The sequence below is a fragment of the Glaciecola sp. HTCC2999 genome (genome assembly GCF_000155775.1).
Lineage (GTDB): Bacteria > Pseudomonadota > Gammaproteobacteria > Enterobacterales > Alteromonadaceae > Opacimonas.
Map to the genome: position 1 here is coordinate 192,914 of NZ_DS989811.1, position 115,343 is coordinate 308,256.

The 115,343-nt window shown below is 41.1% G+C and carries 79 protein-coding genes, 2 tRNA genes, 2 rRNA genes, 4 pseudogenes and 1 other annotated feature (1 of these 88 cut by a window edge); of the genes and pseudogenes, 51 read left to right on the plus strand and 36 right to left on the minus strand.

Annotated features, from left to right (window positions below; translation table 11 throughout):
* Positions 1–610: a sequence feature (16S ribosomal RNA rRNA prediction is too short), on the plus strand.
* 100 nt (positions 611–710) lie between these two features.
* The 4 genes from G2999_RS04875 to rrf all read left to right on the plus strand — a co-directional run bounded on the left by G2999_RS04875 (position 711) and on the right by rrf (position 4,482).
* Positions 711–787: transfer RNA gene (locus tag G2999_RS04875), tRNA-Ile, on the plus strand.
* Positions 788–838: 51 nt separating this feature from the next.
* Positions 839–914, plus strand: a tRNA-Ala gene (locus G2999_RS04880).
* A 379-nt stretch (positions 915–1,293) separates the two neighbouring features.
* Positions 1,294–4,178, plus strand: a 23S ribosomal RNA gene (locus G2999_RS04885).
* Positions 4,179–4,366: 188 nt separating this feature from the next.
* Positions 4,367–4,482: ribosomal RNA gene (gene rrf, locus G2999_RS04890) — 5S ribosomal RNA — on the plus strand.
* A gap of 78 nt (positions 4,483–4,560) precedes the next feature.
* Here the strand turns inward: rrf and G2999_RS04895 are convergent.
* Genes G2999_RS04895 through G2999_RS04915 form a run of 5 tightly spaced genes read right to left on the minus strand, consistent with a single transcriptional unit; the run spans position 4,561 to position 10,939 of the window.
* On the minus strand, positions 4,561–5,115 hold the full coding sequence (locus tag G2999_RS04895) for a DsrE family protein (protein ID WP_010179310.1): 555 nt from the start codon (positions 5,113–5,115) through the stop codon (positions 4,561–4,563).
* Between the two features lie 60 nt (positions 5,116–5,175).
* Positions 5,176–6,843: an amino acid ABC transporter ATP-binding/permease protein gene (locus tag G2999_RS04900; protein ID WP_010179312.1), complete on the minus strand. Its 1,668-nt coding sequence runs from the start codon at positions 6,841–6,843 to the stop codon at positions 5,176–5,178.
* The gene (cydD, locus tag G2999_RS04905; protein ID WP_010179314.1) at positions 6,840–8,537 is read right to left on the minus strand and encodes a thiol reductant ABC exporter subunit CydD; all 1,698 of its coding nucleotides are present in this window, start codon (positions 8,535–8,537) and stop codon (positions 6,840–6,842) included. The genes G2999_RS04900 and cydD overlap by 4 nt, the downstream gene beginning before the upstream one ends.
* Before the next feature lie 3 nt (positions 8,538–8,540).
* Positions 8,541–9,542: a cytochrome d ubiquinol oxidase subunit II gene (gene cydB, locus G2999_RS04910; RefSeq protein WP_010179316.1), complete on the minus strand. Its 1,002-nt coding sequence runs from the start codon at positions 9,540–9,542 to the stop codon at positions 8,541–8,543.
* Positions 9,542–10,939, minus strand: a complete 1,398-nt coding sequence (locus G2999_RS04915) for a cytochrome ubiquinol oxidase subunit I (RefSeq protein ID WP_010179318.1) — start codon at positions 10,937–10,939, stop codon at positions 9,542–9,544. Before G2999_RS04915 ends, cydB begins: the two co-directional genes overlap by 1 nt.
* A 432-nt stretch (positions 10,940–11,371) precedes the next feature.
* Between G2999_RS04915 and G2999_RS04920 the strand changes: the two genes are divergently transcribed.
* From G2999_RS04920 to G2999_RS04945, 6 genes are all read left to right on the plus strand, one after another.
* Positions 11,372–12,184, plus strand: a complete 813-nt coding sequence (locus tag G2999_RS04920) for a sulfite exporter TauE/SafE family protein (RefSeq protein ID WP_029257395.1) — start codon at positions 11,372–11,374, stop codon at positions 12,182–12,184.
* 15 nt (positions 12,185–12,199) lie between these two features.
* Positions 12,200–13,054: an MBL fold metallo-hydrolase gene (locus G2999_RS04925; RefSeq protein WP_010179322.1), complete on the plus strand. Its 855-nt coding sequence runs from the start codon at positions 12,200–12,202 to the stop codon at positions 13,052–13,054.
* An 8-nt stretch (positions 13,055–13,062) separates the two neighbouring features.
* Entirely contained in the window at positions 13,063–14,733 is a 1,671-nt protein-coding gene (locus tag G2999_RS04930; protein WP_010179324.1) for a bifunctional protein tyrosine phosphatase family protein/NAD(P)/FAD-dependent oxidoreductase, read from the plus strand.
* A gap of 98 nt (positions 14,734–14,831) precedes the next feature.
* Complete coding sequence (locus G2999_RS04935) at positions 14,832–15,245, plus strand: YeeE/YedE family protein (RefSeq protein ID WP_010179326.1); 414 nt, start codon at positions 14,832–14,834, stop codon at positions 15,243–15,245.
* A 9-nt stretch (positions 15,246–15,254) separates the two neighbouring features.
* Complete coding sequence (locus G2999_RS04940; RefSeq protein ID WP_010179328.1) at positions 15,255–15,683, plus strand: YeeE/YedE family protein; 429 nt, start codon at positions 15,255–15,257, stop codon at positions 15,681–15,683.
* 24 nt (positions 15,684–15,707) lie between these two features.
* Positions 15,708–16,310, plus strand: a complete 603-nt coding sequence (locus G2999_RS04945) for a bifunctional 2-polyprenyl-6-hydroxyphenol methylase/3-demethylubiquinol 3-O-methyltransferase UbiG (protein WP_010179330.1) — start codon at positions 15,708–15,710, stop codon at positions 16,308–16,310.
* 42 nt (positions 16,311–16,352) lie between these two features.
* Here the strand turns inward: G2999_RS04945 and G2999_RS04950 are convergent, their stop codons facing one another.
* A complete protein-coding gene (locus tag G2999_RS04950; protein WP_029257396.1) occupies positions 16,353–17,675 on the minus strand; it encodes a sigma-54-dependent Fis family transcriptional regulator in 1,323 nt (440 codons plus the stop codon).
* 535 nt (positions 17,676–18,210) lie between these two features.
* Between G2999_RS04950 and G2999_RS04955 the strand changes: the two genes are divergently transcribed.
* On the plus strand, positions 18,211–18,540 hold the full coding sequence (locus tag G2999_RS04955; protein WP_156780217.1) for a hypothetical protein: 330 nt from the start codon (positions 18,211–18,213) through the stop codon (positions 18,538–18,540).
* A gap of 66 nt (positions 18,541–18,606) precedes the next feature.
* The gene (locus G2999_RS11885) at positions 18,607–20,709 is read left to right on the plus strand and encodes a TonB-dependent receptor (protein ID WP_010179336.1); all 2,103 of its coding nucleotides are present in this window, start codon (positions 18,607–18,609) and stop codon (positions 20,707–20,709) included.
* A gap of 51 nt (positions 20,710–20,760) precedes the next feature.
* Here the strand turns inward: G2999_RS11885 and G2999_RS04965 are convergent, their stop codons facing one another.
* The gene (locus G2999_RS04965; protein ID WP_010179338.1) at positions 20,761–21,765 is read right to left on the minus strand and encodes an AraC family transcriptional regulator; all 1,005 of its coding nucleotides are present in this window, start codon (positions 21,763–21,765) and stop codon (positions 20,761–20,763) included.
* Between the two features lie 166 nt (positions 21,766–21,931).
* Here G2999_RS04965 and G2999_RS04970 point away from each other — a divergent pair, with 166 nt between their 5' ends.
* Entirely contained in the window at positions 21,932–23,119 is a 1,188-nt protein-coding gene (locus G2999_RS04970; RefSeq protein WP_010179340.1) for a fatty acid desaturase, read from the plus strand.
* Here G2999_RS04970 and accC read toward each other — a convergent pair.
* The 5 genes from accC to G2999_RS05000 all read right to left on the minus strand — a co-directional run bounded on the left by accC (position 23,111) and on the right by G2999_RS05000 (position 28,030).
* Complete coding sequence (gene accC / locus G2999_RS04975; RefSeq protein ID WP_010179342.1) at positions 23,111–24,454, minus strand: acetyl-CoA carboxylase biotin carboxylase subunit; 1,344 nt, start codon at positions 24,452–24,454, stop codon at positions 23,111–23,113. The two genes, G2999_RS04970 and accC, sit on opposite strands and share 9 nt — an antisense overlap.
* 15 nt (positions 24,455–24,469) lie before the next feature.
* Entirely contained in the window at positions 24,470–24,919 is a 450-nt protein-coding gene (gene accB / locus G2999_RS04980) for an acetyl-CoA carboxylase biotin carboxyl carrier protein (RefSeq protein WP_010179344.1), read from the minus strand.
* Positions 24,920–24,923: 4 nt separating this feature from the next.
* Positions 24,924–25,373, minus strand: coding sequence for a type II 3-dehydroquinate dehydratase (aroQ, locus tag G2999_RS04985; RefSeq protein ID WP_010179346.1), 450 nt, complete (start codon positions 25,371–25,373; stop codon positions 24,924–24,926).
* Between the two features lie 126 nt (positions 25,374–25,499).
* The gene (locus tag G2999_RS04995; RefSeq protein WP_010179347.1) at positions 25,500–26,039 is read right to left on the minus strand and encodes a heme NO-binding domain-containing protein; all 540 of its coding nucleotides are present in this window, start codon (positions 26,037–26,039) and stop codon (positions 25,500–25,502) included.
* 101 nt (positions 26,040–26,140) lie between these two features.
* The gene (locus G2999_RS05000; RefSeq protein WP_010179349.1) at positions 26,141–28,030 is read right to left on the minus strand and encodes a protein-disulfide reductase DsbD; all 1,890 of its coding nucleotides are present in this window, start codon (positions 28,028–28,030) and stop codon (positions 26,141–26,143) included.
* A gap of 183 nt (positions 28,031–28,213) precedes the next feature.
* On the opposite strand from G2999_RS05000, the gene G2999_RS11890 reads away from it, so the two are divergent.
* From G2999_RS11890 to groL, 6 genes and pseudogenes are all read left to right on the plus strand, one after another.
* Positions 28,214–28,747 (plus strand): FxsA family protein, encoded by a 534-nt coding sequence (locus G2999_RS11890; protein ID WP_010179351.1) that lies wholly within the window; start codon positions 28,214–28,216, stop codon positions 28,745–28,747.
* Between the two features lie 95 nt (positions 28,748–28,842).
* The gene (locus G2999_RS05010) at positions 28,843–30,249 is read left to right on the plus strand and encodes an amidohydrolase family protein (protein WP_232222420.1); all 1,407 of its coding nucleotides are present in this window, start codon (positions 28,843–28,845) and stop codon (positions 30,247–30,249) included.
* Between the two features lie 45 nt (positions 30,250–30,294).
* Positions 30,295–30,807, plus strand: a complete 513-nt coding sequence (locus G2999_RS13815; protein ID WP_010179355.1) for a helix-turn-helix domain-containing protein — start codon at positions 30,295–30,297, stop codon at positions 30,805–30,807.
* Positions 30,801–31,649: pseudogene (locus G2999_RS13820) on the plus strand (IS3 family transposase); the annotation flags it as partial. The gene G2999_RS13815 and the pseudogene G2999_RS13820, both read left to right, overlap by 7 nt.
* A gap of 178 nt (positions 31,650–31,827) precedes the next feature.
* Complete coding sequence (locus G2999_RS05025) at positions 31,828–32,118, plus strand: co-chaperone GroES (protein ID WP_010179358.1); 291 nt, start codon at positions 31,828–31,830, stop codon at positions 32,116–32,118.
* 24 nt (positions 32,119–32,142) lie between these two features.
* Complete coding sequence (gene groL, locus G2999_RS05030) at positions 32,143–33,786, plus strand: chaperonin GroEL (RefSeq protein WP_010179360.1); 1,644 nt, start codon at positions 32,143–32,145, stop codon at positions 33,784–33,786.
* Positions 33,787–34,012: 226 nt separating this feature from the next.
* Here groL and G2999_RS05035 read toward each other — a convergent pair whose 3' ends face one another.
* The 10 genes and pseudogenes from G2999_RS05035 to G2999_RS05075 form a co-directional block, all read right to left on the minus strand.
* A complete protein-coding gene (locus G2999_RS05035; RefSeq protein ID WP_010179362.1) occupies positions 34,013–35,482 on the minus strand; it encodes a sulfatase in 1,470 nt (489 codons plus the stop codon).
* Between the two features lie 107 nt (positions 35,483–35,589).
* Positions 35,590–37,164 carry a sulfatase gene (locus tag G2999_RS05040; RefSeq protein ID WP_010179364.1) on the minus strand — a complete coding sequence of 525 codons (1,575 nt, stop codon included), beginning with the start codon at positions 37,162–37,164 and terminating at the stop codon, positions 35,590–35,592.
* Positions 37,165–37,339: 175 nt separating this feature from the next.
* Complete coding sequence (locus G2999_RS05045) at positions 37,340–40,192, minus strand: glycosyl hydrolase (protein ID WP_198006087.1); 2,853 nt, start codon at positions 40,190–40,192, stop codon at positions 37,340–37,342.
* Between the two features lie 190 nt (positions 40,193–40,382).
* Positions 40,383–42,512, minus strand: a complete 2,130-nt coding sequence (locus G2999_RS11895) for a family 78 glycoside hydrolase catalytic domain (protein WP_010179368.1) — start codon at positions 42,510–42,512, stop codon at positions 40,383–40,385.
* Positions 42,512–43,162, minus strand: a complete 651-nt coding sequence (locus G2999_RS13680) for a hypothetical protein (RefSeq protein ID WP_232222421.1) — start codon at positions 43,160–43,162, stop codon at positions 42,512–42,514. Before G2999_RS13680 ends, G2999_RS11895 begins: the two co-directional genes overlap by 1 nt.
* Positions 43,163–43,425: 263 nt before the next feature.
* Entirely contained in the window at positions 43,426–47,172 is a 3,747-nt protein-coding gene (locus G2999_RS11900) for a glycosyl hydrolase (protein ID WP_232222422.1), read from the minus strand.
* Between the two features lie 201 nt (positions 47,173–47,373).
* Positions 47,374–47,685: an alpha-L-rhamnosidase C-terminal domain-containing protein gene (locus G2999_RS05060; protein ID WP_232222426.1), complete on the minus strand. Its 312-nt coding sequence runs from the start codon at positions 47,683–47,685 to the stop codon at positions 47,374–47,376.
* Positions 47,665–50,211 (minus strand): annotated as a pseudogene (locus G2999_RS05065) (family 78 glycoside hydrolase catalytic domain); the annotation flags it as partial. The gene G2999_RS05060 and the pseudogene G2999_RS05065, both read right to left, overlap by 21 nt.
* Positions 50,212–50,589: 378 nt before the next feature.
* Positions 50,590–52,215, minus strand: coding sequence for a LamG-like jellyroll fold domain-containing protein (locus tag G2999_RS05070; protein ID WP_010179378.1), 1,626 nt, complete (start codon positions 52,213–52,215; stop codon positions 50,590–50,592).
* Positions 52,212–52,808, minus strand: coding sequence for a sigma-70 family RNA polymerase sigma factor (locus G2999_RS05075; protein ID WP_232222423.1), 597 nt, complete (start codon positions 52,806–52,808; stop codon positions 52,212–52,214). The genes G2999_RS05070 and G2999_RS05075 overlap by 4 nt, the downstream gene beginning before the upstream one ends.
* Positions 52,809–53,342: 534 nt before the next feature.
* Here G2999_RS05075 and speA point away from each other — a divergent pair.
* The 12 genes from speA (at position 53,343) to G2999_RS05135 (ending at position 68,670) form a co-directional block, all read left to right on the plus strand.
* Positions 53,343–55,277, plus strand: a complete 1,935-nt coding sequence (gene speA, locus G2999_RS05080) for a biosynthetic arginine decarboxylase (protein ID WP_010179382.1) — start codon at positions 53,343–53,345, stop codon at positions 55,275–55,277.
* Positions 55,274–56,116, plus strand: coding sequence for an AlkA N-terminal domain-containing protein (locus G2999_RS11905; protein WP_010179384.1), 843 nt, complete (start codon positions 55,274–55,276; stop codon positions 56,114–56,116). The genes speA and G2999_RS11905 overlap by 4 nt, the downstream gene beginning before the upstream one ends.
* Positions 56,117–56,149: 33 nt before the next feature.
* Positions 56,150–56,629 (plus strand): methylated-DNA--[protein]-cysteine S-methyltransferase, encoded by a 480-nt coding sequence (locus G2999_RS05090; protein WP_010179386.1) that lies wholly within the window; start codon positions 56,150–56,152, stop codon positions 56,627–56,629.
* A complete protein-coding gene (locus tag G2999_RS05095; RefSeq protein WP_010179388.1) occupies positions 56,619–57,509 on the plus strand; it encodes a DMT family transporter in 891 nt (296 codons plus the stop codon). The genes G2999_RS05090 and G2999_RS05095 overlap by 11 nt, the downstream gene beginning before the upstream one ends.
* Before the next feature lie 107 nt (positions 57,510–57,616).
* Entirely contained in the window at positions 57,617–58,981 is a 1,365-nt protein-coding gene (gene glmU, locus G2999_RS05100) for a bifunctional UDP-N-acetylglucosamine diphosphorylase/glucosamine-1-phosphate N-acetyltransferase GlmU (protein WP_010179390.1), read from the plus strand.
* A gap of 126 nt (positions 58,982–59,107) precedes the next feature.
* Entirely contained in the window at positions 59,108–59,902 is a 795-nt protein-coding gene (locus tag G2999_RS05105) for a DeoR/GlpR family DNA-binding transcription regulator (RefSeq protein WP_010179392.1), read from the plus strand.
* A gap of 2 nt (positions 59,903–59,904) precedes the next feature.
* On the plus strand, positions 59,905–61,737 hold the full coding sequence (gene glmS, locus G2999_RS05110; protein ID WP_010179394.1) for a glutamine--fructose-6-phosphate transaminase (isomerizing): 1,833 nt from the start codon (positions 59,905–59,907) through the stop codon (positions 61,735–61,737).
* Between the two features lie 140 nt (positions 61,738–61,877).
* On the plus strand, positions 61,878–62,735 hold the full coding sequence (locus tag G2999_RS05115; protein ID WP_010179396.1) for a TnsA endonuclease N-terminal domain-containing protein: 858 nt from the start codon (positions 61,878–61,880) through the stop codon (positions 62,733–62,735).
* On the plus strand, positions 62,728–64,830 hold the full coding sequence (locus G2999_RS05120; protein ID WP_198006089.1) for a Mu transposase C-terminal domain-containing protein: 2,103 nt from the start codon (positions 62,728–62,730) through the stop codon (positions 64,828–64,830). Before G2999_RS05115 ends, G2999_RS05120 begins: the two co-directional genes overlap by 8 nt.
* Positions 64,823–66,469, plus strand: a complete 1,647-nt coding sequence (locus G2999_RS05125) for an ATP-binding protein (RefSeq protein ID WP_010179399.1) — start codon at positions 64,823–64,825, stop codon at positions 66,467–66,469. The genes G2999_RS05120 and G2999_RS05125 overlap by 8 nt, the downstream gene beginning before the upstream one ends.
* Before the next feature lie 2 nt (positions 66,470–66,471).
* Positions 66,472–68,001 (plus strand): TnsD family Tn7-like transposition protein, encoded by a 1,530-nt coding sequence (locus G2999_RS05130; RefSeq protein WP_010179401.1) that lies wholly within the window; start codon positions 66,472–66,474, stop codon positions 67,999–68,001.
* Positions 68,002–68,352: 351 nt separating this feature from the next.
* Positions 68,353–68,670, plus strand: coding sequence for a hypothetical protein (locus G2999_RS05135; RefSeq protein WP_010179403.1), 318 nt, complete (start codon positions 68,353–68,355; stop codon positions 68,668–68,670).
* 122 nt (positions 68,671–68,792) lie between these two features.
* Here G2999_RS05135 and G2999_RS12895 read toward each other — a convergent pair.
* Positions 68,793–68,960 (minus strand): annotated as a pseudogene (locus tag G2999_RS12895) (DUF3147 family protein); the annotation flags it as partial.
* An 84-nt stretch (positions 68,961–69,044) separates the two neighbouring features.
* Between G2999_RS12895 and G2999_RS05145 the strand changes: the two are divergent.
* From G2999_RS05145 to G2999_RS05180, 8 genes are read left to right on the plus strand one after another with little or no spacing between them, the layout of a single operon-like run.
* Positions 69,045–69,428 (plus strand): BlaI/MecI/CopY family transcriptional regulator, encoded by a 384-nt coding sequence (locus tag G2999_RS05145; RefSeq protein WP_010179406.1) that lies wholly within the window; start codon positions 69,045–69,047, stop codon positions 69,426–69,428.
* 2 nt (positions 69,429–69,430) lie between these two features.
* The gene (locus G2999_RS05150) at positions 69,431–70,420 is read left to right on the plus strand and encodes a M56 family metallopeptidase (protein ID WP_010179408.1); all 990 of its coding nucleotides are present in this window, start codon (positions 69,431–69,433) and stop codon (positions 70,418–70,420) included.
* Between the two features lie 13 nt (positions 70,421–70,433).
* On the plus strand, positions 70,434–71,765 hold the full coding sequence (locus G2999_RS05155; protein ID WP_010179410.1) for a TolC family protein: 1,332 nt from the start codon (positions 70,434–70,436) through the stop codon (positions 71,763–71,765).
* Positions 71,766–71,781: 16 nt separating this feature from the next.
* Positions 71,782–73,014: an efflux RND transporter periplasmic adaptor subunit gene (locus G2999_RS05160; protein ID WP_010179412.1), complete on the plus strand. Its 1,233-nt coding sequence runs from the start codon at positions 71,782–71,784 to the stop codon at positions 73,012–73,014.
* A gap of 10 nt (positions 73,015–73,024) precedes the next feature.
* On the plus strand, positions 73,025–76,168 hold the full coding sequence (locus tag G2999_RS05165) for an efflux RND transporter permease subunit (protein WP_010179414.1): 3,144 nt from the start codon (positions 73,025–73,027) through the stop codon (positions 76,166–76,168).
* Positions 76,158–76,853: a HupE/UreJ family protein gene (locus G2999_RS05170; protein ID WP_010179416.1), complete on the plus strand. Its 696-nt coding sequence runs from the start codon at positions 76,158–76,160 to the stop codon at positions 76,851–76,853. Before G2999_RS05165 ends, G2999_RS05170 begins: the two co-directional genes overlap by 11 nt.
* Before the next feature lie 35 nt (positions 76,854–76,888).
* Positions 76,889–77,413 carry a hypothetical protein gene (locus tag G2999_RS05175; protein WP_010179418.1) on the plus strand — a complete coding sequence of 175 codons (525 nt, stop codon included), beginning with the start codon at positions 76,889–76,891 and terminating at the stop codon, positions 77,411–77,413.
* Positions 77,414–77,454: 41 nt separating this feature from the next.
* Positions 77,455–77,787 carry a DUF6488 family protein gene (locus tag G2999_RS05180; RefSeq protein WP_010179420.1) on the plus strand — a complete coding sequence of 111 codons (333 nt, stop codon included), beginning with the start codon at positions 77,455–77,457 and terminating at the stop codon, positions 77,785–77,787.
* Positions 77,788–78,155: 368 nt separating this feature from the next.
* On the opposite strand, the gene G2999_RS05185 is transcribed toward G2999_RS05180, so the two are convergent.
* The 4 genes from G2999_RS05185 to G2999_RS05200 form a co-directional block, all read right to left on the minus strand.
* A complete protein-coding gene (locus tag G2999_RS05185; protein ID WP_010179422.1) occupies positions 78,156–79,880 on the minus strand; it encodes a GGDEF domain-containing response regulator in 1,725 nt (574 codons plus the stop codon).
* Between the two features lie 2 nt (positions 79,881–79,882).
* Positions 79,883–80,341 carry a response regulator gene (locus G2999_RS05190; RefSeq protein WP_010179424.1) on the minus strand — a complete coding sequence of 153 codons (459 nt, stop codon included), beginning with the start codon at positions 80,339–80,341 and terminating at the stop codon, positions 79,883–79,885.
* On the minus strand, positions 80,328–82,586 hold the full coding sequence (locus tag G2999_RS12615) for an ATP-binding protein (protein WP_010179426.1): 2,259 nt from the start codon (positions 82,584–82,586) through the stop codon (positions 80,328–80,330). The genes G2999_RS05190 and G2999_RS12615 overlap by 14 nt, the downstream gene beginning before the upstream one ends.
* 360 nt (positions 82,587–82,946) lie before the next feature.
* Positions 82,947–83,534 carry an FMN-dependent NADH-azoreductase gene (locus G2999_RS05200; RefSeq protein WP_010179428.1) on the minus strand — a complete coding sequence of 196 codons (588 nt, stop codon included), beginning with the start codon at positions 83,532–83,534 and terminating at the stop codon, positions 82,947–82,949.
* Positions 83,535–83,871: 337 nt separating this feature from the next.
* Between G2999_RS05200 and gnd the strand changes: the two genes are divergently transcribed.
* The 6 genes and pseudogenes from gnd to G2999_RS05230 all read left to right on the plus strand — a co-directional run bounded on the left by gnd (position 83,872) and on the right by G2999_RS05230 (position 96,952).
* Positions 83,872–85,344, plus strand: a complete 1,473-nt coding sequence (gnd, locus tag G2999_RS05205; protein ID WP_010179429.1) for a decarboxylating NADP(+)-dependent phosphogluconate dehydrogenase — start codon at positions 83,872–83,874, stop codon at positions 85,342–85,344.
* A 401-nt stretch (positions 85,345–85,745) separates the two neighbouring features.
* Positions 85,746–90,473: a glycoside hydrolase family 16 protein gene (locus G2999_RS12620; RefSeq protein ID WP_010179431.1), complete on the plus strand. Its 4,728-nt coding sequence runs from the start codon at positions 85,746–85,748 to the stop codon at positions 90,471–90,473.
* A gap of 25 nt (positions 90,474–90,498) precedes the next feature.
* Positions 90,499–93,501, plus strand: coding sequence for a TonB-dependent receptor (locus tag G2999_RS05215; protein WP_010179434.1), 3,003 nt, complete (start codon positions 90,499–90,501; stop codon positions 93,499–93,501).
* Between the two features lie 130 nt (positions 93,502–93,631).
* Positions 93,632–95,195, plus strand: a pseudogene (locus G2999_RS11920) (tryptophan halogenase family protein).
* 38 nt (positions 95,196–95,233) lie between these two features.
* Positions 95,234–95,965: a SapC family protein gene (locus tag G2999_RS05225; RefSeq protein WP_010179435.1), complete on the plus strand. Its 732-nt coding sequence runs from the start codon at positions 95,234–95,236 to the stop codon at positions 95,963–95,965.
* Entirely contained in the window at positions 95,966–96,952 is a 987-nt protein-coding gene (locus G2999_RS05230; protein WP_010179437.1) for a cupin-like domain-containing protein, read from the plus strand.
* Between the two features lie 145 nt (positions 96,953–97,097).
* Here the strand turns inward: G2999_RS05230 and G2999_RS05235 are convergent, their stop codons facing one another.
* The 3 genes from G2999_RS05235 to G2999_RS05245 are packed head-to-tail and all read right to left on the minus strand — an operon-like array spanning position 97,098 to position 101,959.
* On the minus strand, positions 97,098–98,165 hold the full coding sequence (locus tag G2999_RS05235) for a family 16 glycosylhydrolase (RefSeq protein ID WP_010179439.1): 1,068 nt from the start codon (positions 98,163–98,165) through the stop codon (positions 97,098–97,100).
* A 6-nt stretch (positions 98,166–98,171) separates the two neighbouring features.
* Positions 98,172–100,706 (minus strand): exo 1,3/1,4-beta-D-glucan glucohydrolase, encoded by a 2,535-nt coding sequence (locus G2999_RS05240; RefSeq protein WP_010179441.1) that lies wholly within the window; start codon positions 100,704–100,706, stop codon positions 98,172–98,174.
* Between the two features lie 14 nt (positions 100,707–100,720).
* A complete protein-coding gene (locus G2999_RS05245) occupies positions 100,721–101,959 on the minus strand; it encodes a sugar MFS transporter (protein WP_010179444.1) in 1,239 nt (412 codons plus the stop codon).
* 155 nt (positions 101,960–102,114) lie between these two features.
* On the opposite strand from G2999_RS05245, the gene G2999_RS05250 reads away from it, so the two are divergent.
* From G2999_RS05250 to G2999_RS05265, 4 genes are all read left to right on the plus strand, one after another.
* The gene (locus G2999_RS05250; RefSeq protein ID WP_010179445.1) at positions 102,115–103,464 is read left to right on the plus strand and encodes a GH1 family beta-glucosidase; all 1,350 of its coding nucleotides are present in this window, start codon (positions 102,115–102,117) and stop codon (positions 103,462–103,464) included.
* Between the two features lie 14 nt (positions 103,465–103,478).
* Positions 103,479–104,486 carry a LacI family DNA-binding transcriptional regulator gene (locus tag G2999_RS05255; protein WP_010179447.1) on the plus strand — a complete coding sequence of 336 codons (1,008 nt, stop codon included), beginning with the start codon at positions 103,479–103,481 and terminating at the stop codon, positions 104,484–104,486.
* Positions 104,486–106,048 carry a sugar porter family MFS transporter gene (locus G2999_RS05260; RefSeq protein ID WP_010179449.1) on the plus strand — a complete coding sequence of 521 codons (1,563 nt, stop codon included), beginning with the start codon at positions 104,486–104,488 and terminating at the stop codon, positions 106,046–106,048. Before G2999_RS05255 ends, G2999_RS05260 begins: the two co-directional genes overlap by 1 nt.
* Before the next feature lie 111 nt (positions 106,049–106,159).
* Positions 106,160–108,637, plus strand: a complete 2,478-nt coding sequence (locus G2999_RS05265; RefSeq protein ID WP_010179451.1) for a TonB-dependent receptor — start codon at positions 106,160–106,162, stop codon at positions 108,635–108,637.
* 85 nt (positions 108,638–108,722) lie between these two features.
* Here G2999_RS05265 and G2999_RS05270 read toward each other — a convergent pair whose 3' ends face one another.
* From G2999_RS05270 to G2999_RS05295, 6 genes are all read right to left on the minus strand, one after another.
* The gene (locus G2999_RS05270; protein WP_010179454.1) at positions 108,723–109,301 is read right to left on the minus strand and encodes a glutathione S-transferase family protein; all 579 of its coding nucleotides are present in this window, start codon (positions 109,299–109,301) and stop codon (positions 108,723–108,725) included.
* Positions 109,302–109,303: 2 nt separating this feature from the next.
* Positions 109,304–112,225: a reprolysin-like metallopeptidase gene (locus G2999_RS12625; RefSeq protein WP_050751022.1), complete on the minus strand. Its 2,922-nt coding sequence runs from the start codon at positions 112,223–112,225 to the stop codon at positions 109,304–109,306.
* Between the two features lie 185 nt (positions 112,226–112,410).
* Positions 112,411–112,875, minus strand: coding sequence for a Cys-tRNA(Pro) deacylase (gene ybaK, locus G2999_RS05280; protein ID WP_010179457.1), 465 nt, complete (start codon positions 112,873–112,875; stop codon positions 112,411–112,413).
* Positions 112,876–112,881: 6 nt separating this feature from the next.
* The gene (locus G2999_RS05285; protein WP_010179459.1) at positions 112,882–113,322 is read right to left on the minus strand and encodes a VOC family protein; all 441 of its coding nucleotides are present in this window, start codon (positions 113,320–113,322) and stop codon (positions 112,882–112,884) included.
* 68 nt (positions 113,323–113,390) lie between these two features.
* A complete protein-coding gene (locus G2999_RS05290) occupies positions 113,391–113,924 on the minus strand; it encodes a 3TM-type holin (protein WP_010179461.1) in 534 nt (177 codons plus the stop codon).
* Between the two features lie 106 nt (positions 113,925–114,030).
* Complete coding sequence (locus G2999_RS05295) at positions 114,031–114,315, minus strand: YebG family protein (RefSeq protein ID WP_010179463.1); 285 nt, start codon at positions 114,313–114,315, stop codon at positions 114,031–114,033.
* Positions 114,316–114,469: 154 nt separating this feature from the next.
* On the opposite strand from G2999_RS05295, the gene G2999_RS05300 reads away from it, so the two are divergent.
* Together G2999_RS05300 and G2999_RS05305 are read left to right on the plus strand one after the other, a co-directional pair.
* A complete protein-coding gene (locus G2999_RS05300) occupies positions 114,470–114,886 on the plus strand; it encodes a S24 family peptidase (RefSeq protein ID WP_010179466.1) in 417 nt (138 codons plus the stop codon).
* Positions 114,874–115,343, plus strand: partial view of a Y-family DNA polymerase gene (locus G2999_RS05305; protein ID WP_010179468.1) — the start only. 793 nt of this gene lie beyond the right edge of the window; only the first 470 of its 1,263 coding nucleotides appear in the window; its start codon is at positions 114,874–114,876; the stop codon falls past the right edge of the window. Before G2999_RS05300 ends, G2999_RS05305 begins: the two co-directional genes overlap by 13 nt.

The following is a 115,343-nucleotide window of genomic DNA, read 5'->3' on the forward strand; positions in this document are numbered from 1 at the left end:
ATTGACGGGGGCCCGCACAAGCGGTGGAGCATGTGGTTTAATTCGATGCAACGCGAAGAACCTTACCTACTCTTGACATACTAGAAACTTTTCAGAGATGAATTGGTGCCTTCGGGAATCTAGATACAGGTGCTGCATGGCTGTCGTCAGCTCGTGTCGTGAGATGTTGGGTTAAGTCCCGCAACGAGCGCAACCCTTGTCCTTAGTTGCCAGCCTTAAGTTGGGCACTCTAAGGAGACTGCCGGTGACAAACCGGAGGAAGGTGGGGACGACGTCAAGTCATCATGGCCCTTACGAGTAGGGCTACACACGTGCTACAATGGCGAGTACAAAGGGATGCGAACCTGCGAAGGTAAGCGGACCCCTTAAAGCTCGTCGTAGTCCGGATTGGAGTCTGCAACTCGACTCCATGAAGTCGGAATCGCTAGTAATCGTAGGTCAGCATACTACGGTGAATACGTTCCCGGGCCTTGTACACACCGCCCGTCACACCATGGGAGTGGGATGCAAAAGAAGTAGGTAGCTTAACCTTCGGGATGGCGCTTACCACTTTGTGTTTCATGACTGGGGTGAAGTCGTAACAAGGTAACCCTAGGGGAACCTGGGGTTGGATCACCTCCTTACTATTACGTCTATTGACGCTTTTAATGTAGTGTTCACACAAATTGTTTTGTTATTAAATGAAGAGCGAAGAAAACAGCTTATATGACAGGCTTGTAGCTCAGCTGGTTAGAGCGCACCCCTGATAAGGGTGAGGTCGGCAGTTCAAGTCTGCCCAAGCCTACCATTTTTTATAAATGGTGCGTTGTAAAGTGGATGTTTTCTTTGTACATGTATCGGGGCTATAGCTCAGCTGGGAGAGCGCCTGATTTGCATTCAGGAGGTCAGCAGTTCGATCCTGCTTAGCTCCACCAATACATGTAATGAGATATACGAGCCTTAAAGAATGGTTTGTTTGACATAAAGTTAAGCTGATTATTCTTTAGGGTTTTTTACTCTAACGTGCATAGCACGATGTTCTTTAACAATTTGGAAAGCTGATAAAAGTAATCAATATTTAATGAAAGAGTAACTGAAAAATAGTCTATGTATTTAGGCGGTTTTTTCAAGAGCTACTCTATCTGACATTTATAATGTGATTCATTCACTTCGAGTGATGATGAACATTTTTGATTAGCAAATTATTGTCACTCATATAACAGCCATTAAGTTGGTAACCGACGACCGAAGCTAATAAGTCCTGCGTATCTCATGTATACATACAGGCATACAGAAGGCGGTTTAGGGTTGTATGATTAAGTGACTAAGCGTATACGGTGGATGCCTTGGCAGTTAGAGGCGATGAAGGACGTGTTAATCTGCGAAAAGCTGTGGTGAGCTGATAAAACGCGTAATAGCCACAGATGTCCGAATGGGGAAACCCACCGCTTCGGCGGTATCTGTACCTGAATATATAGGGTATGGAGGCAAACGAGGGGAACTGAAACATCTAAGTACCCTTAGGAAAAGAAATCAACCGAGATTCCCCTAGTAGCGGCGAGCGAACGGGGATTAGCCCTTAAGCGTATTGTAAGTAAGTGGAATGAGTTGGAAAGCTCAGCGATACAAGGTGATAGCCCTGTACACGAAAACGAACTTTAAGTGAAAACGAGTAGGTCGGGGACACGTGTTATCTTGACTGAATATGGGGGGACCATCCTCCAAGGCTAAATACTCCTAACTGACCGATAGTGAACCAGTACCGTGAGGGAAAGGCGAAAAGAACCCCTGTGAGGGGAGTGAAATAGAACCTGAAACCGTATACGTACAAGCAGTGAGAGCAGACTAGTTCTGTGATTGCGTACCTTTTGTATAATGGGTCAGCGACTTATATTTAGTAGCAAGGTTAACCGCATAGGGGAGCCGTAGCGAAAGCGAGTGTTAACTGCGCGTTTAGTTGCTAGGTATAGACCCGAAACCCGGTGATCTAGCCATGGGCAGGTTGAAGGTTGAGTAACATCAACTGGAGGACCGAACCCACTGACGTTGAAAAGTCAGGGGATGACCTGTGGCTGGGGGTGAAAGGCCAATCAAACCGGGAGATAGCTGGTTCTCCCCGAAATCTATTTAGGTAGAGCCTCGGACGAATTCCATTGGGGGTAGAGCACTGTTAAGGCTAGGGGGTCATCCCGACTTACCAACCCTTTGCAAACTCCGAATACCGATGAGAACTATCCGGGAGACACACGGCGGGTGCTAACGTCCGTCGTGGAGAGGGAAACAACCCAGACCGCCAGCTAAGGTCCCAAAATATTACTAAGTGGGAAACGATGTGGGAAGGCTAAGACAGCTAGGAGGTTGGCTTAGAAGCAGCCATCCTTTAAAGAAAGCGTAATAGCTCACTAGTCGAGTCGGCCTGCGCGGAAGATGTAACGGGGCTAAGTAATATACCGAAGCTGCGGCATTGTACTTAGGTACAGTGGGTAGGGGAGCGTTGTGTAAGCTGTTGAAGGTGTACCGGGAGGTATGCTGGAGGTATCACAAGTGCGAATGCTGACATGAGTAACGATAATGGGGGTGAAAAACCCCCACGCCGGAAGACCAAGGTTTCCTGTCCCATGCTAATCAGGGCAGGGTAAGTCGGCCCCTAAGGCGAGGCAGAAATGCGTAGTCGATGGGAAACGGATTAATATTTCCGTACTTGTATATTCAGTGAAGGGGGGACGGAGAAGGCTAAGCAAGCTTGGCGTTGGTAGTCCAAGTGAAAGTGCGTAGGGTTGATGTTTAGGCAAATCCGGACATCTACATGCCTGAGACACGAGACGAGCCACTAAGGTGGTGAAGTTGTTGATGCCCTGCTTCCAGGAAAAGCCTCTAAACTTATGAATATATGAACCGTACCCCAAACCGACACAGGTGGTCAGGTAGAGAATACTAAGGCGCTTGAGAGAACTCGGGTGAAGGAACTCGGCAAAATTGTACCGTAACTTCGGGAGAAGGTACGCCCTTGTTTGTGATGGGATTTACTCCTTAAGCAGATGAGGGCCGCAGTGACCAGGTGGCTGGGACTGTTTATTAAAAACACAGCACTGTGCTAAATCGAAAGATGACGTATACGGTGTGACACCTGCCCGGTGCCGGAAGGTTAATTGATGGGGTTAGCGTAAGCGAAGCTCTTGATCGAAGCCCCGGTAAACGGCGGCCGTAACTATAACGGTCCTAAGGTAGCGAAATTCCTTGTCGGGTAAGTTCCGACCTGCACGAATGGTGTAACCATGGCCACGCTGTCTCCACCCGAGACTCAGTGAAATTGAAATTGCTGTGAAGATGCAGTGTACCCGCACCTAGACGGAAAGACCCCGTGAACCTTTACTACAGCTTGGCACTGAACATTGAACCTACATGTGTAGGATAGGTGGGAGGCTTTGAAGCATAGTCGCTAGATTGTGTGGAGCCGCCGTTGAAATACCACCCTTGTATGTTTGATGTTCTAACATTGGTCCCTAATCGGGATTGTGGACAGTGTCTGGTGGGTAGTTTGACTGGGGCGGTCTCCTCCCAAATCGTAACGGAGGAGCACGAAGGTTGGCTAATCCTGGTCGGACATCAGGAGGTTAGTGCAATGGCATAAGCCAGCTTAACTGCGAGACAGACACGTCGAGCAGGTACGAAAGTAGGTCATAGTGATCCGGTGGTTCTGTATGGAAGGGCCATCGCTCAACGGATAAAAGGTACTCCGGGGATAACAGGCTGATACCGCCCAAGAGTTCATATCGACGGCGGTGTTTGGCACCTCGATGTCGGCTCATCACATCCTGGGGCTGAAGTCGGTCCCAAGGGTATGGCTGTTCGCCATTTAAAGTGGTACGCGAGCTGGGTTTAGAACGTCGTGAGACAGTTCGGTCCCTATCTGGTGTGGGCGTTGGAAGATTGATGGGAGCTGCTCCTAGTACGAGAGGACCGGAGTGGACGAACCGCTGGTGTTCGGGTTGTTTTGCCAAAGGCATTGCCCGGTAGCTACGTTCGGAACGGATAACCGCTGAAAGCATCTAAGCGGGAAGCCGGCCCAAAGATGAGTCTTCCCAAGAGATTTAATCTCTCTGTAGGGTTGTTGTAGACGACGACGTTGATAGGCAGGGTGTAGAAGCGTTGCAAGGCGTTAAGCTAACCTGTACTAATTGCCCGTGCGGCTTAATCATACAACGCCTAAGCTGCTTTAAAGTAGTTAGGTCGCGTATTGATAGTGACAATAAGATAATCAAAAAATAAGATGTTGATAAGAGTAGCGCTCTGGACATTAAATAGTTACGAATACTTTTATATAGCTTTTTCCAAATTAGTTAAGAACATGATGTTGATACATAGTTATCACATCGACCAGTTTTTGCTTGGCGACAATAGCGATACGGTACCACCTGACTCCATTCCGAACTCAGAAGTGAAACGTATTAGCGGCGATGGTAGTGTGGGGCTTCCCCATGTGAGAGTAGCACATCGCCAAGCTCCCATTACGAAGAAAGGCTTACCTCAGGGTAGGCCTTTTTTTATGCCTGTAGGAAAGTGGTAAATTATCATTTATATTTAGAAAGGATTAACAGAGTAGCCTTGTTGTTGTAATTGAGCATGAGCAGTCATCGCTGATAATTCAAGTTCAACACCCTTCATAACTTCACTATCATCGATATTCTGTGCGGCAGCACTTTGACCACATAAAATCACTTTCACATTATTCTTTATCAAAGATTGAATTAAGGGCAAATTAGGATTGTGTGTACCATATTTTTTTTGGTAATTAGCATCATTCAATAAATCTAATGTGGCCTTACCATGTACGACGAGTGCTAAATGTATATTAGCTTGTTTGACCCCAGCATTAACATGCATATTAATGAAACGCGCTAAACTATTAAATTTACGGTTAACTGTAGCAGGATCTGATGAAGCGCTACCCACATCAAATGCGACATGAAATGTCGATTCGGATGTGACTGTATTAGAAGGAACAGCTGCGTGTTTCCCAAATTTGTTAATGACGGGTCCGTCATTAAATGCTGTGGATTGTGCAAATGCATTCAATGGATATATTGGAAGTATGCAGGCAATTGCTAACGATATATATTTTTGTTTTAAGTACATTGTCTTACCTTATTTATTTAATAAATATCAGTCCGATGTTTATTGGTTTATTGAAAGTCCTTAGTTAATATCATTGTCTATATTTGTAGTTAACGATAGTATTTCAGAATTATCAACTTCTATATATTCTGCTTTTTCATGTGTAAGTAATACAATAATCTTGGACGATAACCATGGACTTATTTGTCGCCAAATACGTGCGGCCATGTTGTCATCAAGTCCATTAAAAGGTTCATCTAATACTATCATTTGAGGATTACGTAACAATATACGAGCTAAGCATATTCGTCTTGCTTGCCCACCTGATAATCGATAGCCAGATTCACCAAGCCACGTATTTAATCCTTCTGGTAAATCGTTAGCCCATTGATCAAGTTCAAGTTGATTAAGTACTTTCCAAACTCGTTCTTCATCGACTTCTGATATACCAATAGTTAGATTATAACCAAGACTACCAGCAAGGATTGTATTAGATTGCTCTAGATAGCCTATTTTTTGATACCAACTTATATGGGTGTCTTTTTCTAACGAACTACCAGCATTAATAATATAACGACTCTTATCATTGATAGGCACTACACCTGCCAACAAATCGGCAAGACTCGATTTCCCACTGCCGGATGGCCCGATTACATTAATAAATTGTCTGTGTTCAAGTGATAATGAGATGTCGATAGCATTGATATTTTGATGGTCAATAATTTTGACATCGATTGAAGTAACGTTATCTATCTCTTTGTGAATATTTGGTATAGATGTTCTTGGATCTTGTAGTGTACTAAGACGGTGTGCTGCGAAATGTGTTTTACCCCAAGTGCTGAACTGTGTAATGAAACTTTGAAATATCTCATTAGTGCCTAAAAACAACATTACAATCATGACGGCTTCTGGTCCGCTGATGATCTTAGATTCAAATGCATTCAATGTACAAATCACGACAATAAATAAATTAAGTTGTAATAGCCATTCAAGCCAATTTTGTAGTTGCACCGTTTTGGTATCGAGCTGCGATTGTGCTAGCGTTAGCTGAGTTATAGTGTCGTCAATGTTGACTTGATGACGTTTCATTACATTAAATGACTGAAGCTCTATGACACCATTGAGGTGATCTATAACCTGTACCCTTAGCTGGTTTAGTAATGTGTTTACTCTTTGTCCTGAAGATGAGGTTGAACGGATAGTGTATTGGATAGTTATACTTAACGTTAATAACATAAATAAAGCAACATAGAGTGCAAACTCTACCCACACCGTGCTTAGGAATAAACTGATAGTAATTATCAATAGAAGAGTGGCTATAGGTGGAATAATATAGCGAATAAGTATGCTATCTAGTGCATCAATATCCGCTGTTAATCGACCTAACCATTCACTGTCTGAGTTAAGACGTAAGTTAGAAAGTGGCATACTCACTAGTTGGCCAAACAAGGTGACACGAAATAATGCAATGAGGCGTAAAATAGTATCATGATTGTAAATACGCTCGACATAGCGACTTATCGTTCTACTCAAGGCAAAAAAACGAATACCAGAACCTGGTACATACATATCAAACGTCATTATTAGGCCAGCCGTAATACCAATCCCAGTTAATGTCGTCGCAGTAATAAACCAACCAGAAAGCATCAATAACGCAATACCTGATGCCATGGTTAGCCAAGTCATTATTATCCCTATACTCACTCGGGCAATATGCTTTTCAAAAATGAGTAAGAACCAAAACTTCATGAGAGAGCTACTCCATGAGTTCCAGTGTTGATTGACAAATCTGCTTGCTGGATTAAGGTTTCATCATGGGTCGCTACAATAACGAGTGATTCCTGTTTTAATTGGTTAATCGCTTTTATGACAAATGTACCGCTTTGTATATCCAGTTTAGCTGTTGGCTCATCTAGTAATACAACTGGACTGGGCTTGAGTAATATTCGTGCGAAAGCTATTCGTTGTAATTGCCCACCAGAAAGACCTGCCGTATGCTCACCTATGAGCGTGTCTAGTCCCTTATGCTTGGTATTCAATTCTTCAAGTAATCCAAGTAATGACAACGCATCAAGCATCTGTTGATCAGAAGCATGAGGTGCTAATGCGAGCAAATTATCTCGGATACTGGCATTTTTGATCCAAGGGGATTGTGGTAATAACGCATGATTGTTGCCAGTGGAAGGCTCAATATTAATTGACCCTTTTATGGGTTTTATATACCCCGCCAACGTATTTAATAAAGCCGTTTTACCTGATCCCGATTGACCGGAGATTATGACTAATTGTCCGGTGTGAGCCTTTAGGTTTAAATTGGTTAAGCAGACTTCAGACGTGTTGTAGCCGATAGATAAATCATGCATGGAGAGAGTCACTGCTTGTGAGAGTGAACTTAAATCTGTATTTAAACCGGCGTCACTTATTATAGAATACGTAATATCATCGACCGGTTGTAGCGCATCATGTAAATGGTGGGCCGCGCCAAGGGCTGTAGCTCGGTCATGATAAAACTGTGATAATGTCCTTAAAGGTTGAAAAAATTCAGGTGCTAAAATTAAAATGGCCAACCCTGAAAATAAGCTCAAACTCTCTGCCGGTCCCCATGTAATGGCACCATAGAGTGAGAAACCAATATAGATAGCCAATGCTGCAATTGCCACACTGGTAAAAAACTCTAATACTGTAGAAGACAAAAACGCTAAGCGCAGTGTACGCATGATAATATTACGATAACGGTTACTCGAGTCGAGTACTTCTTGCATAATTTCTTGTTGTGCACCGAGTAAGCGGATGGTGCTAAGTGCTGATACTCTGTCTAAGAAGTGCCCTACTAATCGTTGTCTTTGTAATGCGTATTTTTGATTCAATGATTCTGCACCCATACCTACTAATACCATAAATAAAGGAATAAGAGGTGCACTTATCAAGAGTAATAATGCACACAACCAGTTTAAATAAAAAACCACGCCGAGTATGAGTAGAGGTGAGATAACAGCAAGAGATTGCTGTGGCCAATATCGAGAATAATAACCATCGAGACTTTCAACATGTTCTATAAATTGACTCGCAAGTACTCCTTTAGACATGATTTTGAGTAACATTGGATTTGTGTTTCGCCACTTATCTAATAAGTTTTGACGAACATGGGAGCGTATATGAGCACTGGCTTTTTGAGCGTATATTGTTTGCATCTTTTGTAGCAGCGGTCGACTTAATAAGCTCAAGGCTAGCACGGTCAACAATGAAATTTGTTTTTGCAAATCAGCTTCAAATACAATGATTTGTTCAGCCAGAAACGCAAAGCTAAGCCATTGGACTAGCATCGCGATACTGGCTAATACACCAAATAATACAGATAACATCAGCGCCTTTCGTTCAGCGATGGCATGTTCGCGTAAAAACGCATTGCCAACGGAACGAGCGGGGCGGGGTGAACGAGCCATAGATTAGTGGTATCCGGTCGCTTTTACCTTGCCTCTAAATATCCAATAAGTCCATGTCGTATAGCCAAGCACAATCGGGATGACGAATAAAAATCCAAGTAATAAGAATAGTTGCGAATTATAAGATGATGCTGCATCCCAAATGGTAAATTTAGGAGGTACTATATAAGGCCATTTGCTCGCTAACAAACCTAAGTAACTAAACAGAAATATACCCATTGATGCAACAAAAGGCATACCGTCCTGACGCTTTTTGACGGATGTCATTACTAAGTATGCACAGAATAATGCAAGTGCAGGTAATGCCCATATTAAACTGACGCTGTCAAACCAACGACTCTTCACAAACGGATCCACGAAAGGTGTATAAATACATACGATAGTAAATACCACTAGCAATGCAGCTAATAATCGAGGAGTTAACTTATAAGCCCAATCTTGGACTTCACCTTCTGTTTTCATGATCAACCAGGTACTACCTAATAATGCATAACCAGCAACTAATCCCAATCCAGTGATCACGGTAAATGGAGTTAACCAGTCGAGAGGGCCGCCAGAATAAACAAACCCTTCAGTTTCAAATCCTTGTATATACGCTCCAACGACAGCTCCTTGAGCAAATGTAGCAACCGTAGAGCCTGCAGCAAATGACCAATTCCATAAATACTTAGATGTTTTAGCTTTGAACCTAAATTCAAAGGCGACACCACGAAAAATTAAGCCAGCGAGTAATAAAAACACACCAATATATAATGCGGGTAAAAAAACCGAATAGACCAGAGGGAATGCCGCTAATAAACCAGCGCCGCCAAGTACTAACCACGTCTCGTTTCCATCCCATACTGGGGCAACTGAATTCATCATTTGATCACGTGCAGCTTCACTGGGTGCAAACATGAAAAGTATGCCTTGGCCTAAATCGAAGCCATCCATCAATACATACATCATTAATCCAAAGCCGATAATACCAGCCCATATAATTGTTAAATCAAATGTAGGTTCCATTATTCATCTCCGTCGATAGCTACATGGGCAGCAGAAAAAGGTCTCATCGGTCTTTCGACTTCTTCTAATTCATGAGGTGCATTGGCTTTTTCCAGTCCGCCTTTAAATACTTGCAATAGGTAATATACGCCAGCGCTGAATACGCAAGAATACACAACGATGTAACCGATTAATGTGAATAATGCCATCCCACCAGTAAGTGAGGGTGTTAAACCTTGTGCGTGTGTCATTTGACCGTATATTAACCAAGGTGCTCGACCGGTTTCTGTGACTACCCAGCCAGCTAATACCGCGATAAACGGACTCAAACTCATAAAGCGTAGACCGTTTAAAAATATATTGTTGTGGTAGATGCGACCCTTACGTCGGAGCACGAGTCCCCACACACCAAAAGCAATCATCAATAGACCTAATCCAACCATAATACGAAATGACCAAAAAACGATAAATACTGGAGGTTGCTCTTCTATGGGCACCTCATTTAAACCAGGCACTACACCATCCCAGTCGTGGGTTAAGACGTAACTTGCTAACCCAGGAATAGCTACTTCAAAATGATTTTTTTGGCTTTCTTTGTCAGGGATCGCGAATAAAAGTAAAGGTACTTGACTGCTTGTTTCCCAGTTACCTTCCATCGCTGCTACTTTCATGGGTTGATGTTTCAATGTGTTTAGTCCATGAAAGTCACCAACTACAGCCTGTAACGGAGCGAGTACCAATAAGAACCAAAGCGCGATAGAAAGTGCTTTTTTATTGGCTTCAAGTTCTCTTTTTTGTAGGATAAACCATGCGCTCACACCTGCTACAACAAGCGATGCAGTTAAAAAGGATGCTAATGCCATATGAGCAAAACGGTAACCAAACGAAGGTGTAAATAACGAGTCAGCCCATGACGTGACATAATACATACCATTAATTAATTCTAACCCTTGTGGTGTCTGCATTAACGAATTAGCAGCTAATATCCAGAAAGAAGAAATGAATGTACCTGTCGCTACCATTATCGCAGCAAATAAATGAACACCTTGAGGTACTTTATCTCGACCGAACAATAATACGCCTAGAAAAGCAGCTTCCAAAAAGAATGCGGTAACAACTTCATAACTGAGTACAGGGCCAAGAAAATTTGCAGTAGCATAAGAAAAATTACTCCAGTTTGTACCAAATTGAAATGACATTACAATACCGGATACTACCCCTATCCCAAATACCACAGCGAATACTTGGATCCAGAATTTTGAGAGTTTTTGCCAGATGGGATTGTTAGTTTTGTAGTGTAATGTTTCAAACCCCGCAATCGTACTGGCAAGGCCTATTGTAAACACTGGGAAGATAGCGTGAAAGCACACTACAAAAGCAAATTGAATGCGTGAGAGTGTGAGCGGGTCGAGTTCCATATAATTACCTTTCGAATATTAAGCATAATGACTGATATTGCTACCCCATTAAAAATAGAGTAATCCTAATAAAGCAATAATTGAGCCAATATTATTCATTAAGGTGCTGACCAATAAAAAAAGCGGTTAGCAATGCCTATAAGCATGAATATCTATGGTCATTTCTATTATTCCAACGATAATTTCATTTATTGAAGATTTTCAAATTAGTAATGTCAGAGATAAAAACCTCAGTGATTTGACGGATATGTCAAAATAAATTGCCATATTTGTCTTAATTTATATAAAGCAAACATAAAATGTTAAAAATTGGTTGTGTATATGTGAAATAGGAACGCGGAAATTTTCAATAAATCAGATATTCTTAAATTGCATATGTTATTACTTAATGATATAACTATAATTATTAAAGAGCTATACAAGGGTTTAATTTTGCTGATTTTGGGTTTTCTTGCTGCCATTTTAATGGGTGTCGTGTTAGGTATTATCGGGGGCGGAGGTTCAATTCTGACTGTGCCTATCTTAGTATACTTAATGGCAGTACCGGCTGATATCGCAACTGGCTATTCGCTACTTATTGTTGGGGCGACAGCTGCATACGGGGCAATTTCGTATTTCAAACAAGGATTAGTTGATGTTAAGTCATCTATTATATTTGCAATACCTTCTATTATGGCTGTGTATTTAACTAGAGCTTATTTAATGCCCAACGTACCCGACACATTAAATATTGCTACTTTCTCGTTTAGTAAAAATGTCGCCATTATGGTGTTTTTCGCAGTGTTGATGCTTGTTTCTGCAGCCATGATGCTTAAAAAAGCTTATGCAGAGCCGATAACTTTACAGCAAGCGGGTTCAGATGTGGTAATGACGAAAAGCCCTAATATTCTATTAATCGCTGTAGAGGGCGCTTTTGTTGGTGTGATTACTGGCGTATTAGGCGCTGGTGGCGGCTTTTTGATTATCCCAGCACTTGTACTTCTAATGGGAATGCCAATGAAAAAAGCGGTGGGTGCATCGTTATTCATTATTGCCCTAAAATCATTGATTGGTTTTACCGGTGATCTCCAATCTGGCATAGATCTAGATATACCATTGCTAGGCATGATGCTGTTAGCGACATTCATCGGGATGACAATATCTAAGAAGATTGCAGGTAATCTGGAAGGTCAAACTTTGCAAAAGTTTTTTGCCTATTTCACCTTGGCCATTGCCGTTTTTATTATCGTTAAAGAAATATTATAAGTTTGGAGTTAAGCTATGCAAGTTAACATTTTTCACGACAACTCTACCGCTACATTTACCTATGTTGTTGTGGATGAATCTACAAAAAAGTGTGGGATCATCGATTCTGTTTTAGATTATGATCAGTTTTCAGCAACAGTTTCTTATGCCAATGCCGATAAAATTATTACGTTTGTAAAAGAGAATCAACTTGAAACTGAATGGATCTTAGAGACCCATGTTCATGCCGATCACATTACTGCTGCACATTATTTACAAGAGCAATTAGGTGGTAAAATTGCCATGGGGTCAGGAATAAAGCATGTCCTTGAATACTGGGTGCCAAAATTTGAAGTCGCAGCAGATACGCCACAAGATGGCTCTCAATACGATGTGCTATTTGATGAAGGCGATACCTTCAATATTGGTAATTTACCGGTGACCGTGTGGCACACACCAGGACATACACCTGCATGTGCGAGTTATTTAATTGAAAATTCAATATTTGTAGGTGATACTATTTTTGCTCCTCATCTTGGAACAGCAAGATGTGATTTCCCTGGTGGCAGTGCTAAACAGTTATTTGATACCGTTAAGCGCTTTTATACGCTTGCTGATGAGACAATTGTCTACCTAGGTCATGATTATCCCAAACCAGGTGATGAACCAATGGCTGCCACTACAATTGGTGAATCAAGACAGCACAATAGGCAGATCCAAACAGAAACTGAGCTTGAAGAATTCGTATCCAAACGAGAAGCTCGTGATAATAGTCTTGCGGTACCAAAGTTATTATTACCTGCTTTGCAAGCAAATATGCGAAATGGCCAGTTTGGGGCTCCTTCTGACCAAGGTCAGCAATTTATTAAAATTCCAGTCAACGTTTTATAGGTGTTATTATGGAAATTAAACATGTTACTAACGATATTTCAGTTTCTCCACAAATCGCTCCGAGCGATGTAAAAGCGATACATGAACTAGGCTTTAAAAGTATAGTGTGTAACCGTCCGGATGGAGAAGGAGCTGATCAGCCAGGTTTTTCGGAAATTAAACTAGAAGCTGAAAAGCTAGGTATGGAATGTGTTTACCTTCCTGTAACGACGGGTAAAGTTACCGATGAAGACGGTGTTGAATTTGGCGAGTCTTTGAAAGATCTCGCTACTCCTGTTCTAGCATATTGCCGTTCTGGTACTCGCTCGATCACGTTATGGGCGTTGTCTAGTGCTGGAGCACTCGGGCATGAAAGTGTTTTAGCGCATTCAAAAAGTGCTGGTTATGACTTAAGTGGCGTGGTTAATCGCTTAGTCAATGGCGGGAAAAACCCTTCTTCAAATATTGATTTTGAACACACCGTTGTTGTTGTTGGCGCTGGTGCCGCTGGTGTGGCAGTCGCATCTAGTTTAAAGCAACGTGATCCTAACTTAGATATAGCCATTATTGATCCTGCCGATGTTCACTATTATCAACCAGGTTGGACATTAGTCGGTGGCGGTGTGTTTTCAGCGGATGAAACCGTTAGAACAACGTCTTCCATCATACCTAAAAATGTGTCTTGGATTAAAGCTGCTGTCGCGGCATTTATGCCAGAACAAAACATATTGTTATTAGATGGTTGTCGACACGTTAAGTACGAACAGTTAGTGGTTTGCCCAGGCATAAAACTTGATTGGGATAAAATTGAGGGATTAAGTGAGACCTTGGGTCGTAATGGGGTAACTTCCAATTATCGTTTTGATTTAGCACCGTATACGTGGGAGTTAGTTCAATCGTTAAAAGGGGGGAAAGCCATATTCACGCAACCGCCAATGCCTATCAAATGTGCTGGTGCGCCGCAAAAAGCGATGTACCTTTCTAGTGACCACTGGACGAAGAGCGGCGTGTTAAAGAACATTAATATTGATTTTTTCAACGCAGGAGCAGTGTTATTCGGCGTTAAAGACTATGTCCCAGCATTAATGAAATATATTGAAAAATATAATATTAATATACACTTTACTCACAATTTAATTGCGGTAGATGGCGATAAAAAAATAGCCAAATTTAAAGCTGTTTCTGGTGATAAAGAAGAGATCATTGAAAAAGAGTTCGACATGCTACATGTCGTACCTCCCCAATCGCCGCCTGATTTTATCAAGGTAAGTCCACTGGCCGATGACGCTGGTTGGGTTGATGTAGACCAATCTACTTTACGTCATAAAAAGTTTAGCAATATTTATAGTTTAGGTGACGCGACTAATGCGCCTAATGCGAAAACAGCGGCTGCAGCACGAATGCAAGCACCCGTTGTCGCGGCAAACCTACTGCATGACAGAGGTATGAATATAGATAGAGCTATATATAACGGATATGGTAGTTGTCCTTTAACCGTTGAGCGTGGCAAAATTGTGTTAGCTGAATTTGGTTATGGTGGGAAGATCCTCAGTAGTTTCCCTTCATGGCTAATTAATGGCACAAAGCCTTCCCGATTAGCGTGGTATTTGAAAGAAAAGTTATTGCCACCACTATATTGGAAAGCGATGTTAAAGGGCAAAGAGTGGTTAGCTAAACCGAAGAAACCTGAATCGGTATAATTACCTTAGCTGAACCCTGTTAAATTATGACTCTACTTTTTGGATATAGTAGAGTCTTTTTTTGTTTTTATTAAGAAAAAATAAAGAAGGTTGAATTAATGAACGAGATATATTTACAAGCATTATTGGGTGGTGCTTTGATAGGATCGGCCTCAATTTTACTGATGCTGACATTGGGTAAAATCGCTGGTATTTCTGGTATTGTTTTTGAATCACTAAGGCCTGGTTCAACGGACAAAGGATGGCGCTGGTCATTTGTTATTGGTTTAATATGCGCACCACTTATTACCCAGATGTTTGGGTTTTCTCTTCCCTCTAATATTGAAGCCCCTCTGCTAACGTTAGGTATAGGTGGTTTATTAGTCGGCATTGGCACTAAAATTGGTTCAGGGTGCACTAGTGGTCATGGTATTTGTGGTATCGGAAGACTCTCTAAACGTTCGATCGCTGCGACGCTTACTTTTATGTTAACCGCTTTTGGTACTGTGACAGTACTGAATCATTTAGTGTAAGGATAGACAATGAAACAGATTTTAATTGGTTTGGTTACCGGCCTGCTATTTGGAGCAGGACTAACGATCTCGACAATGGTAGATCCTCAACGAGTGTTGGCATTTTTGGATATATTTGGTAATTGGGATCCTACATTAGCCTTTGTTATGGGGGGTGGTTTGATGGTGTATTTACCCATTTATTACGGTGTTGTAAATAAACGTAAGACCACATTTTTCTCGACACCTTGTGATATACCCAGTAATCAGGTAATTGATAAAAAATTGATCATCGGGGCTGCTCTTTTTGGTATTGGTTGGGGAGTAAGTGGAATTTGCCCAGGTCCTGCAATGACTAATATTTCATCGTTGAACAGCGGTATCCTTGTCTTTGTCATCATGATGTTGATAGGATTCTTTATCGGTAAAAAAAGTGAGAATTTACGCTTTTTACAGTAAGTATGATTCACTGAGAGATATCACATGTGGAATGATAGGTACAATACTGATGCGTTTGTTTATGGCACCGAGCCTAATGATTTCTTGCTGGCGCAGTTTGCTAAAATACCAGCAGGAGGTCATGTACTTTGCTTAGCTGAAGGTGAGGGTCGAAATGCTGTATTTTTAGCGGAACAAGGATATTGCGTAACAGCAGTTGATATGTCACATGTGGGCTTACAAAAAGCAAAAAGACTGGCTGAAAGTAAAGGTCTTCACATAGAAACAATCGTGGCAAATTTGAGTGAATTTGATTTTGGGGTAAATCGATATGACGGTATCGTATCTATTTTTGCTCATCTGCCATCGCCTATTCGAAAGCTTGTACATGCGAATGTAAAAGCGGCGTTGAAGGAAAATGGTATCTTTATTTTAGAGGCCTACACTGAAAGACAACTCTTGACGGATGGTGTGGGTGGCCCCCCTGCTTCAGCAAAAGATATGTTTATGTCTAGTGATATACTATCGGATGAACTGGAAGGAATGCAGGTTAATATGAATGTAGAGCTAACGCGAATTCTCAATGAGGGGACATATCACACAGGTAACAGTGAAGTCGTCCAGTGCATAGCCACTAAGTGTTTCTAAATAGTGGCTATGCTCTCTCTTAATGATAGTCTCTTAGTTAATCTAATCTAATTTAATGCCATACTTGTGTAACTTTCTGTATAGCGTTCGACTGCTCAGGTGTAGTTTTGAGGCTAAATCATCAATTGTAAAACCGCCTTTCTTGGACAGTGCTTCTAGATATTCGGCTTCGACTTCCTCAAGGGTCGGGATGACATCTGAGTCTGTAGATATTGCGTTGTATTGATGTTCATTCCATTGCTTATTAAACGAGTTATCGGTTCGGTTATCAGCCTCTAAAATGTGTTCAGGTAAGTCATCGAATTCAATCACATCCTCGTTAGCTAATAAAGCAGCATGTTCTACGGTATTTTTAAGTTCTCTAATATTTCCCGGAAAAGGGTACTGACATAAATAGGTTATTGCCTCATCGGAAAACCTTTTATTTCCATTTTTATTGAATTTGAGAAAGTATTGGCATAAATCCGGTATATCGGTAGAGCGCTCCCGTAAACTCGGCAGATTAATGGGAAAGCCAGCAATTCGATAATATAAGTCTCTCCTAAACAATCCCTGTTCGACTAAGGACAATAGATTTTTGTGACTAGCACAAATCAGTCTGAAATTAGCTTTACGCTGCTTCAACCCGCCAACGCTTCGATAAGATTGAGTTTCGATTAACCTTAATAATTTGACTTGCATACTTAACGCAACATCTGCAATTTCATCAAAAAAGACGGTGCCCCCATTGGCAATATCGATTAAGCCTTTTTTAGCATGAGTAGCCCCGGTAAATGCACCTTTCTCGTGGCCAAATAATTCAGATTCAAAGAGGTTTTCATTCAACCCAGTGCATTCAATGACGACAAACGGTTTATCTGCTCGTGGACTGGAATCATGAAGTGCTCTAGCGACTAACTCTTTACCTGTACCTGTTTCACCATGCAATAGGACAGAGATATCTGCCTGTGCTGCCCGATTAATTTTAGTTAACATGTGTTTGAAAGGAAGAGAATGGCCTATCATTTTATTTTGCTGAGGTTCAGCTGAAGCATAATTAATTTTGTCTAATATTTCTAAAAACCCGATCACCATGCCATCATTATCTTTGACCGGTTTCATTAAAATATCACAATACGTTTTACCCAAATCGGTATTATGTATATGCATGACATTACTTGATTTTTTCGAGTCTATACACGCTTTAATTGGACAGTCCTCACCATGTTGATCACAAGGACTAGCGTGATTGTGCGAAATTTCAAAACATTTACTACGATTGACGATCACTTCACTTTCATAAGTAGCGCGGTATGCCTGATTTACGGCCAAAATAGTATATTGAGTATTAATGAATATCGCAGGTTTATCGATAGCATCTATCATGTCTTGAACAGTGGCATTATTAATAATAATCACTCCTTCGCGTAGTTATTATTTTATGGTCTTATTAACGTAATACAGTGATAAACAGTCGCCAATATTTGTCTATTATTGTCATATATCTTTTACCACACAAGCATTATTTAACCATCTTGATTGTCCAGATTATTAAGCCACTAGAGAACGATCTGTTATGTCATAGATTAAATTACACTAAATCCTATAAAAGTTATTCTCGTAATACATTAGGTATTATTATTACTAGGAAATAAAGATGTCCATTATTAAACAAGAAGTACCAGAAGCGAATGTAGCTGGCGCATCGGCATAGATATCGCCACGCAACATAAGACGTTAAGCAATATGTGAAAATTTTAAAGTTAACAGGGTGACAAGTAACGGCCATCTCTGTTATCTTTGCTTAATTCCTTACTTTGAGACTATGGTTATCAATATCAGTCAGTCATTTTTCATTAAGCTGTGTTGCGGCATATTTTTTCTTCAGGCCATAGTTGCCAGTGCTTTGCCTGGCCATAGCTTGCAGTCGCTTAATGCTCAAAGCCAACAAGACGTCTTAGTCATATGTACAGGCAGTCAAACTAAATGGATTGCCGCTGAACGCTATTTTGATTTTGGTGAAATTATCGAAGTCATGCCTCCCTCTGATATCGATGAGACACAGTTATTATTTGCTTGCCCAGAAGCGGTAGCTAATGATCATAAACCATTTAGTTTAGCCCTCGCTAACCTTTCTGTACCAACACCAAATTATGTCATCCAATTGGTTTGGCAGCTACTGGACGGCTTACCTCTTACTCAACTTGCCTATGCTTTACCAAGTACCCGAGCACCACCGATCCTTCGTTAGTTATTCAACATAATCCCTTTTGTTAATTACTAACCCAGCTTGAAGGCTGGTGTGGAACTCATCACTATGAATTATCGTAACACGTTTATCGTGGCTGCTTGTGCCGCGACCACATGCTTATTTAACAGTTTATCAGCCTTTGGTGTTGAAGCTGAAACTATTGAAGCTATTGAGGTAGTTGGCCATCACAATAGCCTGCTCATTACCGCCGAGATCGACTTGAGTCAGTCTAGTACCCCAGATATGCGGGGGCAATTACAAACATTGCCAGGTCTGCATATTAATGGAAATGGTGCGATCTCCGGTGTCCTACAATATCGAGGCTTATTTGGTGATCGTATGCGGATTAATATCGATGGAGCAGAAATTGCTGGGGCTGGCCCCAATGCAATGGATAGTCCCTTATCTCATGTGATGGGCACGCTCTATCAACAAGTCACCTTGCATCAAGGTATTGCGCCAGTTTCTGTAGGGGCTGAAACCATCGCTGGCGCTTTAGAAGTAGATGAATATCAATTTGCCATGAATTCTCAAGACACTTGGCAAACACAAGGGGGTCTTACTGGACAGGTCTCACATAATGATAATCGTGCCATCAGCGCACTGTTGTTTAGCTCTGCTAATAACCGTTATATCAGTGTCAGCGCGGATGTCCAGAAAGCTGAAAATTATGTCTCTGGAGATGGGGATATAGTACCTTCCACCTTTTATGAGCGTGCAGCAATAAAACTCAAAGCTGGTCTCCAGCATGCTCAACATCGCTTTGATATTACCTTAGGCAAACGTGATACAAATGCATCAGGTACACCAGCGTTAGCGATGGATATACTTTTTGTTGATGCATTGTGGTACCGATTATCACATCAATATCAATACAATGACCAATGGCTGGTTCAAACACAAATGTTTGGGAATCATAATGAGCATGATATGAATAATTTCACGCTTCGAACTGCCCCCATGCCTACCATGTTTAGACTAAATGCGGTGACTAGTAATGCACTTGGTATTGAGAGTAAAGCAATGTATGAAGTCGCTAATAAGGAGTTTGAGATTGGCGCTGAGGTATTTCAACGCGATCACTCGTCTTTTATTTCAAATCCAAATAACTCTCAGTTTTTTATTAATAATTTTAATGATATTGAGCGTGATCGAATTTCTGCCTATATCCAATATAGTCAAAACTTAGCCACTTGGGACTGGGAAGCGGGCGTTCGATTGTCTCAAGTGAACCAAAAGACTCAAGCTGTTTCAACTAATATGGCGATGATGAACCCCAATGTTAAAGCCTTGCAATCCAACTTTAATAACGCAGAGCGCGACTTAGATTTTTCATTAATAGATGTTGTAACAAAGGTTAATATTCCTCTCGATAAAAATATGACAGTACATCTTTCGGCAGGGGTCAAAGAGCGAGCGCCCACGTATAGTGAATTATTTACTTGGTTCCCATTAGGTGTATCTGCGGGGTTAGCTGATGGACGCAATTATATTGGCAACTTAGAATTAGATAAAGAAACAGCCTATAAACTAGATGTTGGACTGACAATGTCGGATGTGGATTGGTCTTTTGTTAGCCGAGTTTTTTACTCTCAGATTGATGATTATATCGTAGGTATGCCTTCTACTAATATATCAGCGAATAATATCGCCATGATGAATGGGATCCCTAATCCGTTACAGTGGAATAATACTGATGCGACCCTAGCCGGCTTCGATACACATATGGCCATACAATTGACCAATCATTGGGCATTGCATAGCACTATTGAATATGTGCGAGGGAAATACACATCATCTGATTCTCTAAATCAATCCATGGAGCAAGATTTATACCGATTGGCTCCGCTTACGGGGAGTGTGCGCGTGGTCTATGGGTTTGACAAATGGCAATGGCAAGTCAACCTTCGTGCGGTAGCTGCGCAAAATAAGGTGGCTGAAGGACAAAATGAAACGCCCACAAGTGGGTATGGCTTGCTGAATACGAGTATTGAATATGATCTCAATGAGCAACTCTCTTTTACGCTATTAGCTGAAAACCTCTTTGATAAGCAGTATGCGGACCATCTAGCAGGTATCAATCGAGTGCGTGAAGCTTCTATTCCGGTGGGGGCAAAACTGCCAGGCGCAGGGCGTAATATCGGTTTGTTTGCTCGGTATCAATTTTAACAGCTTAAATATAGTTACTCTCAAGAGGAGTCACCGCTAGCGGCATATTTATTACTTAGATAAGTCGTTAGTGGTCGTGTGGCGCACATTGCTCGGACTCATACCAAACCATTTTTGACACTCGCGGCTAAACGTCGCTAAATTTTGATATCCCACCATATAGGCGATACTGGATATATCAAATTGAGTTTGAGTGAGGTATTGCTGAGCGTGTTGTCTTCGAACACGATTGAGAATCTGTGAAAAATTTAGACTTTCACTTCGCAATAACCGTTGAAGCTTGCGTGGATGTAACCCGATCCCTTGGCTAATCGCTTCAATACTAACATTACCGCTACTGAGTCCCAGAGAAATCAATTCTTCTATTTGCCTTACTATATCTTCTATTTTCGTTGGTTGACTTGAAAGTCTATCAATTAACGGCTGCGTAATGTTCTGCACGGGTAATGTCAAAATATCAGGGTGGAAACATAACGCTAGTTGACGTTGATTAAATGCAATCGGGCAATGAAATAATTGTTGATAATGGCTTACAAAGCTATGAGCTGGCTCAGCTGTAGGGAAAAATACACTGCGAAATTGTAATGGGATGGGTATAAGTTGTTGTAGCAAATGAAATGAAAACGACAGCGCATATTCACAAAATGCTACATTATTTATCACTTGGTGTTCTTCATGTGTGAAGCTCACCATGAAATTATCAAGGTGTTGCTGTTGATGGATGGTTAGCCCTGGAATGATACTTTGGATATAAAGCTGTAGGACTATCAATAATGCTTGAATATTATGACATTCTTGAAGTTTAGGGATCAGCGGGCCAAAGACAGACATGTCTTGTTGTTGCGCTAATAATAGCACGATACTTTTACCCTTTGGCTCAGCCCTAGTGAGTGCTAGGAGCCTGACAAATTGTTCTAGCGGCAATACCGAATACTCTTGGTCTAAGACTTTGCGCGAGATACCTATATCATGAAGTAATACATAAGGATCAAGCTGGTGATCACGGGTTAGTCGTGCGTAATGGCGTAAGAAATGATTCGATATAAAATGCTTCATAAGTAAAAGCATATACCTAAGTCGTGATAAGTCAATTATTTGTCGTCATTAGACAAATATCTGTCGTGATAAATCAAATTTCAATTTCAATACACTCTACTATTAATTTCATAGTATGGCTTAATTTCGTTGTATCGATACAACGATAATACCGATAGAGTTTAATATGAAACTACCGATCAATATCAAGTTTAGTGATACAGCACAGCAGATGACTCAAGTGGTGTTACCTGAACGATGGCTCAGATATGACTATATTACGCTGACTTTATTTGCTGCGGGGTTAGTCGGTTATTGCGCGTTACTCGCCAGTGTGATGTTTGATTTAGCCCACCCGGTGATAAATATTATAGTAAGTACTTGCTTAGTCTATGTGGCATTTACTGTAGTACATGAGTCTGTGCATAATAACTTATTTGCAGGTGATCCCAAACGCCAATGGCTCAATGATAGCATCGGCTGGGTTGCATCTATTCCATTTATCTTGATCCCCAGTTCAGTATTTAAAACTCTACATTTGCAGCATCATGCGTTTTTAAATCACCCGGACAAAGATCCTGATTATTTTGCCCGTGCCAATCATCCCACTACGGCCATTGCAAAGTGTGCAGTTATAAATGTTCACTACCTTATTCAATTTCTCCAGCAAATAATGAAAGAAGAAGTGAGCATTACTAGCATTATGTCATCCGCTGTGTATTTTTGTTTATGGTCATTTGCGATAGGTACAGTGTACCGATTAGGATGGATACCGGAGTTCATGCTTTATGCAGTACTACCAGCTTTCATTGCCAGTATTGTGTTAGGTTATGTGTTTGATCATATTGTGCATCACCCACATCACGATCAAGACCCTCATACAGGGACTAATCACTATGATTTTATTGGAGCAAAGTGGCTAACATTGGGACAAAACTCACACGTTGTCCATCATGTGGATCCACGTTTGCAATGGCACCAATATGATCGTCATCTACCTGAAGTTTTAGAAGAAAAATACAGGAAAAAATTGAATACATTAGGCGCTAACGTAGCGTTACCAGAGCAAATATTCGACCAAGAAACGAGTCATAGTAATGTAAATCGAAACCCTATCAAGTCAGAAACAATTACAGCGACTTATCAAGGACAAGCATTCAGCGTGGGGGCTAATGAAACAATTCTACAAGCAGCTCTTAATCAAAAGATAAGATTACCGCATTTATGTCAAAAAGGAATTTGTGGCCAATGTAAAATGAAAGTGAAAGGAGAGGTAATAATGCAAGGTAATAACATATTGACAAAAACAGAACAAGCACATGGATATGTGCTTGTCTGTCAATCATTTGCAAAGAGTGATGTGAAACTAGATTAAACCGAGTTTCTTCTCTAAGTAGTGGATATTGGTACCACCTGCAGAGAAATTTTCATCTGCCATGATAGATTTTTGCAGTGGAACGTTAGTTTTAATCCCGTCTACTACAAGCTCATCGAGAGCATGACGCATACGAGCAATGGCTTCATCTCGCGTCTCGCCGTATGTGATCAGCTTACCAATCATTGAGTCATAAAACGGCGGTACTGAGTAACCTGAATATATATGCGATTCCCAACGGATCCCAAGGCCACCTGGCGCATGGAACATGTTAATTAAACCTGGGCTTGGCATAAAGGTTTCAGGATCTTCAGCATTAATACGACATTCAATCGCATGGCCTTGGATTTTGATTTGTGATTGGTCGAGAGATAATGGTTGACCGGCAGCAACGCGAAGTTGCTCTTTAATCAAATCCACACCTGTTACCATTTCAGATACCGGATGCTCTACTTGAATACGGGTATTCATTTCGATGAAATAGAACTCGCCATTTTCGTACAAGAACTCAAATGTACCTGCGCCGCGGTAACCAATTTCGATACACGCTTTACGACAACGTTCACCAATTTTTTCGCGCATTTGGTCAGATACACCAGGTGCAGGGGCTTCTTCAACCACTTTCTGGTGACGACGCTGCATTGAACAATCACGCTCACCTAGATGAATCGCTCCACCTTGGCCATCAGCAAGGACTTGGATCTCAACGTGACGTGGGTTTTCAAGGAATTTTTCCATGTAAACCACATCGTTATTAAAGGCCGCACCCGCTTCTGATTTGGTCATCGCGATCGCTTCATTTAATTCAGCTTCACTGCGTACGACACGCATACCTCGACCACCACCGCCGCCAGCGGCTTTAACGATGATTGGATAGCCAATGCGTTTAGCGATGGATTTGTTGCGCTCAGCATCGTCGGTTAAAGGACCATCAGAACCAGGAACACAAGGCACACCTGCTGCTTTCATCGAAGAAATTGCAGAGACTTTGTCGCCCATTAAATTGATGGTTTCAGCTTTTGGACCAATGAAAATGAATCCACTTTTCTCGACTGCTTCAGCAAATTCTGCACTTTCGGCCAAGAAACCGTATCCAGGATGGATCGCAACTGAGTTAGTCACCTCTGCTGCGGCAATAATGCGCGGGATATTAAGGTAACTTTCTTGAGCTGGGGCATTACCGATACAGATAGACTCATCGGCTAATAAAACGTGTTTTAACTTGGCATCTGCAGTGGAATGAACCGCAACCGTTTTGATACCGAGTTCTTTACACGCGCGAAGAATACGCAGTGCGATCTCTCCGCGGTTGGCAATTAAGACTTTATCTAACATGCTAAAGATCCTATATTATTCGATCACAAATAATGGTTGGTCAAATTCAATAGCATCTTGATTATTGACTAAAATGGCTTTTACAACACCGGCTTTATCCGATTCGATTTGGTTCATCATTTTCATCGCTTCAATGATACATAAGGTATCACCAACATTGACTTTTGAACCTACCTCTACAAACGGTTTTGCTTCAGGTGATGAAGCTCGGTAGAAACTACCTACCATCGGTGATTTTACGGTGTGGCCGGTTGGCTCTGCTGGCGCGGCTTCTGCTACTGGCGCTGCCGCAGGGGCTGTTGGCGCAGCGGGAGCTGCTACTGGCGCTGGTGCATATACAGGCGCAACAGGTGCTACTCCACCGCGGTGAATGCGAACTGATTCTTCACCTTCTGTAATTTCTAACTCTGCGATACCTGATTCTTCAACCAATTCGATAAGTTTTTTTATTTTTCTGATGTCCATAATATTATCCGTTCTTCTGTTGGTGGTTAAATTGCTGAGCGGCACTTTCAATAGCTAGTTTGTAGCCGTGAGTGCCACAGCCGACGATCACTCCGGAAGCGATGTCGGACAAATATGAGTGCTGGCGAAATGTTTCGCGAGCATGCACGTTGGAAATATGGATCTCAATAAATGGAATATTGACACCCAGCAGAGCATCACGAAGGGCGATGCTGGTATGGGTAAAGGCGCCAGGATTAATCACGATGAAATCAATCGTATTCATCGCGTCATGTATAGCATTGACAATTTCATGCTCTGCATTCGATTGAAAATGGGTAACACTGTGATTGAGTTGTTCTGCATATGCCGAACAATCAGTCATCAAATCTTGGAGAGTTTGTGCACCGTATATATCCGGTTCACGTTTCCCCAATAGATTTAAATTTGGGCCGTTTAGGATGAGAATATTCACGATAATCCTTATATCTTGTGTTGAACGTGCAAGATTATAATGATTATAGTGATATTTCACGAATTATCAGTAAATTACTGGTCTTATCAGGTGAAAAAGATATGTTTAGTTCTATTTTCCCGACGTTTAAGTTTTTTTAACCGTTAATTGGACTCTATATGGTGATGTTTCAAGAACATTCATGTTTACAGTGACTTCGGTTTTGAAATATTCTGCCCCACCATGAATCAAGCCCGACGCCAATGTTTCTAATTGACGAGGAGATTGATAAATCATGTCAATCATCTCTTTTTCACGTTTTACTACAGTAAAAGTAGGCAACGTTGCATTAGGATAGAGTTTCAGTACTTCAACATGAATGTTTGAATCCAGCTCTGCCAACAAATCAAACAAATCAGCGTCTGGTCTAACAATATGCTTATGTCCCTCTATTAATTTCACAAATAAATATTTACCAAATGCAAAAATTAAGTCATCAGGTGGTATCTCTGTCTTTTGAGACAGGAGTGTGACTATTTCGACGACATCTTCTAAAGGATAATGACCTACAGAAGTAAAAATGCCATCAGAAGATAGATTTGCTTCTTCTAGTATTTCATCTGCCATTTCGTAAGAAATGGTAGTTTCGATCATCTCGACTAGGTTGGTAAAAATTATCCCTAACATTATTGGCCTTAAATTATAATAACTGACTGTTATATAGTTATCGTTTACATTTAACGTTAGTTTAGTCAACGAATTGAAAATAACCCATTTAATTGTTTTATTTATTCAACAGCAAATATGTCATTCACATGATTGGCAAATTCTTTTGCTGGTAACATACCTGTTATTCTTGATTGTGTTAATTCATTACCTGAGGTGTCAAAAAATAAGATGGTGGGTAGACCAGTTACATCAAAGGTCTCTTGGAATGCTAGATTAGTAGGGGTGTTATCCGTCATATCAACCTGCATCCACACCGTATTACTTAACGCATCGATGACGTCGGGATCAGGGAACACATACTTTTCAAATTCCTTACAAGCAACACACCAATCGGCATACAAGTCGACCATCACCGTTTTGTTGTCCATATTAGCACGCTCAATTTTCGCAGCTAAATCGCCTAAATCTTTAACAACGATAAACTCAGGATGACCGCTTACAGTTTGTTCTGATTGTTCTGATGGGGTTTGATTATTTGTGTGAGTATTTGGAGTCGCTTGTTGCAGTGTTTGATGAGCATAAGCAAATGAAATTAGCATTCCACCGATGATGAAGGCATTTCTGATCCCTTTACCAATTGATGTTGTCGTAGCTTGATTCAACGTGAAGTAGTAAATAAATAAAGCAAAACCGACACCTGCCCATAATAAGTCGGTATAAGGGTGAATGATGATACGTTCTACAAATAAAATAGCGACAGTGAGCATCATAAAGCCAAATGTCACTTTGACTACGTTCATCCAATTACCTGCTTTAGGTAGTAGTTTACCTCCAGTCATGCCAAATAAAATCAATGGGATCCCCATGCCGAGGCTCAGGGCATATAAGGCTGAGAACCCTAACAACATATCTCCGCTTTGAGCGATAAATAATAAGATACCAGTCAGTGGCGCTGTAGTGCATGGTGATGCGACCAATCCGGAGATAACACCCATGATAAAGACACCAACGAGATTGCCGCTCTTTTGTTGATTGGCAATACCATTTAGTTTAGCTTGCCATGCAGAGGGTAATTGGATTTCAAAACCACCAAATAGTGCAATCGCCAGAACTATAAATAGTATGATAAAAATGCTAAGTAACAGTGGAGATTGAAGCGCTGCTTGAAATTGCACACCGGCAGACGCAACAATTAATCCTAAAATTGAATAGGTGATAGCCATCCCTTGAACAAATACAAACGACATTATAAAGGCGCGTGACATGCTAATATTATTGCCTTGGCCGATGACTAATCCAGATAAGATTGGATACATAGGAAATACACATGGTGTAAATGCAAGCGCAATACCCACCAGTAAAAATAGCGCGAGTTTATAACTCAGATTACCGTCCTCTAATAAAATATCGAGCAAGCGATATTGTTCAGAAGGATTTGACGTGACTGGCGCCGTTTTATTCGAGTCTGTGTTAATCGTGTTATCAGATAAGGTGCTAGGAATAGGAGTGTTGGTGCCTAAATTATCATCAGCCAGGACTTCAGAAAGGTACACTATTTTGGTCGTTGGCGGATAACATAAGCCAGCTTCGGCACAGCCTTGGAAACGAATTTTTACCACACCATCGTTGACGGACTCAATGATAGGATAGGTAACATCGACTTGATTAAAAAATACATTCGATATCCCAAAAAACTCATCTTCGATTTGACTGGGTGCTGGGCTGTATTTCGGCTGACCAATGGTCGCATTTTTGGTTACTGTTTTAAATTGCTTTTGATACAGATAATACCCATCAGCGATAGTCCAATTCACCACAAGTTCGTCATCTTGTTGGGTAAAATCCATAATAAATGCATCTTCGACCTTGAGGAATTGAGGTTCGTCATCAAATATAGAAGATAAACTTTTAGTTTGTGCCAAGCTGATATTAGATACCAATGTCAGCATGACCATCAGCATGATGGCTAAAAGACGGGTTGAGGAAACGGTATTAGAATGTGACATCATGGATAAGTGATCTTCCAGTTAAAAATAAAAAGTCGAAAGTTATACGAAAAAAGTCTGACAAAAGCTTACCTTGTCTATCATATTTGCTTTCATTGAATTACGATAACATACTTTAACATCTGTGAATTAAACGATACTTAATTTTATCGATTGTTTTATTCCCCCATAATAAAGGATAAGTACTTGGGTAAATTATTTATATTGTTCGTGGTTATGCCCATTGCTGAGATAGCAGTGTTAATTAATGTAGGTGAAATTATTGGCGGCTGGAATACCGTATTACTCGTGATTTTATCTGCTATGTTGGGAGCGATTTTAGTGAAGCGAGAGGGAGTTGCTACCTTAGCCCAAGCACAATTAAAAATGCAAAAAGGAGAGCTGCCGGCTAAAGAACTTGGTTCAGGTCTACTTTTATTAGTAGCAGGTGTATTGTTAGTCACTCCAGGGTTTATCACCGATATTTTTGGCTTATTACTGACGCTTCCATTTACCCGAAACCGTATAGGTGAAGTGTTGTTTACAGCGCTCAATGGTAAAATCCATATGTCTGGCAATATGGGTGCTGGTGGATTTGGTGCTGGTGGTTTTGGCCATGGTGACTCAAATCAAAGTGCCTTTGGGCAAGACGATGATATCATTGATGGCGAGTATCAAGACAAAACAGCCTCATCTAATCAATCTACAGCTGCAGATACATCGTTAGAAGATAAGCGTTAATCATTTAGTGATGTAAAAAAGATGTTAATGATTGCATTCTTTCAAGGCTTTGTTTAACGTGTAAATTATCGAAAATAATCACTAAAATGAGTCTTATGATGATATTTACACACTTATTGCCTCGAGCTAAAAAAGTGCTGACCCTCACGGTTTTCACCGCCTTATTCTCGTCTTCAATGTTATCTTTTGCCGCTGAATATAAAGCATTAGTGGGTGGGCGTTTAATTGATGGCTTTGGTCATCATCCCATCGCAAACAGCGTCATTTTAGTTAAAGATAATGTTATCGAAGCGGTAGGGACGGTAGATACATTACCTGTACCAGATATTTATCAAGTGATTTCCACTGAAGGAATGGATGTGCTGCCCGGTTTGTGGGAGGCTCATGCACATTTAATGCTCAATGGACATGCGAATTACTCTCATTGGCACCCTACTTATAAAGACCGACTGGCTGATGAAATTATGCCAGCCAGTGCGGTGCAATTACTTTTAGCCGGTATTACGAGTACTCGCGATCTTGGTGCTCCCTTAGAAGCGTCTTTATCGGTGAAACAACGTATTAGTGATGGTGAGATTCCGGGGCCACGATTGTATATTTCAGGCCCATTTATTCAACACGCACCTTATCCCGGTACCGAAAATTATCGCTGGGGGGTAGCGAATGTTGCCGAAGCACAAGAAAAAGTGACCTATTTGGCTGAAGCAGGCGTCGATGTGATTAAGCTGATTGATCACGATATTATGTCATTAGACGTCGCTCAGGCGGTAGTGGATGAAGCCCATAAACATGGTTTAAAAGTAGTGGGGCATTCACATAAACCGGATGAAATTCGTCGCGGACTAGAAATAGGCATTGATAACTTTGAACATACGGGTCTTACGACGGCACCTGAGTACCCAGCAGACATTATGGAGATGCTTAAAGAGCGCACCGCTAAAGGGCGTATAGCGGGAGGGCCTTTATATTGGACGCCGACTGTGGAAGGGTTATATAACTATGAAAATACTGTCGCCAATCCTGAGAAGCTAGACAATACATGTTGGCATCGAGGGCTTAAAAGCGACACCATTGCGGATATAAAAGCCTCGTTAACTCATCCTGGACAGCTCGAATATATGCAGTTGACGCCACTGCGTGCGCCAACACTCGGTCGTAAGGTAAAACAGCTTAAAAATGCTGGTGTGGTATTACTTGTTGGCACTGATAGTGGTATTCCGACAAAATTTCATTGTCAAAGTACCTGGAATGAGTTGGCCGTATGGGTCGATGAGTTTGGTTTTGACCCCATGTATGCTATTCGTGGTGCGACTTATTGGCCCGCAGTTATGATGGGCGTAGCTGATAAAACGGGCACCATTTCACAAGGTAAGTTAGCTGATATTATCGCAGTCAAAGGTGATGTATTACGCTACATTAATCTCCTACAGCGTGTCGATCTAGTGATGAAAGATGGCATCTTATATAAACAAAATGGATTACCAGTGGAAAAAAATCTCTAAATGAAGTGACCCCCGAAAGCTAGACAAAACCTTCGGGGGTTTTTTATGTACAAATCAAAATATCAACCAGCATTTAAAGTTATGTTGGCTCGATGCGCACTAAACGGCGACTCATCGTATTCTCTGGCCAAAGAGTACAATGTTTCCTCAGGCCAAATACGTTACTGGGCACAGATTTATTCTATACATGGTCCTAGCGGCTTAATATCACCACTGATTGATGCTTCTGCCAGTATCAAACTGTCTATTCTTAATGCCATGCATGAAAATGCTTGGTCACTTGGATATACCAGTGCTACATTTAAATTATCTTCTCCAGGTATTTTATATCGTTGGCAACAAGACTTTGATGCTTATGGGTTATCTGGACTGCATCCCAAACCAAAAGGTCGAAAAGTGAAGCATAAAGCGGTAGGCAAACAAACGAAATCAATTCAAGCGATGACGGATAAAGAACTACGTGAAGAACTCGAGTACCTACGCACAGAGAACGCTGTCTTAAAAAAGTTAGAAGCCTTAGCTCAACAAAAACGCACTCAAACCAAGAAAAAGTCTTAGTCGCGATAGAGTTAAAGGCAAGGTGTAAGCTTCCGTTATTGCTAGAGATATTAGGTCTGGCACGCAGTGTATACTACTATCATGTTGCTAGAGTCAGTGCTGCTGACAAATATGCGGATGTCAAAGCATGCATAAAAACGATTTATCATGAGCACAAAGGGCGATACGGATACCGCCGCATAATGTATACGTTGAGACAACATGGCCACTATATCAACCATAAAACGGTGCAGCGTTTAATGCAGCAACTTGGATTGAAGTCTACTGTGCGACCGAAACGTTATAATTCCTATCGTCACGACGCAGGACAATCCAAACAAGAGCTAATGAACCGTGATTTTGAAGCAACTCAACTCAATCAAAAGTGGGTTACAGACGTTACTGAGTTTAACGTTCACGGCCAGAAAGTGTATCTATCTCCGGTCATCGACCTGTATAATCGAGAAGTTATTGCGTATCGCACAGCTAAAAATGCTACTTTGCCACTAGTAAGTGATATGTTAAAAGATGCGTTAAACACTTTGGAAACGGATGATAAACCGATGTTCCATTCTGACCAAGGTTGGCAATATCGGCACAAAAGAATACAGCAAATGCTCGCAGATAAAAACTTAACGCAAAGCATGTCCCGTAAAGGTAACTGCTTGGATAATGCGGTCGCTGAAAGCTTCTTTGGTGTATTAAAAACAGAAATGTATCATAGACAGAAATTTAAAAATGCGGATGAACTCATTAAAGCAATTGATGAATACATCCATTACTATAACCACAAACGCATTAAGCTAAAACTAAAAGGACTGAGTCCGGTAGAGTACCGAAATCAGGCCTTGAAAGCTGCTTAATAAAGTGTCCAAGTTTAAGGGGTCACTTCAAACGGAGATTTTTTTTTATTTTTCTCTTGAAAGATTTCTCTTTAACGCCATATAACGAAGCATAGCTAAGTAATTATTTATTTAGCGATTAAAGCCGGCCCTTTAGGGTTTGTTATTATCATTAAATAATTGAAATCGGAGAAATAAAATGGCAATTCGTCCTTTACACGATCGTGTAATCATCAAGCGTGCTGAACATGAAAGTAAGTCTGCAGGCGGTATTGTATTAACTGGTTCTGCGGCTGAAAAATCTACTCGCGGTGAAGTCATCGCTGTGGGAAATGGTCGCGTTTTAGATAACGGTGATGTGCAAGCATTAGACGTTAAAGTTGGTGATACCGTAATTTTCAGTGAAGGCTATGGCGTGAAATCTGAAAAGATTGATGGCGAAGAAGTCTTGATCTTAAGCGAAAGCGACATCCTTGCGATCGTCGAATAATCATTATTTTAAAGGAAATTAATTATGTCAGCTAAAGAAGTACTATTTTCTGATGACGCTCGTGGCAGAATGCTTAACGGTGTCAATATTCTTGCTAACGCGGTACGCGTTACTCTAGGTCCTAAAGGCCGTAATGTTGTTTTAGATAAATCATTTGGCGCACCAACCATCACCAAAGACGGTGTTTCTGTTGCAAAAGAAATCGAATTAGAAGATAAATTCGAAAACATGGGTGCACAGATGGTTAAAGAAGTGGCATCAAAAGCGAATGATGAAGCTGGTGATGGCACTACGACGGCAACTGTATTAGCACAAGCTATTGTGACTGAAGGCTTAAAATCAGTCGCTGCAGGCATGAATCCTATGGATCTTAAGCGCGGTATCGATAAAGCGGTATTAGCAGCTGTTGAAGAATTAAAAGCATTATCTACGCCTTGTGCTGATAACAAATCTATCGCGCAAGTAGGTACTATCTCTGCAAACTCTGACACCGTAGTAGGCGACATCATCGCTGAAGCGATGGATAAAGTAGGCAAAGAAGGCGTTATTACGGTTGAAGAAGGCCAAGCCTTACAAAACGAATTAGATGTAGTGGAAGGGATGCAGTTTGACCGCGGTTACTTATCACCTTACTTCATCAACAACCAAGAAAACGGCACAGTCGAAGTAGAATCTCCTTACATCCTATTAGTCGATAAGAAAATCTCTAACATCCGTGAATTATTACCGACGCTTGAAGCCGTAGCAAAATCATCTAAGCCATTATTGATCATCGCTGAAGATGTTGAAGGCGAAGCACTAGCTACATTAGTTGTGAACAACATGCGTGGTATTGTTAAGGTTGCTGCAGTAAAAGCACCTGGTTTTGGTGACCGTCGTAAAGCGATGCTACAAGATATCGCTATTTTAACTGGTGGAACAGTAATTTCTGAAGAAATCGGTCTTGAGTTAGAAAAAGTGACATTAGAAGATTTAGGTACTGCAAAACGCGTAGTGATCAATAAAGATAATACTACTGTTGTTGACGGTGCTGGTGAGCAAGCGGGCATCGAAGGCCGTTGTGCACAAATTCGTGCGCAAATCGAAGATTCTTCTTCTGATTATGACAAAGAAAAACTTCAAGAGCGTCTAGCTAAGCTAGCCGGTGGTGTTGCGGTCATTAAAGTTGGCGCAGCAACTGAAGTAGAAATGAAAGAGAAGAAAGCACGTGTTGAAGATGCATTACATGCAACTCGCGCGGCAGTTGAAGAAGGTGTAGTCCCTGGTGGTGGTGTTGCTCTAGTACGTGTTGCAGCTAAATTAGCAGACCTTACTGGTGATAATGAAGAGCAAACGCTGGGTGTGAAACTAGCACTACGTGCGATGGAAGCACCAATGCGTCAAATCGCAACTAATGCTGGTGCTGAAGCATCAGTAGTAGTGAATAACGTAAAAGCTGGCGATGCTAACTACGGTTATAATGCGGGTAATGACACTTACGGTGATATGTTAGAAATGGGTATCTTAGATCCAACTAAAGTTACCCGTAGCGCGTTACAGTTCGCATCATCGATTGCAAGCTTAATGATCACAACTGAAGCGATGGTTGCTGATGTTCCTGCTGATGCGTCAGCGGCTCCTGCAATGCCTGATATGGGCGGTATGGGTGGAATGGGCGGCATGATGTAATTTATGCTTGTTTAAATTGCCTATTTCATCGTTGCTTTATAACTCGTTTAAGAAACACTAAACTTCGTCATAAAGCGCCTTGAACTAAACAATTTATCCTGCGCCTAAATAAGTTTAATCCCTTATTAAATTGAAAAGCCCGAATAGCAATATTCGGGCTTTTTTATTGGTTGAGACTTTTGCACGGAAGATGATTTTGCTTTTAGGCTTAAGCAATAACTACAGACTAATGACGTTGCTTTTTAGCTAATACTTTATCAATCAACTGTTGGTTAATGGCCGCATCATACTCAGGGTTAAGCAGGGTTGGAATATCTGCGTCAATTTGTTGCTGCCATGCTTGTAGTTTCGTTTTTAACTCTGCGACCTTGTTTGGATGCTTACTGGCAAGGTTATCTTGTTCGGCTAAGTCATTGGCTAGGTTATATAATTCAAACTCATTGTTTTCAAAGTATTGGAGCAATTTCCAGTCGCCACTTCTAATGGCACTACCTGGGCGAGTTCTAAATAATGGGTCTTGCCCTTGGTCGGTTGGTGCATGGTGTGCCTGTAAATATACCGGGAAATGCCAGAACAAATCGCGCTCGGCAATGTCATGCTGGCCTAATAAGTGCGCAGTTAAATCAACACCATCTAGCACTTGGTTTGGTTGTTTTGATTGCGTTAAATTAACTAGAGTTGGATAGAAGTCAGCATTAATCACTGGTGTATGGTCAAGGCCTGGTTTAATTTTTTCTGGCCAACGAACAATTAGTGGCACCCGTAAACCACCCTCATAATAAGAGCCTTTACCAGCACGAAGTGGTGTAGGGAATGACGACATACGGTAACCCCCATTGTCAGAGGTAAAAATAACCAGAGTATTATCGGCTAAGCCTTCTGAAGCTAACATATCTAAAATTCGGCCTACATTGTCATCCATATGTTCAACCATAGCGGCATAGGTGGCTTCTCGTTTATTTTTTAAGCCTTTTTCATGGTATTTATTCATTTTATCAACCACTGCTTGATAAGGGGTATGTACCGTGTAGTAAGGAACATAAGCAAAAAATGGTTGATCTTTGCTTGATTTAACCCAGTCGATCACTTCATTGGTTAAACGCTCGGTTAAATATTCACCTTTAGGGCCGTCTTCAATATTCGGTAATTTGTAAGGGCTAAAGTAATGAAAGGTCATGCCTTGGTGGCTGCCTGCAATATTTTTATCAAAACCTTGTTTATCTGGATCTGCGCCTAAATGCCATTTACCAAAGGTTCCAGTGGTATAACCTGCAGTTTTTAGGGATTCTCCAATGGTGATAACGTCTGTAGTAAGACCACGCTTATTTTTTATCGGGATAAGCTTACGTGTTTTTGCATTGCCTCGATCCGATGGCGATACAGTATAAACGCCATGGCGAGGCCCATATTGGCCCGACATTAATACCGCACGACTTGGCGCACAGTTAGCAGCACCCGAGTAGGCTTGATCAAAAACCAAGCCTTGTTGTGCTAGCGCATTAACATTAGGGGTTTCAAAGTAATCTGTGTTTTGGTTGTAACCAACATCAGACCAACCTAAATCGTCGATAACTATCATAATGATATTGGGTTTGGCATTACCTGCTATCTCGGCTGTGTTTGAAGGCGCTGACTTATTGCCGCAACCGGCAGTCAAGGCCAAGGTTAAGGTGACTAATAAAATCTTTAATTTCATTAAGGTTACTCTCTTGTTTTTGGTTATATCTTTCAAATTGTAGACGTTTAAAATTATTTGCTAATTAGCGAGGCAATAAAGGAGATTCCCTCGCTAATTAAAAGTCGTTAGAAGTTTTTTGAACCGTTGCTAATGTAATCGGTACGTTTTAAACCGTCAGTGCCGCGTTTTTTTACTGTATCGCTGCGCTGTGCTTCGTATTGATCAATATAATCGTTAGTTTTCTGTCTTAAATCGTTAAGTATGCCTTGATGTGACGCAGACTTTGCAAGGTTAGTAGACTCTTGTGGGTCTTTTTGTAAGTTGTAAAGTTGTTCGAAGTTATTTTTATAAAAACGAATGTATTTCCACTCTTGGGTACGAACACCAACTGTGGGTGGAATATCAGCACGAGCTGAGTGATACATGTGCTCAAAGAAAAACTCGTCACGCCATGGTTCTGTGCCACCAGCAACAATCTTGGTGAGCGATTTTCCTTGATAGCGTTTAGGGATCTCAACACCAGCCATATCTAATATGGTTGGCGCAATATCAATATTTAATGCCACTTCGTCACGCACTTGTGCTTTTGGCTGACGCGGATCAAAAATAATTAACGGTACTTGTAGGTCTTCATCCCAACCAAACCATTTACCCGCGAGTTGACGCTCATTCATCGAATAACCGTTATCGCCGGTATATATAATAATGGTATTTTCATCCACGCCCGTTTCAACGAGTTTGTCGTAGATCATACCAACAGCACGGTCGACGGCTGTAATAGCACGGTAATGACGTTTAGCCATTTTTTGATAGATTGCTTCACTACCAAAACGGTAGTGCCAGCGATCGCGGGCGATGGACTTTTTGAGAAAGTCTGGTAGTGCGGCAAAATCTTCATCTGACGAAAATTTAGTTGGCGGGATTGTGACATCTTGATAGAGGCTTTCTAGCTCTGCCGGATAATGATATTGGTATTCATGATCTTTATCGTGGGCATGTGGGTTTCTAAAGCTAATTGAGATGGTCCACGGTTTATCGGTGTTTTTATTCTGTTCAATAAAGTCTTTAGCAAGCTCCGCCATATAATAGGTTTGCGGTATAGTTTTGCCATTATGAACGCCGGTTTTTGAGATAGGCAAGCGTTTAATGTAATCGAAATGTTCTGACAAATCCCCTGAAAGCGCCATTCCATATTTACCAATAAATGCAGAATTATAGCCACTCTCTTTTAACAATTTAGGATAAGTGATGGCGGTATCTTCTGGTGATACATCTGGACGTAAGAAAGTATAGTCATGGGTGCGCTCAGTCAGCCCTGTTACAAAGCTTACCCGGCTGGCGGCGCAAATTGGCGTGGTGACAAAAGCGTTACTAAAAAAAGTGCCTTTATCTGCCAATTGATCAAGGTTGGGGGTTTTAATTATCGGGTGTATTTTGCCAATTAAGTCCCAGCGGTGATCATCCGCTAACAGAAATAAGATATTAGGTTTTTTTTCAAAGGTAGCCTGTTCTGTACTTGGCTTAGCACTTGATTCAACGTCGTATTGACCACTGCCATTTTGGTCTGTCGTGCTTGTAAAGCTACAAGCTGATGTTAATGAGAGCAATAAGAACGCTGATATAACAATGCCATGTCTAAAAAGAGCGGAGCCGGCAGCTAAGGGGGTAGCTGTCGTTATTTTTTTTAATAAACTTTTCATAACACTTCCAAGTTGATTGTTTGTTTTTAATTAAATAAATAATAAATATTGTTAAGTTCGATACCGAGTGTTTGTTAGCCAAAACATAGCTATTAATAAAAAAGCTACTAGAAACAAAGCTTCTGGATAAGAACTACTGGCATTCGATATCGAGGTTCTATGCTGGTGACTTCCCTCAATAGGCTTGATAAACCTTAATTGGGCCAATAATGCCTTGTTGTTGCGGTAAGGCTTCTTTCATTTTTTTGGTTTTTTTCGTCCACTTTGCCGCTGTTTTACTGGTATTTTTCATGGCAATGATTTCGTTGATTAAGGTCGAGGTATAGACGATCTTCAGTTTGCTAGGCTGGTTATCATAAGCGTTAGCAATTTTATAACGGTGGTTGCCATACCAGCGGTTACCTAATTTCTCGCCGTTTAGATAAACTTCCGAAATACCACCACTGACGTCGTTCAAGTCAATATAGTCACCATTTTTTAACAGTGCTGATGTTTGATAGCTAACCTGTCCAGCAAAGGTGCGTACTCTTTCATCGTCAGAGTCTAAAAAGCTTTGTAGTGAGCTTTGTTTTTTGACAAACGATTGCCCCGATCTTGGCATATAAGTGACTTGCCATGGGCCTTTAAGGGTAGCTTTATTTCTCAAGTTTGGTTGTTGCTGAGCGTGACTAGAGCCTTGCCCCTGCTGTTTATCATTATTTTTATCAAACACGAGTAATAATGATTCGGCTGGTGCGAGATTTAGTTGGATTGTTTTGTTTTTGGCATCAAAATTCTGCCTTTTTCGTTCGCCCGTTTCTGCAGACCATTGCCAAGGCACCAAGCTATTTACGCCTTTAAACTCAATAGTTGTGCTGATATTTGTGTCTAGGTTCTGGTTTGAGAAAAACACAACTAAATGTTCACCGTGTTGATAATGGCGCTGCATTAGCCCCGGCAGTGGTGAGCGAATGTTAACCGGTGAGGTGATGCTTTCGCTTAAAACCGCTTGCTGTAACCATAGGGTTAATGGCTGCGGATCACTGTTTTGTAAACCTTGAGTGACAGACTCTGGTAGCAGGGCCAAACGAGCGTTTTTACCAGCTATTGCTGCGGTTATTGCTTGCTTGACACTCAGGTCATTTTGCTTGGCGTTTTGTAAACCGGGCGACCGGCTTGGCAGTTTGTCGATAAATACGACTTTAATGCCTTGTTTAGTGATGTTATCAATGGCTTTTCCGGTTTGCGGGTGCATGGTATTCACACCGGCAATAAGTAATAGTTGATAGTGCATCTGGCCAATGTGCAATAAGCCATCTTTTACTTTTGCTTGCTGTATCAGCTGTTCATTTAAATAATTTGAGTTGTAGCCCAGTTGGCTGAGTGAGCGCCATAACGCATGAGCGAAACGTGGTTTTTGATGAATCGCACCTCGCGTCAAGCCTGTTTCTGAATAGCGATCAGCAAATGGCGCGAGAATAGCAACTTCTGCTGTCGGTTTAACTTTTTGTAATACCGCCGATACGCGCGCATTGTATTGAGTCCACTGTGAAATATAAGGCCACCAAGTATTTTGCGCACTAAAATAAGAGCCATAACGTACCCATCCAGGAAAACCTGCTTCTGGCGGAGAGTAGTTAAAGCCATGAACCACGCTATGGTTAAGGCCACTGATAAAATTGTCATCATCAGCCTGCTTTATTTGCTCTAGAGTGGTTTGAAATACACCTTTGGTATTGGTCATCGACTCTGACGAGATCACCGGTTTACCGCTGATATTGCCACCAGACGAAGCGTAAATATTCCAAACCCAAGATGCGGTAGGGTCTCTAAATAACCAGTTGTTACTTTCAGGAATATCAACCAGCATGTTGCCTTCAGAAATACCCACAAGCCATGGCGCGCCATATGCTTGATAACGAGACTTCATGCCATTGTCGTTGGCCCAATCGTGAAAGGTTTCCACAAACTGCTGGTTAAAGATAACGATTAAGGTTTGATAAAAATCGTAACGCACACGCTTAATTTTATCGTTAAACTCTGGGCTATAATCAAGGTTCGAATGAGCGTGGTTGCTCATCACCACAAATGGCAACCATGGGTGAATATCGTAGCCATTTTGTTGCTTAAATTGTTTGGCAAAATTGGCATTCCAATTGGCCCCAGAAAGCTCAATACTATCGGCAAATGCCGAGCGGACGTGCTCGCCAAGCTGCCCATCAAAAAAGTTATCTAAAGCATCAGTCATACGGTCTAAATATCGACGTACCGTTACTTTATTAAAATGATCTAATACTGCACCATCAGCGCCAGGTGCACCATGAGTCACTTTTCGAAACCCTGTTTGCAGTTTGCCGACATACAAATCATATTCACCACTATCTAATTGGAAAACCAGCTTACCTTGCGTATTAACCTTCGGCATCAGGTCTATAATTTGGTCTAGTTTTTGAGTGTTTTTTGGCACTAGAGATAAGAACATCAACTCTGGTTCAATGCGTTTACTTCCATGCAGGGTTAGTAGTGATTCAACATCTTTGGCAAAGTCGACAGGCCCTTTTAGTGGAATTTTATTGATTGAAATTCTTTGTAATAACTCGTCATCTTTTAAAAATTTACCGCCAAATGGCCAACCAGAGCCGACAATAAAATCGCTTGTTAACCCACGCTTTTTAGCTTCAGCAATAGTGAACTTTAGTAAGGCATTCCAATCTTCACTTAACCATTCATGACATTTTTGGGTAATGCCTTTATCTGTCACTGGCATCTGGATCGGGTTGATTTCTATACCACCAAAACCCGCATCTTTTAAGATATCTAGCTCGCGTAATAATTCATCCTTACGCACACAGTTGCCATTCCACCACCATCGAGCAAATGGCTTAGCCTGAGCAGGGGGATTATCAAAAACAACTTTCAGATCATCAATAGCCGCAAAACTTTGCTGACTGCTTAATATAAAAAGGCTAAATAGGGTTATGTTTAGACCAGAAAATAACCTCAGCGGTGAGCGCTTTTGCAAAGCCAAAGGCACTAGCGGTATTGTCATTGTTATATGACTTATCATTATTTTTAATAAACGTTTCATCAAATTACCGTGCTAATTGTGGCGTATTACTCAACAGCACATTTCGAGAGCGTGTTGGTCACTGCGACGTTAAAAAAATTTGTCTTACAAGGGTAGAGTCAAATAGCGGCAAAACTACTACCCATAAGATCGAAAAAAATATAAAGATTAATCAGAAAGCATTCTTGGTGACGATATCGAACTTAATAAAGCCGTTAATTTGGTAAACACCCGGAGGTTGTTGATGTAAAATTTGCTGATTTGATTCAGTTAATTTCACGTCATTAATTGTTAAGCCAGTAACCTGTGGTAACTCAAAATTGCCGCGGCTGTTTTTAGGAATCGAGACTTGCATATCCAGTTGCTTATTTGTAATACGCCAATTTACGGTAATTTCACCTTGCGGCGTTTTATAACTACCACTGGCATGTTGCAAACGATGATTAAATTGCGGGGCGATCTTAATGTCTTTAAAACCAGCACTTGCCGTATTAATCCCTAAAATGCCTTCATAAAACCATTTAGCTACCGCACCATAGGCGTAATGGTTAAGGGAGTTCATTGATTCTTTACTAAAACCATCCTTAAGTGAGTATGAATTCCAACGCTCCCAGGTGGTGGTTGCGCCATTATTGATAGAATAAAACCAAGAGGGGTAGGTTTCTTTAAACAATACATCAAACATGAGATCACTACGGCCGATGCTTTGTAATACCGGCGCCAATAAAGGTGTGCCCAGAAAACCCGTGCCTAAATGTTTATCGCTGGTTTTGATAGTCTCCACTAAATGTTGCTCTGCGTTGATCTGGTCTTGACCTTCAAACAATTCAAATGCCAGTGGTAACAGGTAACTGGTTTGTGTTGACGCACTTTTTACCTTTGTGTTTTCATCGTAAAACTCATTACGAAAGGCAAGTTTTACTTTATTGAAGGTATCAGAATATGTTGTGGCATCCTCTTCATGACCGAGTACCTTTGCTATTTTGGCTGCGTAATCCAACGAACGTGCATAATAGGCGGTGGATATTAAGTATTGCGGTGTTTGCCCATTTTTTGCGTATGGTTGCAACCAATCTTTAAAACCACGTAGGCTCGAAACATATTGTTCTGACTTAGATTTGTGAAAATCGAGCCAACGTTTGATCATGTCATAGTTATCTTGTAAAAATTGTTTATCACCATTCAATAAATAAAGCTCCCAAGGAATGATCACAGCAACGTCACCCCATCCCGCAGAAGCTAATTTACCAAAACCATGGCCCTTGTTTGGCACAAAGTTTGGCACACCGCCGTCTTTTGCTTGTGCTTCTCTTACCGACTGCATCCATGCTGCCCAAAAGCCATACACATCAGCCATATACATAGATGGCGCGGCAAATACTTGGGCATCGCCGGTCCAGCCCAAACGTTCGTCTCGTTGTGGGCAATCGGTTGGAATATCTAAAAAGTTACCGCGCAAGCCCCAAACCACGTTCTGCGATAGTTTGTTCAGCTTGGCATGTGAATTTTTAAAATTGGCATTTACATCAAAGTTTGAATGTAAGACGCGACCCTTCACCCAACTTAAATCAGGTGTTTTAGATTGATCAAAGCCTGAAACTTCGACATATCTATAACCATGAAAAGTAAAGGTAGGGACATAATTAATTTGGCCTGATTTAGCGGGCGTATAATAGTCAGTGGCTTTTGCGGTGCGTAAGTTTTTAGTATAAAACGTATTTTTATGTAGGGCCTCAGCAAAACGAAAGGTCATTTTTTGATTAGCAATACCAGGCAGTGATAATTCTGGCACGCCTAGCATGTTTTGCCCCATATCAAACACCACCACCCCAGGTTTCGGGTTGGCGACCTCAACAATTTTTACGGCCGGTAAGGTTAATTTTACCGCCGGTGCCTGATGGCGTTTAGGCGCTAACGCAACTTGCGGCTCTATTGTCTCGGTGATCACTGTATTCCAGTTGTTGGCGTTGAAATTAATCGTATTCCAACCCGACATTTCATAATTAGCATCATAGGTTTCACCGTCATAATTACCAGCTTCTCGAATAGGGCCATCAAGCGTCACTTTCCAGTTTTTGTCTGTTGCTATAATTTGTGATGTGCCATTGCTATAGGTGATTTCAAGCTGTGCTAACAAGGCTGAAGGTTTGACTTTTAATGCTCTTAATTTTAAATAACGTCCGGTATGCCAGCCCTCAGCCACAGTTGCGGCGATCACATTTTCACCAGAATGAACCAGTGAAGTCACATCATAAGTTAAGGTTTCAATACGCTGTTTATATGGCGTCCAGCCGGGGGTCATCACATCTTTCGATACCTTTTGACCGTTAATATAAGCCGTAAAAACACTTTGGCGGTAATATATAAACGCGCTTGCTTGATACTTGGTTTAGTTTGTTCCGCTTCTAAGGAAGTATTATTTTCGGTGGTAAAAGACCGTCTTAAATATTGTGGACGATAAACCTTATTGGTGACTGTTTTTGTTTTTTTGGTTTTATTATCGATTACATCAAATGTCACCGTATCACCTGTTTCTGGGTGACGAATCCATTGACCTTGCCAGTCATCATTAGACAATAAACTTAATTCAAGTGAGGCTAATTGACTCCATCTTGATATTTGATCCTGCTCATCCCAAACACGCACCCGCCAAAACACCTTTTCTCTTGATGATAATGGTTTGCCTTGGTATTTAATCCAAGCATTCTCGGCAGATACCTGTTTTTGGCTATCCCATAAATCCGCATCAGCGATATTATCACCGTTTGAGGTCACTTGAATTTGATAGGCTTGTTGAAATTGATAACTAGCGTCAGGTGAAATTTTCCATGAAAAACGCGGCGCTTGTTCGTAATAACCAATCGGATTAACAAAACCTTCACCCACTTCTAATGCTATTGGCGCTTCATTATTGTCAGAATTGAAGGTAGTAAACGAGCATGCGCTTATCATGACCAAAACGCATAACAGGACAAGCTGTTTACATTTAATCATTTTATTGAACATGAATGACTTCATAATGTGTAACCTACTTTATTGATCAAAAATTAGAGCAGCTTCATCTGCTCACTAATGAAAACTAATGTTGAATAGAAGATTGTTATAAAAGACAAAAAAACATTAGAAACGGGGGATAACCAATAACGAGTTAGTTTCGGTGTGTGCCTTTCCCGTTGCTTATCCCATTCGTTCTATCTAGTTTTCGCTCTGTCTTGTTATAAGGCCACCTTACGGATCGCTTTAATTTGCACAGGCCCCATAAGACCAGAGCGTTGTAACTGTTCACTTCCGTTGATTTTGATATCAAAAGTTAGGTCGGTATTAAAGCTTTTTGCTTTGGCACTATCTGGAAACTTCTCCGGATATTTTACATCACCAATCACACGGTTTAACCAAGTCGTCGCTACCTCAACAATTAAGGTGTTGTTACCCATTTGCGCTGCATCATCAATATTTACAGTCAGTGGATGAGTCCATAACTCGCCCAAGTTTTTTCCATTTAATGTAACGCGGGCAATCACCCCTACTTCACCCAAATCGAGTTGTAGTTGTTGATCGTCACGCAGCATTTCTGACGTTAACGAAAAGTTGGTTTGATATGCTATCGAGCCAGAGTAATGCTGCAGAGCAATAGGGCTAAGCTCCGTTAATGAAGTTAATTTATCGAGGGTTAGCGTCGTTGGTACATCACGATTAGCTTGTAAGGTCAGTTGCCACGGTTGATTTAAGGTTTTGGCTGGCGGTATGTCATCAATGTTAACCGTTTCTATACTGCCATCGCGCTCTATAAGCTGATAAACCCCATTTTTTTCGATGTTAATCATGCGCTTGCCTTGCTGATCAAATTGCGTTGGCAACCATACTTCTTTTCCGTTACGTACTATTTGGTGAATGTTAGCGTACTTGCTTTGTTCGGTATGCTGGGTTTGACTCGTTTGCGTCGCATGTCGCTTTTCAGGCACAGCTTTTTCAAAAACAGCTTTTTCGAAGACAATAAAGCTCGACCCTAAAGTAGTTAACTGCATAGGGATCTCAATACGACCATCTACAACTTTATATTGAGCAATGTCATATATTTCGCCTGTAACGGCATCAAAACGCTGGGGCTGTGGCACAGCTGTTGTGTTGGCATTAGTATTAACATTGCTGACACGGAAACTCGGGTTAATGCTTACCGTTTGCTCAGACTGATTCGCAATAAAATAAATGTCGTGGTTATCGCTGCTTCGATGACTCCAGAGAACCTCTTCTGGTAAACCGCTTAAATCTGCTGGGGTCGATAACGTGTTTAATACCTCGCCTAAATTTACCGCGTTGGCATCAGTGGGTTGCTGATAGAAAACAGTACCTTTGCCATATCCGGTTTGGGTCACATGTTTACCATCGATGTTTTGCCACAAACTACTAGCTAGCTTTTGTACCTGTGTATCACTTGCTGGGTAATTTTCTAAACTTGGTGAACGGCTAGGCTTCGGCCCATATACAGCACCACCTTGCTTAACTAACTGTGCAATTTTATTTAATACCGCGGGGCGCATAGTATCTAAATTTGGCAATACCAGTAGTTTAAACCGCATGCCATCTGGCAATTGATAATAGCCATTGGCAAAGGTTAAGCGCTGTAAAATAACTTCAGCATTGATAAAGTCGTAAGAATATCCGGCAGGCACAGCTGGGCTAAGTTCACCAGTCATTTTAGGCGCATCTTCGCCAATAAAATACATCAGATCTGCGACATATTTACCTTGTTGCATCATGTAGTTAGCGCGTTTGATGTAATCTAGCCAGCTACCCATAAAGTCGAACCAAGTGTTATTACGATTAAATTCTGAGCCAAACCATGCATTGACGCCAGGAAAACGGTCATCATATGCTTGGTGAATATACACATGTAATAATGTGTGGTTAACGCCTTCAACAAACGACCAATCGCCACGTTTTTTAAAGTTCCACGGATAATTTTTAAAACTCGTATTACGGCCAGATGTGAATGATTCAGACATCACGGTTTTTTGGCCGTAGATATGAGCAGCGGACGATGCTGCTTTTAGTTCAATGGCACCTAAGTTGCCGCTTGCCCAAAACTCACCACTGACAATATCGGCTTGACCACCATACTGCAAAAATTCAGCTGGAAAGCCCCAGTGTCCGTAGTTTTCTAACCATAACTTCAAGCCGTTTTCATTGGCACGCTCGCGAAGGCCTGCGGTGTATTCGTAAGCAACATTATCGGCGACTAAACGGCGAACATCCCATAAAAAGCGTTCACTTTGCTCAACACTGTTCACCGCGCGGCCACTATAAACGGGCAAATATGGAATAGGATCGTAACCATAACGTTGTTTAAATTTTTGGGCAAAACCATCCGTCCAGTTTTGCGCACCTTTTTCGTAACTATCAACGACGGCATATTTTAATGCGGTGCGATCTTCAGCTGGCATTGACGATAAAAACTTACCTATATAAGAGTCAAAGTGATATTGAGCAATTTTTTTACTTTGTTTATCAATTTCTGGACCTTGAGCAGGTTTGCTTGATGGGCTATTTTTAGTACCAGTAGGTCGCATAAAGTAACGAACAATCGTCCAATCACCTGCCGGCACCTGCCAATTCAGCTGACCGTCTTTGACACTCGACGTAATATCTAAAACATGATCACCTTGGAGTAACAATTGTGGATCATCGGTGGCAGTTGAAAGCGGCCATTGATAAGTGTCAAATTTTGGCATGGGGTTAGGAAATACTTTCGCCAGTTTCTTTTCTTGATAATGCTCAAGTTTATAAGCACTTGACAAAACAATTTCCTTAAAGCCGAATGGCTCTTCTTTGTTTTTCTTACGGCCTAAATGAAAACCATTAAAGCTCAAACGATAGTGATTTGAAGTAACAGCAGGAAAGGTGACGACAATTGGTGCATCATGATCGGGGCCGATAGCAGCCATGTTTCGTGGTCGCTCCATCGCAAAGGTTTTGATCACATCAAATTGACCGACGTCATTTTTAGCGGATAAAGTTGCCTTGGTTCTGAAACTGTTATGGGGGTATAGCTCTAATGTGCGGGCTTCAAAAGCTTGTGTTGGTTCAAAATCAATTTGCAATTGCCCAGCATGGATGGCTTTTTGGCGATTAGGATTTAACAGCTCGGCTGGGATTTGGAAGCTAGTGGATTGATCGGCATCAAACAAAGCTTGAGAGTTTTGATTAGTTAACGCTTGCTGTGTCAGCGCGTTGTTCATCGTAATTTGGCTATTACTTGGTGTTAAACGCTGTTTTTCATAAGTTGGTGTTTTAAAAGCGACAACACGAACATCTTGATAATAATCACCAGAATATTTCTTTGCTTCTGGCTTTGACAAGGTCATGACCAACTTTTTTGGGCCAACGGCTTGAAATTCTTGGTTGTCTAAATAACGCATAGATTGATCTAAACCAACCCAAGGACCACCTGACTGACTCCAACCCGGAGAATTAAACAACCCGATATCAATATCATATTCCGCAGCTTTCTTTATGGCAAAACGCACATGATCCCACCAAGGCTCTGTTAATGCTTTGACATCCCCCTGTTTGCCGTTTAAGTGGATAATGCCAATCAGTGCGGTGTTAATACCAGCTTTTTGCATCGAGGCTAAATCTTTTTCTATCCCTGTTTGAGAAATATTATCGCTAACCCAATACCAATATACCCAAGGTTTTACCGCCTCTGGTGGACTTTTAAAGTTAGACTTTAATTCCGCAGAAGATGCCTGATAAAAAGAGTCTGGCATTGGGCTTTTCGGTGAATGGTAGGTCTGAGTGTGTTCTATTGGTGTCACAAGCTTCGATGATTGCAGAGCAACGCTTGGGTTATCTTTGTTTTGTTCATGACTACCGCCGCAACTCGTCAGCAAAGACACGAAAAAGCTAACAAAAATCAGCGCCTTTAAACTTGCCGTTTTTAAACGTTTCGAGCGTAAACACAATAGAGATAAACACCTATTACAAAATAAACCTTTGGTTAAAAAGTTAGTGCACAAAAAACTTGACAAGGTTTCGAATAAATTTTTTGATATATACTTCATCTAAAGTGCTACTCCTAAAAAGGCTCGTTTACGATCTCAATGAGTTCTGTTAAGAAAATGTAAAAATTTTCAAAAATTGATACCTTAAAACTCAAGCGATAATTATAAAATCAGTGTGTTATTACTTTTTATCGTAAGGTTATGATTGCCAGAGGGTAAAACCTTTTCTCCCGAAGCCAACAATACTTTGGCTCTGCAGTTGACTGGGATCGTAACCTTATACTCAATATTACCTTGTTTATCCCGTTGCCATTGGGCGGTGATTTCACCGTGAATCGATTGATAACGCCCTTTAGCAAAATCAATTTCATCAATAAACTGCGGTTTAAAAATAATATGTTTAAATCCTGGGTTGCTGGTATCAAAGTCAATGCCAGCCAAGTGACGGTGAAAATAGTTGTCGACAAAACCCATAAAGTAATGAATATGATACGATTTATCTGGCCAATGCTCCCACAGCGTAGTGGCACCATTTTTAAGCATAAAACCATAACCTGGATATGAGTCGTTGACCGCAACCTGATAGGCTAAACTTGAATAACCTTCGTTGGGGAGTAACTCCTATAAGGCATGCCCAGTGAAAATGCCGCCGTAAATATGGTTATCGCGGTCAACACTAATATCTTTGATCAAACGCTTAAGCACCTGTTCATGGTGCTCGGGTTTAACAATACCGTTGTGTAATGCCAACGCATTCGGTCCTTGTCGATACTCGCGAGTATCTAAGCCATGAAAGGTTACCGTTTTTGGATCAAAACAATATTTGTAAACCGCCGTTTGTAATTTCTTTTGTTGTTGGCGCAATGCCGCAATATCTTGTTTTTTATCAATAATAGCAGCTATTTCCGTTAACATGGTTAGCACCCGATAAAAATTCATGGTGGCATACACTTCTTCGCCTTCATCAGGTTTATTGCCAAAAGGCGACGACCAGTCAGAGAGTCGATCCGAGAGTAAGCCCGGCTTACCTTTAATTTCTGTCACTGCCCAAACACTCTCGGTAAAATGCATCATTGCATGCCAATACTGCTCAATGAGTCGGGTATCGCCGTAATAGCAATACATGTAATACGGTAGATAAACACAGGCTGAACCCCACAACGACGATTTGCCTCGGCCATACCCTCGGGCAGGCACAAAATTAGGTAAACCACCGTGTTCAGGATGTTGGGCATCAAATATGTCGTGAATAAACTTGGTGGTCAGCGCCGCTAAATCGTAATTCGCCATGCCCATTTCAAGGCCTGTTACCGCATCACCTAACCAACCATTTTTTTCTCGGTGCGGACAATCGGTGGGGAGGCTATGTAAGTTCGAAATCATGGCTTTATCAGATATTTGATGAATCGCGTTAAGCGTGTCATTTGAGCTTTGGAAATGCCCTACCGAAGTAACATCAGAATTCACTTGGCAAACGTCAATATCGCTTACCGTTAATGGTTTTTGGTGACCTTTGATAATAAAGTACCTAAAACCTTTATAAGAAAAACGACATTCAGCAATTTCGCCAGGTTCTCCTTTGGCAACATAGGCCATTTGTTGTAGGCCGCCCGGTTGTTTTAAGTCCATGGCATCTTCTTTTTCGCCAAAATAGAGCAAAATGCGGGTGCCTTTCGGGGCATCCACCCTTAAGCGGAGCCATCCAGCTAAATTAGTGCCAGCATCACCCCATTGGCCCCAACGTTTGCCTTTGTTTTTGATTTTGATCGGTTTACTGGTGCTCACCACTCGGATCGGTTCACACAGTTGCGCCTTTAATTTTCCACCAGGCGCAGGGACAGACTGAACCCCATCCCAATTAGAATCGTCTATGCCGGCATGGTTCCAGCGGTCAACTTCTTTGGTAGCATCGTAAATCTCACCCATATGCGGACAATCGTAAACCACAGGACCACCCGTGACTTTCCAGTTAACATCGCTAACAATATATTCTTCAGTGCCATCTATGTAGCTCACTTTAAGCAGACACTTCAGTTTAGGTTGACCGATATAACCGCCTTTTTTCCAAAAGCCCCAGTGGTCATTAGCCAATAAGCCATAATTGCCACGGCCAAGCATGACCCCAACGGCATTTTTACCTTGTTTGATATGCTCAGTAATATCGTGCGTAACATACAGTATTGATTGAGCGTAATTAGTCCAGCCTGGATCTAACACATGGTCGCCCACTTTTTCACCGTTTAGGTACAGTTCATGGTAACCAATGCCTGCAATAAAAGCTTTGGCGGATTTAATCGCTTTACTGGTATTAAATTCTTTACGTAATAATGGCGCTGGATCATAGGGGTTAGCATGATGAAACAGGTAACGCTCCCACAATGACATGCGCGCCCCAAAGTAAGACGGTAAATTTATTTGATGGGTTTGTTCTTCAATGGCTTTGCGCTGCCACCAGTTTGTTTCCCAGTCTTCTTCGGTTTTCCATGCAACCCACTGGGCACCTTGCCAATCGTGTTCGGTGAATAAACCGGTTGAAAACTTCGCTGTTTCACTCCACTGGGAGACTTGCTGGTTTTTATCCCAAACTCGTACTTTCCAAAAATACTGAGCTGCTGGTTTTAATTTTTCACCCTGAAAAACAATATGGGTATTGTGATCACTATCAAGCTTACCTGAGTCAAAAACATCGCCAATATGCTCGTCTAAGGGCTCTTCTGAGCTAGCAACCAAGAGCTGGTAACCCGTTTGATACTGCTCTGCTTCATTCGATGCTAATTGCCAATAAAAACGCGGTGCTTGCATATCAACACCCTCAGGATTACTGAGGTATTCACACTTTAAATGTACGGGATGTATATGATCCAAAGCATTAACAGGTAGTTGCACTGACACTTGTTCGGATTGCTCAGCTAGGGCCCATTTTAAGCCCAGAGTGACTGTCGCTAGTGCTGTAGCTCCGCCTACAGCACTACCTACTAGAAATCGGCGTCTGGTGATCATACATTTTCCTTTGTTGTTCTTTTTTAAAGGCTCGTTAGTCTGATAGTTTTAAAACGAATGATCCTCAAAACTCAACCAATAGTGATGTACATTCGAACAAAATCAATATTCATAATCATTTATCGCTCGTTTGGTTATCAAGCGGCTAAAAAAAATTGTGTTATAACCCTAGAGTCATATCGGCCAATATTTACTACCCCTAGAAAGAAAAAAATTGAAAATAAGTGGTCAGCTTTTTTGTCGATGATATTGAATTAGGCCGATGACATTGAGTTAGAAAAGGCTGATTTTAGGCGAGTAGTCGACAACAGGTATGCGCATGTTAAGAGAGAGTTAACAAGCGAATGCTCAAACAGTGAGGTAAAGAAAAAATAATCGCTAATTAGCGATTATTTTTTGCGGCAAGCCAGTCTCAGGGGAAAGTTTATAGCTGGTATTGGGGGCTAAGGTTAATCTAGGCCTTTCAGGCAAAGTGATGTTGTCAGGCGACGAGTTGGCTGGTAAACCATAATAATTAAAACCTTGTTTAATATTGTTTAAGTGCAGATTTATCATATAAGCTGTTAAGGCGAAGTCGTAAAAAGCGACCTCATCAATTACGCCAGAAAATGCTTCCGCATACCAAAATCGTTCTCGCGGCGTATTGCCGATCATCGCGGAGCCTGAGCCACCGCTTAACATTTTTGAACCTGGAGGGTATTGGTAAAATATCTGTTTTTTACCATTTATGTAAATTGCTTTTTCGCCAGTATCTGCTTTGTAAGTTACAGCGATATGGTGATATTTGCCGTCGGTTAAATCCGCGAGACTGAAACCGCCATCACGACCATCAAGGTGTAGGGTTAATTCTTCATAGCCGTGCCCTAAAATAAATAAACCAAAACTGAAACTACTGTGGTCGGCTTGATGCTGAAAACTCAGTTGCATACGGCCACCAAGGCTATCTTTGCGAAATATTTGTTGTATTTTCCCCGATATGTCAGACAGATCGGGACGGATCAGTGCCTCAATCGTCACCCCGTCAGTTGCAGCAAATGAGCCAGTACCTCGCGCGGTACTGCCACCATTGCCTAAGTCAATGCGAGCATTGTCACTACTATCAAATTTGATTGCGCCTTGACCAATAAAACCTTGCACTCGTATGGCGCCCGACGCCATCACGCCATCAGCATTACCTGCGCTATCAACAACACGATCGCTGTTCGTGTTAAAAGACCAAAAGTGGTTAGGACGCCAACGAGCAGGTATTAATAAGGTATTTTTGCCGCTGGTTACGCGAGGGGCTGAGTATCTTAAATCTACGGTTAGATCACTGCCGTTTGAGTGCAGCATGCCCACTGGCGTATGAATGAGAGTGCTCTTGTTTGTTGAAGCTTCAAGACTTACTTTTCCAGCTCTTAATCTTATCTCTCTATTATTAAAGAGTTTGATCAGTGAGTTGGGCCCCAAGTGTAAAATATCTCCATCAACTAGTTTGATTGTTGCTGGTTGTTCAGTGCGATATACCCCTGCCAGCAAAGCGTTATCTTGAATATGCCCCTGTCCAACAAGTGTTACCTTACCGTCAATAATATTGGCTACAAATAACGGCGACGTACGCTGAGTAAAAAACCAAAATAAAGTAGCGATAATAGTAATGAGTACCAGTAGTGATAACAGCATGTTTTTGGTGGTGAACTTGCTCTTGCTATAGTTCTCTTTTGGCTGTTGGTGTTCAAGCACTTGGTTTGACTGCTCTTCAGGTATCTGTTCTTTAGGCAACGGGGGCTCATCGGGTGTTAACACCAATTCTTCCGTTATTCGGCGGTATACTACAGATGTACCAAACTTAGGTGTTGCGCTTAACCGAGCATGAATATTGATATAGTCGTAATAAAACTGCTGCGCTTCTACATTGCCTTGTAATAATTGCTCAAGTTTTTTCATTTGCTCAGGGGTGGCATCACCAGAACAGACAGCATCAGCAATGGCGCTTACTTCTGGAAATTGCTCTTGCTCTGTCATGAAGATGCCTCTTGTTGTTTTTTGTTGACACAAGCGAGTAGTTGAGTGCGTATCTTATGTACTACTTTACGAATTGCATGCACAGATCTACCAGTATTAGTGGCTATTTGTTTGGCAGTTAAGCTCTCTAGGTAAAAGCTTTGGTAAACCTCTTTTAGGGGCGCAGATAACAATGAACGGCAATGTTCTAAATGTTGCCATTTCTGTTCTTGTCTGTGGTGATTGCTTTCAAAAACGCTGATGTTGTGGCTGAATTCTTTTATAAAATCTTCACTTAAACCAAGTTGATAGCGCTTGTTGATGCGGCGGCTATGTTCTATGCGATAGTAAGCGATGACATTGGCCCATTTTGAAAAGTTTGTCCCTAACTCAAATTTATCAAACTCTTGCCAGAGGGTTAAACAGGTTTCTTGGAAAATATCATCTGCTGCGCTGGGATCACCCACAAACGCATGGATATAGGCATATAGACGGCTTTTGTCGACTTCAAGCAAATGTTCAAACTGCCTGATTCTTGGCAAGCCAGTTTTACCCTGCTTTGTTGTAACCGTTTTTGCGTTGCTTGTTAGAGAAGCCTTGTTATTTTCAACCACAACATCAGTTAAATAAAAATAAAATCAGATTTGTATTTATAACACAGCATCACGTTTAAAGCTTGCTAATTATATTTTTACACTTTTTGTCTTTTAATAATATATTGATTAGCTCTGAAGTGTTTGTGCCAACTCAGAATGGAGCCAAATTAAATAGCCGGTATTATTTTTATCGAATATTTTTATGAAAATACGCATAATTACGCCTACTCCTTTTGGTTGATATAGCGATCCTGTGTGCAGCAAGCTAACCTCAATTAATGGACCTAAAGGGTTGTATTTTTAGAATGTGACAATAATGAAAAATTGATTCAACTATTTAGTTAAGGTTTTAAAGTTCAGGGGTATAAGGTGGGGTATCACTAACCATCTTAGATTATTTCATTCTAAATTCGATTTAAAGCCCTGTTTTCACAGGGCTTTTTTATATTATTTTGCGGAAATTACGGGAAATGATGTTATTTCACAAATAATTTCGATCTTCACTAAGTAATGTTTATAATACTTCTTTTGTTATTCATCTAAGCATACAGCATGAAAGAACATTCACATTCTATTGAAGCCTGGGACAAAGACGCTGCAGACGCATTATATGGTGTCTCAAAGTGGGGGGCCGGATATTTTGCCATTGGTGATAATGGTAATTTATGCGTCACTCCGGATATTGAGAAACCGCATATGCAAATTGATTTTGCCTCGGTCATTAGTGATATCCAGCAAGCCAACATTCAATTTCCAGTCGTCGTCCGTTTTCATGATGTGTTACGTGCACAGGTAGTCCATTTAAACAAAGCATTTAACAAATGTATTCAAGAAGCCAATTACCAGGGTCAATACCGGGGTGTATATCCGGTTAAAGTGAACCAGATGCGTGAAGTGGTTGAAGAAATCGTTGATGCTGGTAAAGAATATCATTACGGATTAGAAGCAGGTTCTAAAGCAGAATTAATTACCATTTTAGCTTATAACACAACACCGGAAGCGTTAACTGTACTTAACGGTTACAAAGACGAAGAGTTTGTGAACCTCGCGTTTTTAGCCCAAAAGCTAGGGCGTAAAGTCTTAATTGTGGTTGAGAAGTTTTCTGAAATTGCCACTATCATTAAAATCGCCAATGAATTAGGTGAGATGCCAATGATCGGTTTGCGTGCAAAAATGAGCGTAAAAGGTCGAGGTAAATGGGAAGGCAGTGGTGGCGATCGAGCTAAGTTTGGGTTAACGATCAGTGAAATTATTAACGCTGGAAAAACCCTTGCTGACGCAGGGATGGGCGAGAGTCTTAAATTACTGCATTTTCATATAGGTAGTCAGTTAACGGACATTCGTGCGGTGAAAGAGGCGATAAATGAAGGTGCTTTAATCTATGCTGAGCTTCGCCACTTAGGCTTCAACCTCGAATATGTCGATATTGGCGGTGGGCTAGGCATTGATTATGATGGCACTAAATCCACCAATGACTCATCTCGTAACTACAGCATTGAAGAGTATGTGGCAGATGTCGTCTATGGTATGCAAGAAGTCTGTGATTTAGAAAAAGTACCACATCCCACACTCGTCAGTGAATCAGGTCGAGCAATTACGGCGCACCACAGCTGCGTGATCACCGAAATCATGGGTGAAATTCGTCCTGACTCTGCGCAAGCAGATTTGACCATCGGTCATGAAGAGCATGTGATACTAACTAATATGCGCGAGTTATCTGAGAACATTGAACTGGCCACGAATCTTCAAGAAGTATTTAATGATGCATCACAATACAAAGAACAAGCGAATGATGCTTTTAAGTTTCGCGTCATAGGACTGACGGAGCTGGCGCAAGTAGAAACCTTGTATTGGCAAATTATGCAAAAACTACAATTGCGCTATGCAGGTGAGGAATTTGTTCCAGAAGAAATACAAGCATTGGAGTTTAATTTATCAAGTCAATATTTGTGTAATTTCTCAGTGTTCCAATCTGCCGCCGATACATGGGCGATTGACCAGATCCTACCGGTAATGCCATTGACTCGATTAAACGAAGCGCCGACAGTGAATTGTTCGTTGGTTGATATTACGTGTGATTCCGATGGTAAAATAGACCAATTTGCTGTGGGGCGCGAAATCTCTAATGTACTACCCATGCACCCACTGATCCCAAATGAAAAATATCACCTAGGTTTGTTTTTAACTGGCGCTTATCAAGATGTGATGGGCGACATGCATAATTTATTTGGTCGCTTAAATGAAGTGCATATCTTCAGTTATGATGATGATCCTCAAGATTTTTATATAGAAGAGGTCGTACATGGTTCGTCGGTAGAAAATGTATTATCTGTCATGCAATATAACCCGCATTCAATGGCGATTGATGTAAAACGTTTGATTGATAAACGAGTGGTAGAAGGTGTGATGAAGCCTCGTGAAGGTGTGCGATGGACAGATTTCTATGAAGATTGCTTAAAAGGCTATACCTATTTAAAAACACAATGATGATTTATCTTAGTGTGACTCAACCTTATAACTGGTCAATGGTACATGCGTTTTTAACGCGCCGTGCCATCGCTGGGATTGAGGAATGCGGAGAATTTCATTATGCGCGGTATTTTGATGAAACGGATTTTTATGCCGTCAGTGGGTTGTCTCATGTATCGAATGAAGGGTTAACATCGAGCTGGTTCTGTGCCACATATGAACCTGAAGCACAGCGTTTTGCTGTGCAACTCTCATTACACAATGAAGCATGTCGAGAAGCGGTGTTAGCTAATATTGCGCGAGTACTCGATGCGCAGCAAGATCCAAATACCATTGCTCAAGCTTTAACGAAAGCAGGGTTCACACCAGAACACATGACCTCTGGTCTTCGTTTACCTGCAACTTGGTCCCCGTTTGAAGCATTAATCCGAGCTATAGTCGGGCAACAAATTAGTGTTAATGGAGCAGTCAAGATCCTTAATCAATGGATTGGAAACTTGCGTGCGGAAGCTAATGGCTATCGCCATTTTCCTTCGGCCACTGAAATTGCTTGTTGTGATACATCTAAACTTCCCATGCCTAAAGCTCGTCAAGCAACCCTGAATCTAGCTGCAGAAACAGTTCAAGCAAAACCATTACATGATAGTGAAACAATCCAAGATTTACTCAAGATCAAAGGCATTGGGCCTTGGACAGTCAATTATGTCTTAATGCGTGGTATCTCTCACCCGGATATATTTTTGGATAATGATTTAGTAGTCAAAAACCAATTGGCTCGATTTGCGTTAACCCCCGAATTGGCAAAACCCTGGCGTAGTTATGTGTGTATTCAGCTGTGGGAGCATGCGAATACATGAACCAAGCGATGTTGAAAAGAGGTTAAGCATTCGATGGATCAACAAACCATGTCTACTCCACTAGGCGCACTTATTATAAACGCTACAGAGCAAGGTCTGACCCATGTTTGGTTTAGCGATATGGCTAGCAAACAATCTCTCCATGCGGATAAGACGTCGGCTATCACACAATTGGCAGTAGAGCAGTTAACGGCTTATTTTGCTGGGACACTTCACGCATTTGATTTACCGCTGACCCCTGTGGGAACAGAATTTCAACAACGCGTTTGGGCACAACTACTGACTATTCCTTTTGGTCAAACATGCAGTTATGGTGATATTGCACAGCGTTTGGGGCAGCCGACGGCAGCTCGTGCTGTCGGTATGGCTAATGGAAAAAACCCTTTAGGGATCATCGTTCCATGTCATCGTGTCATTGGTCAAAATAAACAGCTCACCGGTTACGCCGGTGGATTAGATAAAAAAGCATGGCTCTTAGCTCATGAAGTCAGGGAATTTACACTTGCCAATTAAATATTTAATAGAGTTACTCTTGCTCGCTGCGATTTGGGGATCATCATTTATGTTGATGCGTATAACGGCACCTGAGTTTGGGATTTGGGCTGTCGTAGAGTTAAGGGCACTATTGGCGACACTCGTGTTATTACCTTTTGTCATCGCGAAACAGCAGTTAGGCGATATTCGTGTTTTTGCCAAACCTATATTTGTGGTGGCGCTTACGAATACAGCAATTCCATTTAGTTTATTTACTTATGGTTCATTACATTTACCCTCTGCATTAACCGCCCTGCTTAATGGAACTGCACCTATGTTTGGTGCGCTATTAGCGTGGTTGTGGCTCAAAGAATCGATGACTCATTCAGCAAAATTAGGCTTTGTCTGTGGTTTTGTTGGTGTGTACTTACTTAGTTATGAGACATTGAATTTTCAAGGGGTAAGCCTATTACCGGTGTTAGCGTGTTTAGGAGCGACGTTTGGTTACGGTTACGCGATTTGTTATATCAAACGGTATTTACCCAACGCCAAGCCATTAGCGATAGCTGTAGGATCCCAAGCAATATCTGCATTGGTATTATTACCGATGGCGTTATATGTGCCGATGCCAGGATCACCCGATCTCGAAAGCTGGCTAGCCGTTGGTTTTCTCGCGGTGATATGTACTGGGGTAGCATACATGATGTATTTTCGATTGATTGTGAATATTGGCCCATCAAAAGCAATATATGTCGGTTATCTCGTGCCACTTTTTGGTTTAATTTGGGGAGCATTAATTCTTCAAGAAACCATTTCTTCTTACATGATAGCCGGTGGCATAACGATACTGCTGGGGATCAGTCTAACATCTGGGGCCATTTCTAAAACGAAATATAAAAAGCTCATGCGTCGGAAATAATATTACGTTTGCCATTCGAAAACTCGGCGTTAAGCTAGATAAAAGCCATAGCCGACTCGGCTGGTTTTTGGTATATTCGTGCGATATTTAACTCAAAGGACCCAATTATGGCATTATCTGTCGTGATTCTTGCTGCAGGAAAAGGCACAAGAATGCAATCTTCACTTCCTAAAGTACTTCATCCCATCGGTGGTGTACCTATGGTTCAACGTATTATTAACACAGTGAACGAATTAGGTGCAGATGCGATTAACCTTGTCTATGGACATGGCGCAGAGCTACTTCAAAAAACCATCCAAGAAGACAACCTAAATTGGTGCTTACAAGCAGAACAACTTGGTACCGGTCATGCGGTCAAGCAAGCAACTCCGTTCATTCAGCCTGAAGATGATGTGTTGGTTCTGGTGGGCGATGCGCCACTAATTAAAGCAGAGACTCTGGCTCAGCTACAAGCTGTCAAACAGACTGCTGACGTCGCTTTGTTAACCGTGAATTTAGATGATCCTACTGGTATGGGCCGTATTATTCGTGATGCATCGGGTGAAAATATTACTGCGATTGTTGAACATAAAGATGCGTCTGATATACAGCGCGCTATTCAAGAAATCAATACTGGTGTCATGATCCTAAATGGTGGTGATTTACTTGGTTGGCTTGATGGGCTGGAAAATAATAATGCTCAGGGCGAGTTTTATTTAACCGATGTTATTGCGATGGCTGCTAACGCGGGTAAAACGATACGTTCGGCACAGCCTGCTTCGGCTGTAGAGGTAGAAGGTGTTAATAACCGAGTGCATTTATCTAAACTTGAACGTGCTTTCCAACTTGAACAGGCTCATCATGCAATGCTTGCTGGTGCTACTTTAGCTGATCCTGCTCGCTTTGATGTTCGAGGCGAACTGACAGTGGGTAACGATGTGACTATCGACGTCAATTGTGTCTTTGAGGGTAAGGTAACCATTGGCAACAATGTAAAAATTGGTCCTAATTGTATTTTACAAAACTGCCAGATTTCTGATGGGGCGGTGATTGAAGCGAATTCGATTATTCAAGAAGCGCATGTGGGTGAAGCTTGCCAAGTGGGTCCATATGCACGTCTTCGTCCTGGTTCAGTACTAGAGACGAAAGCGAAAGTGGGTAATTTTGTAGAAATGAAAAAATCCACATTAGGTGAAGGCGCTAAAGCGAATCACCTAACGTATTTAGGGGATGCCACGGTCGGTGCGAATGCGAACATTGGTGCTGGCACGATTACTTGTAACTATGATGGTGTGAATAAGTCTGCCACTGTCATTGGCGCGAATGCCTTTATTGGCTCGAACAGTGCTCTTGTTGCTCCCGTTAATATTGGTGCGATGGCGACTGTTGGTGCAGGCTCCGTTGTTACTAAAGATGTTGACGATGACGCTTTAGCCATCGCTCGTGCAAAGCAACGTCAAATGACGGGCTGGGAACGTCCTACCAAAAAGTAATGTCTAAAAAGGCGATGCATCACACCACCATTTAAGTGTGTGGTGCATCAATTTATATACAAAAATATTGTATTTCATTGATTTAAAGTTATAATTCGAAACTTATTTTATCAATCGAAATTATTTATGCCTCGCCCAAGTGCTTACACAGAATCAAACTTAAATGCTATTAAACAGCACATTCTCGGTGAGGGAAGAGTAACTGTTAAGCGTTTATCTGATGAGTTACAAGTATCAGAGGTTTCGATTCGAAAGTATTTATCTGTTTTAGAAAATCAAGGCGTGTTGATCCGTACTCGGGGTGGGGCTGTCGTTAAAGATATGCTTGAGCACACTGATGCACTATCTCAGCCTGCCATTATCGATGATAACCCTATTAAACGAAGTATTGCATCTGCAGCCGCTCAGCTGATTCAACCTGGCTCGCGTATTGTGGTAGACAGCGGCAGCACTACTGCCCACTTACTCCCTTTTCTACAACAAATCGAAGGGTTGGTCGTGATGACTAATTCACTGCCTATTGCGAACGCTCTGACGCAAAAAAGTCACAATGCAACCATCTTAATGAGCGGTGGGACATGGGATCCCCTATCTCAATCTTTCCAAGGGCAAATGTCAGAGAAAATGATCCAATCATATAATTTTGAAATGGCTTTTGTTGGGGCTTCAGGTTTGGATTTAAGCAAAGGCACCACGACCTTTCATGAACTTACTAAACTCAGTCAAGTTATGAGTGATGCTGCTCAACAAACCATTGTTTTAGCTGAATCAGATAAATTATTCAAAAAAATGCCAAATATAGAGCTATCGTGGATGAAGATTTCCACGTTAGTGACCGATAACCTATTAAGTGATGATGCAAAGCATCAAATACAGCAGTACGGGGTGCAAGTAAATTGTACACCCATCAAGGAGAATTAAGTATGTGTGGAATTGTTGGCGCGGTAGCTGAACGTAATGTCGTAGAGATTTTGTTAGAGGGGTTGAAACGCTTGGAGTATAGAGGGTACGACTCTGCAGGGGTTGCATTACTCAGTCCTAATGGTGACTTTTCTCGAGTTCGTCGCACAGGTAAAGTGCAGGCGTTAGCAGATGCTATTACATCTGAAAATGGCGTGGGTTCCACAGGTATAGCACATACTCGCTGGGCCACTCATGGCGGTGTAACAGAAAATAATGCACATCCTCATACATCTTCTGACCGTATTGCTGTAGTTCATAATGGTATTATCGAGAATTTTGGTGAATTACGTACAGAGCTACGTGATAAAGGTTACACCATTAGCACTGATACAGATACAGAAACGATTGCCCATACTGTTCATTCCTTATTAGATACAAATGACACGTTATTGGCAGCGGTTCAAGAAGCCGTGACAAAGTTTAGTGGTGCGTACGGTACGGTGATTATGGATCGTGAAGACCCTTCTCGGGTTATCGTTGCTCGCTCAGGTAGTCCTTTAGTTATTGGTTTAGGAGTAGGAGAAAACTTCATTGCTTCTGATCAGATGGCATTATTACCTGTGACTCGTCGCTTTATCTTTTTAGAAGAAGGAGATGTGGCTGAAATTACGCGTCGTGAAGTGAATATTTTTGATGTCGATGGTCATCCAGTAGTGCGCGATATTGTCGAGTCGACAGTTGAACATGATGCTGGAGATAAAGCCGGCTATCGCCATTATATGCTAAAAGAGATTTATGAGCAGCCAACCGTTGTCCGCAATGCACTGGCTGGGCGTGTGAGTTTAGAAGGATTAACACCAGACATTTTTGGTGAGAATGCTGAAACCTTATTACGTGATGTAAAACACGTACAAATCATTGCCTGTGGTACCTCATATCACGCAGGTATGACTGCGCGTTATTGGCTTGAACAGTACGCCAACGTTTCATGTAATGTAGAGATTGCTTCTGAATTTAGATACCGTAAATCGGTGGTTCATCCAAACAGCTTATTAGTGACTATTTCACAATCAGGTGAGACAGCGGATACGCTCGCAGCGCTTCGTTTAGCTCAAGAGCTTGGTTATATGTCGAGTCTGACTATTTGTAATGTCGCAGGCTCATCCCTAGTTCGTGAATCAGATATGGCGTTTATGACCAAAGCAGGCGCTGAGATTGGTGTAGCTTCGACGAAAGCATTTACGACACAGTTAGGTGCATTTTTAATGCTGACATTGGCGTTAGGTCAACATAATGGCATGAGTGATGAAGCCCGTGATGATATTTTAAACGGTTTACAAAGCTTACCATCAAAACTTGAAGAAACCTTAAGTTTAGCCGCAGAGATTGAAGATCTAGCTGAAGAATTTGCGGATAAACATCATTCCTTATTTTTAGGTCGTGGTGAGCAATACCCCATCGCAATGGAAGGGGCATTAAAACTTAAGGAAATTTCTTATATCCATGCAGAAGCCTATGCTTCCGGTGAGTTAAAGCATGGCCCGCTCGCATTGATAGATGATGAAATGCCGGTGATTGTCGTTGCCCCGAATAATGAGTTACTTGAAAAGCTCAAATCAAACGTAGAAGAAGTTCGTGCCCGTGGTGGGATCATGTATGTCTTTGCAGATAAAGATACAGCGTTTGAGTCAGATGAAACGATGCGCGTGATTAATGTGCCACAGTGTGCTGAATCGGTTGCCCCGATTATTTATACCATCCCGTTGCAGTTATTGTCTTATTATGTCGCCCTTATAAAAGGTACTGATGTAGATCAGCCTCGCAATTTAGCTAAATCGGTTACCGTAGAATAAGTTACTTTCAAGAGGTTACTAAATTTGTAAATTGACAATAATGTATCATACTAATCAATAAAGCATCATACTTTACAAAAATATATCATACTTTGCATTTTTGAGCTATTCTGTAATTAATGGAATAGCTCAGGTGCAATATGAGAGACTTTCTTACTCCAAGTTCTAAAGATGTTATTGAATTATTAGAACCAGCAATCATCAAACGCTTAACGAAGGAAAAGCGTGGCCAAGGCAGCGGAAAACATTATAAACCTTTTCTAACAGTACGCGATGTTCCCAGTAAGGGGCGAGTACATAGAAGGCCAGCGTTAACTCATGGTCGCATCGTTCATCTACTATCAGATCTTGAGCTTTCCGCTTTTCTCTTATTCGACTGGCATATGTCAATTTTAGACATACGAGAGCAGTTTCCACTAGACCCCGAAAAAACATTAAACATCGCCCAACGATTGGGAATAAAACATCCAGCGGTGCGTGGCATAAATCAAGTAATGACAACCGATTTGCTATTAGACACTCTTCAATCAGGAAAAATAGTTCCAATAGCTATATCCGTTAAGTACCGCGAAGAATTAGAAGATGAGCGTGTCATTGAAAAACAAGAATTGGAAAAACGATTTTGGGAGGGGGAAGGTATTGACTGGTATGTGTTCACGGAAAACGAAGTTCCTGCCACCTTGCTTCGAAACATAAAGTGGCTTGTCCCACATATCCACAGTTTTGATTTAGATAGTAATGACCAACTGAACACCTTTGAAATTATTAACAACGCAATTCAAATGCACTCTGAAGAAAAAATCTCAATTGTCATGAAAATGTTGGACGAACAGCATCAATGTAAAAAAGGTACATACCTAGCGTATTTCAGGCACCTTTGTGCTCAAACAGCTTTTACATGGAATATGACCGAGGTAAGCCATCGAATATTAAAAACAAGTGATCTGACACCGTCTGAACATTGGATAAACAAGGAGTTTGAATATGTTCATGCCTAATGATGTGTTCCAGTTTCTATCCAAAAAAATTAGAGTCCTTTGGTCAAATAGAGAAGCGGTTATATGGATTGAGTTGGAGAGCGATAAAGCATTACCTTCAGTTTCAACTCGACTTGAATTCGAGCATCAAATGGCAAGTGGTGATTTATCTTTAATTGAAGATCCATTTATCGAAATTGCAATGACTTTTCCATTAGCGGGTTCAAAAGCAGAAGAAGTTCAAAATAGAGCTTGGGAAGCTATCGAGGACATTGTCACGCGAGAGCCAGAAATATATCAACGTAAAACACGAGGCCAATTACTCACCAGTGTGCTAAGTGATTCAGGTGCGACTAAACAAACTGTCTATAGATGGCTGCGAAGATATTGGCAGGGAGGAAAATGTAAAAACGCCTTAAGCGGTCGCTTCAATTTATGTGGAGGACCGGGTAAAACCAAAAAACTTGGTGATAAGAAAATTGGCGCACCAAGAACCAGAACAGAAGGTGTAGGAGTCAATACAGATGATTCCATCAAGGCAATTTTTAGAGTAGCTATTGAGAAGTGCTTGCTGAATAAAAACAAATACGAATTTGACTATGCGTATAACCAAGTATTAATTGCGTTTGGCGTTCCAATTCCATGTAAGCCTGAAGATCTGCTTGATGTACCAACCGAAAGGCAATTTAAGTATTTTTACGAGAAAGAATATACGTCCATTGAAGTAACTCGAAGACGAGAAGGTGAAATTAACTACGCTAAAGATCATAGACCAGTATTAGGCACGTCAACTTCAGAAGTTGAAGGACCGGGAAGCCGATATCAAATTGATGCAACCATTGCTGATGTATATTTGGTTTCTGCTCACGATAGAGAAAAAATTATCGGCAGACCTACTCTTTATTTTGTTGTCGATGTGTTTAGTAGAGCAATAGTTGGTATGTACATCGGACTAGAAAATGCTTCTTGGGTAAGTGCAATGGAAGCTCTTTCAAATTCAATGTTAGACAAAGTAGCTTATTGTAAAGAATTTGGCATCGAGATCACCGAAGATATGTGGCCTACAAGTGGTTTGCCAGAGTCTATTATCGGTGACAGAGGGGAAATGTTAGGCAGACATGTCGAAGTATTAAGTAAGAGCTTTAATGTCGCTATAGAAAACACTCCTCCTTATCGAGCCGACTGGAAAGGTATTGTCGAGCGCTACTTTAGGACAATCCAAGTCAAGATGAAGCCATTTGTTGAAGGTTATGTTACTGGAAATACAATAGGCAAAAAAAAGCATGGCAAGGATTATAGACAAGACGGTATCCATACTCTGTATGAGTTTACCCAAATGATCATTAAGATAGTTCTGTTCTATAATAACGACCACACCTTAACAACATATGATCCAGACCAAGATATTCCTGATACTTTACCTCATAACCCTTTGATACTGTGGGATTGGGGAATTCAATATAGAACTGGTCGATTACGTAGACCACCTGTTGATATAGTAAAAGTAAACTTATTGCCGCACACAGAGGCCAGCGTAACGGAGCATGGATTAAAGTTATTTGGCTGTTATTACACTTGTCTGGAAGCGTTAGATTGGGGCTGGTTTGAAGGTAACTATCAAGGGCCGAAGAAAGTCACCGTGGCTTATGATTTATACTCAGCCAATACAATTTATCTCAGACCAAATGATACTTATTCTTCATTTATCCGAGCAAGTCTTACTGAAAGAAGTCGCTCATATCGAGACTTAACAGTTTGGGAAGTGTGGGAGAAAAATAACGTCAAGGCAGGTGTTGCAGCAACCTCAAAACTCAAGGCTCGTGCAGGCGCTGTTAATTTAGTTACTGATCTAGAAGTTATATCAAAGCGCTCTAAGTCAAACCAACCAGAAAACCCTACCATGACTAAAACCGAAAAAGTCAAAGGCATTAATGACAATAAACGCAAAGAACGACAGGCTGAGAGAAAGTCTAAATCAGAAACTTTGTTTAATGAACAACCTAAACGTAAGGAAGATAACGTTACGCAGATAGGCGCTAGTGAGTCAAAGCCTAAGAGCTTTAAGCTGCCAACTAAGTTAACAGATTTATTAAAGGGAGAAGATGCAGATGAGTAGCTTTGACGGTCCGAAATTTAAAGAAGCTGTGTATATTGAGTCAGAGTTAGAAGAATACGCTGATAACCCTTTAATCGCGGCATTACCACCGATTATGAGTCCAATTGAAGTTGTTCAGCAACTCAGCCGCAGACCGACTTTCAAAAAAGAAGAAATAGAGCTGGGCGGTCACATACGAGTTCACGCCATTAGCCGTTTGACTCGTAGCTTTTTTGTACCTCAAACAGTTCATCTACTACTTGAACAAAAACTGTCTCAGCTAATAAGAAAAAGTTATCTCGGCAGAAATCCAAAACACGCAGCATTTAAACAAAAGCTTAATGAAGTTAAAAACATAATTACCAATCAAGACTTAACGACATATGTACATGATGTTGTTGATTCAACAGCGTCATCAATGGCGATATCTGGTATTTCAGGTGCAGGTAAATCGACAGCTACAAATAATCTACTTAACACTTATGACAGAGTACTGTATCACCCAGAATACCATATTTTACAAGTGCCGTGGATAAAGGTTGACTGCCCTTACGATGGTTCATTGGCTGAGTTTTGCGAAAGCTTTTTCATTGCACTAGATAAACGTTTAAATACTAACTACCGCAAAAAATATACATCTGGCAAACCCAGAATTGGTCAAATGATAGCCAATGTCGCCAACCTATGTTTGATTCATGCCGTCGGTTTAGTTGTAATTGACGAGTTTCAGCACATGAATTTGGCTAAGAGCGGTGGCGAAAAGAAAATGATTAATTTTCTGGTGACGCTCGTAAATATTGTTGAAGTGTCAATTGTACTAATTGGTACTCCAACTGCTTTAAAGCTATTTGCTTCGGAATTCCGTCAAGCGAGGCGAGCATCAGGTGAAGGTAGTATTGTTTGGGATCGATTACCACTAGATGAAAACTGGGATGATTTTGTCAAAGAACTGTGGCAATACCAATGGCTCAAATCGCCCGGAAAGTTAGACGAAGTGATGATCAATGAGCTTTATGAGATATCACAGGGAGTACCTGATATTTTAGTCAAACTATTTTGCTTAGCTCAAGCAAGGGCTATTCTGTTGGCTAATTCACCAGAAGATGAATGCCTTTCTGTTGAATTACTAAGAGATGTATTTGAGGAAGAGCTTTCAATAGTAAAACCGATGCTCGATGCTTTAAACAGTAAAGATAGAACTGTACTTGAGCAGTGCAGTGATATCGTAATTCCTAAAATTGAGGGGGCACTATTAAATACTTTTGATCACCTCAAAGCTGTCCCATTAAATAAAAAGGCTAATGTTGAGCTTGGCGAAGCATCTCAATCCGAGGTAGCAAATTCGGCCATACAAACTCTAATGGCTATGGGTATTAACGAAGACATTGTTAGGCCACTTGTATTGGAGAGTGTTAATAAGAACCCAGAAGTGACGTTAATTCAAATTATTCACCATGCCACTTCCTCGTTAAGCGGGTTAAATCATCCCCCTGAAAATAAGACCAAAAAAGCAACGTCAAAATATGTGAGTAAAAAAGCGTGGGGAAGATTGGATGATCATGATTTAAGAAAACTGCATGCCAGTAAATCAGGAACCATGTACGAGCAGTTATGTGATGAAGGTTTTATTTTTCCAGTGCAGAACTTAATGGCGAGTTAAATATGTTGGCGTATTTTCCAGTACCATATGAGGATGAACTGCTCTATAGCGTTATAGCTCGATATGCGGTCCATACTGGTCAATTAGAAAATAGGCAAGCAGTATCGAGAGACATTTTTGGCAAACATACTGCTGTTGCAATTCCAGACCTTCCCAGTCACTTACAAGTGTTTACAGAAAGAGTAAGTGTCGTTTGGAAAGTTGATGTGGAAGAAATTATTAAACGTCATACGCTAGCGCCAATATATTTCCCCTTCTTAAATACTCAGCAATCAGCGCAAGTAATTCAGTCAATGTATTCTGAGCAAGGTGGCAGTATCCATACCAGAGCTGGCATAGCAGCCTCTTCTGTTCAAAAGCCAGAGTGCTTTCGGTATTGTCCACAATGTTATCATGAACAAAAAGAAGACCTTGGAGAACCATACTGGAACCGTTTAAATCAAATTGCAGGCGTTAATGTCTGTATCAAACATAGTTGTCTATTACGGACTTCAGACTTACCGCTGCACTCTAAGCAAAAACATTTATATAAATCAGCATCATTAATTGGTGAAATCACTGAATCTCAAAGCCTAGAAATTACAGATATAGAGCGCCAATTAGTAAACAGATTTGAAGCGCTATTAACTAATCCTGTTTTGTCAGGGTTTACTGAACATCAATGGAGTATGTTCTATCTGAATGTTGCCAAAGATCTTAACTTTTCCAGAGGCAACCAAGCTGATCATAAAAAAATTCGTGAAAAGTTCGAGGCGGACTGGAGCCATCTAGAATCAAAGATTTATAAATTAGATACCAGTGACAATAATTGGCTAATTTGCTTGTTTCGTAAACACAGAAAATCTTTTCACCCTTTAAGGCATTTAATGGTTTGGTGCTCACTATTGCCCGACATTAGTAATGATGAAATATTCCGTAAAGTTTCAAAACTTCCCAAAACGTTGAAAGTGCCAAAATCACAAAAGAAAAATACAGAGGTTGTAGAATCAACGTTATTAGAAGCCAAAAGAAAAGAGTGGCTTGAATTACTGGAGAAGCACAGTGATCTCGGTGTTAAGCAGATAAGAGCGGCTAGTATAGGAGGCGCGTTATACGCTTGGCTTTACCGAAACGACCCAAATTGGCTGATGAAAAACAAACCTAAAGTCACTGCAAAAGTTGAAAATAGGTATGAGCCAGATTACCTGTCATGGGACAAGGATAATATTGAACTACTTAACACGTTATTAGCTGAACAACTCGCCAATCCTGAACGTAATCGGCTAAGTAAACATTTTTTCATTAAAAAATTACCCCGCTCAAACTCTGTAGAAAAGCACCTAGCAGATTTAACCGCAACTGATAATTGGCTTAATGCACATGCAGAGAGCATTGAGCAGTATCAATCATTTCGCCTTTCTAGAGCGGCCGATAAGTTAAAGGAACAAAATTTACCAGTGCAAAGGTGGCGACTTCTAAGAATATCGGGTATTCGAAAAGAAAGTCTAACATCCTTACTAGACCAGAAAATAATTGAGCTTGAAGCCTGTTAACTACTAAACAGTAGTTAAATGGAAGAGTTCAACCTACTTCGTAAAGTTTTTCACCAGAGCAGATCACCCAATTGAATTTGGCACCAAACGAATTTTTCATTGAGCCAATGATTTGCATACTCCGGTTTTAACAGCGCACCAGTTCGGATTAGATAGTGTCCTAATCCAGTTAAGCAAGCGCACATTCCGACTGAAAAAACGCAGTTGTTTTTAAGTTAATTCAACAAACAAATTTTCTTTGAGAATGGATCACTCTGAAGAAAAAATTCAAGATTAGATCCACGCATTTGATATGCTTTTAATCCATATTTTTCTACCATAAGCCATCAAGCAAAAAGCGAGGGGCGGCTTATGATCACCTCAGTAAGAAATTGGTATATAGTTGCAGTCATGGATGGGGAACAATTGGTCGGTGAAGTGTTATACGGTACAGTGCATAATGACCAAACTTTTCGTTTTTTCGAAGGGGACTACGTGACAACATCACGGATCGTGTCGATGGATGTTAAAGCTCAGCAAGTAATAACTTCCAGTAACTCTTATTATGTCCTTAAGGGAAGTGGCAAACAGGCCACTATCGATTTAGACGATTTCGAACTTCTTCGGCATGGTTTTTCACCTGAGCAGATCAGGGTTTTAAACAGCTCATCGCCTCTTTTAGCCCATTAGCTTTGGCACCAACCCAAAGGAATCGAAGCGCCAATTTCAAGAGTTAAACGCCAGATAAAAGATAACCGGCGGCGGCTGATTTATAACAGGCTGATTTGTAGTAGTTTTACTGATTAGGATTAGATTTTATCTGACGGCTGCTTTTCAAGATATAACCAAATCATGGTCAAAATGGTGACTGTCGGTAATGCGACTATCAGTGCTCCTAGTTTATCACTTCGTTTTGCTAGCTCTGATGCAGCTACTATGACCGTTGCGGTGATCAAATACTTTGTTATTAGCCAACCCATATCATATCCTCAAATGCAAAAACCGATTGCCTATCGGTTTTTGTTGTGACAATATAGCCAGCGAATTAAATAGAGTAAAGTGTTATGCAGTTAGGTGAACTAGAAAAGTTAGTGCTTCAACATTTCTGGAATGTCAAAGAGGCGGACGCAAAGCAAGTACATAAAGTATTGGGGCTTGCGCGTGGTAATTCATTAAATACCATTCAAAGTACGCTTGATAGGCTATTTAAGAAAGAACTACTTAAGCGCACTAAACAAGGCCATGCCTATTGTTATTCAGCCAGAGTAGACCGCGAAGGCTTAATCGCTCAGCTTATTTCAAATGTGACCAGTGACTTTGTAGAAGATGGAGAAAATAGCTTAATAGCCGCTTTTAGTTCCGCTTCAGCACAACTTAATGACGAACAACTCGATACATTAGAAAAAATGATCGAAAAACAACGCCAGTTAAGAAAGGAACAGTCTTAATTATGTTAGTTGGAGATATGGCAATCGCTCTAAACTTGCTCAGTGTTGCAGTGCTTGCATTTGTGATCGGTATTGCAAGTGTAGCTGTCGTATCTCGTTTTGTGTTGTTCAGACTCAATCAAGTCAGTTTTAATAGTCAAAAATTTATATTGTGGTCACTTGTCAGTGCGCCTTGGTGGATAGCACTTTCTAGTATCGGTTACTTTATGCCTTACTCTTTAGGGTTTGATAAAGTTTTCAACATAAGCTGGTTCGAAGATTTTGCCCATTGGCACCATATCGATATTTTCAGTTTTTCAAGTTGGCACGCGTTAACATTACTTTTAGGTTTAATCTATTTAGTATGGCGCGTAATTCGGACTATCTTTGCTAGAACCAAACAGTCCATCGCATTATCGAGTTTACTAAGCTTTACTGATGCAAAAAACGCTAAAACGACTAATGGTAATCAATATTTCTTGATGCCTGTTAAAGTACCTGTTGCTTTTACTACAGGCTTTATATCGCCCAAGATCTATGTATCAACCGGACTAAAAACCCAAGTTAGCGATGAACAACTCAATATCATCGTTAATCATGAACTTGCCCATGTAACAGCAAAAGATCCCTTATTTAAAGTACTATTCACGGCACTTGCCAACTTCTATCCGTCAGGTATAAAACAAAGCTTAATCGAGCAATATGTCTTAATGACGGAGAAGATAGCCGATAATGAGGTCACAAAAACATATGACAACCTTGATGTCGCACAGACATTGATTGATGTCGCTAGACTTCAAAAAGCACTTCCTACGGATTACGATCAGGCGTCTGCTAGCTACTTCGGACATGATCACACGAGTCTTCGTGTTGAGCGGTTATTAAATCCAATCAATAAACCGTCACTTACACCTATCATCATTGCGCTAGCACTATTGGCAACTATGCCAGTACTAGCGGCATCCACTGTTGATAGTTTTCATCACTTTATTGAAACTTTTTTCATCCATTAATTAAGGATATGGAATGAGATTTAACCCATATAACAGTAAAAGTAACGAAAAAAAACCGATAGGCTATCGGTTTTTGGCTGTTGGAATAGCTGTAACAACGGGGCTTGGTTTAACAATGCCTACCCCTTCTTTGGCTAATTCGCAAACTCAGCAGCAAATACAGTCATCACATCAGATTATTAATCTGAGTAAGGCTGTGACCATGACCTTAGAGAGTCATCCTGAACTAAAAGCCTTGGTAGCTAAAGAAGCTGTGTGGCAAGGCAATATCGAGCAAGCAGGCATTGGAGAACGTCCTCAGATAGGTTTAATGATCGAGGATGCGTTAGGGACAGGTGAGCATAGTGCGTTAAAAAGTATGCAATCAACCCTCACATATTCTTGGTTACTTCAACAAGATCAAATTGATGGCAGAGTCAATGCGGCAAAAAGTCAAGCAAGTTCATTAATCGTAGAGCATAAAATAAAAGCACTCGATTTATCTGCGGTTGTTGCAAAGCAATTTGTTGAAATCTTGATAAAGCAAGAGCGCTTGAAACTCAATCAATTAGCGGTATCTCAGGCACAGGAAGTGATTGACGCGATTGCCAAAAGAGTAAAAGCAGGCAAAAGTTCTAATGTCGAAATGCGCTTGGCTCAAGCTGAGTTGGTTCGAAGAAATCTCGCTGTCGAAGATTTAGAGCACGAATTAAAAGCCAGCTATTATCAACTGTCATCCTTATGGGGTAAGCCTCAGGCAGAGCTTAAGTTAACGGGAAATTTAATGCTTAAGCCGGAAATTCCATCTGTAGAAAGCCAGCTAAACAAGCTTAAGCAAATCCCGCAAATACAGCAGTTCGCTAATGAACAACGTATCGCCCAGTCTCAAATGGAACTTGCACGTATTGAAGCCAAACCTCAGTGGCAATTCACTGCTGGACTAAGACGATATGAAACGACCGATGATTTTGGTTTAGTGGCGGGTATCTCTATTCCTTGGGGAAGTGAAAATAGAAATGCAGGGACAATAGCTGCCTTACGCGCAAAACAAGATGTGCTGGCAAGTCAGCAACAAGCGTTAATGCAGAAACTTGATGCACAGCTTTATGTGCTATTGCAAGAAATGGCGCATTCTCACCATGTCATTGAAACGATTCAAGCACAAATTATTCCCGAACTAGAAACCGCATTGACTGAAGCAGGTCAGGCATTTGATATCGGCAAGCTTAGCTACAACCAGTGGAGTGATATACGTAGAGAGCTACTTAGCGCCCAAAATCAGTTACTTGATGCTTATCAATCTTTGCACTTACAACATATTGAAATTCAACGTCTAACTGGCGTGTCCATTAGTGATAGCGAGTAGAACCGTGAGCAAACTTATGAAAAATAAAAATATCCTGTCGTCATTGAGCTTGGCGATTCTTATCTCATTAACAGGTGTCGTCGCACCTAATGTTGTTGCATCATCAGCACCTGCGGCTGAGCAAGCTGAACCAGAGAAAGGTCCACACCGTGGGCGCATGTTACGAGAGGGTGATTTTGCAATTGAACTATCTATTTTTGAAACAGGTGTGCCACCAGAGTTTCGCGTTTGGGCGACTAATGGTGGACAGCCGATAGACCCAAAGAAAGTCGATTTAAACGTAAAATTAATTCGCCTAGGCGATGGTACTGATGATATTAACTTCAATGCTCAAGGTGATTTTCTTCGCGGTGATATGGTGATTTATGAGCCTCACTCTTTTGTTGTAGCCATTGAAGCCACTTATCAGGGTAAAAAGTACAATTGGCGATATGACAACTTCGAAGGTCGCACCACAATTGAGCAGGCAGTTGCCGATGCAATGGAAATCAACACTGAAATTGCAGGCCCAGCAACCATTCACCAAACCATACCCGCTTATGGCAAATTAAGTTTACCTGTGGACGCTAAGCGAAACATTGCTGCCCGTTTTGATGGTGAAATCACCAAGCTGCATGTTAATTACGGAGAAGCAGTTAAAAAAGGTCAAACACTGTTTACAGTAGAAAGTAATGAAAGTCTTAAACCCTACGTTATCAAAGCTCCAGCTAGCGGTGTCGTTACTCAGTTATTTGCAAACGCGGGTGAGCAAACGGGTGGCAGAACCTTACTGACCATTACTAATTTCACTCGCCATATTGCCAAATTAGCGGTTTACCCTTCGGACTATGCCAAAGTGAAACTGGAAACGCCAGTAACACTAAACGTTGAGGGTCATGAGGAACCCCTTGCAGGTAAAGTGTCATTTATTGAGCCTAGCGTGAGAGATGATCAAGCTCGATTGGTTTGGGTCGAATTAGCTGATGGTCACTTTTCTGAAGGAAGTTTTGTTAAAGCTGACATAGAAGTTGCAACCATTAATGTGCCACTGGCTGTAAAACGAGTTGGCTTGCAAGGCTTTAGAGACTTTACGGTCGTTTACGCCAAAGTGGGTGAGCAGTATGAAGTTCGTATGCTTGAGTTAGGCCGAGCTGGAGGCGAATGGATCGAAGTATTGGGTGGCTTAAAAGCGGGAACCGAATACGTGACCGACAATAGCTACATCTTAAAAGCCGACATTGAAAAGTCTGGCGCATCACACGATCACTAGGAGCGTAACAATGTTGGAGTCAATTTTACGCTTTTCAATAAAGCGCAAATTCCTTGTGATGGTGATGGTGTTAGCTGTGTCAGGTCTGGGTATTTGGAATTTTACCAAACTACCGATTGATGCAGTGCCCGATATCACCAATGTGCAAGTCATGATCAATACCGAAGCGGCTGGTTTTACTCCGTTAGAAGTTGAGCAAAGGGTAACTTTTCCGTTAGAAACTGCTTTGTCGGGTTTACCGGGGTTAACCTATACCCGCTCAGTTTCTCGTTATGGCTTGTCTCAAGTAGTTGCAATATTCAGTGACGATACTGATGTCTATTTTGCTCGTCAGCTTGTTAATGAGCGTTTATCAGCGGCACGCGCTGAGTTACCGCAGGGCTTAGAGCCTCAACTTGGGCCAATTGCGACAGGTCTTGGTGAAATCTTCATGTTCACCGTTGATGCCGAGCCTGACGCGACACATGCTGATGGTACGCCAATTACCCCAATGGATTTACGAACCGTACATGACTGGACCATAAGACCACAATTAATGCGAGTGCCGGGTGTAGTAGAAGTGAACCCGATAGGCGGATTTGAGCGTGAAATATTAGTCGCTTTCAAACCTGAAAAGTTACTTGCTTTTGGGCTGTCACAAGCCGATGTGGTTGATGCAATTTCGAAAAACAATCAAAATCAAGGCGCAGGCTTTATTGAGCAAAATGGCGCACAGTGGCTGTTAAGACTACCCGGTCAGGTTGCCGACATGGAATCAATTGGTAATATTCCGCTTAAGTCGGTTGATGGTTCATCACTTTACATTAAAGACGTAGCCGATATTGAAAATGGCAAAGGGTTAAGAACTGGCGCTGCTACACAAAATGGTCGTGAAGTGGTGATGAGTACGGTGTTCATGCTTATTGGTGAAAACAGCCGCACCGTTGCCCATGCCGTGGGAGAAAAGCTCAAGGAAATTAACGCCACTTTACCAGAAGGTATAGTCGCAACCGCTGTTTATGATCGCACTAAATTAGTAGATAAAACTCTACAAACGGTTCAGCTTAACCTGACCGAAGGGGCGGTTCTGGTAATCGTTGTACTCTTTGTCTTGCTAGGGAATTTCCGAGCGGCATTTTTAACGGCCTTAGTGATCCCTTTTGCTATGTTAATGACAGTGACAGGTATGGTGCAAACTCGCGTGAGTGCAAACCTGATGAGCTTAGGTGCGTTAGATTTTGGTTTGTTAGTCGATGGTGCCATTATCATCGTAGAAAATTGTCTTCGCAGGCTAAGTCAGGCGGGAAACAATCCTATTCCTTTAAAAGAACGCATGGAATTGGTGTTCGAAGCAACAAAAGAAGTCATACGCCCAGCGCTATTTGGCGTGTTTATTATCACCGCTGTTTACTTACCCATTTTTGCCTTAGAAGGCGTTGAAGGCAAAATGTTCCACCCAATGGCGATCACCGTGATTATCGCGTTACTTAGCGCTATGGTGTTATCGGTTACCTTTGTACCAGCTATGGTTGCCTTGTTATTTAAAAAGCCTGTCAAAGAAAAACATAGCCCAATAATTCGTGGTGCTGCGGTTCTTTATAAACCAGCTTTGAACTGGGTATTAAAAGCCCGTTGGTTAGTGGTAGTTTCCGCAACAGTGTTAGTTGGTTTCTCAGGTTATCAGGCGACTAAGCTAGGTAGTGAATTTGCGCCTAATCTGGATGAAGGTGATATTGCCATGCACGCGCTGCGAATTCCGGGTACGTCACTGTCTCAAGCAATCGCGCTTCAGGAATCTTTAGAAGATAAAATTAAACAAATGCCAGAAGTTGAACGCGTCTTTGCCAAAATAGGCACAGCCGATGTTGCAACTGATGCCGTGCCGCCAAGTGTTGCAGATAACTTTATTATCCTCAAACCTCGCGAGTTATGGCCTGAACCTGACAAAACGAAAGTACAAATCGTCGAAGAGTTAGCCGCGCTAGTAGAGCCAATTCCGGGTAACCGCTATGAGTTTTTACAGCCAATACAAATGCGTTTCAACGAATTATTGGCAGGGGTCAGAGCTGAACTTGCGATAAAAGTGTTTGGTGATGACTTTGATACCTTGACCACGTTAGGCGATGAAATAGAGGGTGCAATTTCTCAGGTTGAAGGTGCCGTAGATATACAAGTTGAGCAAACCACAGGGTTACCTATGCTTAATCTTGTACCAAATCGTGAAAAATTGATGCAGTTTGGTATCAGTATTAGCCAAGTACAGTCTCAAGTGGCAACAGCGATGGGCGGTACTGTCGCTGGTAAATTTTATCAAGGCGATGTTCGCTCTGATATTGTGGTACGCCTTGCAGAATCAAAACGAAATAATATTGATGAACTTCCTTATCTACCGATCAGATTAGCTGACGGTCATGCTGTGCCACTTAAAGAACTGGTTGATATTGAGCTTATTTCTGGCGCTAACCAAATTAATCGTGAAAATGGTAAACGCAGAGTGGTGGTAACTGCCAATGTTCGCGGAAGAGACTTAGGGAGTTTCGTTGGTGATATTAAAACGGTAATTGAAGAAAACGTTGAAGTTCCAGCAGGCTACTGGGTGGAATATGGCGGCACTTACCAAAAACTACAATCCGCTTCAGATCGTTTAAGTATTGTTGTACCAGTCACCTTAATAATGATTATCGGGTTATTAATCCTTGCGCTTAACTCCGTTAAAGATGCCATGATCATCTTTACAGGGGTGCCATTAGCATTAACAGGTGGTATTGCTGCATTGCTGTTGCGTGATATTCCATTTTCAATTTCAGCAGCTGTTGGCTTTATTGCCTTATCGGGAATCGCCATCCTTAATGGCCTAGTTATGGTGTCGTTCATTAGAGACTTACGTAAAGATGGACTGGCACTTAATAAAGCAATATTTGACGGTGCGCTGACTCGTCTTCGCCCTGTGTTAACAACCGCACTAGTCGCATCATTAGGTTTTATCCCAATGGCGTTAAATACAGGCATTGGTTCAGAGGTTCAACGTCCTCTGGCAACAGTGGTCATTGGTGGCATTATTTCGTCAACGATTTTAACCCTGTTTGTCATTCCTGCTTTATACAGAATTTTACATAAAGAAAAGGAGTCTATTTTGACTGATGCTGAAATATTGGAGTCACAAGATGCCAAGTAACATGATTAAAGTATTGACCTATCTGACGATTGCGCTGTTAGCGCTTCTCAGTATCGAAGCCTTTGCTCACGGAGTCGATGATAAAACCAGAGCATTTTTAGAGCAAAATAGTGGTGTACAGTTTATCCCGTTTTTATACATAGGCGCTAAGCATATGATAACGGGCTACGATCACTTGTTGTTTTTAGTCGGTGTTATCTTCTTCCTGTATCGCAGCCGTGACGTACTTTTGTACGTCACCATGTTTACTATCGGACATAGCACAACATTGCTATTTGGCGTGTTAAGCGATATTCAAGTGAATGCTTATTTAATTGATGCCATTATCGGTTTTTCCGTAATTTATAAGGGATTCGATAATCTAGGTGGCTTTAAGCGTTGCTTCAATTGGCAACCGAATATGCAATGGGCAGTGCTGATTTTTGGTTTGTTTCATGGCTTTGGGTTGGCAACAAAATTACAAGAATTCAGTCTTGCTGAAGATGGCCTTGTGACCAACTTAATTGCGTTTAATATTGGTGTCGAGCTTGGTCAATTCGCGGCACTTGCACTGATACTTATTTTGATAAATGCATGGCGGAAGTTGCCGTCATTCCAACGATTTTCAACAATGACCAACACAGCGTTAATGAGTGCAGGTGTAATGCTAATGGGCTTACAACTCACTGGTTATTTCACCCTTTAATTTATTAAAGAATATAGAAAGTAAAAGAGAATTTTATGCAACATACAGTTAGTACCCAAACACTTATTAAAGCGAGTATCTCAGCGGTCGTTGTCGCGGCTATTGCACTGGTTACCTTTATCTTACCAGCAGAGTACAACATCGATCCGACAGGTATTGGCAACAAGCTAGGTTTAACAGCACTTGCACAAGCGGCTGAAGTGGAAACGACGTCATTAGAGACAACTAAAGGCACCGATGAATTTCAAACAATAGAAGTGATCGTCCCTGCGGAACGCGGCATTGAATATAAATTCTATATGAAGCAGCATGAAAAAATGACCTATGAATGGCTTACTGATGGTGCTTCATTGTATTTCGATTTACATGGTGAGCCAGAAGGCGACACAACGGGATATTTTGAAAGTTACTCCATTGCTACAATTAATGAAATGAAAGGCAGCTATACCACGCCATTTGCTGGCTCTCATGGTTGGTATTGGAAAAACAAATCAGATAAGCCAGTTTCGATACAGCTACTGGTCAAAGGGCAATATGAAGTTATCGGCCTTAAAAAATAACGAATTTAACTTTACGAATTTCATACAAAATGGAGACTAAAATGAACAAACTAATATCAATCGTTGCACTTTGCGGTGCCTTGCTTACTGCTAATGTACAGGCACATAGCGATCATGGGGCTATCAGCGGTCAAAAAGCTGTAAGTATCGCTGCAACACATATTCAAAAGATGACATTTAAAGACGCGGGTTTTGACGTTGGTAAGTTAGATGAGTCATGGAAAAACATTGATAAATCGCAACTTTCGATTGCTAGCGTTGAGGACAATTTCTACGTAGTAAGTGCATCTAATTCTAACAATCAAGGTAAGCTTTACTTCCAAATTGCAAAGAATGGTCGTGTTATGGCTGTTAAAGATAAAAACGACTTTTAACAAAATAAGAAGGCACCTTTTGATAGAAGCAAGAGGTGTCTATGACTTTTGTTCTATTATCGTTAACAAGAATTTGGAAAGTGGGACAGCAGCTAAGCCTTTAATATAAAAGACTTACGAAGCAAATTGAAATTTACCCAGTATTATAGTATGATAGTTTTTTGTTATGCCTTTGCAGCATAATTTACGATAATAGAATATAAAGTATGATACTTTGATAATATGTTGTTTATTTCAATTCTAAATAAATCAATAAGTTAAGATGTATCTGAGTATGATGCTTTATTGTAAATTTACAAATTATCCTTAAAATACAAGGTGTTAGTAACCTCTCAATTCTCAGAATTGTCTTTGATTATTAAACATTACTAATGGGTCAGCCATCGTTGCTCAAATACTTCAGCAGTAGTTGGCTTCGAGTAAAAGTAGCCTTGGATCATGTCAATATTGACACCAAAACATGCGTCTAATTGGCTCTGTGTTTCTATCCCTTCCGCTATAATAGGTAAATTAAGCGTGTTTAACATCTTACTTACAGCATAAAATAATTTTTCGTCATCTGTAGCGATGGTATCAATAATAGATTTATCAATTTTGATGGTTGAAAAGATGGGGTTACATAGCTGTGCAATTGATGCGTAGCCGGTCCCGAAATCATCCAGTACAATTTTATATCCAGCATTAGACAGATCTGTCAGTATAGAGTTGGTCTTTTCATCATCTAGCTGGAGAGATTCTGTGATCTCTAACTTTATATGTTTGGGTAAAACATCATACTTGGTCGCTATCCTATTAAATCTCTCTAAAATATCTACACATTTAAGTTGTGCTGGAGAGAGATTAACTGAAATAGCAAAATCATCATCAACAGTGTTGGTCGATCGCCATAAGGATAATTGTCGGCAAACCAATTCAAACACTTGATACCCAATTTGAATTATAAGCCCTGTATCTTCTGCAACCTTAATTGTTTCGGGAATACTGATTTGAAAGTGTTGCTCTGGTCCCCAGCGTAATAAGGCTTCGGCACCTACTAGCTTAGATTGTAGTTGTGATATTACGGGTTGGTAAAAAACACTAAAGTATTTATTTTTTAAGGATTTCTTTACTGCGTCTTCAATATAAATTTTTCGTAAGAACCGGTGTTGGATATCTTCGTTATAAAATTGACACCGATCTCGTCCCTCATCTTTTGCAATGTATAACGCCATATCTGCGTGTTTGTATAATGATTCTGCCGATGAAGCGTCGTCTGGATAAATCGCTATACCGATACTTGAAGTGCATTCAATATTCATGTCAGTCAATGCATATGGGGTGTTGAGGGTATTCATAAGACGAGGGACAAGCTGTTCTATCTCATGTTTATTCTTAAGGGTCGATATAATACCAAATTCATCCCCTCCTAGACGGTATACTTTACATTCTTGTCTAATATTATTCTTTATGCGCAGAGCTGCCGCAGTCAACAACTCATCACCAACAGAATGGCCTAAGGTATCATTGATAGTTTTAAAATGATCAAGGTCGAGTAATAGTAACGCAAACCCACCACTTACAACGCTATGTTGCTGAAACATTTTTTTCAGGTTTCGGTCAAACATGTAACGATTTTCTAAACCCGTTAATTGATCTATTTCTGCTAACTCTTTTAGCTGCTGATTACTTTCGACCAAGGCTTGTTTAATTTCGTTGCGCTTACGAGATTGTAAAATGACACGGATTAATCGACTACTATTGATCTCTGATTTTAAGATAAAGTCTTGTGCACCGGCAATAAGACATTCAAGAGATATAGTCATATCTTCCATATTACTGAGAACAACAATAGGTATATTTATTTCAGTAGATGTATTTAGATAGTTTATAAACTCAAACCCTGTGACTTTTGGCATAAAATAATCGACAAATATCATGTCAAATCTTTCATTCTCTAAATACTGTAATGCATCTTCAACATTGGCTGTTGCAACGACTTCAATATTACTATTTGCCGCTTTAAGTTGACGCGTCAGATTCATCCTATCAATGTCATCATCATCAATATTTAATATCCTTAAACTTAACAAATGCTCATGAATAGAAGATTGCATAATCACGTTATCCCTTTTTTTGAAGGGGTAGATTCAAGGGCCGGTTTTGGCAAAGATACAATACACCAATAAGCATCAATTAATTCTACTAATTTGGGGAAGAAGCCATCCATGTCACTTTTTAATATATAGCCTGCTACATGTTTTTCATATGCATCAAATCTGTCTTTTTCATCGTTGGATGTTGTTAGGATAAAAACGACACTTTGATGCAACAAAGGGTCATTACGTAGTTCATTTAACATTTCGATACCATTCATTTTTGGCATATTAATATCTAATAAGATTAAGAACTGTTTCGTTTTCCCATATTTTCTTAATATTTCTAGTCCTTCAATACCATTTTCTGCTCTTATAATTTTATTTAACAGTTTGTGCTTACTTAGGGCACGTTCAATTGATGTTGCATCAATATCATCATCTTCGACTAGTAATATTACAACTTCATCATTCGCTTGCATTTTTCACCTCGTGTAATCTTTGTACTTTAGGCCAATGTAAAATAAAGGTACTGCCATTGAGGCCATCACTGTCTAAATTAAGCGTCGCTTGATAGTTATTGACAAGTTTTCTGATTATCGATAAACCAATACCACTTCCCTCAACTTTATCTCGTGCATTTAAGGTTTGGAAAACTTCAAATACTTTTTCATGATATTTTGGATCGATTCCCGGCCCATCATCTTTTATTATGAACTCTATAAATTCAGATTGGTCCTTTACAGTAATGTTAAGCATGCCATCCTTTCTATCGTGATGCTTTATCGCGTTAGATACGAGATTGCGTATGATTAATGCTAGGGGTACATGCAATGTCTCAATGGTTTGAATGTCAGTATTAATGACACATTTAAATTCTGCTGGTGGATTACTTAACTGAAAAATTTCGAGAATAAATTCTTCGGGGGCAATATTTTTAAAGTCCCCATGTAAGCGACCCACTCTTGAATAATCCAATAGATCATTTAACAATCTTTCGAGTCGCTCAATTCGATTTTTGATTAATTTTAGATGGCCACTTGTTTCATCACTAATCGTATCTTTTAAGTCGTCTTCTACCCATGACACTACCTGTGCAATACCACGTAAAGGAGATTTTAAGTCATGAGAAGCAATGTAAGCGAATTTGTCTAATTCTTCGTTACTGCGAGTTAACGTTTTTTCGAGTTTCTCGTGCTTTATAATTGCTTGTTTTTGTATGCTTATAATTTTTTGCTGGTTTGCCTCTGATAGCTGGTACGCTTGTCGTTCTTTCACTCTCATCATTAATGCATAAGCAATTAAAAAGCTCATCAACACACCGATAACTAGAATGAATTTGGGAATAGGGCTTAAGTTATCTTCCATAAACTCCACAGATGGCTGGAGTTTGAGAGTGAGTTGTTGTCCAAGCATTGAGAAAGATTGTTCATGCGATATTGTATTGAAGGCGGCATGTTTTTTTGCTTCAAGTAAAGTATCTAAAGCAAAACTGCGAAATACATTACCTTCATCGGTATCTAAGCTAATTAAATGTGTTGCAAATATATCGCTTTCCGTTAAATACGCTGGGATCAAAGTGTTTGTTAAGAAAGTAACTTGGAATGCGCCATAATACTTGTCTAGCTCAAATAATGGATATAATACTTGATAAGTAGCGACACTATTATTCATCATATTACCCCAGACGATGAAGGGCTCTTGTTCAGATTTAATTTCTTTTATAGACGGAGTTACCAGACTCTGGATAGTGCTTTGTGTATTGGTTGCTATGTTGCTTTCGTCACGAGTTATACTCCACTGTAATTGATTATCTTCATCTAACCAGTTTATGGATAAAACGGCATTGTGGCTATTAAAATAGTTGGCCATATTATCGGTTAATACAGTTTTAGGATTATGAATGTTTTCTTTAAATAAGATGGCAAATTGCTCGATTTCAGCATTTTGAATATTAAAACCCAGTTCTATCGATTTTGTGACTGCTTCCGTTGATTTTTGTATTTGTTTACTCATTAGCTGTATTTGGAATGATTCCAAGCTTTGCCAAAATCCAAGAAATAAAATCAAGCTAGATGTTACGATGGGAGCGATATGCCATGGTTTATTATGTTCGATATTTTTATTATGTTGAACTTGGACTAAGAAAATGACAAGACCCAATATAATAAAATTAAATGCAGTATGTACCGCCATTCCCGACATATTGCCCCATACATATGCGGTATTAATATTACCTAGATAGCCAATAAAAGAGAGTAATGCGATAGCGATAACTATCATCACTAGATGCTTTATGATACCCAAGTTAATAGTGCGATTCTCTGCTATTACACTGATTCCTATTAACACAAAACAAATACTCGTACTCAATCCCATACGACCTGGATTAGGTGAGTGCACTAATAAATAGGCTTCCATAAACAGCTGATCAATTCCTAAGTTTTGTCCAATGATGTACTGAAAGCCGGTTAGCCCTGCTAAAACGATTAATATTATTGCTAAGGAGATTGAGAGTGTTTTCTTTTGTAAAATGAGAGATATTGTTGTTAATGCAGCTAATAAAAAACATATTGCCGTATTGAATTGCATAGGTACAAATGACGAAGATATTTGAATTAGCAACGATTCCTGCAAATACCACCCAGTAATGACGGTTAGCGCAATGAATGCAACTACACTCAACAGAGTGATGGGTATCGGTGTTACTTTTGATGGTACAAACATAATCAGCAAATACAAAAAAGGGCTATTAATTGAGTGTAGGAGACTTTTTGAGATTCGCAAGTATGACAAAGATTTAAAGTAAATATGTAATTGGATGTGATAAGTAATTTGATGTGATATGAATAAGGGCGGAAGAAATATAACGTTTTGGCATTATGAACCAATTAATTTAACCCAGTGCATAAAACTAAGGGTGAAGGTCAAAATTAGATTAATTTGTAAATGACAAAAATAATTTGAACTAATCCTCAGAACATCGCTCTATTAAAGTGTATGTGTTTTATAGTGTGTTCCTATGTTAAGTTTAACCCCGCGTTTAGCGGGGTTTTTTTTTGAGTTGTTAAAAGATCTCGTACCTATTTAATATTGTTGAATAGCACTTTTTGCTGCCGTTAAGCTTTCTTCCTTGCTTGGCATTGCTAGCCCTTCTGCATAAATGAACTCAACTTCAGTTATCCCTAAAAAGCCAAAGAAATCTTTCAAATAATTGGTTTGTGTATCCATTGGTGTTCCTTGGTAAACGCCACCACGAGCCGCAACAACAATGACTTTTTTATGTTGTAAAAGACCTTTAGGGCCTTCTGCAGTGTACTCGAACGTCACACCAGCTCGAGCAATACGATCGACCCAAGCTTTAAAGGTTGATGGTACGCCAAAATTATACATTGGCATACCAATGACGATCGTGTCTGCGCGTTTTACTTGTGCTATATAGGTATCCGATATTTCAGCCAAAGCCTGTTGAACCTCAGTACGCTCATTCGGTTCAGTCATCCACGCACCCATTTCGGCGCTGGTTAAATGGGGTAGCTCATGGGTTGATAAGTCTTGTTTATCAACAGTTGCTTGATATTTTAGGCTTAAATGCTGCACTAGTTGATTGGCTAATTCCGAAGAATTACCATTATCTTGGTTTAATGATGTGTTGATGAGTAATATATGTTTCATGTTGAACTCCATAATTTCTTCGTAACAATGAGGTTGATGAAGTTAATCATAGTGCCTTATTTTGTCGAAATAAAGATATATGAATGGCTATTATCAACCTAAATAAATATTAGAATGGTTTGGTGATGTAATAAAAAACCATAAAAATTTTTTAATTGTAATGACCGGATAATCTTCATCACATAATGAAGATACGCGTTGTGATATGGGGATGATTAAAAGAGTATGTAATTACGCTCGACATGAAGTGTTCTTTTATTGCGCAATCTCCTTAGACAATAGCATTATACGAGTAAAAAAAGTATCATATATACACTATTTGGATTTAGGGCAACTCATGAAAGAATTATCAGATATTGGTTTAGTTGGTTTAGCCGTTATGGGTGAAAATCTCATCCTTAATATGGCTTCTAAAGGCTTTACAGTCACGGCATATAACCGGAGTTACGACAAGGTTGAGAAGTTTCTCAATGGTCGTGCGCAGGGTGAAACAATCCGTGGAGCAAAAGATATTCCTGAACTAGTCGCTTCTTTGTCTTCTCCCCGAAAAGTCATGTTAATGGTAAAAGCGGGACAACCAGTCGATGACTTCATTGAGCAACTGATTCCATATTTAGATGCCGGAGATATCATTATCGATGGAGGTAACACTCATTACCCTGATTCAAATCGACGCACAGCCTATTTAGCTGAGAAAGGTCTGCATTATATTGGCACTGGTGTATCTGGTGGTGAAGAAGGGGCGTTAAAAGGGCCCTCTATTATGCCTGGCGGTGCCGCTGCTGCATGGCCTCATGTGAAAGATATTTTCCAATCAATCTCTGCCAAAGTGGCTGATGAGAATGGTGATTTAACGGTTCCATGTTGTGATTGGGTTGGGGATGACGGTGCGGGCCATTTTGTAAAAATGGTACATAACGGTATTGAATATGGCGATATGCAACTTATTTGTGAGGCATATCACATACTGCACGATTTAGTTGGTCTGAATGCGGATGAGATCGGTGATGTATTTGAGGCATGGAGCAAAACTGAACTAGATAGCTACCTTGTCGATATATCGATTGACATTTTCCGTTATAAAGATGAAGACGGCGCGCCTTTAATTGAAAAAATCCTCGATACTGCAGGGCAAAAAGGGACTGGAAAATGGACTGGCGTAACTGCACTTGAATTAGGTGTGCCACTGACGTTAATTACTGAGTCTGTATTTGCTCGCTGTATTTCGGCACAAAAAGAAGCTCGAGTTCATGCTTCAAGTATTCTAACAGGGCCCAAAGTCCCCAAATTTGTCGGTGATAAAACTACATTTATAGAAAGTATTCGACAAGCGCTGTTAATGGCAAAAATGATTTCTTATGCACAAGGTTATGATTTGATGACTGAAGCGGCGAAAGAGTTCGGCTGGGATCTTAACTACGGCGGTATTGCATTAATGTGGCGTGGTGGTTGTATCATTCGTTCAGCGTTTTTAGACAATATCAAGACTGCATATGACAACAATCCAGAGTTATCTAATTTGTTATTAGATCCTTATTTCAGTGAGACAGTCATTAAATCTCAGTCGGGTATTCGCCAGGTGATCGGTAATGCAACCGTTGCTGGGATCCCAGTACCTTGCTTAAGTGCTGCATTAACGTATTTCGATAGCTTAAGAACTGCTCGTTTACCTGCTAATTTATTACAAGCGCAACGAGATTACTTTGGTGCTCATACTTATGAGCGTCTGGACGGGCCGCGAGGTGAATTTCACCATACCAATTGGACAGGGCGTGGTGGTGACACTGCATCGACCACTTACGATGTATAATATTTAGATATTCGTCTTCATGGATGTGAGCATTCATAAGAATTGTTAATTAAAAGGTCACTTGAGTAATCAGTGACCTTTTTTTTAATGTTAACTTACATTGAATTCACATATATATTACTGAAATTGATGCGTTAATAAAGTGAGTCATCATCAGTATGAAATCCTTTACACCTCCAGATAACACGTTGTTTCTCGTTTTTGTTTCATATAAAAATTAAGTGTATATTAGAATTTCAGTTACTTTTTTTTAACAAAGTATTGATATTTTTTGTTAACAACTTATACTGGCTGTGGAAGCGCTTACATTTATGTTTCCATTTTTTGGGAGATAGATGTAAGCGCTTACATCAAACTAAGCGCGTTTTTCTTACTAGGGTTGAACACACATGAAAAACAGAATGACAAATATAACAAGATTTGGTGCAGTGCTATCTGTACTCACGTTAGCCGCTTGTGGCGGTGGAACGGAAACGAAGACTGACCTTAATGCAGTCAATCCAACCGTGCCAGTAGATGATTGGCGTCTGGTATGGAGTGATGAATTTGATGGAACAGCTATTAATGCAAATAATTGGACGCATGAAGTCAATTGTGAAGGTGGCGGTAATAATGAGAGACAGTGTTACACCGATACCGCAGAAAATTCATTTGTAAGCGATGGCACACTTAAAATTGTAGCTAAACCAGCTGCGGAAGGTGCTGAACAGCCTTATACCTCTGCTCGCATGACGACACAAAATAAAGTCGATATTCAATACGGCCGTATTGAAATGAGAGCTAAATTACCTAAAGGTCAAGGTTCTTGGCCGGCATTTTGGATGATGCCTACTGATTCTGTATATGGTGGATGGCCGAAGTCTGGCGAAATCGACATTATGGAAGCAGTCAACCTAGGTACTTTACGTGCTGATGGTACCGAAGAAACTAATATTTACGGTACTATTCATTATGGTAAAGATGGTGCGGAATCAGGGCAGTCGCATGATCCAGGTATGAACCCTGGTGATGATTTTCATACCTATGCTATCGAGTGGCAAGAAGGTGAGATCCGTTGGTACATGAATGATGTTCTTTATGCGACGCAACGTCAATCTCAATTAAAATCAAACGGTAGCGGTTTATCTCATCGAGGTTGGTACGCGAAACTGTACGATGTTGCTACTGGCCAATTAGAGACTGATTACAGCAGTGCACCATTTGACCAAGATTTTTACATGATCCTCAACTTAGCTATTGGTGGAGATTGGGCTGAAAATGTTAATGAAGGTGGTATCGACGCCGATGCATTTTCTGATGGTCAAACACTAGAAGTTGATTATGTTCGTGTTTATAAATGTACGGCCGATTCAATAACTGGTAGAGGTTGTGATACTGTTGCTCAAGGTTATGACACCCTAGTTGAAGACGGTGGTTTATTAGTACCAGGTACGGCGCCAGCACCATCTCTTGATGCAGGTGCACCAAATCCAATTACTATCTTTGATGATACTGTAAATGTCAATTGGGTTGCATGGGAAGGTAGAGATAGCCCTGTCAGTCCTATTCCAGAGTTAGTTGCTGATGATGCTGACCGTGGTAATGTCTATGAGTTTGCTGTTCAAAATGGCAATGAAGGTGCGGTGTTTGGTTTTATCACTCGTTCAGCATTCTTATCAGCAGATCCAACTTCACCTTCGCGTCCTGCTCCGCATAATGCTTTAGGTATGATTGAAAGTGGATATATTACATTTGATGTAAAAGTGACAACCGCGCCCTCTAATCCTGATGCTGTTTGGATGTTTAAAACTGAAGCTGATGATAGAAATGGTGGAGAATGGGCTACACCATTAACTGATTTTGGTGATGCACCCGTCGTAGGTCAATGGACAACTTACGAGGTACCATTACAAGCTATTTCAGATGCAGGCGTAGATATTTCTTTATTAGACGTTATCATGGTTTTCCCTGAGTGGGGCAAAGGAGAAGGTTCTGTATTCCGTCTGGATAATGTAGCAATCTTAAATGGAGACGAAGTAACTGGCACTCCTGATGTAGTTTATGCTCCTGCAGAATTTACTGAAGCGTTTGGCGGTGCGACGATATCTGAAAATACATATTTGTATCCAACTGGAGCAGAAGTGTGGGGTGGATTTGCGAACTTAAATGAAGATATCTATCCAATGTCCTTCCCGAATGGTGGTTCTGTATCATTTAAAGCTTCTATCCCGGGTGACGGAGCTGATGTTGATGTTCGTTTTGTATTTGAAAAAATGCCACATCCAGATGTTGATCCAACATTTGGTACCGACGTGGTTACTGTTACAGGTGCAACTGAAGCAATTTATACATTAACTATTCCTGCACAAGACGCAGCTAATACTTACAGTTCATTCTTGTTGTATTTAAATACCAAAGACTCACCTGTCACTATTACTGAGGTAGTTGTAACGCAAACTGGTACAACAGGAGCAGGCGTGCCTGATACTGTTTATGATCCTGCAGCATTTACCGAAGCATTTGGTGGCGCGGTCGCTGATACAGTAACTAATACTTATTTGTATCCTACTGGAGCTGAAGTATGGGGTGGTTTTGCAAACTTAAATGACACAATCTACCCGATGGCGTTCCCGAATGGTGGATCTGTAACATTCAATGCATCTATTCCAGGTGATGGTAGTGATGTGGATGTTCGTTTTGTATTTGAAAAGATGCCACATCCAGATGTTGACCCAACATTTGCTACGGATGCAGTCACTGTTTCTGGCGGTACAACACAATCATATACAGTTGAATTTGCAGCTCAAGATGCAGCTAATACCTATAGCTCATTCTTGATGTATTTAAATACTAAAGATGCTCCAGTTATCGTATCTGATGTAGTTGTTACAGCTACTGGTGTCAGTGGTGGCGGTGTCGCTGCTGATGTAGTTGCTGACCCAGCTACATTTACAGAAGCCTTTGGTGGTGCAGTTGCAGATACAGCTACGAGTACTTATTTGTATCCAACAGGTGCAGAAGTTTGGGGCGGATTTGCTAACTTAAATGATACTATTTATCCGTTAAGCTTTCCTAACGGTGGTAAATTAACCTTTACCGGTGCTATCCCAGGCGCAGGCTCTGATGTTAACGTACGTTTTGTGTTCGAAAACATGCCTCATCCAGATGTTGATCCAACATTCGGTACTGATCCGGTAACGGTTTCAGGCAACGCAGAAACAACTTATACAATTGAATTACCAGCGCAAGATGCTGCTAATACATACAGTTCTTTCTTGTTATACCTGAATGACCGAGACTCACCTGTTATTGTTAAAGATGTAGTTGTTACTCAATATGCAATTGGTGATGTAACATCTCCAAGCACACCTGTTACTGATGGCGGCACTGACGGTGGCACAGATGGTGGTACTGACGGTGGCACAGATGGTGGCACTGATGGTGGCACTGATGGTGGCACTGATGGCGGTGGTGAAGCTTCACCTAATGCTGACATGCAACCGTTTGCAGACTCTGGTGCTGTAAAAGATGGTGATACATATACTGTTCCTACAGCAGCTCAAACATGGGCAGGTTTCGCTAATGATAACGCTGATTTATATCCACTTAGTTTTGTCAATGGCGGTAAGATAACATTTACTGCAGCGATTCCAGATGGTGGTGCAGACGCAGATGTGCGTTTCCGTTTCGAAAAAGCAGCGTATCCAGATGTTGACCCAGCGTTCGATGCAGGTATTGTTACTGTAACAGGCGCAACAGCAACTACATATACGATTGACATCGAAGCTCGCCCAAGTGATGAAACATATAGTTCATTATTAATGTATGTTGATACACGCGACACTCCAGTGACTGTTACTGATATTTTAGTTACTGAAAACCCTGCTCCAGGTGAGCCAGAGCCTTCAGCATTAGCTGTGATGGTTCCATTTGCTGATTCTGGCGCATTAAAGGACGGTGATACATATACTGTCCCTACGTCAGCTCAAGCATGGGCCGGTTTCGCTAATGATAACGCTGATTTATATCCATTTAATTTTGCAAATGGCGGTGAGATAACATTTACTGCAGCGATTCCAGAAGGTGGTGTAGATGCAGATGTTCGATTCCGTTTCGAAAAAGCAGCGTATCCAGATGTAGATCCTGCATTTGATGCGGGTACTGTCACGGTATCAGGCTCAGAGGCGACATATACAATCACTGTTCCAGCACAAGATGCGGCGAATAACTACAGCTCATTATTAATGTATGTTGATACACGTGATGCTGCTGTTGTAATCACCAATATTGTTGTAACAGGTTCTGAAGTAGCCGAACCAGTAACATCAGCACTAGCTGTGATGGTTCCATTCGCTGATTCTGGCGCATTAAAGGACGGTGATACATATACCGTCCCTACGTCAGCTCAAGCATGGGCTGGTTTCGCTAATGATAACGCTGATTTATATCCATTTAATTTTGCAAATGGCGGTGAGATAACATTTACTGCAGCGATTCCAGATGGTGGTGTAGATGCAGATGTTCGATTCCGTTTCGAAAAAGCAGCGTATCCAGATGTAGATCCTGCATTTGATGCGGGTACTGTCACGGTATCAGGCTCAGAGGCGACATATACAATCACTGTTCCAGCACAAGATGCGGCGAATAACTACAGCTCATTATTAATGTATGTTGATACACGTGATGCTGCTGTTGTAATCACCAATATTGTTGTAACAGGTTCTGAAGTAGCCGAACCAGTAACATCAGCACTAGCTGTGATGGTTCCATTCGCTGATTCTGGCGCATTAAAGGACGGTGATACATATACCGTCCCTACGTCAGCTCAAGCATGGGCTGGTTTCGCTAATGATAACGCTGATTTATATCCATTTAATTTTGCAAATGGCGGTGAAATAACATTTACTGCAGCGATTCCAGAAGGTGGTGTAGATGCAGATGTACGTTTCCGTTTCGAAAACGCACCTTACCCAGATGTAGATCCTGCATTTGATGCGGGTACTGTCACGGTATCAGGCTCAGAGGCGACATATACAATCACTGTTCCAGCACAAGATGCGGCGAATAACTACAGCTCATTATTAATGTATGTTGATACACGTGATGCTGCTGTTGTAATCACCAATATTGTTGTAACAGCTGCAGATTAATCGGTATAGCATAGAGAGTATAAAGATGAAAACTTCAATGTTTCAAAAAACAAAAATAGCAGCAACCATGTCATTATTGATGGGTTCTGCAGCTATAGCTATGCCAGCTGTAGCACAAGAAGAAGCGGGTGCAAAAGTGGACGATGATGTAGAAGTCATTGCTGTTCGCGGTATTAAAGCGAGCTTGATTAATTCAAGTGCCCTGAAGCGTGACGCTTCAGGAGTAGTTGATGCGATCTCTGCAGAAGAAATGGGTAAATTTCCAGATACTAACCTAGCAGAATCTCTGCAGCGCATTACTGGTGTATCGGTAAGTCGTGCAAATGGTGAAGGTAGTCAAATCACAGTTCGTGGTTTTGGTCCTAGCTTTAACTTGATTACGTTAAATGGTCGTCAAATGCCAGGTGCAGGTTTTACCCGTTCTTATGACTTGGCTAACCTTTCTTCAGAAGGTGTTAGTGCGTTAGAAGTTTATAAAACTGCACGTGCTGATTTACCCTCAGGTGGTTTAGGTGCAACGGTAAATATTGTTACCACTAAGCCTTTGAATAGCCCTGGCCAGAAGTTCTCGGTATCGGCGAAAGGTATGTATGACACGTCAAATGAAGTAGGCGACGACGTCACACCAGAGTTTGCTGCTATATACAGTAATACTTTTGCAGATGATAAGTTTGGTGTTGCCGTTTCTTTCTCACATCAAGAAAGAAGTTTCCAACAGCAAAGCTCGCAGATTGATGGATGGCAAGCTAATGTAAGTCTTCCTGGTTCACCATTAAGCGCAATTGATAATCGTGCAACTGATGTCGATGGCAATCCAATCGGTATGTTCTCACAAACAAATGTAAACCTGACAACAGGTCAAAAAGAGTTGCAACAGGTTGCACCTCATTTTTTCCCACGTAACTTAGGTTACAACGTTGCTGATTTTCAACGTGAAAGAACAAATGGTCAGTTAACTTTACAATTCGCCCCATCAGATAATATTGTAACAACGTTAGACTATACAATGTCTGAAGCCATTACATCTTCTGATGCTACAGCTTTTGGTGTATGGTTTAACTATGGTGGAAATATAGATTCTTACGAACTAGACCAGAACGGTACAGTTTCTGAGTTTAATGAAACAGCAAATGATTACGCACATACAGTTCGCCGTGGTGTTACCCAAGTTAAAGCCGAATCATTTGGCTTCAATCTTGAGTGGGAAATTAATGATAGTTGGTCTTTAGAATTTGATGCACATAATTCCACGAATGAGTTTGATGATGGTTATGATAAAGGCACTGGTAATAATGGTTTCATCATCCTTGGTCCAAATAATTTAGTATCGAAAACGTATTCTTATGACTTACAGCAACAGATTCCACAAATGGAATTATTCTGGCCAAATGATGAAGTTGAAGCCTTACCTAGCGATTTTGATTCACAGTTCGGACAATTTTTCCATAACCCTGGCAAGGCTGAAGTCAGTCAGTATCAGTTGGATGTTGAATATCTACCTGATTTTGATCTGCCAATCAGTTCAATAAATTTTGGTATAGCCTTTACTGATCAGTTACTTGGCGGGACTTCAGGTTTCTCTGGCAACCAAGGTGTTGTCGGTTATGAAGGTGTACAGGGCATGTTACCGGATAGTATGTTTACACGAAACGGTACCGGAGATTTCTTAGATCAATTCTCTGGTGGTGGTGCAAACTTACTGACAGATTATTACTATACTTATAGCTATGATGAAGCGTTAACACGTCACTTAAATTTCTATTCAAGTGATGTATTCCAAGTGGATGCATATGCAAATGGTATTACCGGTGAGTCCTATGTACAAGAAGAAACACTGAGCTTGTATGCTTCAACCTCATTAGATTTTGAAATACAAGATAAGTATGCTGTACAGTTAAATTTAGGTTTACGTTACGAAGAAACTGATGTGACTTCAACAGTACGTCAACGTGTACCTGTGTCTGTAGTGCAACAATCATCAACCGAATGGATTACTAAGTTCGACGAGTTAGGCGCAAGCTTTAACGTACAAACGGGTGCGCATGATTTATTGTTACCAATGATCGACTTCAAAGTAGACTTATCTGATGATATTGTCGCTCGTGCATCATGGGGTAAAACCATATCTCGTGCTCCTCTAGGTAATCTAGCTGGTGTATTGAGTTTGTCTGCTAACCCTAAGCCTGGTGCACGTACTGGTGGTAATGGTAACCCTAATCTACAACCTTTTGAGTCTACAAACTTAGACTTGTCATTAGAGTATTACTATGCAGAAGGTAGTTATGCTGCAGTTGGTTACTTCAAAAAAGATGTTAAAAACTTCATCAGCTTTGATACGACCACTGAAACGTATGATGGCTTGTTCGATGTAATCGGCAGTGATCGTTACAACACGGCAGTATCTCAGTTACAAGCTAATGGTGATTCAGATCCAGATGTAAACGCAATCTATGACCAAATGATTGCTAATGGTGGTGCGGGTGTAGAAGGAACTGAAATTACTGGTTTAGCCGGCGATCCATTAGTCGAGTGGTTAGTTTCCATTCCACAAAATACGGATGCTAAAGCGGTTGATGGTATTGAAGTTGCTGCTCAGCACTTGTTTGGTGACACTGGTTTCGGTTTAGGCGCTAATGCAACCTTCGTTGAGGGTGACGTAGAATTTGACGTATTCAGTTTAGATCCACAAGCACCGTTAGTTGGTTTGAGTGATTCTGCTAACTTCCAAGCTTTCTATGAGAAAGATGGGTTATCAGTTAAACTCACTTATGCATGGCGTGATTCTTACCTACTCGGTGTAGGTCAAGCAGGTGGTTCTGGTGATGCGCCTCCTCAGTTTGCCCGTGAATTCGGTCAGTGGGATATGAGCGTAAACTATGATGTTACTGATAATGTAACCGTCTTTTTTGAAGGCGTAAACTTGAATAACGAAACAGAAGAAGCATACGGTCGTTTTGAAGAGCAGTTTTTATTTGCTCGTCAGTACGGTCCACGCTACTTGTTAGGTGTTCGTCTTAAATCACTATAAGTGTAAACTAGTATCAAGCCGCTAATATCCTTAGCGGCTTTTCTTTTTCTGTCATTCGAGTTATGTTCTTATATCACTGAATAGCAAGTTGTTAGTCGCATGACACAAACGGAAAGTAAGGTTTAATCATATGTCACAAGAAATTAAACATATCGTCATTGTAGGCGGTGGCACAGCTGGTTGGATTACCGCCGGTGTCATTGCGGCCGATCATTTGTCACATACCCCTGAGGGTATAAAAGTGACGTTAATCGAATCTCCCGATGTCCCTATTGTTGGTGTTGGCGAGGGTACCTGGCCTACGATGCGCGGTACTTTACGTAAAATGGGGATCAGTGAAAGCACTTTGTTTCGTGAGTGTGATGCGTCATTTAAGCAAGGTGCGAAATTTGCTAAATGGGTAACAGGCACTCCTGAAGACTATTATTATCACCCACTAGTTCTGCCAGAAGGTTATGGCGAAATTAATCTTGCACCCTATTGGTATCAACATTTACCGAATGTGCCATTTGCAGACGCTGTCTCCTTTCAAGGTCATTTGTGTGAAAAACATTTAGCCCCTAAACAAATTACAACGCCTGAATATGCCCATGTTGCCAACTACGCTTATCATTTAGATGCGGGTAAATTCTCAGGCATGTTACAACGTCACTGTACTACTAAGCTCGGTGTCAATCACATCCTTGACCATGTTACTGGGATCATTAGTGCTGACAATGGTGATATAGCTGCACTAACAACAGCAAATAGCGGTGAGTTATCTGCGGATTTGTTTATTGATTGTACCGGTTTTAAATCGATGCTACTCGGTGAACATTACGGCATAGATTTTCTGGATAAGAAGCACATATTATTCAATGACAGCGCGCTTGCTACTCATGTACCGTACCTTAATGCGGATGATCCGATTGCTTCTCATACCATCTCTACCGGTCAAAAGAACGGTTGGACCTGGGATATTGGTTTGCCGACACGACGTGGGATAGGGCATGTTTATTCTTCTGCACATACGACTGATGCTGAAGCCGAAATTGAATTACGGGATTATATTCGTGAATCTATTGGTGATAAGGCGGACGAATTATCTATTCGCAAAATTGAAATTCGCCCTGGACATCGAGAAAAGTTTTGGCATAAAAATGTAGTTGCCGTGGGGCTCTCTGCTGGATTTTTAGAACCTTTAGAGGCTTCAGCACTGGTACTGGTTGAGTTATCGGCGCAAATGATTTCAGAACAGCTACCAGCAACCCGACCATTAATGGATGTGGTCGGGTGCTAAACGCTTCAATGAAAAGTTTTTATATCGTTGGGACCGGATCATCGATTTCTTAAAACTTCATTATATTTTAACTAAACGAACAGACACCCAATATTGGATTGATCATTGTCAGCCTGAGAGCATCCCTGAACATTTACAAGAAATGATGGCTTTATGGGAATACCACAGTCCGTGGCATCAAGATTTCACGCAAACTGATGAGATATTTCCATCAGCCAGTTATCAATACGTGTTATACGGGATGGGCTTTGCGACAAAAACGAAAGCAACGCAAACACGAGCAGATACGCAATCACAAAAAGCGCAACAAGCCTTTTTGCGCAACGAGCAACTTACCGCAAAATTAGTTAAAGGTCTCACAACCAATCGTGAATTGATTAATACGATTTGCCAGTATGGATTACCGGCTAATTAGTGTAAAATAACAAGATTATTAAGAGTATAGAATTACCCATGGCAAATCATCAATTATTAGATAACATTACGCATAAAGACACCAAGGTCAATCGAAGCTTCCACCCACAATTTGGCGATAATGATTCATATGCGCAAGTTTTTGTTCAAGAATTACGTTTAGCACAGGTCGATTATCCGTTGTTTTTTCGTAAAAATTCACAAACTGATAAGTTTGAAATGATAGCTATGTTTGGGTTTACTGCACAAGAAAATTTATTCTTAGATGTATCAGGCTGGCATGCGAGTTATGTCCCTATGAGTATTCGTCGACGTCCATTCTTAATTGGGTTTCAAGAGCAGGTAGTTGATGGCGTGGCACAAGATAACGTGGTTGTGCATATCGATATGGATAGCCCTCGTGTCAGCACTACTGCAGGTGAGCCAATCTTTTTATCGCAAGGTGGACAAAGTGAGTACTTAGTCGAGATGAGCGAGGTACTCGGTGGTGTGCACAATGGTCATCAAGATAATGCTAAGTTCATTGACGCCTTAGTCGGTTTATCATTGCTTGAGTCGGTAGAGATCAAAGTCGAGCTGAATGATGGCTCCAAGAATGAATTACAAGGTTTATATACGATTAATGAAGAAGCGTTTTTAGCTTTGGACAACTTGGATTTCTTGAGTCTAAATGGTCAAGGTTACGTTGAAGCAATCTATATGTTACTCGCATCAATGGGGAATTTGAGTGATCTTATTAAACGTAAAAATGCGACGCTAAGTCAGTCATAAATGGATTTTGGTCAACCTATACGTGAAATCACAACAGCGTCACCAGCTTATCTCACTGCAGAACTATTAGCTGGGAATGAACCTGTAGTGTTGCGCGGGCTAGTCAATGACTGGCCAGTATCCCAGTGTATTTCAGACCGTGCAATGGCCGATTATTTATTACGCTTCGCTCAACCTACGCCTCTCCATACTATGGTAACCCCTCCAGATCAGCAGGGTCGTTATTTTTATAATGATGATCTGACTGGATTTAACTTTACGCGACAAAGATTGTCCTTGGCACACGTGTTAGCGCAGATATTGAGTGCCGATGGAACTGGATATTATGTAGGATCTACGTCGATCGATGCTGCGTTACCAGGTTTTCGCAAATCGAACGAACTTGTACCTTTGCAAGACAAGCCGCTATATAGTTTCTGGTTATCAAATCAAAGTCGAGTCTCTGCACATTATGATGTCACTGATAATGTCGCCTGTGTAGTTCATGGAACGCGGGAATTTACGCTATTTGCTCCAGAGCAACTAGATAATTTGTACATAGGACCATTGGATTTCACTCCAGCGGGACAACCCTGCTCGTTAGTGGATTTTCATCAGCCTGATTTAGACAGGTTTCCTAAATTTAGACAAGCAATGAATAATGCCTTTACTGCGACTTTGGGCGCGGGAGATGCGATTTTCATTCCAAGCTTGTGGTGGCATCATATTGAGTCCACAGCACCGTTAAATTTGATGGTCAATTATTGGTGGCGCCAAGCACCTGCTTATTCACTGGCTCCACAAGATGCACTGCTATTAGCGTTAGCCAGTATTAAAGGTTTACCAAAAGCACAACGTCAGACGTGGTCCAAAATGTTTGATTACTATGTGTTTAACCCAAAAGGTCAATCTCATATTCCAAGTGCTATTCAAGGAGTATTAGGGGAATTAGATGATATTCAGGTGCGCCAGATAAAAGCGAAGTTGTTTCAAAAATTAAATCGCTGAGGTCATTTACGACAAGCATATAGCTCACTTTTAATTAGTCAAGCAATTTAGTTCAAACCGACATCTACTATGTCTAGAGAGGTGTCATTTTATCAACATTACACTTAGTTATAGATAATAACTTATTTTTAAAATAAATTTAATTTTATTGGGAAGATAATATACGTGCCTGAGGATCGACTGCAGCACAACCTTTTCCCGTAGTAGGATTCCTATTGCATTGATAAACACGCACATAATCAATGATAAGCTGTTTTGGAAACTGAGTGCTATCAATCCCTTTATCATTGGCATTTTCTGGCCACTGACCACCAATCGCTAAATTCAACACTATATGAAAGCGTTCATTAAACGGAGCATCATTTGGTGCTGTGGTCCATTCTCCTGACTCGCTTTGTGTTCGAGTAAACCAAAGACTGCTTTGTTGAGTTAAGAAATGATAATTATCAACATACCAACGTATTTCGCCTTGTTCCCATTCGATGGCGTATTCATGAAAGCCATCAGCCGGATTTATGTTATTAGGAAGGACGACTCCGGCACCTGTGTAGGTGTTATTTGGCCATTTAGCTCCATAATGTAGAGTGCCATGTATACGTGTTTCTGGCGTAGTATTTGACGCATTTTTAGCATCTGACATAGTCCCCAGATTGACAGCTTCCATGATATCTATTTCACCAGATGCAGCCCATGTACCATAAACATTATCTGTTGGTAGCATCCAAATCGCAGGCCATGTACCTTGCCCTTTGGGTAGTTTAGCGCGAAATTCAAAACGTCCGTAGATCCAGTCCCCTTTACCTTTCGAACGTACTCGCCCGGATGAATAGGGGAGTGTGCGTGTATTTTCTTTAGAATATTCCGCGTGGTTTTCGGTGAGTGCAGGACCTGTAGTGTCCCCCTTTACAGCTTGAAGAACTAATAATCCGTTATTAATAAAAACGTTTTGCTGTGATGGAGTATAACACTGTTGTTCGTTGTTACCGCCGCCCCAACAATTGTATTCGATGGACCATTTATGAGTATCTAAAGAACTGGCAGAAAAGTTATCCTGCCATATCAGTTGCCAATGCTCACTAGGTGTAATGGGTGTGAGTGTTGCTGCATCGACCGGTAATGCCTTGTTCGCGGCCGTTAAGTCAGCTTGACTTAACGGCGCAAACACACACACACCTAGGCCTAATGCCGTTGAGAGTGTTCCTTTTCTCAACATATAAATTTACTCACATGTCATTGTTTGTTCTGAAGGTGCCTTAAAACCAATATCAGATAAGATAATATTGGCACTATTTGCTGTACTTAGCGCAAACACATTGGTGATTTGTGTCAAATCAATACCTGCTTTTGTAAAACAGCTGGTTGCAACAGAGACATTACCCCATGTATCAAGTGGTAATGTACTTAATACTTGGTTTATATCGACTTGTGCTTTGCAATTGGTATCACTTAAGCAGTTCATACCAAGGTAAACGGGCCCATCTGGCTGTTTAACAACATTCACCTCCATAGAGAGCGCCATGTCCGTAGCGACATTCGCTAGGTCTACGGCATTTGCAGTATTAAATAACACAGCACTTGGTCCATTACCTGTAAATGTAAGCTGGAAGCTATCTTCTTGTACATTACGATCATAAGTTCGATAGTTCACATTAGGTAAATTGACAGTATTAGACATGACACTGTTTGCTGTTCCATTTGACACCAATGCTAAGTTCCATGGTGATACAACGGCACGGTTATAAATCATATTTGATGCATTAGCAGATGTATCAATATCTAATTCATCCAGCATCGCTGTTAATACATTTTCATCACCGTAACGTAAGCCAAATCCATAAGGCAATAGTGGATCATAATCTGCGTCGCCTACATTAACGATTTGGTCAGGTGTTTTTGGCCATGAATATGATAATTTACCATGGAAGTCATAATTCACACTGCCATCTGCTTTTGCCATAATGACATCGGCAACACCGTTGCCTTCAGAACCTGGTAACCAAGCTGCAACAAAGGCATCAGAAGCGTTTAGTTCTGGGTTAACCCACATAGCACGTCCACTGATGAAGATCGAAACTACAGGAATGCCTTGTGCTTTAAGGCGCTTCAAAATAGCTAAATCTGTTTTATTACCTGGTTGATATTCGACTGATGGACGATCGCCCACGCCTTCTGCGTAAGGTTCTTCACCAAACACCACAATGGCGACATCGGGCTTATCAGTAAAACTACCGTCGGCGCTTAATGTGACGTTCCCTCCTGCGGTATCCACTGAGGCTTTGATCCCATCATAGATAGATGAACCACCAGGGAAATCGTCATTAGTATTGTTTGTACCTTGCCACGTAATGGTCCAGCCGCCAGATTGTTTACCGATGTTATGAGCAGCATCACCTGCAACCAGGATATTGGCAGTTGGATTAAGTGGCAGTACATTATTGTTTTTTAGTAAAACTAACGATTTACGTACAGCTTCTCTAGCAACTGCACGATGATCAGGATGTCCAATCAATTCCATTTTCCCAGAAAATGCACGTTTTGCAGGACTTGGGCGGTCAAAAATCCCAGCACGGGCTTTGACACGTAATATACGAGTCACCGCATCATCAATACGGCTCATTGGGATTATGCCATCTTTAATTTGTTGTAAGGTGTTGTCAAATAAAGCGCGCCATGATTGAGTAGGCGCCATAAAAATATCAAGACCCGCATTAATTGCTTGTGGGCAACTTTCATTGGCACACCCTGCAACTTGGCCATGTCCATTCCAATCACCTACGACAAACCCGTCAAAACCCATGCGTTCTTTAAGTACTTGGTTAAGTAAGTATTCGGAACCATGAATCTTATCGCCTTGCCAGCGGTTAAAGGATGCCATAACAGATTGAGAACCCGCTGTTAGTCCACCCACATAACCTTGAGCATGAATACGAAATAACTCTTCTTCACTACTGGTATTATTACCTTGGTCAACACCATCTTGAGTCCCACCATCACCGACGAAATGTTTTACAGTGCTTAAAACTTTATCTTCGGCTAGGAAATTCTCACCTGCACGGCCTTGTAAGCCATGTACGATTGCAGCTGAATAAGCACGCACAATGTCAGGATCTTCTGAGTACCCTTCATAGGTACGGCCCCAGCGATCATTACGCACGACCGCGACGGTCGGTGCAAAAATCCAATCAATGCCTGTCGCCAAAACTTCTTTTGCAGTGGCATGCGCGATGCGCTCAATCAAATCGGGATCGTTTGCAGCACCAAGACCAATGTTATGAGGAAACAATGTTGCACCGACCACGTTATTGTGTCCATGCACGGCATCAGTACCCCAAATCGTAGGTATGCTTGAACCGTCTAATGAATCATCAATTGATGCTTGATACATTGCTTCGGCTAAATCAATCCAATCTTGGGGTGTGGATTGTTTGTTGTTATTTGGATATGCACCACCGCCATTAAGGAATGAACCAAACCCATACTTACGCATGTCTTCAACGGTAATATCTCGGATTTCCGGTTGGATCATTTGGCCCAATTTCTGCTCTAACGTCATTTCGCTGAGCATTTTGGCTACAAAAGCTTCAATTTCAGCATCTTTCTTTACTTCAATATCAAGTACCGGCCATATTTGCTCTAAAGCAGTTTCTTGAGATGGTTTAACCGCTTCAACCTGTTCTAACTCTGTTTGACCACATGCACTTAAACTTAAAGCGATGATAGTTCCTAAAATTGCGCGAGGCATAGTGTTAAGCATAATATCTGCTCCAATTACTTATCTGTTTTAATTTTGTGACCGGATAAACCGTAGTATGCGATGAAGAGGTAACACAACGCTGGTAATAAAAATGATAACTGCACGCCAATACTATCAGCAAGTACACCTTGTAACAGAGGTAGTAATGCACCACCGACAATCGCTAAACATAAAACACCTGAACCTTGAGCGGTGTGTTTGCCTAAGCCTGTAACCGCTAGAGAAAAGATGGTTGGGAACATGATCGAGTTGCACAGGCCAACAAGTAAAATAGACCACATGGCAAAATGACCTGTTGTGGTAACCGCGAGAATAATTAGAATAACGGACATAACAGAATTAAACACAAGTACTTTACCTGCAGCAATAAATTGCATGACATAGGCACCGACAAAGCGGCCGACCATAGCACCACCCCAATAAAAGGCAATTAATTTAGCTGCTTGATGTTCACCTATACCGGCGATTTCTGGGAGGCTAAAGAAGTTCACTAAGAAACTACCGATAGCCACTTCTGCACCCACATACACGAAAATACCGACAGCGCCTAATACTAAGTGAGGGTATTTTAATACAGCTGAATAGTTACCCGCTTCACCGTCATCGTCATTTTGAATGTTAGGCAGTTTTAAGTATGCAAATACAGCAGCCAAAATAACTAATGCTAATGCAAGCATCACGTACGGTAGTTGCACGGCTGTCGCGTCACCTGCTGCAGGTTCAACGCCGCCTGAAAATAATAATGAAGCTCCAAAGAACGGCGCAATGGTTGTTCCGAACGAGTTAAATGCTTGGGTCATGGTGAGACGTGAAGACGCCGTTTTGGGATCACCTAAGGCACTCACATAAGGATTAGCTGACACTTGTAAAATTGTAATACCCGACGCGAGGATAAATAATGCTGCTAAAAACAAACCATAGATGCCGGCTGTCGCTGCAGGGTAAAAGAGTAGACAACCTAACGCTGCGATAGTTAACCCTAAGACAATTCCTTTTTGGTAACCAATCGACGAAACTAGACGACCTGCAGGCAAAGATACGATAAAATACGCGCCGAAGAAACAAAATTGAATCAACATGGCTTGCGTATAATTGAGATCAAAAGCCCCTTTTAAATAAGGGATTAGGATGTCATTAAGACAAGTAATGAATCCCCACATAAAAAATAGTGATGTAAGCGCATAAAGTGCAAACTTATAGTTTCCTTGAGGATTCTCCCCAGATTGTGTTGTTGTAGGTGTAGAAATAGCCACAATAATGCTCCAAAGGTATTGATTTTTTATATTATAAACATTAAATTAACAAAAATGAAAGCGCTTTCATTGCTAGTGTGTTATCTTTTTAAAAAATATTCATACTGCTTTGTTAATAAAATATTACAACAGTTACACAGAACAATTGGTTGACCATGACAAAATTAACTTTACCTTATGACTCAAAGATGTTTGACGAAGACTTTATCTTTGGTGTCGCCACCTCATCATTCCAAATTGAAGGGGCACGTGAAACACGTTTAGATTGTATTTGGGATACGTTCTGTGCTCAAGAAAACACTATTTCGGATCGTTCCAACGGGGATGTTGCTTGTGATCATATCGCCCATTGGCAACAAGATATTCAGTTAATTTGTGATTTAGGTGTAGATGCGTATCGCTTTTCAATTTCTTGGCCTCGTGTCATGCATGCTGATGGTACTCTTAATGAAACAGGCTTAGCCTTTTACATAGAATTGATTGACGCATTGAAAGCGAAAGGTAAGAAAATATTTGTCACTATGTATCATTGGGATCTTCCTCAATACCTTGAAGATGAAGGTGGTTGGCTAAATCGCGATACTGCTTATGCATTTGCTCAATATTGTGACTTGGTGTCACAGCGCATTGGCGATAAAGTAGATGCTTACACGACATTAAACGAACCTTTTTGTGCTGGTTATTTAAGTTATGAAATGGGGGTGCATGCGCCAGGTTTAACTGGGCGTAAAAATGGTCGTCAAGCTTCTCATCACTTGTTATTAGCACATGGGTTAGCTATGCAAGTTCTGCGCAAAAACTGTCCGAGTGCCGATGTCGGGATCGTGATAAATGTCCACCCTGGTTATGCATTAACAGATTCAGCCGAAGATATTGAAGCGACGAAAATGGGTACCGACTATTTATTTCATTGGTATATTGATCCATTGCTTAAGCAATCTTACCCTAGCGTCATGGATAAATTATCGCTAGAAGAACGTCCAGATATTCTTGAAGGAGATATGGCGTTAATTGCACAACCACTCGATTTTATTGGTATGAATTACTACACGCGTAACGTGTATAAGATGGGGGATGACGGTTGGTTCGAAATAGTCACGCCTGAACCTGGTAATTTAACAGAAATGGGCTGGGAGATTGTCCCTGAGGCCATGACTAAAATGCTCATTGAATTAGATCAACAATATGATCTTCCTCCCATGTATATTACAGAGAACGGCGCAGCGATGCCCGATGTGCGTCAAGGTAACCGAATTGCTGACCAAAACCGGATTGATTATTTTCAGTCTCATTTTGTAGCAGTAGAAGCTGCCATGGAAGCGGGCGTCAATATCAAAGGTTATTTTGCGTGGAGTCTAATGGATAATTTTGAGTGGGCACTAGGTTATAGTAAGCGCTTTGGTTTGATTTACATCGATTATGAGACCCAAGAACGCGTTTGGAAAGACAGCGCGATTGCATATAAAAATATGTTAGCATCAAGAGCACTTGTTACCCACGAATAAACAGAAGAATCATCATGGCCACGATTTATGAAGTAGCAGAACTGGCAGGTGTATCACTTGCGACCGTATCCAGAGTAATGAACGGTAACGTAAAAGTCAGCGACAAAAGTCGCAGTAAAGTACAATCTGCTATGAAAGAGTTAGGTTATCAGCCTAACATCATTGCTCAGTCCTTAGCTTCAAATAGAACTAACCGTGTGGGTGTTTTAGTATCAGAGCTCAGCGGTCCTTTCTTTAGTTATATGCTTGCAGTCGTCGAGTCGGCTCTTCGTGAAGAGGGTAAGCATGCCATTATCACTGCAGGCCACTCTAATGTCGAAAAAGAAAAAGATGCTATTGAATTTCTTTTAGGCTGTCGTTGTGATGCGCTTATTCTTCATATTGATGCTGTATCGGACGAATATCTACTTAAACTCCGCGAACGAAAAGTACCATTTTCGTTAATTAATCATCATATTGATGATATCGCCGAATGTTGTTTTACGATGGATAATGAACAAGGCGGCTATCTCGCTACTAAGTCAGTGATTGATGCGGGTCATACACAAATTGCTTATATCTCTGGTCCTGAATTTAAAGAAGATGCACAATTGCGTTTACAAGGGCATCAACGTGCTCTAGCTGAGGCAGGAATTGCATTTGATGATAATTTCCATTACCGTGGAAATTATAATGAAGACGGTGGTAAAGCGGGTTTTGATGAGCTTTCCTCACAACAGTTCACTGCATTAATCTGTGCCAATGATGAAATGGCGACTGGTGCCATGTATTCTGCGCGCAAGCACGGGTTATCATTACCCAATGACCTATCTATCGTCGGGTTTGATGATCAAGTTTTTGCTCGGTATACCTATCCGACGTTGTCTACTGTGAAAAACCCAATTGCAGAGCTGGGAAGTATGGCTGCTAAGTGGGTCCTCAAAGAGGTATATGAGATAAACACAAATGAGCCAATTAGTAATGTGTTTGAACCGACTCTAATTAAGCGAGATTCACTTCAATCTATTCAAGGAAATCAATGATGTCATCATTACCACGTAGTACTTTGTTTATCACGATTGTTGTTGCGTTGGGTGGATTTGTATTTGGTTTTGATGCTTCGGTCATCGCCGGTACCGTGAATTTTATTACCCAAGAGTTTAACTTAAGCACTTGGGAGCAGGGGTTAGTGGTCAGTGCGCCTACTTTAGGGGCGTTATTAGCTATGTTCTTTGCCGGTCCAATTAGTGATCACTATGGTCGCCGGCAAACCTTGTTATTTGTCTCCTTACTTTATGTGATGTCTGCAATATTTTCTGCACTAGCAACAAGCTTTGAAATGCTATTAATCGCTCGGTTTGTAGGTGGGTTAGCTTTTTGTTCATTGATGATTGCGCCTATGTATATTGCCGAGATCAGCGCGCCTGAGCATCGTGGTAAGCTAGTGTCAGTGAACCAATTTAACATTGTATTGGGATTATCAGCCTCGTATTTTACCAATTATGGTTTGTTAACGTTAAGTCAATCTGATGCCAGCTGGATCAGCTCGCTAAATATCGACAGTGATGTATGGCGCTGGATGTTAGCACTTGAAATTGTGCCGGCATTGTTATGGTTTGGTTTACTTTTTGGGATCCCTGAAAGTCCTCGATGGCTGAGCACCAAAGGGCGTTATAGTGAAGCGAAAGCGAATTTAGCACGTTTATCATTTACGGACGTTGAGGGTGAATTTGCCGATATCAAAGCTACATTAAGTACTACTACATTATCCTTGGTTGAGCGAGTGAAAGGATTATGGTCATCTCGTTTGCGTTGGCCGATTGTTATCGGTTTGGTGATTGGGATGGTGCAGCAGCTGACAGGTATTAATGTCATTTTCTTTTATGCGCCGACTATTTTTGAGCAAAGTGGTGTGGGGACCGATGCTTCCTTTGTACAAGCGATCGGTGTCGGGGTTATCAACGTAATATTTACGGTCGTAGCCATGATTGCTATTGACAAATTTGGTCGTCGTCCGCTGCTGTTGATCGGGTTAAGTGGTATTTTGGTGAGTATGTTAGTGTGCGCTTATGGGTTCTCTCAAGCTCAATATTATTTAGATAATGAATCAATAGCGGCTATTGTTGAGCAGTCAAATCTTTCGCAACTGCAATTATCTGTTTTACTTGATCATGTTTATGCTTCTGATGTTGCTTTTAAAGAGGCGTTAATTAATACGCTGGGCAATACTGATTATCAAACTTATCAAGGCTTATTACTGCAACAAGGCACGCATCTTAATGCTACGTTGATTTTAGTCGCGATATTAAGTTTTGTGGCATTCTTTGCTATGTCATTAGGGCCGGTCATGTGGGTGTTGTTTGCTGAGATATTTCCAAATGAGTATCGAGGGGTTGCGATTTCATTTGTGACAGTGTTTAACAGCCTCTGTAGTTTCTTAATGCAGTTCTTATTTCCTTGGGAATTAGCTACTTTTGGGGCTGCGTTTACCTTCTTTACTTATGCTATATTTGCGTTGATTGGGTTGGTTTTTGTATTGCGCTATTTACCAGAAACGAAAGGAAAAACACTTGAGCAAATACAAAAGGACTTTCAGCACACCTAACGAATGAGATAAAAATATCAAGTAATCGAGATATTTTCACTCATCTGAGTTGATAAATGTAATGTGATATTATAACATTTCTTTTAATATATTTATTAGAAGAACTTAGTCATGCAAAAAACGTTAGGAAAAATGTTTGTTGTCGGTGCAATGATAACGCCAGCTCATGCATTCGCTACCGATATCACCGGTACTATATTAGATAGTCAGTCTCAACCTATTCCAGGTGCGGTGGTTGAAATTATCAACACTCAATACTCTGCAGTCGCCGATGCGGATGGCAAGTTTTCCTTGTCTAACTTGCCAGAAGGACCCGTTGAACTCCATATTACGGCGCCAAATTTTATCCATCAATCCATTGATTTAACTGTCCTAGCAGATAATCAAACGCTTGATGTTGCACTCCAGCCTAGTAGCCTCGAAGTGATTGACGTTTATGCGACACCATTTCACGCATCGGTCATTGAATCATCGTTACCTGTGACAGTCCTCGCTGGTGATGCATTACGCTTAGCCCAGACGTCTACTTTAGGTGAAACACTCAATTCTCAAGTGGGCGTGCATTCAACTTACTTTGGTGGTGTAGCCAGTAGTCCGATTATTCGTGGTTTAGATGGACCTCGAGTGTTGGTGACCCAAAATGGATTAGATGCGTCTGATGCTTCTCGTGTCGGTGCGGATCATGTGGTTGCTGCTGAGACTGCAACCGCTCAACAAATCGAAGTATTACGAGGTCCTGCTACTTTATTTTATGGTAGTGGTGCGATTGGTGGTGTGGTGAACGTAGTAGACCAACGTATCCCGACAGCAGCCGAAACACAAGGGCGTTTTCTAGCCTCTACCAGTACAGTTAACTCAGGTAAACATTTATCTGGTGCTGGTCAGTTTGCGATTAATGACAATGTTGTATTGTATGCTGACGGTGTGTGGCGTGATGCTGATGAATATGAAGCGGATAAGGTCATTGAAGAGACGCAATCTGATACCACTGCATTTACCCTTGGAGCGAGTTATTTGCTTGAAAACGGTTTTGTAGGGGTATCGTATGAACGTACCGAACGTCAAAATGGGTTGCCAGGTCATGATCATGGTCACGAAGAAGATGGCGCACATGATGAAAGCCATGACGATCACGACGAACATGATGAAGATGCTCATGATGTGTATAGTGATCTCCAACAAGATCGTGTTCAGTTACTCAGTGACTTATATTTTGAAAACCAGTTATTCAGCAAGGTATCAACCAAGCTAGCCTACACCGATTATACTCATGCAGAAATTGAAGAAGGCGAAGTCGGTACCCGTTTTAATAATGAAACGCTTGAAGCGAAAATGACTTTCTTGCATCAGCCGATTAATGGATGGAAAGGCGGCCTTAGTGTACATGCGAAACACACTGATTTCGCTGCAGTTGGTGAAGAAGCATTCACGCCAGCATCAAAAACAGAGATGTTTGGTCTGGCGTTAATGGAAGAAAAGCATATTGGTGATGTATTAGTACAATTTGGTGCCCGAGTTGAAAGTGTGTCTATTACTGCTGATGGGGTTGAATATGATCCTGAAATTTTTGTAGCAGGGCATTATGACGAACACCATGAAGATGAACACCACGACGAAGAGCATGATGAGCACAGCGACCATCTAGTCATTTATAACATCGAAAGGCATTTTACGCCTGTAAGTGTCTCACTAGGCGCTGTATGGGAGTTTACCGATGGTTATAATCTAGGCCTGTCGGCTTCTCGTTCACAACGTGCGCCAAGTGCCGCTGAATTGTTAGCAAATGGTCTTCACATTGGGACAGGTAACTATGAAATAGGTGCCATGTACGAATTACATGAGCATGATGGTGAGACTGAGTTAGCATTAATTGAGAATTTCTCAGAATTAGAAACATCTAATAACCTAGATTTGACCTTGAGAAAGTTCTCTGGCGATATCGGCTTTGTTTTTAATCTGTTTTATAACAAAGTGGATAATTACTACTATGAGAATGATTTAGGATTTACCATTGATGCTGGCCATGATCATAGTGTTGAAGACGAGCATGACATGGGTCTTGCTGATGACCATGACGAGCTTTTTGACGAACACGATGATGCTCATGGGGATGAAGACCATGTGCTTGAAGAAGAGGGTTCACCGGTCTTTTTATTCAAGCCCCAAGACGTTGAGCTTTATGGATTTGAAGCACAAATGAAATATCAAGTAAATGCCAATTTACACGTTCAAGCACAAGCGGATTATATTCGAGGCAAACTGCAAAATGGCGGCGATTTAGCTCGCATACCGCCAAAACGTCTCAGTACTCGTATCAGTTATTCGGGTGATACTTGGGATACCGCGTTGTCAGTTAAGCATACGTTCAAACAAGATAAAATCACATCTCTTGAGACGGCAACGGATGCGTTTACTATGGTCGATGTGAGCGCAAATTGGTATTTATCCCAAGGTAACTTAGATTACACTGTGTATGGGAAAGTTGAGAATCTGACCGATGAGCTAGCTTATGTGCATCAGTCATTCTTGAAAGAAATTACGCCATTACCTGGTCGCAATTTTGTGATTGGTGTACGTGGTCAATTCTAAGCGATAATAGCATCGACAAGAAAGGGAGCATTTGCTCCCTTTTTTATTTAGGTGTCGGTATTGGCTGACCAGCACAATCCTATCACTACACTGGGATCTGAGTGCTTACCATATCGTCGCGTAATTTAAGCTCATTATAAAAACCACTCAGCGCAGGTAAATCAGAAAAGTCATGTAACTGTCTGACCATTAGCCATTCAATAGATGTCACTAAGCTGATGGTCATATAATTCCAATTTGACGATGTAATCATGCCTGTTGTAATCAAATTTTCCAGAAAGGTAAACGACCTCTCGATACGTTCTCTTTGTAGATTGAAATACATCTTTGATTCATTGGTATCAAAACCTGAGTGGCTTAATAAAAAGAGTTGAATATAAGAGTCAGTAATCGCATCAATGATTTTGATTATATTTAGATCATGATAACTCAGTGCTGGTATATCTAATTTGTCATGTAGATATTGCGCGATGAGTCCAGAATCACATAGTACTTCGCCCTTATCTTCGAACATAGGGATTTTCATTGTTGGATTAACTTGGCTTAAAATGGCACGTCCTTCAGGCGTTGACGTTGGTGCATCGATAAACTCATAGTCTTGCTCGCCTAATAATATGCGTAAACGACGCACATAAGGAGAGGTAAATGATCCATACAATTTCATACTTATATGTTCCTTGTTGTAGAGTGAGCTAAAAATGTGAAAGGGGGATAACGACGAGTCGCTATCAATACTAATGCGAGTAAAGCAAACCAACTCATACTGCCACCGGAGCTACCACTAGAATTTGCCGGTGGAGTCGGTGTCGTTGCTGGCGGCGCTGTTACGGTGACAGTCAGTGTACCAGAAGTCGTTGCTTCACCGTCGCTCACTTCATACGTAATTACTTCGTTACCAGTAAAGTCGGATGCGCTCACATAGCGAATACTGTTACCTTGGATGGATACGCTGCCTGAACCTGACGTACTGACGGATGAAATACTTAAGCTATCATTATCAGCATCTGAGTCGTTGGTCAGTACCGCAATGGTAATAGTATTTCCCGATGTTGTTGAACCTGTATCTGGTTGTGCTACTGGTGCGTTATTCACTGGTGTAGCGAGAACCGTCACCGTCAAGGTGCCTGTCGCAGTCTCAGTACCATCAGTAATGCTATAGGAGATGGTTTCAGTGCCATTAAAGCCAGCTGCTGGAGTATAAACTATCGTATCACTGTCGAGTGTTGCTATACCAGTACCATTAGCTGTTGCCGAAACAACCGAGACTACATCATTCGTGTCGGCATCGGTATCATTACTGATCACATCAATATTATTTGTATTTGAATCTTGTTCAACAGTGGCACTGTCATCGTTTGCAATAGGCGCATCATTGACTGCTAATACAGTAACATCAGCACTAAACGTTTCACTGTTAGTACTGTTGGCTGTCGCACTGACATTGACATTTAACGTCCCATTGAAATTAGCACTGGGTGTCACAGTGTTATCTTCAACAGTATAATTAGTGCCAGGTAGCACCGTTAACGTTGAGGGTGTTAGACTGAATGTAAAATCTGCAGTCGTCAATGTTAGTGATGTGTCTTCCGCGGTAGATAAGCTGTTTTGGCCCGTGATAATTATTGGCGCAGGTCCATCAATATCAGATGAAAAGACCCCTTCTGATGTGCTAAAGAACACGTTATCACTACACATGACTCGAATGTTTTGGAAAGGTTGCTCCCCATCAGTTTGGGGAAGGTTAACGATAGCACTGCCATTATTGGCGACATCTGAAGCCAATATGACATCATATGAGCCTCCGGTATTATTGGATAATTCAATATTCACACTGGTACAGTTTATGGGGGCTTGGTCTGTCCCAGCTACATCCCATGTAACTGTTAGTGGATTGCTGGTAATCACGTCATCTCGTGTGGGTGATGTAACTTGAAATGGTGCGCCAGTATCGATGACGGTGACTTGCATAGCATCAGAAGCACTCCCGCCTTGATTATCTCTCACAGTAAATTGAAAGTTCATAGTACGGTTGGTCGTTGCCATCGCTTCGCCATAAGCTGTTGTGCGTTGTAACGCATTGCTTTTTCGAGGGAAAAAGCGTGATGGAGATGCCGTAGGTGTTCTTGAACGAAATAATGGGCCACTTCCTTCGTCGGTTTCATCATCCAGTTGAGAGGTGCTGGCCGGTCCTAAATCATATTGTTCCCAAGCATAGCTCAGCGTATCACTGGTATTTTGATCAGTCGCACTCCCGGTAAGCACAAAAGGTGTACTGGCTGGAATAATTTTATCATCGCCGGCATCTGCCACCGGTTGAATATTACCTTGATCCGTTCTCACACCACAGTTTGGTGCAAAAGTTAAATTATCTTCTATTGTTTTTGCCATTTCATTTAGAGAGTGGACATGATAATAATCATCAACTTGAAAAGAGATATTCTGATCTGAACAGATACCGGCATAAGACATGATAGTCGAACCTGCGCCGACTTCATAGGCGGCATTGGCTTCTCGATTACCACCAGCACAACTACCAGATGTCCCATTAAAGCTATGATTTGCACCAAATTGATGGCCGATTTCATGCGCGACAAAGTCAATCCAAAAGGCATCGTTGGTAGGCTGATTACTTCCAGTGATCCCATTGGCTTTATATTCGTCCCAGCATAGAGAGCCAAGAACTGCTAATCCGCCACCGTTAGTATTAACAATATGACCGATATCATAATTAGCACTTCCGATACGATCATCCGTTTCGACCTGGTTAATATCACCATCATCTGCATCATTATTGAACGGGTCGGTTGTAGGATCAGTAAAAATCAGTAAATCATTGTTCGCGATTAATTGAAACTGTACCCCTAATTCGACGGCAAATAATTCATTTAGGCGATTCACCATAATGACAATTTCTGCCATCGCGCTGGCAACGGTACCACCATGAAATTCGGTATATTCGCCAGCTGCGGTCATGGCTAACCGATATGTGATTTGTTTTTGAGGTTGATCTGGTTCGGATGTTTTTTGTGCTTTGATTGTGTCTCGACCCAAATCACGATTTACATTGAATAGTTTTGGGGCATGTTTTGTATACCCCAATTGCGCTTGTTGTTTGGTTATAGGAGTAATGACATAACTACGATAGGTGTTTTCGGTGTGGCGAATGGGATCCACAAATACTCGTCTGAGTTGTTGGTTTACTTCTGCCTCAAACATTGCACTCATACCCGAAGGCGTTAAAGTAAAGCGTCCGCTGAGTGCTGGATTACTGATGCTAACGCCTGAGAACGCTCGAATATCGGGGAATTTTGCTGCTAAGGACTCCGGCATGATCTGCGCGTCGCTTAGTCGAAATGTATGTAAATCACCGTTGGGTGAAGGTACTGTAATCGTGCGATAGCCTTCATTTACCAGTGTGTCTTTGAGTTGAGCTTCGGCTAAATTAAATTGAGTTAAATGGGTATCTGACTCGATATTCTTAGCACTTTTCAGTGGTGACCAAACCGAGCTTGTCGTTGCCATTTGTGCAAAGCTGTTGCTTGATAGTGTGCAAGCGATAAAGAAGGATAGTATCGTTAGTTTTTTCATATTATTGTATTTATCCATTCATTGTGGTGCAAACTGACTAATTTTATTTGGTTGCGTGATCTTGTCATTAGCTCATTTGACGAATAATTTATCTAGACATGATGCAGTATAGATGAATTCCTGTTAGTTGCTATTTCCGAATACATTCTGTACTACGTTAACGGATTTCCAAATAATAATAAAGATTAGGCGGTAATATCCGCAAATTGAGCACGTAAAAGTTGGCTAAGGTCATGAGGCGAGATCCCTATTTCTAGACCTCGTTTTCCTGCGCTCACATGTATGATATTAAGTAATGTGGCGCTCTTCGCTATGATGGTCTGGAGTGAGGTCTTTTGTCCTAATGGACTAACGCCTCCCATGATATAGCCAGTTTTATTTGTCACTACATGAGGGTCGGCCATACGCGCTTTTTTAGCATTGACCACTTTGGCTAATTTTTTGAAGGATAGGGTGTCGTTAACGGGGATAATGGCAACAACCAGTTGTTTATCACATTGAATGACAAGCGTCTTGAATACCGAGATAGGGTCGAGTTGAAGTTTTTGCGCAGCCTCTAAGCCGAAGGACTGCGCATTGCTATCATGCTCATAGCTTAAGGTAGTAAAGGTTACCTTAGCTTTGTTTGCCGCATTAATAGCGGGTGTCATGTCGAATTACCACTCGCCCGTGTTTGCCATACTCGCCCATGGCTTTTGTGGTGCTAAATGTTCGCCTTCTTGAAGAAGTTCGATAGAGATCCCATCGGGTGAACGCACAAATGCCATATGTCCATCACGAGGTGGGCGGTTGATGGTGACACCGCCATCTTGGAGACGCTGACAAGTCTCATATATATTCTCAACACGATAAGCGAGATGGCCAAAATTACGTCCGCCGGTGTAGTCTTCTGGATCCCAGTTATACGTCAGTTCTAATAGAGGAGCTTTAGCTTCCTTCGCGCGTTCCACATCGTCCGGTGCCGCTAAGAAAATTAGGGAAAACCGGCCCTTTTCACTATCCATTCTGTGGACATTCACCAAGCCCAACAGTTCACAATAGAAGTGTAATGATGCTTCTAAATCTTTTACTCGGACCATGGTGTGTAAATAACGCATAATAATATTCCTTAATTGATTTTTTGTTTAATACTACCCCATCTTAGAATCATGCGTCATCAATTAATCTAGCGACGGATAATATCGGTTCTTTGCGGTTGTAAATTATCACGCGCTTTACCTTTTATTTTTTCCCAAGTGCGATAACCGCCGATCCCCAAAATACCGAGAATAATCGGCATAAACAGTTCTGTATTCATGGATGGTAAAGTATAGAAGTTACTAAGCGTGTCGATTTGCTCGCTCGTTGCATTTTGAAAGGCAGCATCGCCTAAAATGGCATTGATGTCTAGATTCAGCATGATGATCCAACTGCCAATCGGCCGGAGTAGGGCTTCATATGCCAAGCCTAATGCACCAATCCATATAATGGCAGGCCGAGCGCCGGCAACAAAAATACTGGGATGCTGTGCTTGAGTCATATTGATTTGTAATTGCATGTGCTGTTCTTTTAGCTCAGCAGTCAAGCGTTTGAGCTCAATTTGGTTTTTCTCGATATCGATTTTACCGCGTTCTTCGTCACTGGTGACGAGCTCGTCAATGCCGTTTGATAGTTTATCAATCAACCCGCCAATGACGGGTACTGATTCTAATATGCTCATGATGACTCCCATAATTCATTCACTTTATTCGGATCGAGTATAGGAGTTATTTAAGTAGACGTAGTACAGTTTTATGCTTCGGATCAATAGATGTATATGACGAACGTTATGCTTCGTTGATTGACACCACATCGGCACTTTCAGATTGAAGCACCTCATCGGCATCTACACCGCGAAATAGTTTTGCTACACCATCTTTATTTTTAGATAGTACGATAGATAACTCTTCACATAACGCTTCATCTATTTCGATGCCTTTGGCACTGATGTATTGCGCTAAATTATCGGCAATAGTGAGCATTTTATCGTATTTATCAGCTTCTTTTTTGTCGGTAGTCACCAGTTTATCTACCCCTTTATGTTGTACTACATATTGTGTAATTACGGCCACGGTTGCGCTCCAATGATTAGTCGAATGGGGTGCGTGTAATTAAATACACACTACACTGTATAAATTAACAGTAAATGTTTACTTTTGCAATGACGATCTATACTGTATATAAATACAGTTATTTTGTAATGGGTTTTATAGTGAGGTATAGGTCATGCTACAAGTGATACCGCTCGCAGCTCAGGCAGGTATTGCCGGATTTGAATCACCCGCTGCTGAATATAAACAGCTAGGGTTAGATTTAGATGAGTTATTAATTGAGCATCCAACGGCCACATTTATTGGGTTAGCAAAAGGTGATTCTATGGTCGGTTATGGGATTTTTGATGGGGATTTATTGCTCGTTGATCGCGCGGCACACCGTTCTTCATTAGATATTGTAGTCGCAAATTTGAACGGAGTGTTTGTATGTAAACTCTTTGACCGTAAAGCTTTAGTATTATTATCGGCGGGGGATGATCACGCGCCGTATGTGTTAGGGCCTGGTGATATATTTGATGAAGAAGGTATTGTTGTGCGCTCGGTGCGTATGCATCGGTATTCTAAGATGGTGAATAAATGTTTGCCTTAGTGGATGCGAATAGCTTTTATGCATCAGCTGAAAAAGTATTTGATCCGAGTATTCGTCGTAAGCCGGTGGTCGTGCTGACAAATAATGATGGTTGTATTTGTGCCATGTGTGATCGTGCCAAACAGACCGGAGTTAAAAAATTTGGCCCTTATCATGAAGTCAAAGACAAACTTGCTAAGTTTGGGTGTGTGATCCGCTCTTCTAATTATGAATTGTACGATGACTTATCCAGTAAAATGATGGATGTTGCCGCTCGTTTTGCCCCTGAGCAGCATGTGTATTCGATTGACGAGTGCTTTCTACGCTTTGACGGGTTCACACCTGACAATGGATGGGAGCCCTATGGTCAAGATATTCGTCGGGCGATATGGCGCGAGGTGCGTTTACCGGTTGGAGTGGGGATAGGTGCGACACCGACATTAGCCAAAGCAGCTAGTCATGCAGGGAAACGATTAAC

Bases quoted from the DNA above. Each gene is read 5' to 3' on its own strand.
- G2999_RS04895 (WP_010179310.1), bottom strand. From the start codon at position 5,115: ATGTACTTAAAACAAAAATATATATCGTTAGCAATTGCCTGCATACTT.
- G2999_RS04900 (WP_010179312.1), bottom strand. From the start codon at position 6,843: ATGAAGTTTTGGTTCTTACTCATTTTTGAAAAGCATATTGCCCGAGTG.
- cydD (WP_010179314.1), bottom strand. From the start codon at position 8,537: ATGGCTCGTTCACCCCGCCCCGCTCGTTCCGTTGGCAATGCGTTTTTA.
- cydB (WP_010179316.1), bottom strand. From the start codon at position 9,542: ATGGAACCTACATTTGATTTAACAATTATATGGGCTGGTATTATCGGC.
- G2999_RS04915 (WP_010179318.1), bottom strand. From the start codon at position 10,939: ATGGAACTCGACCCGCTCACACTCTCACGCATTCAATTTGCTTTTGTA.
- G2999_RS04925 (WP_010179322.1), top strand. From the start codon at position 12,200: ATGCAAGTTAACATTTTTCACGACAACTCTACCGCTACATTTACCTAT.
- G2999_RS04930 (WP_010179324.1), top strand. From the start codon at position 13,063: ATGGAAATTAAACATGTTACTAACGATATTTCAGTTTCTCCACAAATC.
- G2999_RS04935 (WP_010179326.1), top strand. From the start codon at position 14,832: ATGAACGAGATATATTTACAAGCATTATTGGGTGGTGCTTTGATAGGA.
- G2999_RS04940 (WP_010179328.1), top strand. From the start codon at position 15,255: ATGAAACAGATTTTAATTGGTTTGGTTACCGGCCTGCTATTTGGAGCA.
- G2999_RS04945 (WP_010179330.1), top strand. From the start codon at position 15,708: ATGTGGAATGATAGGTACAATACTGATGCGTTTGTTTATGGCACCGAG.
- G2999_RS04950 (WP_029257396.1), bottom strand. From the start codon at position 17,675: ATGATAGATGCTATCGATAAACCTGCGATATTCATTAATACTCAATAT.
- G2999_RS11885 (WP_010179336.1), top strand. From the start codon at position 18,607: ATGAATTATCGTAACACGTTTATCGTGGCTGCTTGTGCCGCGACCACA.
- G2999_RS04965 (WP_010179338.1), bottom strand. From the start codon at position 21,765: ATGAAGCATTTTATATCGAATCATTTCTTACGCCATTACGCACGACTA.
- G2999_RS04970 (WP_010179340.1), top strand. From the start codon at position 21,932: ATGAAACTACCGATCAATATCAAGTTTAGTGATACAGCACAGCAGATG.
- accC (WP_010179342.1), bottom strand. From the start codon at position 24,454: ATGTTAGATAAAGTCTTAATTGCCAACCGCGGAGAGATCGCACTGCGT.
- accB (WP_010179344.1), bottom strand. From the start codon at position 24,919: ATGGACATCAGAAAAATAAAAAAACTTATCGAATTGGTTGAAGAATCA.
- G2999_RS04995 (WP_010179347.1), bottom strand. From the start codon at position 26,039: ATGTTAGGGATAATTTTTACCAACCTAGTCGAGATGATCGAAACTACC.
- G2999_RS05000 (WP_010179349.1), bottom strand. From the start codon at position 28,030: ATGATGTCACATTCTAATACCGTTTCCTCAACCCGTCTTTTAGCCATC.
- G2999_RS05010 (WP_232222420.1), top strand. From the start codon at position 28,843: ATGATGATATTTACACACTTATTGCCTCGAGCTAAAAAAGTGCTGACC.
- G2999_RS13815 (WP_010179355.1), top strand. From the start codon at position 30,295: ATGTACAAATCAAAATATCAACCAGCATTTAAAGTTATGTTGGCTCGA.
- G2999_RS05025 (WP_010179358.1), top strand. From the start codon at position 31,828: ATGGCAATTCGTCCTTTACACGATCGTGTAATCATCAAGCGTGCTGAA.
- groL (WP_010179360.1), top strand. From the start codon at position 32,143: ATGTCAGCTAAAGAAGTACTATTTTCTGATGACGCTCGTGGCAGAATG.
- G2999_RS05035 (WP_010179362.1), bottom strand. From the start codon at position 35,482: ATGAAATTAAAGATTTTATTAGTCACCTTAACCTTGGCCTTGACTGCC.
- G2999_RS05040 (WP_010179364.1), bottom strand. From the start codon at position 37,164: ATGAAAAGTTTATTAAAAAAAATAACGACAGCTACCCCCTTAGCTGCC.
- G2999_RS05045 (WP_198006087.1), bottom strand. From the start codon at position 40,192: ATGACAATACCGCTAGTGCCTTTGGCTTTGCAAAAGCGCTCACCGCTG.
- G2999_RS11895 (WP_010179368.1), bottom strand. From the start codon at position 42,512: ATGACCCCCGGCTGGACGCCATATAAACAGCGTATTGAAACCTTAACT.
- G2999_RS13680 (WP_232222421.1), bottom strand. From the start codon at position 43,162: ATGATAAGCGCATGCTCGTTTACTACCTTCAATTCTGACAATAATGAA.
- G2999_RS05060 (WP_232222426.1), bottom strand. From the start codon at position 47,685: ATGGGTTTTGTCGACAACTATTTTCACCGTCACTTGGCTGGCATTGAC.
- G2999_RS05070 (WP_010179378.1), bottom strand. From the start codon at position 52,215: ATGACAGAGCAAGAGCAATTTCCAGAAGTAAGCGCCATTGCTGATGCT.
- speA (WP_010179382.1), top strand. From the start codon at position 53,343: ATGAAAGAACATTCACATTCTATTGAAGCCTGGGACAAAGACGCTGCA.
- G2999_RS11905 (WP_010179384.1), top strand. From the start codon at position 55,274: ATGATGATTTATCTTAGTGTGACTCAACCTTATAACTGGTCAATGGTA.
- G2999_RS05090 (WP_010179386.1), top strand. From the start codon at position 56,150: ATGGATCAACAAACCATGTCTACTCCACTAGGCGCACTTATTATAAAC.
- glmU (WP_010179390.1), top strand. From the start codon at position 57,617: ATGGCATTATCTGTCGTGATTCTTGCTGCAGGAAAAGGCACAAGAATG.
- G2999_RS05105 (WP_010179392.1), top strand. From the start codon at position 59,108: ATGCCTCGCCCAAGTGCTTACACAGAATCAAACTTAAATGCTATTAAA.
- glmS (WP_010179394.1), top strand. From the start codon at position 59,905: ATGTGTGGAATTGTTGGCGCGGTAGCTGAACGTAATGTCGTAGAGATT.
- G2999_RS05115 (WP_010179396.1), top strand. From the start codon at position 61,878: ATGAGAGACTTTCTTACTCCAAGTTCTAAAGATGTTATTGAATTATTA.
- G2999_RS05120 (WP_198006089.1), top strand. From the start codon at position 62,728: ATGCCTAATGATGTGTTCCAGTTTCTATCCAAAAAAATTAGAGTCCTT.
- G2999_RS05125 (WP_010179399.1), top strand. From the start codon at position 64,823: ATGAGTAGCTTTGACGGTCCGAAATTTAAAGAAGCTGTGTATATTGAG.
- G2999_RS05130 (WP_010179401.1), top strand. From the start codon at position 66,472: ATGTTGGCGTATTTTCCAGTACCATATGAGGATGAACTGCTCTATAGC.
- G2999_RS05135 (WP_010179403.1), top strand. From the start codon at position 68,353: ATGATCACCTCAGTAAGAAATTGGTATATAGTTGCAGTCATGGATGGG.
- G2999_RS05145 (WP_010179406.1), top strand. From the start codon at position 69,045: ATGCAGTTAGGTGAACTAGAAAAGTTAGTGCTTCAACATTTCTGGAAT.
- G2999_RS05150 (WP_010179408.1), top strand. From the start codon at position 69,431: ATGTTAGTTGGAGATATGGCAATCGCTCTAAACTTGCTCAGTGTTGCA.
- G2999_RS05155 (WP_010179410.1), top strand. From the start codon at position 70,434: ATGAGATTTAACCCATATAACAGTAAAAGTAACGAAAAAAAACCGATA.
- G2999_RS05160 (WP_010179412.1), top strand. From the start codon at position 71,782: ATGAAAAATAAAAATATCCTGTCGTCATTGAGCTTGGCGATTCTTATC.
- G2999_RS05165 (WP_010179414.1), top strand. From the start codon at position 73,025: ATGTTGGAGTCAATTTTACGCTTTTCAATAAAGCGCAAATTCCTTGTG.
- G2999_RS05170 (WP_010179416.1), top strand. From the start codon at position 76,158: ATGCCAAGTAACATGATTAAAGTATTGACCTATCTGACGATTGCGCTG.
- G2999_RS05175 (WP_010179418.1), top strand. From the start codon at position 76,889: ATGCAACATACAGTTAGTACCCAAACACTTATTAAAGCGAGTATCTCA.
- G2999_RS05180 (WP_010179420.1), top strand. From the start codon at position 77,455: ATGAACAAACTAATATCAATCGTTGCACTTTGCGGTGCCTTGCTTACT.
- G2999_RS05185 (WP_010179422.1), bottom strand. From the start codon at position 79,880: ATGCAATCTTCTATTCATGAGCATTTGTTAAGTTTAAGGATATTAAAT.
- G2999_RS05190 (WP_010179424.1), bottom strand. From the start codon at position 80,341: ATGCAAGCGAATGATGAAGTTGTAATATTACTAGTCGAAGATGATGAT.
- G2999_RS12615 (WP_010179426.1), bottom strand. From the start codon at position 82,586: ATGTTTGTACCATCAAAAGTAACACCGATACCCATCACTCTGTTGAGT.
- G2999_RS05200 (WP_010179428.1), bottom strand. From the start codon at position 83,534: ATGAAACATATATTACTCATCAACACATCATTAAACCAAGATAATGGT.
- gnd (WP_010179429.1), top strand. From the start codon at position 83,872: ATGAAAGAATTATCAGATATTGGTTTAGTTGGTTTAGCCGTTATGGGT.
- G2999_RS12620 (WP_010179431.1), top strand. From the start codon at position 85,746: ATGACAAATATAACAAGATTTGGTGCAGTGCTATCTGTACTCACGTTA.
- G2999_RS05215 (WP_010179434.1), top strand. From the start codon at position 90,499: ATGAAAACTTCAATGTTTCAAAAAACAAAAATAGCAGCAACCATGTCA.
- G2999_RS05225 (WP_010179435.1), top strand. From the start codon at position 95,234: ATGGCAAATCATCAATTATTAGATAACATTACGCATAAAGACACCAAG.
- G2999_RS05230 (WP_010179437.1), top strand. From the start codon at position 95,966: ATGGATTTTGGTCAACCTATACGTGAAATCACAACAGCGTCACCAGCT.
- G2999_RS05235 (WP_010179439.1), bottom strand. From the start codon at position 98,165: ATGTTGAGAAAAGGAACACTCTCAACGGCATTAGGCCTAGGTGTGTGT.
- G2999_RS05240 (WP_010179441.1), bottom strand. From the start codon at position 100,706: ATGCTTAACACTATGCCTCGCGCAATTTTAGGAACTATCATCGCTTTA.
- G2999_RS05250 (WP_010179445.1), top strand. From the start codon at position 102,115: ATGACAAAATTAACTTTACCTTATGACTCAAAGATGTTTGACGAAGAC.
- G2999_RS05255 (WP_010179447.1), top strand. From the start codon at position 103,479: ATGGCCACGATTTATGAAGTAGCAGAACTGGCAGGTGTATCACTTGCG.
- G2999_RS05260 (WP_010179449.1), top strand. From the start codon at position 104,486: ATGTCATCATTACCACGTAGTACTTTGTTTATCACGATTGTTGTTGCG.
- G2999_RS05265 (WP_010179451.1), top strand. From the start codon at position 106,160: ATGCAAAAAACGTTAGGAAAAATGTTTGTTGTCGGTGCAATGATAACG.
- G2999_RS05270 (WP_010179454.1), bottom strand. From the start codon at position 109,301: ATGAAATTGTATGGATCATTTACCTCTCCTTATGTGCGTCGTTTACGC.
- G2999_RS12625 (WP_050751022.1), bottom strand. From the start codon at position 112,225: ATGAAAAAACTAACGATACTATCCTTCTTTATCGCTTGCACACTATCA.
- ybaK (WP_010179457.1), bottom strand. From the start codon at position 112,875: ATGACACCCGCTATTAATGCGGCAAACAAAGCTAAGGTAACCTTTACT.
- G2999_RS05285 (WP_010179459.1), bottom strand. From the start codon at position 113,322: ATGCGTTATTTACACACCATGGTCCGAGTAAAAGATTTAGAAGCATCA.
- G2999_RS05290 (WP_010179461.1), bottom strand. From the start codon at position 113,924: ATGAGCATATTAGAATCAGTACCCGTCATTGGCGGGTTGATTGATAAA.
- G2999_RS05300 (WP_010179466.1), top strand. From the start codon at position 114,470: ATGCTACAAGTGATACCGCTCGCAGCTCAGGCAGGTATTGCCGGATTT.